Source organism: Lentzea sp. NPDC004789 (genome assembly GCF_053601075.1).
Window position 1 is genome coordinate 166,947 of sequence record NZ_JBSGBE010000014.1, and the last position, 84,159, is coordinate 251,105.

Here is an 84,159-nt window from a genome sequence, read left to right on the forward strand (position 1 = left end):
GTCATCGACGGCCGCACCGTCGAACTGGCCGACGGCACGAAGGCCCGCATCTCGCTGCTCGCCGAGCCGAGCTCCTGCGCTGCCGCCGCGGCGCTGGAGTTCGCGCAGAAGACGTTGGTGGACAAGGACGTCCAGGTCGGCAGCATCACCCCCGGTGAGGTGACGCTGCTGCTCTCGGACGGCACGGACTACGCGTTGCTGGCCGTCAAGAACGGGATCATGCGCACCACGGGCGTCGACGGCGGCCCGATGACGGAGGCGGAGTCCAAGGCCGCCAAGGCGAAACTCGGGCTGTGGGCGCAGGACTGCGCCGCGTCGACGTCCCCGACGACCCCGGTGCCTCCGCCACCCCCGCCGCCTCCGCCCGCCGCGACCGCCACGTCCACCCGTGCCGCCACCCCGCCACCGCCACCGGCGACAACGGCGCCGCCCTCGCCGCCGTGCGTCGTCCTCTACCGGGTCACCCGCGAGTGGCCCGGCGCGTTCCAGGCGGAGGTGACCGTGCGCAACGTCAGCGGCGCTCTGATCAACGGCTGGACGTTGCGCTGGCACTACTCCGACCGGCAGACGGTGGCGCAGATGTGGAACGGCTCGGTGTCCCAGTCCGGCGGGGACGTCAGCGTGACCAACGCGCCCTACAACGCGTTGATCGTGCCGAAGGGTTCGGTCTCGGTCGGCTTCAACGGGTCGGTGAACGGCAGGAACTCGGCGCCGACGTCGTTCTCGCTGAACGGCACGCCCTGCACGACCTCGTGATCGGCGCTGGTGCGGAGGTTTCCGGTGAGTGGAAACCTCCGGTCGACGGCGACCGGTGCCGGCCCTAGCGTTCGAACCCGTGACGACCAGTCAGCAAGAGATCAGCGACGAGATCGCGAAGATCCAGGCCGACTCACCGGAGGGTGCGCCGCTGCTGGACTTCCGGCCCTACCGCAGCAGCCTGCTGCGCCACCCGACCAAGGAGTTCCAGCTGGTCGACCCGGAGGGCGCCGAGCTGCTCGCCCCGGTGTTCGGCCACTCCGACGTCGCTCCCGTCGAGTCCGACCTGACCATCCAGCGCGGTGGCGAGCCCATCGGTGAACGCATGCGCGTGCACGGCCGGGTCGTGGACGGTGACGGACGGCCGGTGCGCCGCCAGCTCGTCGAGATCTGGCAGGCCAACGCCGCCGGCCGCTACTCGCACCAGGGCGACCAGCACCCCGCGCCGCTGGACCCGAACTTCACCGGCGTCGGGCGGTGCCTGACCGACGACGACGGCTGGTACTCGTTCACGACGATCAAGCCCGGCCCCTACCCGTGGCGCAACCACCACAACGCCTGGCGCCCCGCGCACATCCACTTCTCGTTGTTCGGCACCGACTTCACTCAAAGACTGATCACGCAGATGTACTTCCCCGGCGACCAGCTGCTCGCGCTGGACCCGATCGCCCAGTCGATCACCTCACCGGCGGCGCTGTCCCGGCTGATCGCGTCCTACGACCACGCGCAGTCCGAGCACGAGTGGCTGCTCGGCTACCGCTGGGACATCGTGTTGACCGGCAGCCACGCGACCTACCTGGAGCCGTCCGATGACTGAGCCCGTTCTCGGGGCCACGCCCGGCCAGACCGTGGGACCGTTCTTCCACCACGCGCTGGCCTATCCCGGCGACGCCGAGCTGGTGCCGTTCGGGTCGGCCGGATCCGTGGTCCTGCACGGATACGTGTACGACGGGGCCGGCGATCCGGTGCCGGACGCGATGATCGAGATCCGGCAGGCCGACGCCTCCGGTGCGGTGCCCGCGGTCGGCGGATCGTTGCGGCGGCGCGGCGCCGAGTTCACCGGGTGGGGCCGGTGCTGCACCGACACGGCCGGACGCTACTGGTTCAGCACGGTCGAGCCAGGCCTGCCGTTCTTCGCCGTCACGGTCTTCGCCCGCGGCCTGCTCGACCGGTTGTTCACCCGGATCTACCTGCCCGGCGCCGACGGTGCGCTGGACGGGCTGGTGGCCGCGCGGGAGGACGACGGGCGGCTGCGGTTCGACATCCACCTGCAGGGGCCGTCGCAGACGACCTTCTTCAAGTTCCCGCGGACGTGACCGTGCGGCCGGGGTCGTATCGCGCTGCCGGGCTGGTCGACGACGCCGCGCTGGTCCGGGCGATGCTCGACGTCGAGGTCGCGTGGGCTCGGGTGCTCGGCAACTCGATCTCCGCGGAACCGTGGGCGCTGGACCCCGTCGAGGTCGAGGCGGCCGGCAACCCGGTGCTGCCGTTGGTCTCCGGCCTGCGGGAGAGGGTCTCTGGACCGGTCCACACCGGACTGACGAGCCAGGACGTGCTCGACACGGCCCTGATGTTGCTGGCGCGCCAGGTTTTGGCCCATGTGTCCGCGGATCTGGAACGCGTCGGTGCCGCGCTGGCCCGGCTGGCCGAGGAGCACCGGTCGAGCGTCATGGCCGGGCGGACGTTGACGCAGTTCGCCGTGCCGATCACGTTCGGGCTGAAGGCCGCGCGGTGGCTCACGGGCGTGCTGGACGCGCTGGACGAGCTGGCGGCCGTGGTGCTGCCGGTGCAGTGCGGTGGTGCGGCCGGGACGCTGTCCCGCGTGGCCGCCGACCCGGTCGCGGCCGCGTCGACCTTCGCCGGGTACCTGGGGCTGGTGTGGCCGGGGCTGCCCTGGCACACGCACCGGGCGCCCGTCACGCGACTCGGGGACGTGCTGGTGCGGGTGTGCGACGCGCTCGGGGTGCTGGCCGCGGACGTGCTGACGCTGGGGCGACCGGAGATCGGCGAGGTGTCCGAGGGCGCCGTGGCCGGACGCGGTGGGTCGTCGACCATGCCGCACAAGCGGAACCCGGTGCTGGCCGTGCTGGTGAACAGCGCGGCCCTGCAGGCTCCGCAGCTGGGCGCGCAGCTGCACCTGTGCTCGGCGCGGGCCGTGGACGAGCGGCCCGACGGGGCCTGGCACGCGGAGTGGCCGGCGTTGCGGTCGCTGCTGGAACTGGCGGCGGTGGCGGCGTCGCAGGCCGCCGAGCTGGCCGAGGGCCTCGAAGTGCATGCCGGAGTGATGGCCCGCAGGGCTGCCGAGGCCGCCGGGGAGCTGCTGGCGGAACGCGGTGGCGGAACGGACCCGGCGTCGTACCTGGGGGCTGCGGAGTCCTTTGTGGACGTAGTGCTGAAGAGGTGGGAGAAGCGGTGACGTACGACGACGGCATGAAGGTCCGGCGCGAGGTGCTCGGCGACGCGCACGTGGACCGGGCTGCGCCGGACGACTTCACGCGGGACTTCCAGGACTTCATCACGCGCTACGCGTGGGGCGAGATCTGGACCCGGCCGGGGCTGGACCGGCGGATGCGCAGCGCGATGACGTTGACGGCGTTGATCGCGCGCGGCCACTGGGACGAGCTCAGGCTGCACGTGGCAGCGGCGCGGCGCAACGGGCTGAGCGTCGAGGAGATCGGTGAGGTGATCTTGCAGAGCGCGATCTACTGCGGTGTGCCGTCGGCCAACCACGCGTTCGGGATCGCCCGGCAGGTTCTGAAGGAGGACGCGTGACACGCACCCAGGTGGGCATCGTCGGTGGCGGGCCGGCCGGGCTGATGCTCTCGCACCTGTTGTCGCTCAACGGGATCGACAGCGTGGTGGTCGACTGCCGGACGCGGGTCGAGATCGAGAACACCATCCGCGCGGGCATCCTGGAGGCCGACAGCGCACGGCTGCTGGTCGACACCGGCGTGTCCGACCGGGTCCTGCGCGACGGCCATCCGCACGAGGGCATCGACCTGAGGTTCGGCGGCGAGAGCCACCGCATCGATTTCCGCGCGCTGGTGGGCGAGTCGGTGTGGCTTTACCCGCAGACCGACGTGTTCGTCGACCTGGCCGACGCCCGCGCCCGTGACGGCGGCGACGTGCGGTTCGGGGTTAGTGACACCTCGGTGGACCTGTCGGGCCCCGCGATCCGGTTCGTCGACAGCGACGGTGTCCGGCAGGAGGTCTTCTGCGACCTGCTGGTCGGCGCGGACGGGTCGCGGTCGATCTGCCGGGCGGAGGTGCCGGAGTCCGTGCGCACGCACAGCTTCCGGGAGTACCCGTTCGCCTGGTTCGGCATCATCACCGAGGCGCCGCGCAGTGCGCCGGAGCTGGTCTACTCGCACTCGCCGCACGGGTTCGCGCTGATCAGCCAGCGCACGGAGACGCACCAGCGGATGTACTTCCAGTGCGACCCGGAGACCGATCCCGCGGACTGGTCGGACGACCAGATCTGGTCGGAGCTGCAGACGCGGGTGGCCGGGCCGGACGGCTTCACGCTGAAGGAGGGGCCGATCACCGAGAAGACGGTGCTGCGGTTCCGGTCGTTCGTCGCGGAACCCATGCGGTACGGCAACCTGCTGCTCGCCGGCGACGCCGCCCACACCGTGCCGCCGACCGGCGCGAAAGGACTGAACCTGGCGCTGGCCGACGTGCGGGTGCTGGCCGAGGTCATCGAGCGCGCTCTGCTCAAGAACGACCGCGACGTGCTGGACGAGTACGGGCCGCGGGCGTTGGGCCGGGTGTGGAAGGCACAGCACTTCTCGTACTGGATGACGACGATGCTGCACGCGCTGCCCGGCGCGACGGACTTCGACGTGCGGCGGCAGCTCGGCGAGCTGGCGTCGGTGGTCGGATCGGAGGCGGGGTCGCGGTTCCTCGCGGAGGGCTACACCGGCTGCTGGCCGGGTTAGCCCGTAAGGCGTCCTCCGCGAGGAGGATGCCGGGCGGATGACGCGATCTTGGTACGAACCGCATAACGTTCCCGGGCATGTTGACTGTGAGGGGGATCTGCCGGAGCTTCGGCGACCACCGCGTCCTCGACGAGGTGAGCTTCGACGTGCGGTCCGGCAGGATGACGGGCTTCCTGGGCGCCAACGGTTCCGGCAAGACGACGACCATGCGGATCGTGCTGGGGGTGCTCGCCGCGCACGGGGGTTCGGTGAGCTGGCAGGGCAGGCCCGTCACGCCGGCGGACCGGCCGCACTTCGGCTACATGCCGGAAGAACGCGGCCTCTACCCGAAGATGAAGGTGCGCGAGCAGATCACGTGGCTCGGCCGGCTGCACGGCGTCGACCGGACGACGGCGCAGCGCAACACCGACCGGCTGCTCGACGACCTGGAGCTCACCGACCGGGCGGGCGACCGGCTGGAGCAGCTGTCGCTGGGCAACCAGCAGCGCGTGCAGATCGCGGCCGCGCTGGTGCACGACCCGGACGTGCTGATCCTCGACGAGCCGTTCTCCGGCCTCGACCCGATCGCCGTCGAGACCGTGCTCGACGTGTTGCGCAAACGGGCCGCGAACGGCGTGCCCGTGCTGTTCTCCAGTCACCAGCTGGCGATCGTGGAACGGCTCTGCGACGACGTCGTGATCATCTCGAAGGGACGGATCGCCGCCGCCGGTTCGCGGGAGGAGCTGCGCGACCGGCACGCGACCTCGCGCTACGAGATCGTCGTCGCCCAGGACGCCGGCTGGATCCGCGACGTTCCCGGCACGACGATCCTCGACCTCGACGGGCCGCGCGCGGTCTTCGAGCACGAACCCCAGCGCGTGCTCGCGGAAGCCGTGCGACGCGGCGAGGTTCGCTCGTTCACCCCCGTCGTGCCCACGCTCGACGAGATCTTCAAGGAAGTGATCTGACATGGCCCGGGTTTCTTCCAACAGGGCGTCCTTCGCCCAGGCGACCTGGCTCGTCGCCGAACGCGAGATGAAGACCTTCGTGGGCAGCAAGGGTTTCTGGATCGGCTTCCTCGCCACGATCGCCGGGCTCTTCGCGCTGACCGTGCTGCCGACGGCGTTCGGCGGCGGCGACCCGAAGATCGCGGCGGTCGGTTCGGCCGTGCACGCGGTGCAGGGCAAGCAGCTCGACGTCCGCGAGGTCGCCGACGTCCAGACGGCCGCCGACCTGGTCAGGGCCGACGAGGTCGAGGCGGCGGTCGTGCCGGACGGCGGCGGGATCAAGGTGCTGGCGCTGAACGACCCGCCGAACGACGTGATCCGCCAGCTCGTCGCGGCACCACCGGTCGAGCTGCTGGACCCGGCCGCCGTCGACTCCGATCAGCGGTTCGTCACGGTGCTGGTGTTCGGGCTGGTGTTCCTCATGTTCGGCATGGGCGGCGCGGCGATCGCCCAGAGCACGGTGACCGAGAAGCAGACCAGGATCGTGGAGATCCTCGTGTCGACGGTGCCGGTGCGGGCGCTGCTCGCCGGCAAGATCCTCGGGCACGTGCTCCTGACGCTCGGCCAGGTCCTGGTGCTCGCGCTGGCCGCGCCGATCGCGCTGCGGGTCGCCGGGCTGTCGGAGCTGCTGGCCGTGGTGGTGCCCGCACTGGGGTGGTTCGTGCCGTTCCTGATGTTCGGGTTCGTGCTGATCTCGTCGATGTGGGCGGTCGCGGGCGCGCTGGTCAGCCGGCAGGAGGACCTCGGCTCGACCATGGGCCTGGTGATGCTCGCGGTGATGGGCCCGTACTTCGGCGTGCAGTTCTTCTTCGACAACCCCGCGGTGCTCGCCGTGCTGTCGTTCGTGCCGTTCACCGCGGGTGTGGCGATGCCGGTGCGGATGTTCGCGCAGCAGGCCCAGCCGTGGGAGGCGCTGGTCTCGCTCGGCCTCCTCGCCGCGACCGTCGTGGTGATCCTGCTGGTCGCGGCACGCCTCTACACCGGCTCACTGCTGCAGACCGGCGCGCGGGTGAAGCTGTCGCGGGCGTGGGCACCGGCAGAATAGGCGCATGATCGCTGATCCGATTCGCCTCGCCGTCGTCGGCCTGGGCGCCATGGGCACCCGGATGCTGACGGCGGCGCAGGCGCACCCCGGCTACACCGTGGTCGCGGGCGTCGACATCGCACCCCGCGCGCTCGACGTCCCCGTCGTCACCTCGCTCGGCGCCGTGCTGTCCGATGTGGACGCGGTGTACATCGCCACCCCGCCCGCGCTGCACGCCGAGCTCGCGGCCGAGGCGTTCGCCGCGGGCAAGGCGGTGTTCTGCGAGAAGCCGCTGGCCGTCGACCTCGACGAGGCCCGCGCGATGGCGCGTGCGGCCGCGGGCCTGCCGAACGCGGTGAACTTCGCGTTGTCGGACATGGCGGCGACGCTGGAGATCGAACGGCGGCTGCCGGAGCTGGGCGAGCTGCGGGGCGTGGAGATCAGGCTGCAGTTCCCGCGCTGGCCTCGGGCGTTCCAGGCGGTGGCGGCCTGGCTCGCGCGGCCGGAGCAGGGCGGGTTCGTCCGCGAGGTGCTGTCGCACTTCGTCTACCTCACGGACCGGTTGCTCGGCCCGTTGACCGTCGAGTCGGTGTCGTCGGACTTCCCGCGCGCCGATGCCGCCGAGGTGGCCGCGCGCGGCGTGCTGCGGGGCGGCGGCGTGCCGGTACACGTGTCGGCGTTCTCGCAGCTGGCGGGTCCCGAGGTCTACGAGTGGACGGTGTGGGGCACCGAACGGTCGCTGCGCCTGGGCCAGTGGACTGATCTGTCCAGTTCGGACGGGGGTGCCTGGGAGCCGGTGGCGTTGGCGCGCAACGGTTCCGACTACTCGCGGCTCACGTTGTTCGCTCAGGCCGTGCGGGGAGAACACCCGCGCGACCTCGCGGACTTCGCGAGTGGGCTGCGGGTGGCCGAGGTGATCGAGGCCTTCCTGCGGTAAAGCGGTTGACGTGGTTCGGCAGGATCGGGGAAATGGGGATCCTGTTCGTCACGCTGTCAGGCCATGGCCACGTCACACCGACCCTCGCGGTGGTGGAGGAGCTGGTGCGGCGCGGGGCCGAGGTCTCGTACGCGACCGGTGCCGAGTTCGCCGGCGCGGTGACCGGCGCCGGTGCGCGCTGGGTCGAGCTGCCCGCGCTGCCCGAGTTCCGGCCGGTCACCGCCAACCCGATCGACGAGTGGTTTCCGCACTACTTCAGGGCGATGAGCGCGTTGTACCCGGTGCTGCTGGACCGCTGCCGCGCCGAACCGCCGTCGCTGATCTGCTACGACTCCACGAACTGGCCCGCACGGCTGGTGGCGCGCGAGCTCGGCGTCCCGGCCGTGCGCACGCTGCCGCACACCGCGTCGAACGAGCACTTCACGTTGATGGACGCCGGTTCGGCCCGGTTCATCGCCGATGATCTCGCGCGGTTCGTCGGCGGGCACGGCGTGGAGCTGGACGTCCCGAGCACGATCGAGGCGCCGGAGGAGACCAGCCTGGTGTTCGTGCCGCGCGAGTTCCAGCCGTTCGGGGAGACGTTCGACTCGTCGTTCCACTTCGCCGGACCGGTGCTGGGCAGCCGGCTGGACGAGGAGTGGTCACCGCCGCGCACGGACCTGCCACTGGTGTTCGTCTCGCTCGGTTCGGTGATGAGCGACGCGGGCTTCTACCGGGCGTGCGTCGAGCAGTTCGCCGACGGCGCCTGGCAGGTGGCGATGAACGCGCGCGACGTCGGCGCGGTGCCGCAGAACTTCGACGTGCGGCCGTGGTTTCCGCAGCCCGCCGTGCTGAAGCACGCCTCGGCGTTCATCAGCCACGGCGGCATGAACTCCACCATGGAGGCGCTGCACCAGGGTGTGCCGCTCGTCGTCGTGCCGCAGACACCGGAACAGGCCGCGAACGCCGATCGCGTGGCCGAACTCGGGCTCGGCGAACGGGTCGACGACCACGCCGAGCTGCGTGCGGCGGTGGAACGGGTGGCGTCCAGCGGCACGATCCGAGCCGCGCTTGACCGGATGCGTGCCGCTGTCGGCGCCGGTGGTGGCGCTGCGAGAGCCGCCGACGTGATCCTCAGCCGAGCACTTCGCGCAGCTTGACGCCGAACTCCTCCGGCTTGCCCGCGTAGCCGAACGTGCCGTCCATGAACCCGCCGTGGTGGCTGGGGAAGACGGTGGCCTCCTGGCCGAGCAGCTTCGCGGTGTGGATGGCCGTGCGCGCGGTGAACGCGTTGCCGGTCTCCTCGCCGACGGCGATCACGACCCGGGTCGGCGCGGCGGCGAGGGCGTCCACCTTCACCTGGTAGTCGGTGACCGCGAGGGAGTCCTTGGACAGCAAGGGGTTGTCGCGGGTGCCGTCGTCCTCGGCGGGCATGCCGAACTGCGCCGGGTCGGCCGGCGGCAGGGCGAAGTACTCGTCGTTGTACTCGCCCTGCCACGACGTCATGACCATGAACTGCGCCATGCCCGCGCCGAAGCCGTTGGCGAGGTACGCGTCGATGAACCCGTCGCGCGCGCGTCGGGCGGCGTCGGCGTCGGGCAGGACGTCGATGATCGGTGGCTCGTGCGCGACGAGCGTGACCACGTCGTCCGGGTAGGCCGCCACGACCTCGAGCGCCGTGACCGCGCCGCCGCTGGACCCGAACAGGTCGACCGGACCGCCGACCGCCTGGATCACCGCGTGCACGTCGGCGGCCTGGATGTCCGGCCGGTTCTCGGTGCTGCCGTCGGAGCGGGTGCTCCTGCCGAGGCCGCGCGGGTCGTAGGTGATCACCGTGCGGTCGGGGAACTGCGCGCGCAACGCGGCGAACCCGGAGGCGTCCATCGGCTGGCCGATCATCATCAACGGGCGGCCGCCCTCGCCGTGCACGTCGTAGGTGATGGCTGCTTTGTCGGTTTCGAGAACGTGTGTCGTCACGATTTCTCCCCAGTCGAATCGGGTGTGAGCAGCCTAGTCACAACCATGAACCCAGATGGGCTAACAGGCCGATCGACCTGCATCTATTCGGCTGTTATCAAAGATCGCATGACGCGAACAGCAGTGGTGACCGGCGGCGGCACGGGCATCGGCAGGGCGGTGGCGGCCCGGCTCGTCGAGCAGGGTCTGGACGTGGTGATCACGGGACGCCGGGAGGACGTCCTGAAAGCGGCGGCGCAGGAGATCGGCGCACGGGCGGTGGTGTTCGACGCGGCCGACCCGGACGCGGTGCAGGCGGCGCTGAGCGACCTGCCGTCGTCGGTGGACGTGCTCGTGAACAACGCGGGCGCCAACATGACCCGGCGCCTGCCCGCGCCGGAGAGCCTGGCGGACGTGCGGAACCTGTGGTTCGCGAACTACGAGTCCAACGTGATCAGCGCGGTGCTGGTGACCACCGCCCTGGAGCCGCGGCTCGCCGACAACGCACGGGTGGTGACGCTGGGCTCGATCGCCGCCCGGCGCGGCTCGGGTGCGTACGGCGCGGCGAAGGCGGCGGTGGAGGCGTGGACGGCCGACCTGGCGTTCGCCCTGGGTGGCCGGGGGATAACGGTCAACGTGGTGTCGCCGGGCGTCACCGAGGACACCGAGTTCTTCGGCGGCACGCTGTCGCCGGAGCGGCGCGGGAAGCTCGTCGGCAACCCGGCGAACGGCCGCGCGGGCACTCCCGCCGACGTCGCGGCCGCCGTGACGTTCCTGACCTCCCCCGAAGCTGGTCACATCACGGCGCAGGTCATCGGTGTGAACGGCGGAGCCGGGCTCGGACGCTGAACCCGATCACCGCGAGCAGCACGACGAGCAGCGCGATCCAGGAGAACTCCGCGAGGTAGTGCTCGGCCGCCTCGCCGACGAAGTAGACCGCCGCCGTCGTGCCGCCGGCCCACACGATGCCGCCTGTCGCGTTGGCCAGCAGGAACTTCCCGTAGTGCATGCCCATCGTGGCGGCCAGCGGACCGGACAGGATCCGGAGCAACGCCACGAACCGGCCGAAGAACACCGCCCAGGCGCCGTACCGCGTGAACAGCGCCCGGGCGTGGCCGACCCGGTCCTCGCTGAAGTGGCTCGGGAACTTCTCGGCCGCCCACCCGAACACCCGCGGCCCGAATCGCTTGCCCACCGCGTACCCGATGCTGTCGCCGATGATCGCGCCCGCCGAGGCCGCCGCGCCGACGACGACCGGCGAGACGCCGTCGTGGTGCGAGGCCATGAGCGCGGCGGTGACGAGCACGATCTCGCCCGGCAGCGGGATGCCGATGCTCTCGATGCCGACCACCAGTGCCACGACGACGTAGACCAGCACCGGTGGGATGGTGTGAAGCCACTGGTTCAGCACTCCCGCGATCTTCCCCTCAGACCGCTTCGCGTGCCAGCTAGGGTGTGGATCATCGGGCGACGAGGGGGCGGGTGTGGCGTTCGGTGTGCTGCTGCGCCAGTGGCGGCAGCGGGCGGGACTGAGCCAGGAGGCGCTCGCCCAGCGCGCCGGCGTGGGCATTCGGACCGTGCGGGGACTGGAGACCGGCGAACGGACCGATCCGCGCATGGCCACCGTGCGGTCGCTGGCCGACGCGCTGGAGCTGTCCGAGGCCGAGCGGGCCTCGCTGTTCGCCGCCGCCGGTTCGACCGTCGTGCCGGCCGGGCGCGATCCGCTGGCCGAGGCCGTGGACGCGTTGAAGGTCGCGGTCGAGGCGCGCTGGCGGCGCGAGGAGGAGCAGCGGCAGGTCCACGACCCGGTGCCGTTGCCCGTGCGGTGGGCCGGTGCTTCCGCCGACCTGCAGGACAGCTGGCTCAACATCGGCGGCGAGGTGCCGCTGTCCGGCCGGCTCGACCAGGTCGTCGAGGTGTACCGGCGGGTCCGGTCGCGGCGGCTCGTGGTGCTGGGCCGGGCCGGTGCCGGCAAGACGGTGCTGACCACGCGGTTCGTGCTCGACCTGCTGGCCGCGTCGCCGGACGTGGTGCCGGTGATCTTCGGGCTGGGGTCGTGGCACCCGGAACGCGCCGGGTTGCGCGACTGGATGGCGGCGCAGCTGATCCGCGATCACCCGTTCCTCGAGGCGCCGGGCCCCGGTGGCGGCACGATGGCGGCGGCGCTCGTGGACGCGCAGCGCGTGCTGCCGGTGCTGGACGGCTTCGACGAGATCGCCGGCGGCCTGCACCGTGCCGCGCTCAACGCACTGAACACCACCACTCTGCCGTTGCTGCTCACGAGCCGGGTGGACGAGTACCGCGACGCTGTCGAGGGCACGGACGTGCTGACGTCGGCCGCGGCGGTGGTGCTCGCGGACCTGACCGCTGACGACGTCGCGGACTACCTGCCGCGGACCACGCGCAGGGACGTCTGGACGCCCGTGCTCGACGAGGTGCGGTCCGGCGGCGTGCTGGCCGACGTGCTGACCACGCCGTTGATGGTGGCGCTGGCCCGGCGGATCTACAGCGACACCCCGGACCACGACCCGGCCGAGCTGCTGGGGTTCGGCACCGCCGACGAGGTCGAACGGCATCTGCTCGGGAGTTTCGTGCCCGCGGTGTACGGGCCCGCGGCGGCGCGGGTGCGGCCGTGGCTCGGCTACCTCGCCGACCATCTGACCCGGTTGGGGACGCACGACCTGGCCTGGTGGCAGCTCGGCATCTCCTCACGACGGCGTGCTTCGACCATCGGGCTGGGCGTCGGTGTCGCCGTCGGGGTGGCGGACCTCGTGGTCGAGGCGGTGGTCGTCGGCGCGCTGACCGCGCGCGGGGCGGCCTTCGCGGCGATGATCGGGCTGGTCATCGGGGTGTTGTTCGGGACGGCGCACTGGTGGGTGGTGCGGTCGGCGCCGCTGGAGCCGGTGCGGACGCGGCTGCGGCTGGGCCCGATCCGGCCCGCGTCGCTGGTCCGGGGCCTGGTGGGCCTGGCGTTCGGCGCGGCCGCCGGTGGCGCGTACGGACTGGTGCGGGCGATGGCGTTCTGGCTGGTCACGCCGGGATATGAGATGACGGCGGGCGTGCTGGTCGACGTCGGGGTGTTCGCGCTCGTGTTCGGCCTCGGCGCCGGGGTGGTGTTCGGTCTGGTGGCCGCGCTGGAGGCACCGCTGGACGTCCGGTCCGCCGGCAGCCCCGACGACCTCCTCGACGTGAACCGCCGGCACGTGCTCGGGCTGGTGGCGTTGTTCGTGCCGGTGTTCGCGTTGTTCGTCGCGGCGGCCACCGGCGTGGTCGCGAGTGGCTTGACGGCACTGCGGTTCGAGGTCGCGTGGAGCCCGGTCACCGCGCTCGCGCTCGGCCTCGTCGGCGGCATCGGGGGCGGGCTGGCCTACGTGCTGAGCCTGACCGCGTGGGGCCAGTGGGTGGTGTTCGCCCGCGTGTGGCTGCCTCTGACCGGACGGCTGCCGTGGGGCCTGGCAGCGTTCCTCGACGACGCGTACCGGCGTGGCGTGCTGCGCCGGGCGGGGGCCGTCTACCAGTTCCGGCACGCCCGGTTGCAGGAACGCTTGGCACGTTTGCGCTGATCAGACCCGGCGGCCAGATGTGGCCGGTCGGCTGGCCTGTCGCATCGCCGGTCTCGCTGTGATCGTTTTCCTCGCCGGACGACGGAGGGGAACGCGAGGGTGTCAGGCGAGATCAACTGGGAGGCGTACAGCCACCAGCAGCTGCATCGGATGCTGTGGCAGGACGCCGATGTCGCGGACGTGAGCACGGTCGCCGAGGAGTGGACGCGCCACCGCGAGGCGCTCGACACGCACGCCGCGGTGCTGAAGGAACAACGGGCCGCGCTGCTCGACACGTGGCACGGCGAGGCCGCGGAGGAGGCCGCCGCCAGGCTGACGAAGCTGGCCGAGCGGATCGAGAGGATCGGCGCGTTCGCGGCGGCGGGCCAGCGGGCGGCGCAGGAGGCGGCGGACGCACTGGCGGCGGCGCGGGCCGCGATGCCACCGCCACCGGAGCCGACGACGCCCGCGTTCGCCGCGCCGTTCACGCCGTCGGGGACGACCGGGCCGGGAGGGCCGGCGGGGGCGCCGGCTTCGCTCGCACTGCCGGCCGCGCCGGAACCGCTCACGTTGCCCAGCGCGTCGGCCCCGTTCGCGCCCGCGCCGTTCTCGCTGCCGAGCGCGCCCGCCCCGATGACCCTGCCCATCGCGCCCACCACCCCGGCGAGCGCCACCGGCGGCTTCTACTTCTACTTCGGCGCCGTCTCAGCCGACCAGCAGAAAGCCGAAGCCGTCCGAGCGATGCAGACCTACGAGCAGAGCCTCAACGGCAGCGGCCGCCTGATCGACGACGCCCGCGGCACCATCCCGCAACAGCAGGCGGCCCCACCGGCCCGGACGGCGACAACGGCCCCACCACTGAGAACACCCAGCTCGGGCGGGGTGCCGTGGGAACGCCTGGTGGGAGGCGCGCGCGGCCCGGTGGTCACAGCGCCGGTCAGCCAGCTGACCCCCGGCATGCGCGCCGGAGTGATGGCCGGCCACACGATCGGCCCGATGGCCACCGGCTCACCGGTAACCGAGACACGACAAGGCACGCCGAACGGCTCGATGGCGCCGCACGGGACGAGCGCGCGCAAGGACGACGACCAGGAACACGAGAACCAGATGCCCACGCTCGACCACGGCCTGTTCGTGGTGAACGACCGGGTGTCGCCCGCAGTCATCGGGGAGGAGCAGTGACCGGCTACGAGGTCGCACCGGACGGGCTGCGGGACCGCGTCAGGACCCTGACCAGGCTGGCCGAGTTGACCGGTGATCTGGTGGCGACCGCGGGCCGGCTGGCGCAGCGGCAGCCGTTGCTCGGCACCGCGCCGCCCGCGCAGGACCTGTCGGGCCGGCTCAAGGCGGCGGGCGAAGGGCTCGCGGGTGAGGTGGGTGCGGCCGAGCGCGAGCTCCGGGCGTTCCGGCAGATGCTCGCCGAGATCGGGACCACCTACACCGAGACCGACGCCGAGCAGGCGCGCAGGGCGGCGCGATGATCGCGTTCGACCTGGTGGAGATGGATCTGCTCGCCACGCACGCCGGAGTGCGCTGGCCGTTTCCGCTGCAGGTGCCGTCGTTCGGCGTGCAGGCCTGCGAACGGGCCGAGCTGCTCGCCGAGGCGGGGTACGGGCTGCAGCAGCGCGGGCTGGCCGAGCCGCACGGGCCGATCGGCATGGCCGCGGAGCTCGTCACGGCGTTGCGGGAGCACCGGGCCGTCGTGGACCTCGTGGTGCCGGAAACCAGAGCGGTGGCGATGGTCTACGGCGACGACGCGGTCGTGTGCACGCAGTCCGGCAGCACCGTGCGAGCCGTGCACGTCGAGGCCGAGACGCTGGGGGACGAGCTCGCGCAGCTCGTCACCGAGCTCAAAGCCGCGCAGATCATGCCGATCACCCTGCCGCCGGGCGTCGCGCACGGCCTGGACGTCACCGGGCACGGGCAGGCCGGTGTGGTCCGGAACGGCGAACGACGCGAAGTGTCCTGGTTGGACGGTGTGGGCGGGCGGGTCAGGGTCGACCTGAGCAGTGACGGATGGGTCAGCGTGAACCCCGTGCGGCACCACGACCTGGTTCGCGCAATTGGTGAACTCGCCGCGGAAGCGCGGGCGTAGGAAGAGGGGGAGAAGTGGATCCAGCACAGTGGCTGGCGGACTACCAGGAACGCCTGGAACGGGTGGCGTACAGCGCGCGGTCGGCGAGTGCGAGCCTGGCCGAGGTCGGGGCGAGCGCGACCTCGCCGCGCGGTGAGGTGACCGTGACGGTCAACGCGGGCGGTGTGCTCGGCGACGTCGCGCTCACGCCCGCGGCGCGCAAGCTCGACGTCGACACGCTCGCGATGCTCATCGTCAGCACCGCGCGGGAGGCGCAACGCCTGGCGGGTGCGCGCATGGCCGAGGTGATGGCGAGCTACCTCGGTGAGAGCGACGCGCTGCACCAGATCACCTCGCACCTCCCGGAGGCCGTGCGATGACGTTCACCGTCGACCACGAGCAGCTGCGCGGGCACGCCTCGACGCTCGCCGGGTACGCCGACCAGCTCAACGCGACCGGAGCGGGGCTGCCCACCGGACTCGGCCAGGAGGCGCTCGGCTCGTTCGCCCAGTTCCTCACCGCCGGGCTCGGCAGCGCGATGCAGGACACCCTCGACGCCTTCACGCACGTCGGGTCCACAATGGACAAAGTGGGCGAGGGGCTGCGGCAGACCGCCGACCTGTACCAGCGCACCGACGACGACAACGCCGCCGCCGTGATCGGAGCCGCTCGATGACCACCGCGACCGCGACGGACGCGGGCACGATCACCGCGCTGCTCAACGAGCTCCGCACCACCACCAAGGCCGTCAGCGGCGACGGGTGGCTGACGCGGGACCTCGCGAACACGCCCAGGGCGGACCTCAGTGAGCTGGGGTCGAACGGGAAACCGTTGCAGGCACTGGACAGTGCGGGCGTCGGCTTCCTCACGCCGATGATCTCGTTCTTGGAAGAGCCGCTGAACCAGCTCAAGGGCGACCCGGACGGCGTCGGGCGGGGTTCCGGCGAGTTCGAGAAGGCCGGGCAGCAGGCGACCGCGCTCGCCCAGGACTACCAGGGCAAGGCCGCGAGCGAGACCAGCGGCTGGTCCGGGCAGAGCGCGACCGACTACGCCAAGACCGGCAAGCAGCTCGCCGACGGCGTGCTGTCCGTCGCTGAGACCGCGTTGACCAGTGCCACCGCGCTGATCAAGGCGGGCCAGGTGGTGGCACAGGTCGTCGCCGAGGTGACCAGGCTGATCAGCGAGGCGGTCGGCAAGATCGTGCCGATCATGACCGAGGCGGTCGCCGCCGCCCCGGCCACGTTCGGGCAGAGCATCGCCGTGGCGATCCCGCAGTGCGTGCAGATCGCCGCCGACTGCGGCGCCCGGATCGCGGCCAAGCTAGGCGAGCTGCTGGCCAGCGGCGAGAACCTGATCAAACTCGTCGAGGGCGCGCAGGCCGTGCTCAAGGTCGTGAAGCAGGCCCTCTCGGTCATCGGCGAGCAGGCGCAGGGTTCGGCGAAGCTGCCGACGGCGAAGACTCAGGCCAAGGTCGACCAGAACTCCAGCTCGTAGGCCTGCAGGAGGCGGCCGTAGCGCCACGCGTGCTTCGGCTGCCAGCCCGCGTCCAGCGCCGCCTGGACGGCCGCGATCGCCCGCTCCTCCAGCTGCGGGGCGGGCGTCGCGAAGAAGTCCACGAACGCGCACGCCTCGTCGTCGAACCCGTAGTGCTCGCGCAGCCCCTTCGCCATGCGGGCGCAGTAACCGCCCCACGCGGTGAAGTTGGCGAGGATCGCGAGGATCACGTCGGTCGGCTCGCCGTTGAGCGCCATCCACGCCTGGTACGCGGGGTAGGCCTGACAGCCGGGGAAGGGCTCGTAGCTCTGGAAGTCCTTGGCGGACATGCCCGCCGCCCTCGCGAGCGGCTCCAGCATCGGCAGCACCAGCTCCTCGCCGCCCGCCAGCAGCGTGAAGAACGCCCGCGCGTTCGGTTCCTGCGCCTTGGCCGCGAGAGCGAGGAATGTTCGCCAGTCCGACGACACGATGTGGTTCTCCTCGGCGGCGAACGTGGCGATCACCGCGCGCGGAGCCTGTCCGGTTTCGATCAGTTTGACCACGAGGTTGTCGTGCTCACCGGGGTGCAGCTCCGTCCGGATGCGCGTGACCAGCTCTTTTGCGTTCATGGGCCACGATTCTTCCGCACCGCAGAAATCGTTCGCCAGCGCGGCGGGTGTTCGGTCACCATGTTTTCTCGTGGCTGAACACACCTACCGAGTACTCGTCCGCGGCCGCTTCGCCGACCTGACCGACGACCAGCGCGCGCACCTCAGGGAGCACCTGCTGGGCTTCGACTTCCTGCGCGACGGCGGGTTCAGCGAGGAGGGCGCGCTGTTCTTCGACGAGAAGCTCGACTTCTTCAGCTACCGCGTGATCCTCACCGCCGAGAAGGACGCGGCCGACGCCGGACTGCGGCGCGCGACCGCGGCCATCGACGCGTTGGGCGTCGACTACCGCGGTCTGCGCGCCACCGTCACCGACATGGACGAGATGAAGATCAACCGGCCGAAACGGCTGGCCTGAGCGGAACTTCGAGCACCTGCGCGGCGTCCAGGGCCAGGTCCTCCCGGTACATCCGGGAGATCACCTGGACGCCGGTCGGGAGCCCGTCCCGCAACCCGGTCGGCACCGCCACCGACGGCACCCCGACGAACGACGACGCCTCGCACAGCCTCATCGCCTCGTAGTAGGCGGCGAGACTCGCAACGTCGCGGCGCTCCTGGTCCGGCTCGAACGACGGCGTCGTCGAGACCGGCCCGACGATCACCGGGTAGCGGTCGAGCAGCCGTGCCCACTCGCGCTGGATCGCGAGCCGGGTGCCGGTGAGCGCGAGGAACTCCGCCAGGTCCAGCCCAGGGCGGAGCTGCAGCATGAGCTTGGCATAGGCCGAGACGTCCGCACCGGCGAACGCCTCGAACTCCGCGAAGCCGAGCGCGATGGTCGTGGCGATCATCCGGATGCCCAGCGTCGCCGCCTCCTCCAGCCGGGGCAGTTCGACCGGTTCGACCTCGTACCCGGCGTCCACCAGCCGTTTCGCCGCCTCCTCCACGACCGGGTCACCCGGCACGTAACCGGCCGCCCGGCGCACCGGCTCACCTGCCGCCGGCACCGGCACCGCGCGCGGATCGGCCGGATCCGCGCCGCACAGCACCGCGTGCACCCGCCGCAGGTCGGCGACGGAGCGGGCGAGCGGGCCCTCGACCGTCATGACCTGCGTCGGGAACGACGGATCCGGCTGGCCGTAGGTCGTGCCCTGCGGATATCTGCCGTAGCTGGGCTTCAGCGCGCAGATGCCGTTCAGGAACGCCGGCAGCCGCAGCGAGCCACCACCGTCGTTGCCGATCCCGAAGTGCACCATGCCCGTCGCGACCGCCACCGCGTCACCACCTGAGCTGCCGCCGGGCGACTTGGTGGCGTCCCACGGGTTGATGGTGTGTCCGGCCAGTTCGCTGTACGTGTGCATGCCGCGGGCGTTCAACGTCGGCATGTTCGCGTGCGCGATGGGTGTCGCGCCCGCGGCCCGCAGCCGTGCCACGACCGGTGCGTCGGCGGTCTTCATGTTGGCGGCCAAGGACTTCATGCCGTGCGTGGTGGCGGCGCCGGCGACGTCGATGTTGGCCTTGACCGAGAACACCAGGCCGGCGAGCGGGCCGGTCGCCTCGGCGGGAACGTCGAACACGGTGGTCAACGCGTTGTACGCCGGGTTCAAGGTTTCGATGATTCGCAACTGCTCGGTGAACATCCCCATGCTCCAGTCTATGCGAACCGGGGCACGGGGATGCACACCCGAAAACCACTCAGCGGAACGCCGTCAGGCGCGCACGATGTAGTCCGCACCTCCGCCACCGCAGCCGTTGCGGTCGGAGCGGCTCACCTTGAACCCGGCGGGCAGCGTGGAACCCCAGCAGATCCACATGTCACTGCGGGCGGTCTCGATGTAGCGGCCCATCCCGCCGCACCCGTTCGGGTTGAGCCGGACGATCACGTAGGGCGAGGGAATGGGGGACCCGAGGCACGTCCACATCCCGTTGCGGGCGGTCTCGATGTAGCGCCCCATCCCGCCGCACCCGTTGGGGTTGAGCATGGTGATCACGTACGGCTCGGGCAGAGGGGAACCCTGACAGGTCCACATGCCGTTGCGGGGGAGCTCGATGTAGCGCCCGACTCCGCCACAGCCGTTGGGGTTCAGCATGGTGATCACGTACGGCTCGGGCAGCGGGGAACCCTGACAGGTCCACATGCCGTTGCGGGGGAGCTCGATGTAGCGCCCGACTCCGCCACAGCCGTTGGGGTTCAGCATGGTGATCACGTACGGCTCGGGCAGCGGGGAACCCTGACAGGTCCACATGCCGTTGCGCACGGGTTCGACGTACATCCTCCCGCTGGTTCCGCAGCCGCCGTTCGGGTTGATCATGGTGACCACGTGGCCTGCCGGGACCGGCGCGCCGACGCAGATCCACTGCGCGGCGGCCACCGATGGGCCGTCCGCCTGTGCCGGCACTGCTTCGAACGCGAGAAGTCCCAGCAGCACAGCGAGCCCGGCGACAAGTCGACGAATCAAGGAACACCTCTTCCTGGTCCTCACAGCGGAATCTCACGCTAATCTCCGTCCCGCTGGCCGAGGTACCGCCGAAGTGATCGTTCGTCTGGACCATGTGGCACAACGATCTTCGAGGATCGTTATGGGTAGTTCGCCAGGTAGGCCTCGGTAGATCCGTTGGTCACCCTGCCTCCCGAGTTGTTGATGATGTGCTCGATGGTTCCCTTGCCTCCCAACGAGATCGTCACCATGCTGTGGAACCTCACCCCCGGCGTCTGCGGCACCTCGAACGCCCGGTCGGCCACCACGCTCGGGTTGGCGTTGGCGAAGATGTAGCTGCCAAGCCCCCACGCCTCGTGCGTCGTGACGTTGTCGGCGACCTTGTACGCCGCGTAGCCGCGCGTGGAACCGTTCATCCACGCCGCCTGGTTCGGTGCCTCGTACGGCATCTCGTTCTGGTAGAAGTAGGTCCGGCCGCCCTGGCCGTTCCAGATGGTCTGGTACTTCTGGTAGTGCTCCACGAAAAGGCCGTACATCGTCACGTTGCTGCCGTTGACGATCAACCCGGTGTCGGCCCGGTTCACGTCCCAGCCGACGCCGTCGCGGTGGTCAGCGCGCCACAGCCAGAGGTGGTCGCCGATCACGTCGGAGGAGTTGACCACCAACGAGGTCGTGGCCCGTCCGACCGCCGAACCGCCGATGCGCACGAACAGGTCGTGCACCGACGTCGGATTGGCCTGGTGCCGTGCCGAGCTGCCCGGCGCACCGATCTGCATCAGCAGCGGCGAGTTCGTCGGTGCCGCGTCCAGCAGCAGGCCCGCGACCTTCACGCCATCCACATCGGACACGTCGATGGCCATGTTCCCGTTGGTGGGCATGACGGTCGCGAGACCCAGGCCGAGCACCACGGTGTCGGGGCGGGTGACCCGGATCGGTTCGCTCACCTGGTGGACGCCCGGCGTGAGCAGCAGGTGCTTGCCCGCCGCGAGCTGCTGGTTCATCGTCGCGGCCGACGTGCCCGGCTTGGCGATGAAGAAGTCCGACAACGGGATGTTCGTGCCCTGCTGCTGACCGCTCGCCCACGTGGTGCCGCTGGTGTTCGTGCGCAGCGACGGGACGAACACGCTGTACTTGCCGTTCGCGTCGATGTTCAGGAACGGCTTCTCGCGCACGACAGGGGTCTGCGCGACCGTCGTGTACGGCGGCTCGGGGAACGTGTTCGCCGGTGCGTTGCGCGCGCCGACGAAGACCATGTTCCAGTTCTCGCCGGTCCACGAGCCCCACTCGGTGTTGCGCGACAACCACTGCTGCTGAGAACCCGAGCGGACCTGGCCCGTCACCGCGGAGTCGGCCAGGAAACCGCCGCTGGACCAGCCGCCGTCGTCGAGCTGCATGTTGCCGTAGACGTGCGTGCGGCGCATCGCGGACGCCTGCGACACCGCCCACGTGTTGGTGCCGCCAGGAGGCCTGATCGCGAGGTTCTCCGCGCCGCGCCAGAAGTTGTGCGTCGCATTGCCCTGGAACCAGTCGGCCTCGACGTGCACCTGGCCGTTGATCGTCACCTGGTCCGGGTTCAGACCGAGGCCGAGGACCTGGGTGAAGAAGCCGATGTTGACGTCGACGTTGTACGTGCCCGGCTTGAAGAAGATCGCGAACCGGCGCGGGTCGTACTGACCTTGCTCCTGCTGCCGGAAGACGTCGTTCAGCCGCGCCTGGATCGTGCCGGCCGGCATGGACGGGTCGAAGATCAGCACGTTCGGGCCGAAGTCCGGCTGACTGGGGTCGGGAGGCGTGCCGGTGCCCAGCCGGAACGCCTGGGCGTTGGTGCCGTTGCAGGTGTACTGCACCAGCTGGACGTCGTTCGTGGTCGCGCCGGGCACGTCGAGGCACTTGCCGCTGTGCCTGCTCACGAACCGGTAGGTGTCGGTACCGACCTGTTCGGGGCGCCACTGCTGGTTGTTCGCGCTGAACGACTGCCACATGTGGATCAGCGCGTTGTCCGCTGTGGACACGTTCGAGACGTCCCACACCGAGCCTTCGCCGACCGTGAAGTAGCCGTCGCTCGTGGGGGTGAACTTCCAGGTCTGGCCGGTGCAGTTCTGTTGGCGGAGCTGTGCGCCGTTGGCCGTTCCCAGCGACTCAACGCACTTTCCGCTGCCGACGTTCGTCACCTGATAAGCGGTTCCGGGCACCACGTCGGCCTGCGCCGCGACCGTCCACACAGGAGCGATCGCTGCTGCTGCCAACGCTGCCACCAGCAGGGGGATTCTCACGGCTCACAGGGTGGGGGCGTTTTGTTGCCACCGTCAACGAACCTGCCTGTTTCCGGTCGAGTTCCGGTATTGACAAATCGATTTGTCAAATGAGAACGTGCTGGGCGTGGAACTGTCGCCGCTGCGCCGGTCGCTGCTGGAGCTGCTGAAGTCGCCCGCCTCGGCGACCCAGCTCGCGGCCGCGCTCGACCTGCCGCGGCAACGGGTCAACTACCACGTGCGCGCGCTGGAGCAGGCTGGTCTCGTCGAGCTGGTCGAGGAACGTCAGCGCCGCGGCTGCGTCGAACGGGTGCTGCGCGCCCGGCCCGGCCGCGAGATCGCCGCGGACGTGCAGGACCAGTTCGCCGCAACGCATCTGGTGTCGGTGGCCTCCGGTGTGGCGCGTGAGGTCGAGCGGATGTCGGGCGCGGCGGCCGATGCCGGAAAGCGTTTGCTCACCTTCACCGTGGAGACGACGGTCCGCTTCGGCGCGCCCGGCGACGTCCACGAGTTCACGAGCGACCTGGCCGAAGCGGTGCGGCAGGTCGCGTTGAAGTACGACACCGAGTCAGGCCGCCCGTACCGGGTGGTCGCGATGGGTCACCCGGGAGTGTCCGATGAGCGATGACGGCGTGCGGGTCGAGATCACCGTGGCGGCACCGGTGGACGAGGTGTGGCAGTCGTTCCGCGACAAGCAGAAGATCCTGCACTGGCACGGCTGGGAGTACGACGGGCTGGAGCAGGAGATCGACGGCACGTTCTTCACCGATGCCGAGGAGACGGGCTCGCACACGTTGTCCCTGCACGGGCACGACACCTTCACGCTGACGCCCGTCCCGGAAGGCACGCGGGTGGTGCTGACGCGCGCGCCCAAGGGCACGCTGCCGGAGTGGGACGAGTACTACGACGACATCACCGAAGGCTGGATCACGTTCCTGCACCAGCTGAAGTTCGCGCACGAGGTCCAGCCCGGCGTCGCGCGCCGCACGGTGTTCTGGCCTGCCGCGGTCGACCTGGGGGTGGTGGGCAGACCGTTCTTCGAGTCGGCTCACCAGCGCGGTGTCGTGGTCGGGGAATGGGGGCCCGGACTGCTGATCACCTCGCCGAAGGTGACCGTTGCGACGACCTACGGTATGACCGACGACGAACTGGAGATGTTGCGCCAGAAGGGTGATGCGTCGTAATGGACCCATTGAAGATCCCGATGTGAGAACGTGGGCTACGAGTACGATGTCTTCCTCAGCTACACGCGCCGAGGCGGTGGCGACGTGTGGGTGCGGGACCACTTCTACCGGGCGCTGCGAGAGTGGCTCGACAACGAGATGGGCGTGCAACCCCGGATCTTCGTGGACTGGAACCAGGAGACCGGGGTCGCGTGGCCGGACAACCTGGAACGCGCGCTGTTGCGCTCGAAGGTGATGGTCGCGGTCTTCTCGCCACCGTACTTCCGGTCGGAGTGGTGCGTCGCCGAGTGGGAGAGCATGCTCGAACGCCATCGCACGCTCGGTTACGGCACCGCCGACCACCCGCGGCACCTCGTGCTGCCCGTCCGCTACGCCGACGGCAGGCACTACCCGCCGGAAGCGCAGGCCGTGCAGCAACGCGACTTCACCCCGTGGAACAAGCCGTTGCCCTACGAAACCTACAGCCGGTCAAAGGACTACGAGCACTTCTACGCCGCGGTGCAGCAGCTCGCGAGCGAGGTGGCCGAACGCGTCGAGGACGCGCCACCGTGGGACCCGACGTGGAAGGTGGTGCGACCGGCGCTCGACCCGCGGTCGCTGCCGCCCGGCCCGTTGCCGAGGCTGTGAGGGCTGCCGTGATCGTGACGTTCTACTCCTACAAGGGTGGCGTCGGCCGGTCCTTCTGCCTGGCCAACGTCGCCGTGCAGCTGGCGCGCTGGGGCAACCGCGTGCTGTGCGTGGACTTCGACCTCGACGCACCTGGGCTGCACGAGTACTTCCGGCCGCACCTGTCGAGCCTGCACGACGGCGGGCTGGTCGAGGTGATCACGGGCGAGGCCGACTGGGTCGACGTCGTGGAACCGATCGCCGTACCGGACACCGAGGACCTGTCGCTGCTGGCCGCGGGCGCGATGGACGCCTCGTACCCAGACCGCGCCCAGGCGCTGTCGTGGCCGGAGCTCTTCGCCGACCACGACCTCGGCTGGCGGTTCGAGCGGATCCGCGAGGAGTGGAAGGACACCTTCGACTACGTGCTGATCGACAGCCGCACCGGCATCACCGACATCGGCGGCATCTGCACCGCCCAGCTGCCGGACGTGCTGGTGCTGTGCGTCGCGCCGAACCGGCAGAACCTCGACGGCACGCTGGACGTGGCCCGACGGGCGGCGCTCGCCCGCGACAGGCTGCCCTACGACCGGGACGGTCTGCTGTACCTGCCGGTGGTGTCGCGCTTCGACAGCAAGGAGGAGTACGAGCGGGCGCGGTCGTGGCGCACCACGATGGCCCAGGAGTTCGCGCCGCTCTACGCGAGCTGGCTGCCCAAGGACCAGCACGACGACCACCCCGAGCTCGGCCTGGTCGAACGCACCACCGTGCCCTACCTGCCGTACTGGAGCTTCGGCGAGGAGATCGCCGTCCTCGACGAGCGCAGCGGCAGCCCCGACTCGGTCTCCTACTACATGGACAACATCGCGGCGTTGCTCGCACATCGGCTCGCGGACGCCGACGTGTTGGTGAGCAACCGCGACACCTACGTGTCCGCGGCTCGGGAACGCGGTCGGCGCGACTCCGGTCAGGGGTTCGCCTACGACGTCCTGGTGCACGGGACGTCCGAACGGGCCGTGGAGATGCACGACCAGCTGGTCAGTCTCGGCGTGCGGGCGGTGCGGGGCCGTTTGGCGAAGCCCTCGGCGGTGCGGCACTTCGTGATCGTCGACCAGTCACCTCATCTCCCCAGCCTGCGGGAGATCTTCGACCAGGTGCAGCACGACACCGGCCGCCTGGTGATGTTCGCGGGCCCGGCGTCCGACCAGGTCTCCTCCGCCGTCGGTGTGGTGATGGCGGTGCCGGAGCAGGACATGGGACCGCACTGGGAAGGCGTGCTCGTCTCGGCCGCGCGGGTGCTGGAGTCCCAGGGTGACCTGGCCGCCGCCCACGCCCTGGCCGGTCGTGCGCTGGAGGTGGCGAGAGTGCCGATCCAGGCCTCGCTGTTGCGCGGTGAACTGGGCTGGGAGCTGGCCCGTGCCGGGCAGGCAGAACTCGACCTGACCCGTGTGCTTGATCTCGCGCAGTCGGATTCTCCCGAAGCACAACGCGCTCACCGGCTGCTCGGTGAGATCTACCAGGACGGGGACCTCCTTCCCGACGCGATCCACCACTTCGAGGCCGCACTTCGTGGCGGAGGAGATCAGCGGGAGAAGGCACTGGCGTACCGGGGTCTCGCCCGCATCGAGCTGCGCTCCGGGGAAACCGACGCGGCGCGGCGGAATCTGGTGGCCGCGCGGAAGCACAGCGCCGGCGACGTCGTGCTGGAGGCGCAGGTCGCGTTCGAGCTAGGGTCGATGCTGGTCGACAGCGGCGACTTCGAGGAGGCGGGCCGGCAGCTCGTCGACGCGGTCGAGTGGAACACGTTGCCGCTCGACGACCAGGTCATCGCACTGCGCCAGCTCGCCTACCTGGAGAGCGTCGCCGGCCGGCCACACGGGGCGGAGGAGTATCTGCAACGCGCACGTGACCTGCCGGTACGACCAGAGGACACGGTCGACATCCTCATCGAGCTCACGCGGATAAGGCGTGACGCCTACGGCGTCGGGTCGGCCATCTCCGCACTTGAGTCGGAAGTGTTCGAGCACCGCGACTTCGTCGGCTATGCGAGGCTGGGGGAGACGTTGGGCAATCTCCGGCTCGAAGCCCACCGGCCGGACTCCGCGGCGGAGGCCTTCATGAGCGCACTGGCGGTGTTCCGCCGCCACGGCGACAGGGCGGGAGAGGTGAGGGCGTTGATCGGACTCATCGCGGCCGATCCCGCGCGCTCCAACGTTCGCCAGGAGGAGGCGCGGCGGTTGCTGACCAAGCTGCGGGGACCGGAAGCCGACCTGCTGTGGCGTCAGCTCGACGCCGCGGACCCGAAGTAGCGGGTCAGGAAGTCGTTGCGGAACACACCCTTCGGGTCGTGCTCGCCCAACAGCGCCTTGAACGCGTCCCACTGCGGATAGCGCGCGGCCAGCAGCATCGGCGGCACCGTGAAGAGCTTGCCCCAGTGCGGCCGCGGCGCGATGGCCTCCTCCAGGCGGGGGAGCAGGGCGAGCACGGCCGGGGTGTTCGGTACCCAGGTGAAGTGGATGGCGAGGCTGTCGCGGTCGGCGGCCGGGCTGAGCCACTGCGGTTCGGCCGAGATCGTGCGGATCTCGCAGGCCTGGACCAGCGGCGAGATCACGGTGGACATCTCGGCCAGGGCGCGCAGGGCCGTGACCGCGCGGGTGCGGGGCACGAAGTACTCGGTCTGCAGCTCGTCGCCGACGGACGGGGTGAACTCGGCGCGGAAGTGGGGTAGTCGCTCGTGCCACGGGCCGGGCACGCCGCCCTGGAGGGTGCAGCGGGAGGCGGGCTGGCCGGACACGGGGTGACGAGGGCCGTCGGCGGGGCGGCCGGGGAAGCGGAACGGCGGGTCGCCCACCCGGTGCTTCACCCACAGCGTGGCGCCGCCCTGCCAGTCGATGAACGCGCTCACGCTGTAGGCGCCGTCGAAGATCTGTTCGAGCTCGACCAGCAGCGTCGTCCAGGCGACGTCCTCGTAGACGGTCTGCGCGACGTCGAACGCCGGCACGACGTCGAGCGTCACGGCGGTGACCACGCCGAGCCCGCCCATCGACACCACGGCACCCGCGGACGTCAGCTCGACGACCGAGCCGTCCCCGCGCATGACCTCGACCGACCGCACCGCACCGGCCAGCGAGCGCGCGCCGGAACCGTGCGTGGCCGTGGCGACCGCGCCGGCGATGGTGATGTGCGGCAACGACGGCAGGGTGTGCAGCGCCAGGCCCGCGTCGTGCAGCCGCGGCGAGAGGGCGGCGAGCGTCATGCCCGCACCGACCCGGACCGTGCGGCCCGACACCTCGAAGACCTCGGGCATGGCCGCGAGGGACACCAGGGTGCCCGAGGTGTCGGCGACCGGGCTGAACGAGTGCCCCGAGCCGACGACGTGCACGGCGTTCGAGCCGCGGACGATCGCGCGGAGGTCGTCGGCCGAGGTCGGCTCGACGACCTCGGTCGCGGTGAACGTGACGTTGCCGGCCCAGTTGGTCGTCATACGGACACGGTAAGCGCCGAGGCGAGCAATCGTCGTGTGTAGGGATCGCGTGGCGCGGCGAAGACCGAGGTGCCCTCCTCGACGACCCGGCCGGAGTGCAGGACGGCGACCCGGTCGGCCAGGTGCTGCACGACGGCCAGGTCGTGGCTGATGAACAGGCACGCGAACCGCAGGTCGCGCTGCAGCGAGAGGAAGAGTTCCAGCACGCGGGCCTGCACGGTCACGTCCAGCGCGGACGTGGGCTCGTCCGCGATCAGCAGGTCCGGGTCCAGCGCGATCGCCCGCGCGATGCCGACCCGCTGCCGTTGCCCGCCCGACAGCTCGTGCGGGTAGCGGTCGCGCAACGACGACGACAGCTGCACGGCGTCCAGCAGCTCGTCGACCTTCGCCGTGAGGGCCTTCCCGCGCAACGCCGTGTGCAGCGACAACGGCCGGGCGATGGACCTGGCGATCGTGGCCCGCGGGTTGAGCGACGACTGCGGGTCCTGGAACACCAGGCCGATCCGGCCGCGGTCGGCCCTGCGCAGGGCCGAGACCTCCTTGCCGGCCACCGTGATCCCGCCGGTGTAGCGCACGAGCCCCGTGACGGCGTTCGCGATGGACGACTTGCCGGAACCGGACTCGCCGACGAGGCCGAGGGTCTCGCCGCGCCCGATCTCCAGCGACACGTCGGAGACGGCCTGGAACTTGCCGTACGACACGGACACACCGGAAAGCCGCAGCACCGGTTCGGCGGCGGGACGCGCGGGCAGCTCGCGGGAGTCCAGCGACAGCACCGAGTCGAGCAGCGTCCGCGTGTACGGCTCCCGCGGCGACTCGAAGACCTCCCGCACCGCACCGGTCTCCACGACCCGGCCCTCGTTCATCACGACGACCCGGTCGGCGAGGTCGGCGACCACGCCCATGTCGTGCGTGATCAGCAGGATCGCGACCCCGAGCCGGTCCCGCAGGTCGCGCAGCAGCCCGAGGATCTCGGCCTGCACGGTCACGTCCAGCGCGGTCGTCGGCTCGTCGGCGATCAGCAGCGACGGTTCGTTCGCCACCGCCATCGCGATCACCACGCGCTGCAGCTGCCCGCCGGACAGCTGGTGCGGGTAGGCCGTGAACCGTTCCTCGGGCAACCCGACGAGCTGGAGCAGCTCCAACGCCCGCGCGCGAGCCTGGGAACGCGAGACCGCGCGGTGCACCCGCACGGCCTCGACGATCTGGCTGCCGATGGTGAAGACCGGGTTCAGGGCGCTCATGGGCTCCTGGAACACCATGCCGACCTCGTTGCCCCGCACCTCGCGCAGCTCGTCGGGGGACAACGAGTACAGGTCCCGCCCGCGCAGCAGTGCCCGTCCGGACACGGTGGCGGACGGTGGCAGCAGGCCCAGCAACGACATCGCCGTCACGGTCTTGCCGGAGCCGGACTCGCCGACCACGGCGAGGACCTCCCCGGCGGTCAGCGAGAACGAGACCTCGCTGACCGCCGGGGTGCCCGAGCCGAAGTCCACCGAGACGTCCTCGACGGACAGCAGCGGTTCACTCACTTCGTCAGACCAACCTGCAGGTAGTTCGGGTAGGCGGGGAAGTCGGCGATGAAGAAGTTGCCGACCTTCGAGCCGTGGATGAACGAGTTGCGGGTGTAGATCAGCGGCACGACCGGCGAGTCCTGCAGGATCCGCTTGTCGATGGCGGCCCACTTCCGGCCGGCCTCCGCCGGGTCCACTGTGGACTGCGCCTCCTCGATCAGCTTGTCCACCTCGGGGTTCGAGTAGCGGGAGAGGTTGTAGCCGCCGTTGCCGATCTCCGAGGACGCGAAGAGCGGCTGGATGTTCGCGTTGGCGCTGGGGAAGTCCGGCTGCCACGACGAGAGCGTGATGTCGTAGGTGGGGTTGGCCGAGAGGTTCGTCTCGGTCTCGTACGCGTCCTCCTCCAGCGACCGGATGTTGATCTTGATGTTGGCCTTCGCCAGCGCCGCCTGGATCGCCTCGGCCTTGTCGGTCTGGTTGTTGGACTTGTTCAGCACCAGCTGCAGGTTGTCCAGGCCGTTCGGGAAACCGGCCTCGGCGAGCAGCTGCTTGGCCTTCTCCGGGTCGCCCTCCGGCTTGGTCGGGTAGAGGTCGAACTGCTCGCGGCCCTCGATGCCCTGCGTGATCAGCGTCGAGGCGGTGTCACCGGCGAGTGCGGCGGTGCCGGCCGACGCGACCTGGTAGGCGGCCTTGTTCACCGCGTACTGGAACGCCTGACGCACCTTGACGTCGTTCAGCGGCGCCTTCTGCGTGTTGAGCGCCAGGTAGGCGACGGCACCCGACTTCGACGTCACCACGCGCGACTTCGCGGACGGGTTCGCCTGCAGCTGCGCGAGCTGGGCCGGGGAGACGAACGAGGAGCCGAACGCGAACTTGTCGTCACCGGAGTCGGCGGCGAGGCGCTGCGAGACGACCGAGGCGTCCTGGCCGAGCTGGACCACGACCTCGTCCGGCAGCCCGGCGCGGACCTGGTCCTTCGCGGGATCCCAGTGGGTGTTGCGGGAGAGCTTGACCTCCACGCCCTTCTGGTAGCTCGCGATCTGGTACGGGCCGGACGCGATGGCGTGCTCGGCGTAGTCGGCCTCCGCGCCCTTGCCCTTCGGCACCGGCGCGAACGCGGGCGTCGAGGCGACCCACGGCCAGTCGCCGTACGGGCGGGACAGCTTGAACGTGATCGTCTTCGGGTCGGGCGTCTCGATCGAGTCGAGCTCCTTGCCCTCGAACGGGCCCTTGTAGTCGAGGCCGCCGACCAGCAGCGCCTTGTGGTAGCCGAGGCCACCGCCGAACGCGGGCGCGAACGACCGCTCGACACCCCACTTCACGTCCGCGGACGTGATCGGCGTGCCGTCGCTGAACTTCAGCCCGTCCTGCAGGGTGAACGTCCACGTGCGGCCGTTGTCGGTGGTCTTGCCGGTGTCGGCGAGGTCGGGCACGACCTTGGCCGGCTGCCCGACGGCGTTCTGCCAGCCGGTCAGCCTGCGGTGCACCAGGGCGAGCGTGGTGATCGCGAGGTTCTGCGACTTGGCCGGGTCGAAGTTGATCGTGCGCGACTCCGACAGGATGCGCAGCGTGCCGCCCTTCTCGGCCTTGGCGGTGCCACCGGAGGGTTTCTGGTCGTTCGCGCCACAGGCGGACACCCCCAGGGCGCCGAGCAGCACGACGGCAAGAAGTCTCTTGCGGTACAACGGACTTTCCTCCCTCAGGTGAGCCGTGCTCGCGGGTCGAGCACGCCGTAGGACAGGTCGACGACCGCGTTGGCGACGACGACCAGGAAGCCGGCGAACAACGTGCAGCCGAGCAGGGTCGGCAGGTCACGGCCGTACACCGCCTCGATCAGCAGGCCGCCCAGGCCCGGCAGGCTGAACACGCGTTCGGTGATCACCGCGCCGCCCAGCAGCGAGCCGAGCTCCAGCCCGGTCAGCGTCACGACCGGCAGCAACACGTTGCGCAGCGCGTGCTTGCCGACGACGGTCCGCTCGGCCACGCCCTTGGCCCTGGCGGTGCGGATGAAGTCCTCGTTCATCGTCTCGATCATCTGGGTGCGGGTGAGCTTCACGTAGTGGGCGCCGTGCGCGAACGCGAGCACGCACCACGGCAGGACCAGCCCCCACGCCCACCGCACCGGGTCCTCGCTGAACGGGGTGTAGTTGCCCACCGGCACCACGTCGAGCTTGAACCCGAACACGAGGATGCCGAGCAGCCCCACCAGGTACACCGGCGCGGACACGCCGATCACCGACGCACCGAGCGCGGCGCGGTCGAACCACGAGTCCTTGCGCAGCGCGGCGAACACACCGACACCCACACCGAGGACCACCCACAGCACCGCCGCGCCCACGGCGAGCGAGACCGTCACCGGCAGCCGGTCGCCGATGAGGTCGAGCACGTCGGCGTTCTGCCGGAACGAGTAGCCGAAACACGGTGCGGCGCAGTGGATCGCGGTCGCGCCGCTGCCGAACGTCCTGCCGGTGAAGATCCCGCCGAGGAACGTGAGGAACTGCTGCCACCACGGCTCGTCGAAGCCCATGAACTCCCGCGCCAGCGCGAGGTTCTCCGGCGTGCACGGCTTGCCGCACGCCATCAGGGCGGGATCGGACGGCACGAGGTAGAAGACGACGAACGTGCAGAAAGCCACGATGAGCAGCACGAGTGCCATGCCGCCGACGCGCGTGGCCGCGTACCTGAGCGAGATCACGGCTTCTTCCCCCACCTCGGGTCGAGCGCGTCCCGCAGCCCGTCGCCCAGCGCGTTGAAGCCCCAGGTGACCCCGAACAGCGCCAGTCCGGGGAACAGCAGGTAGGCCGGGTCCACCGCGACCCACTCGATCGCCGAGCTGATCGACCGGCCCCAGCTCGGCGTGGGCGGCAGCACGCCGACGCCGAGGAACGACAGCGCCGCCTCCAGCCCGACCTTGCCCGGCACCGACAACGTTGCCATGACCAGCACCGGACCCCACAGGTTCGGCAGCAGCTCGGTGCGGAACACCTCCCACGGCGACGCCCCGAGCGTCCGCGCGGCCTTCACGAAGTTGCGCTCCTTCAACGTGAGCACCTGCGCCCGCACGATCCGCGCGGTCGACGGCCAGCCGAAGAACCCGATCACCACGATCAGCAGCAGCGCCCGCGGGAACTCCACCGGCACGACCGCGCCGAGCGCGATCATGAACACCAGGTACGGGAAGCCCAGGAACACGTCGGCGCTCCAGACGATCACCCGGTCGACCCAGCCGCCGAGGTAGCCGGCGGCCGCGCCGATCAGCACGCCGAGCCCGATCGACACCAGCGTCGCCGCGAGCCCGATCAGGAACGACGTCCGCGCGCCGTGCACCACGATCGCGAACAGGTCCCGGCCGGTCAGCGGCTCGACACCGAACCAGTGCTCACCGCCGACGCCGCCGAACGGCCCGGCGGGCAGTCCGCTGGCGGGGTCCAGCGCGCTCGCGTCGTAGGTGTACGGGTCGTGGCCCTCGATGGCGGTGAGGACGTCCGCGAAGATCGCGACCAGGCCGATCACCACGACGGTGACGGTGCCGATCAGGGCCCAGCGGTCGCGGGCGAGCACCGACCGGATCGCGGCGGGCACCGACCGCGCGACAGGAGTGGACAACGGCGTGACCTGCTTCTGTGGGAGCTCTTGATCAGACGGGCGAACAGTAGGCCGATCGGGTGGTCGTGGTCTGCCGCGTCCACCAGGTGAGAATCTGTTACTGCAATCGTTTCAGTGTCGACCAAAAGAAATTGCATCGCATGGCACGGTTGACTGTCGTGGGACCTGACAACGACATACAGCAGCTCCGACAGATGTCCGGACTAGTGACGCCGATGACACTGAGAGTAGCGGTCACCCTGGGTCTTCCGGACCGCCTTCACGAACAGTCCGCGACCGCCCGCGAACTCGCACCCGAGCTCCAGGTCGATCCGCTCGCGCTGGACCTGCTCCTGGCGCACCTGGCGACCCTCGGTGTGGTCGAACGGACCGACGACGGCTACCGCACGACCGAGTTCGGTGCGCACCTGCGCGCGGGTGCGGGCAACGGCCTGAACAACCTGCTGCACCACGACTCCGCCGCCGGCCGCGCGCACCTGGCGTTCGTCGACCTGCTCCACAGCGTCCGCACCGGCGAGGCCGCCTACCCGGTGCGCCACGGCCGGGACTTCTGGACCGACCTGACCGAACGGCCGCACCTGCGCGCGGCGTTCGACCGCCAGATGAACGACCGCATGCGCGGCTGGATCCCGCACGTCGTGGCGAACTTCGACTGGTCGCGGTTCGGCTCGATCGTCGACGTCGGTGGCGGCCACGGCAGCCTGCTCGCCGCGATCCTCGACGCGAATCCTGGCGTGCGCGGTCACCTGGTCGACCTGGAGGAGACCGCGGCCGGTGCGCGTGAGCTGCTGCGCCGGTTCGGTGACCGGGCCGAGGTGACCGGGGGCAGCTTCTTCGACCCGCTGCCCACCGGCGGTGACGCCTACGTCCTGTTCGACGTCCTGCACAACTGGGACGACGAGCGGGCCCGCCGGATCCTCGCCCGCTGCGTCGAGGCGGCAGGTCCGGACGGCCGGGTCCTCGTCGTGGAATCCATCGGAGGTCTGACCGAGTTCGACCTGATCATGCTGGTGGACTTCGGCGGTCGCGACCGCAGCCGCGCCGAGTTGGAGGAACTGGCCTCGGCGTCCGGTTTGACCCTGGTCGGCGCAACTCGGGTGACCGATGAGCGCAGCGTGCTCGAATTCCGGAAACATCCGATCTAAGGTCGAGAGGCCGCCGCACGGACGAAGGGACTCCTGATGCGTCGTGCAGCGGTCATAGCGGCCCTGTTGCTCGTGGTGGGTGCGTCACCGGTGCAGGCCGCGCCGGCGGTGAGCGTGCAGGTGGATCCGGCGAGCCAGAGCCAGGTCGGCAGGGACTTCGCCGGCTTCAGCTACGAGAAGGACCGGGTCGGCGCGCGGATGTTCGACGCCCGCAACGCCGACCTGGTCCGCCTCTTCCGCCTGCTCGGGCCGAGCCTGCTGCGCATCGGCGGCAACCTCGTGGACATGACCACCTGGAACCCGCAGGGCGCCGGAGGCAGGGCCGAGGAGGTCACCCCGGACGACATCCGCGAGCTGGCGCGGTTCGCCAGGGCGACCGGGTGGAAGGTCGTCTACGGCATCAACCTCAAGACCAACACGCCGGAAGCCGCCGCCGACGAGGCCGCGGTGGCCGCGCGGACGCTCGGCAAGGACCTCGTGGCGTTCGAGATCGGCAACGAGCCCAACGTCTACGTGAAGACGCTGCCGGAGTACGAGGCGCTGTTCGCGAAGTTCGCCGACGCGATCCGGGCGAAGGTGCCGGACGCGCACTTCGACGGTCCCGGCCAGGCGAACAGCAGCTCGTGGGCGGAGGACTTCGCCCGCACGCAGAAGGACAGGGGCGTGAGCATCCTGTCCACGCACGTGTACATCGCGAAGAACACCGAGGCCGACATCGCGAAGATGCTGGCGTCGAACTCCTCCGGCAGGTTGCCGAGCATCTCGGCCGCGATGCAGAAGGCCTGGTCGGCCAACGGGATCGGGCAGTGGCGCGTCACCGAGGCGAACAACTACTTCCACGGCGGCGCGGACGGCGTGAGCAACGTGCAGGCCGCGGCGTTGTGGTCGCTCGACTACATGTCCGGTGTCGCGGCGCGGCAGGGCTCTGGCATCAACTTCCACGGCGGTACGTCCACGCAGTTCCCGCTGCACTACTCGCCGATCCGCTACGACGGGCTGAATCCCGTTGGCGTGCAGGCGGTCTACTACGGTGAGCTGCTGTGGAAGCTCGCCGGGCCCGGTGCCTACCACTCGGCGACCGTCAGCGGTGCCGGCGAGGTCACGGCGTGGGGGATCGGCGGGAACGCGTTCGTCAACAACAAGAACACGACCGCGGTGACGGCGACGATCACGTTGCCCAAGAAGGCGCACAACGCAAGCGTTTACGTGTTGACCGCACCGAAGCTGGACTCCAAGGAGATCACCATCGCGGGCTCGGCCGTCGAGAAGGACGGGAGGTTCGTGCCGAAGCCCAAGCGCGTGAAGGTGACCGGCACGACGACGACGGTCGACGTGCCGGCCAACAGCGCGGTGCTGGTGGTCACTCGGTGAGGGCGGCGATCCGTTCCTGGGCCTCGGCGAGGTCCTCGGCGGTGGGGGCGTCGTCCTGGGTGAGCGAACGCCGCCAGTAGCCGGAGAACTCGATGTCCTTCTTGGACACGCCGAGTCCGACGAAGTGCCTCCGCAGTGCCCGCACCGCGGAGGCCTCACCGCCCAGCCACACCCAGGCGGACGACGGCAGGTCCAGCGCTGTCACCACGGAGACCAGGTCCTGTCCGGCGCTGCGGTGCACCCAGCGCACGCCGGGGACGTCCTGCTCCTCCGCCGGGTCCTCGACCTCGACGAACGCCAGGAACCGCTGCGCCGAGGGCAGCAGCTCCAGCAGCGAGGCGATCGCGGGCAGCGCGGTCTCGTCGCCCGCGAACACCAGCAGGCCGGCGGTCCCGAGCGGGCGGGCGTACTCGGGCGAGGGCCCGAACCGCCCGATGACGTCACCGGCACGAGCGGTGGCGGCCCACCGGGACGCGGGACCGTCCTCGCCGTGCAGCACGAAGTCCACCGTCAGCACACAGTCCACAAGGGACCGGACGGTGAAGCCGCGCATCCACGGCCGTTGTGGTTCGGGGATCGCGAGGTAGGCCTGGTACCAGACGCTCACGTCCGGCGAGTCCGACACGAACGCGGACCCTCCCGGCTTGGGGAACAACAGCTTCAGCTGCTGGTCCGGCCAGGTCCCGACGTCGGCGAGGCCGTCGCCGGTGAACGTCATCCGCACCATGCGCGGGGTCAGCGGGGTGACCTCGGAAACCGTCAGCAGGCTCACGACAGGTACTCCTTCAGGTGCTGGGCGGTGAGGGTGTCCGCCTGGGCCACGAGGTCGCCGGGCGTGCCGGAGAACACGACCTGGCCGCCGTCGTGCCCGGCGCCGGGGCCCAGGTCGACGATCCAGTCGGCGTGCGCCATCACGGCCAGGTGGTGCTCGATCACGATCACCGTGTTGCCGGCGTCGATCAGCTGGTCGAGGAGTCCGAGCAGCTGGTCGACGTCCGCGAGGTGCAGGCCGGACGTGGGCTCGTCCAGCACGTAGGTCGATGCCTTCTCGGCCATGTGGATGGCGAGCTTGAGCCGTTGCCGTTCCCCGCCGGACAACGTGGTGAGCGGCTGGCCGAGCGAGAGGTACGACAGGCCGACGTCGTGCAGGCGGCTCAGCACGGCGTGCGCCTGGCCGGACGGGAAGAACTCGCGCGCGTCGGCGACGGACATGCCGAGCACCTCGCTGATGTTCTTGCCCCGCAACGTGTAGCGCAGCACGTCCGGCGTGAACCGCTTGCCCTCGCACTTCTCGCACACGGTCGCGACGCCCGCCATCATCGCCAGGTCGGTGTAGACGAGCCCGATGCCCTTGCAGTTCGCGCAGGCACCCTCGGAGTTCGCGCTGAACAACGCCGCCTTGACGCCGTTGGCCTTGGCGAAGGCGGTCCGGATCGAGTCGAGCAACCCGGTGTACGTGGCGGGGTTGGACCGGCGCGACCCGCGGATCGGCGACTGGTCGACCGTCACCACGTCAGGACGTCCGCGCAGCGAACCGTGGATCAGCGACGACTTGCCGGAGCCCGCCACGCCGGTGACCACGGTCAGCACCCCGAGCGGGAGGTCGACGGAGACGTCCTTGAGGTTGTTCAGCCGGGCACCGGTGATCGGCAGGAAACCCCTGGGGGAGCGGAACTCCGGCCGCAGCTTCGCCCGGTGGCCGAGGTGCCGCCCGGTGAGCGTGCCGGACGCGCGCAGCCCGGCCACGTCACCGGAGTAGCAGACGTGGCCGCCGTGCACGCCCGCGCCGGGACCGAGGTCGACGACGTGGTCGGCGATCGCGATGGTCTCCGGCTTGTGCTCGACGACGAGGACGGTGTTGCCCTTGTCCCGCAACTGGAGCAGCAGGTTGTTCATGCGCTGGATGTCGTGCGGGTGCAGGCCGACGGTCGGTTCGTCGAACACGTAGGTGATGTCGGTCAGCGACGATCCCAGGTGCCGCACCATCTTCACGCGCTGCGACTCGCCGCCGGACAGCGTGGCGGACTCGCGGTCGAGCGACAGGTAGCCGAGCCCGATCTCGACCAGCGAGTCCAGCGTGTTGCGCAACGTCGCCAGCAGTGGTGCGACGGACGGGTCGTCGATCGAGTGCACGAACCGCGCCAGGTCGCTGATCTGCATCGCACAGCAGTCGGCGATGTTCACCCCGCGGATCTTCGAGCCGAGCGCGGCCTCGTTGAGGCGTGCGCCGCGGCAGGCCGGGCAGGTCGCGAACGTCACCGCCCGGTCGACGAACGCGCGGACGTGCGGCTGCATCGACTCGCGGTCCTTGGCCAGGATCGTGCGCTGCAGCTTCGGGATCAGACCGTCGTAGGTGACGTTGGTGCCGGCGATGTTCAGCTTGGTGGTCGGCTTGTGCAGGAAGTCGTGCAGTTCCTGCTCGGTGAACTCGGCGATCGGCTTGTCGGCGGGGTAGAGCCCCGAGTTGGCCAGCACCTGCCAGTACCAGGTGCCGACGCCGTAGTTCGGGGCGTCGATCGCGCCCTCGTTCAGGGACTTGGTCCGGTCGACGATCGCGTCGACGTCGACGGTGGTGACCTTGCCCAGGCCCTCGCACTCCGGGCACATGCCTTCGGGCAGGTTGAAGCTGAACGCGCCGGACGTCCCCACGTACGGCTCGCCGAGGCGGCTGAACACGATCCGCAACATGGTGTGCGCGTCGGTGGCCGTGCCGACGGTGGAGCGGGAGTTCGCGCCCATCCGCTCCTGGTCGACGATGATCGCCGCGCTGAGGTTGTGCAGCGCGTCCACGTCCGGGCGCCCGATCGAGGGCATGAACGACTGCAGGAACGCCGTGTAGGTCTCGTTGATCATCCGCTGCGACTCGGCCGCGATCGTGCCGAAGACCAGCGAGGACTTGCCGGAGCCGGACACGCCGGTGAAGACGGTCAGGCGGCGTTTGGGGACGTCGAGCGACACGTCCGCGAGGTTGTTCTCCCTGGCCCCGCGGATCTGGATGACGTCATGGCTGTCGGCGAGCACAACTTCCCCCGGGATTGATTCTTTATGCCGTAAAGTAAGCGGTGAACGAGGTTACTTTACGTTGTAAGGAGTCGCAACCGTGGTCGTCTACGCAGGTCAGGGCGACCCGCGCCGGTCCATCGAGCTGCTCTGGCGCAGGTCCGTCACCGAGCAACGCCCCGGCCCGAAACCCGGCCTGAGCGTGGACGCGATCGTCGACGCGGGCATCGCCGTCGCCGACGAGCAGGGCATGGCCTTCTCGATGCGCGCGGTGGGGGAGCGCCTCGGCCGCACGGCCATGGCCCTCTACACGTACGTGCCGGGCAAGAACGAGCTGGTCGACCTCATGTACGACCGCGCCATGGCCGAGCTGCCGACGTCGTACCCGCTGGACGAGGGATGGCGCCCGGCCGTGACGCGGTGGGCGCACGACATGTGGGAGTTCTACGGCCGTCACCCCTGGGTGCTGCAGGTGTCGCAGGCCCGTCCGGTGCTCGGGCCGCACGAGTTCGCCGTGATCGAGTCCCTGGCCGCGATCCTCGTCTCCACCGGCCTGCCGGGCCGTGAGCTGCGCGGCATCGTCGGCGCGATCAACTACTTCGTGCGCGGCGCCGCCCAGACCATCGCCGAGGCCCGCGCCGCCGGTGGCGCGACCGGCGAGGCGGACGAGGAGTGGTGGTACGCGCGGTCCGCGGTGCTGCTGGAGATCGAGCCGGACCTGGAGAAGAGGTTCCCCATGCTGCACCGGCTGGAACAGGACCGCGAACCGGTGGATCCATCGTTGCCCTATTTGGAGAACGACGCTCTGGAGAACTTCCGCAACGGTCTGCGCGTGCTTTTGGACGGTGTTGCGGCCGCTGTGACAAAACCGTGACATGGTCCGGACGTTCAGCGCACATGAAGCCGATGAGATCGTGCCCATGGGGATCGGCAGACTGTTCGTGGCTGTCGCCTGCGCGATGGTGCTGACCGCACCGAGCACAGCGGCCGCCACCTCCGTGCGGCACTACCGGCCCGCCGTCATGACGATGGAGTACGCGGTCGGTGACCTGAAGGCGGTGGTCCACGCACCACGCACGCTCGTCGGCACGCGGCCGCTGGTGTTCGGCTTCCGCGGGTACGACGACATCGCGCGGTCGTCGGCGCAGCAGGGATCGATCGTGGTGCTGGTGAGCGACCGGACCGCGGTCGACCGGCACGCACAGCTGTGGCGCGAGCTGAACGACGGCGAGGGTCCGTTGGCGGAACGGTTCTGCGGGTTCGCCGGCCACTTCGTTGTGGCAGAACCGTGACGAGGCCATCACAGAACGCCCACAACCGGCCGGTGAGATCGTCGCGGACCTCGAACTGACGGCGGTGGTGCACGCGCCACGCCGGCTGGTCGGCGAACACCTACCGCGGCTACGACCACCTGAGTGAGGAGCTGGCCCGCCAGGGGTTCGTGGTCGTGTCGGTGAGCGCCAACGGCGTGAACGCGAGCGAGTTCGCCCAACGGTCGGACATCGCCCGCGCGAAGCTGATGAGCAAGCAAGCACCTCGAACTGTGGCGCGACCTCAACGACGGCTCCTGCCAGGACACCGGCCCTGAAGCCCGAGCATCGGCCGAACCCGATCGTCAACCACGGCTATCCGGGCGTTGACGTCGTGACGCATCCACCGATCGGTTAAGCCTCAACACGACTTTGAGGGGTCGCGCACCCCCTTCCGCTGCTGCCATGGTGGTGGCGGAAGGGGGAAATTCCATGTTCAGGACCAGTGCGCTGCTGACCGCGGCGCTCGTAGTGCTGACCGCCTCGCCCGCCACGGCACACGCCGGCGGGGACTGGGCCGGTTGGCAGAAGGATCTCACCGGGTCGAGGCACAACGCCGCGGAGTGGCGCCTCAACCGGCACAACGCCGGCAACCTCAAGCTGAAGTGGGCGTACGCCTACGAGAAGGGGCCCGTCAACGCCGTCCGCAGCCAGCCGGCGGTCGTCGGCGACACGATCTACTTCGGCAGTCCCGAGGGGAAGTTCTACGCCCGCAACGCCCGCACCGGCGCACCGAAGTGGGAGTTCACGCTGCCACCGGCGGCCAGGCCGGTGTACAACTCCGACGGCCCGACGGTGTCCGACGGCAAGGTGTTCTTCGGCGACAACACGGGCCGGTTGTTCGCGCTCGACCAGCGGACCGGCCGGCCGCGCTGGCAGGTCCAGGTGGACAGCACCGTCGCCGCGGTGAACACCAGCTCGCCGATCGTCTACAACGGACGGATCTACCTCGGCACGTCCAGCGCGGAGAACACGCTTCCCCGCGACTACGCGTGCTGCACGTTCCGCGGTCACGTCGACGCCTTCGACATCGACACGGGCGCGCTGGTCTGGCGCCACTACACGGTGCCGGAACCGGTCGAGGTCGGCACGTGGCCCAACGGCGCCAAGAGGTTCGAGCCGTCCGGCGCCGGGGTGTGGAGCTCGCCGTCGATCGACCGCAGGACCGGCACGCTCTACGTCGGCACCGGCCAGAACTACACCGGCAAGGGCGGCGAGTTCGACTCGCTGCTGGCGCTGGACACGCGCACCGGTGCGGTGAAGTGGACCAACCAGGTGACCGACTCCGACACGTGGCGCCAGGCGTGCAACGAACCCGACCCCGAGGGGTACTGCCCAGGGCTCAAGGACAACACGAACCTCGACTACGACATCGGCGCGTCGCCCACGCTGTTCGAGGTGAACGGGCGTCAGCTCGTCGGCGTGGGTCAGAAGTCCGGTGTGTACCACGTGTTCGACGCCAGGACGGGACAGGTCGTGTGGCGCCGTCAGCTCGGTTCGCCGTGGCCCAGCGGCGGCATCGGCGGCATCCAGTGGGCGACCAGCTACGACGGCAAGCGGCTCTACATCGCGACCTACGTCGCCCAGCCCGGCAAGCTGTTCGCGGTGGACCCGGCCACCGGCACGGTGCTGTGGGAGACCCCGGCGCCCGCCGACGGGTGCACCACCGGAGGCGCCGTCGGGCTGAAGGTCTGCGTGCCGGCCCACGGTCTTCCGGTGTCCAGCACGCCCGGCGTGGTGTGGCTGGGTGCGGAGGACGGCAAGCTCCGCGCGTACGACGCGAAGACCGGCCAGATCCTGTGGACCTACGACACGATCCAGGACGTGCGGGGTGTCAACGGGTTGACCGGCCGCGGCGGCAACATGGCGGGACCCGGCACCGGCGCGGTGGTGTCGAACGGCATGGTCTACGTGCAGTCTGGCTACTTCGGACAGGACAACAGCCCGTACGGCCGAGTGCTACTCGCGTTCGGTTTGTAGTTTCGCGCGCACGGAGTCGGTGGGCAGTCCGGTCTCCGCGCGCAGCTCCAGCGCTCTCCGCCAGGCACGGCGAGCCGGTTCGGCGTCACCCATGGCCGCGTGGGTGTCGCCGAGCTGCTCGTAGGCGGAGGCCTCCAGCGGGAGGTCGCCGCCCGTGCGGAAGTGCGCGGCGGACTCGGCGAACGCGTGCGCGGCCCGTTCGAGATCGCCCAGCCCGAGGTAGCCGGTGCCGAGGTTGTCCCACGTCTCGGCCTGGCCGATCACGTGGCCCATCGCCTGCCACATCCGCATGACGCGTTCGCCGTACTCGACGGCCGTGGCGTAGTCGCCGATCTTGCCGTAGCCCCACGCCAGTCCGGTCAGCGCGTTGGCCTGGCCGTACTCGTCACCGCACTCCTCGTACAACGCGAGCCCGCGCCGCGTGTGCTCAAGAGCCTCGGGGATCCGGTCGTCCGGGCACAGCATCGCGATGTTCAGCAGCACGTCGGCCTGGCCTGCCGGGTTGCCCTCGAACAGCTCCAGCGCCCGTTCCAGCGCGGCCGTGGACTCGCCGAGCCGTCCGACTCTGGCGAGTCCGCGGGCCAGGTTGATCAGCGTGCGGCCCAGGCCGTCGGTGTCGTCGAGCTGTTCCAGCGCGGCGACGGCGAGCTGCTGGGACGTCAGGAGGTCCTGGTAGTGCGCCTGCCGGTCCAGGACGTCGGCGAGCGACCACCCCATCAGCCACGTCTGCGCCGGGGTGCCGTGGGGCATCGCCGACATCAACGCCGGGTGCTCCGCCGTCAGCCACGCCAGCGCTTCTTCGTGCGTGCGGATCGGCGTGACGACAACGCCTTCCGCCGGTGGCGGCGCGGCCGGACGGTGGCGGCTGGGGGTGAACACGACGGCGGCTTCGACGCCCGTGAGCGCGAGGTGGTCGAACAGGCGGGTGAGCGCCTCGTCGCGTTCGTGCGGCCCCGCCAGCTCGGCCGCGTAGTCGCGCAGCAGGTCGTGGCACGTGAACCGGCCGGGCTCGGGTTCGTCGAGCAGGTTCGCCCTGGCCAGTTCCACCAGCCGCGCCTCGGTCTCCGGCAGCGCCAGCCCCGCCAGGGACGCGGCGCCGGCGAGGCTGATGTCCGAACCGGGCATCAGGCCGAGCAACCGGAACAGCCGCAACGCCGCGGCGCTGAGCGCCTTGCAGGAGTGGGAGAAGACCGACCGCAGGTCCGCGGTGACGTCATCGTCGTCGGCGAACGCGTCGAGGTCGGCCAGCTCGTCCGCGAGGGCCGCCAGCGGGAACTCCGGCTGCGTCGCCGCCCGTGCCCCGGCGACCGCGAGCGCGAGCGGCAGCCGCGCGCACCGGCGGACCACGGTGTCGACCGCCTCCGGTTCGGCACGGGCGCGGTCGTGACCGATCCGGGCCGCCAGCAGCTCGCGGGCGTCGTCGGGCGGCAGCAGGCCCAGCGACAGCGACCGCGCCCGGTGCGTCGGCCTGAGCGCGGTCCGGCTGGTGATCACCACGTGCGTGTTGGGCGTGCGTGGCAGCAGCGGTTCGATCTGGTCGGCATCGGTGGCGTTGTCCAGCACCATCAGCACCCGCTTGCCGGCGAGGGCGTCCCGCAGCAGCTCGGACTGCCCGGCCACGTCGTGCGGCACCTTGGCCCGCGGCACGTCCAGCGCCGACAGGAACCGCAGCAGCGCGTCACCGGGGCTCAGCGCGGCGCCGGACGGTCCGAACCCGTGCAGGTTCACGTAGAGCTGGCCGTCCGGGAACCGCTCGGCCGCGCGGTGCGCCCAGTGCACGGCCAGCGACGTCTTGCCGACGCCACCCGTGCCGGTGATCACCACGACGCCGTTCGGCGCCTGGTCCAGCTCGGCCAGCTCCAGCGCCCTGCCGGTGAACGGTTTGGGCGGCGCGGGCAGCTGCCGCGGCGCCGAGGCGGTCTGCAGCCGCCGGTGCAGCGTGGTGAGCCTGCGGGACGGTTCGGCGCCCAGCTCGTCCGCCAGCCGGGTCCTGAGCAGCTCGAACTGCTTGAGCGCGTCGGACGTGCGGCCGCTGCCGTGCAACGCCTCGATCAGCTGGGCCGCCACGCGCTCGTCCAACGGCCGTTCGGCGGCGAGCACCTGCAGCTCCGGCACCAGCGACTGGTGCTCACCGGCGCTCAGCCGCGCGTCCACGTGGTCGAGCCGTGCCGCCAGCAGCTCGGCGGCGAACTCCTCGCGCCTGCGGCGGGCCCACGGCGTGTCCAGTGTGGACAGCAGGTCCTGCCGCACCAGCCGCAGTGCCTCCGCGGTCCGGCCGGTGCGCACGAGGCGCCGGAACAGGTGCAGGTCGATCTCCGCCGGGTCGACGCGGACCACGTACCCGCCCGCCTCGCGCTCGATCAGGCCGGGCAGCGTCTGGCGCAGCCGGGTGAGCCACGTCCGCATCATCGCGCGGGCACGGGGCGGTGGAGCGTCACCCAGGACGCGTTCGACCAGGTCGTCGGCACCGACCACCTCGCCGGCGTCGACGAGCAGCACCCCGAGCAGGGCTCCCAGCCGCGTCTGGCCGAACTCGGTCACGTGGCCGTCCACCTGCGCCGAGACGCCGCCGAACACCGTGAATCGCACGTGATCACGCTACCGAACGGCGAAGTTCTAGAGCTTTTCTCAGGGTGCTGACAGCAGACTCCAAGGCGCACGGGGCTCAGTGGAATGAGGGAGGTCGCCATGCTGATCGATCGCACCATGCCGCTGGGTACCGCGCTGACCGTCACCTACGCCTCAGAGCGTGGACCGCGCACGCACAACGCCGACGCGTACGCCACCAACGGCCGTCGCACCTTCGTGGTCGCCGACGGGGTGGGTGACTCCGCGGCCGCGGGCGAGGCCGCGCACGCCGCCGCCCAGGCCGCCGCCCTCCTCACCGATCCCGTCGCCGCGATCCTGGCCGCCCGCGACGCGCTGCAGGTGCACAGCGGGGACGCCGTGATCGTGGTCGCGGTGGCCCGTCCGCACGGCGGCTTCGACGTGGCGTGGGCCGGCGACGCCCGTGCGTACGCCTCAGCCGGTCAGGACCTCGTGCAGCTCACGACCGACCAGACCGTGGCCGAGTACCTCCGCGAACGCGGCGTGGTGCCGCAGCCGCGGCTGGAGCACGTCGTGACGAACACCGTCCGGCACGCCACGCCGGAGAACATCGGGCGTGCGGCGACGCGGGCGTCCCGGCTCCTGCTCGCCTCGGACGGCGTGTACGGGCCGTTGGGGCACGGCGGCGTCGAGGCGATCATGGCCGGGCACGCGTCGGCCGAACGTCTCGTGCGGGCGGCCCTGTACGCGGGCGGGACGGACAACGCGACGGCGCTGGTCGTCAGCTGACCTTCTTCTTGCCCCGCTTCTTCTTGCTCTCCTCGACGCTGCGCTGCAACGCCTCCATGAGGTCCACGACGCCCGTGGCCTCGGGAGGCTCGGCCTCGACGACGACCTCGCGGCCCTTGCGCTTGTCCTCGACGAGCTTGTTCACGCGCTCGGTGTAGGTGTCGCGGTAGTCCTTCGGACGCCAGTCGTCGGCCATCGACTCGACCAGCGACACGGCCATGTTCAGCTCCTTGCCGCGCGGTGCCCTGCCCTCCGGCACCACGTCCAGCACGTCCTTCGGGTCCCTGACCTCGTCGGCGAAGAACAGCGTGTGCACGGCGAGGATGCCGTTGTCCTCCTTCAACGCGGTCAGGTACTGCTTGCCGCGCATCACGAACAACGCGATGCCCGCCCGGTTGGTCTTCTTCATCGCCTGCGCCAGCAACAGGTACGGGCGGGAGAACTCGGGCTTGGCCGGCCCGAGCCAGTAGGTCTTCTGGAAGAACACCGGGTCGATCTCGGCGAGGTCCACGAACGCCTCGATGTCGAGCGTGCGCGAGCGGCCGGGCGCGATGTCGTCGAGCTCCTCCGGTTCGACGATCACGTACTCGCCGTTGTCGACCTCGTGCCCCTTGACGATCTTGTCGTAGGGCACCTCGCGGCCGGTGCGCTCGTTGACGCGCTTGTAGCGGATGCGGTCGGACGTGCCGCGCTGGAACTGGTTGAAGTGCACCGTGTGGTCCTCGGTGGCGCTGTACAGCTCCACCGGGATCGTCACCAGCCCGAAACTGACCGACCCGCTCCAGATCGCCCGTGCCATGCAGGTCAGGTACCCGCTGACGATCGCGTGCAACCTTCCGCGCCCGATCTCGGTTTCCTGCTAGTGATCGATCGACTACTGGGAGGAAGTGCATGAGAGTCGTACTGGGGTTCCTGCTCTCCGCGGTCGCGCTCATCGGTGGGTCCGGTGTCGCGCTGGCGGACCCGCCGAGGCCGCCGTACCCGCTCGTGACCACGTGGGCGGACGCCGAGGTCCGCACCTGTGAGGCGCTGTCGTGCCCGGTGGACCACGTGATCCCCGCGGGAGAGACCACCATCGGCATCTGCTGGACCCGCGGTCAGACCGTCCACGACCACGGCATCTACAACAACATCTGGATCATGGTGAGCAACAACAGCGGCGGCCGCTACCTCGCCAGCGCGATCTACTTCATCGGTGACGAGCGCGCGAACCTCCCGTACGAGAACGACTGCGGGCCGTTGTAGCGCCGTGCCCGGCCCGAGTGTCCACTGCGCACTCGGGCCGGGCCGGTACGGTTGGCAGGCGTGAGAGTCGTCGTGCTGTCCGACACCCACGCGCCGCGGTTCTGGAAGCGGTGCCCACCCGCCGTGGCCGGGCATCTGCGGTCGGCCGACCTGATCCTGCACGGCGGTGACGTCTGCGTCGCTCCCGTGCTGGACGAGCTGGCGCAGTACGCGCCGGTGATCGCGGTGTGCGGCAACAACGACGGCCCGGACGTGGTGGCCTGGGGCGCACCTGAGACCGTCGAGTTCGACATCGAGGGACTACCGGTCGCGATGATCCACGACAGCGGGCAGAAGACCGGCAGGCTCGCCAGGATGCGCCGCCGGTTCCCGTCGGCGCGACTCGTCGTCTTCGGACATTCGCACATCCCCTGGGACGAGGAGGAGAACGGCTTCCGCGTCTTCAACCCCGGTTCGCCCACGGACAAGCGCCGTCAGCCGCACGGCACGATCGGGCTGCTGGACGTGGTGGACGGCGTGCTGCTGGACGCGCGGATCGTGCCGGTGGCCCAGGCGGCGAGCCGCGGGCCCAGCACCTCGTAGACGTGCGGGTCGAAGCCCATGCCGGTGTGCGTGCTGTGCACCTCGACGCACTCGGCGCACGGGTCCAGGCACAGCCGCCACGGCACGATGCCGTCCGAACGGGAGTAGACGGAGATCGCGGGCACCTGCAACGGTTCGGCGAGGATCTTCACGTGCTCCTCGAAGCACGGACCGCCCATGCAGTCGTCGTCGAGCAGCCCCGGCACGCCCGCGGAAGCCAGGCGCGCGAGGAATCTCGCGACCCGCATGACGTTCGGGTGCGCGCCCATCGGGTCCAGCACGGGACTGCCCAGCATCACCAGGCCGCGCACCAGGTCCGGCCGCCGGGCAGCGGCCAGGCGCGCGATGCCGCCACCACGGCTCTGACCGAGCAGCACCACCGGACGACCGGTGCGCTCGGCGTGCTTCTCGGTGCGGCGCAGCAGTTCCGCCAGCAGGTCGCCGGTGCAGCCGACGGTGAACCCGACGCCCGCGCTGACCGGCACGTAGCCACGGGCCCGCAACCACGACGCGGCGGGCAGCAGGCTCACGTCACCCGCCCCGAAACCGGGCGCGAGCACGACGCCCAAACCCCTGCCCTGACCGGGATCCGCGTCCCGCCACACCGGGTGCCGCAGCAGCCTCGGCACGTCCCAGAGCGCGCGAACGACGCTTTCCCGTGCGGTAGAACGCATCCCGTCGAACATGACACTGGTTTGCCGGAGGTTCGCGGGACAAAACCTGTCAGAAGTGGACCGCGATCTCCGCGCCGAGCTTGGCGCCGTTCAGCAGTTCGAGGTCGTCCCCGCTCCAGAACCGGCCGGGGTCGTACCAGTTGGGCCGCCGCTTCGGCAGCAACCCCATCTCCTCGTACGTGATCGCGACGATCTCCGCGCAGAACGCGCTCTCCAGCGTGGCGTCCGCCTTGGGCCGCAGCGGGACGCGGCCGCGCAGCCACCGCGAGGCGAGCTTCGCGGTCGAGGGGAACGGCGTGCCGTCGAGCCGGGCGACCGTCCGCAGTGCGGCGTCCTCCATCTCCTTCGTCACCGGGTGGTCGAGCTGCCGCAGCCACGCCCGCTGGTTGTACCGGTCGTGCCACGTCACCACGGCGTCGCGCAGGTCGTGCAGCTGGGCGCCGCGCTGGTGGGTGCCGGTCCACATGTCCTTGAGCGACTTGCCGAGCTCGGCGTGCCACATCAGCGGTGGCAGGTCGTCCAGCACGATCGCCATGCCCACGTGGTTGACCGGGCTGTTCGTCATGGCCTGGATCGCCCGATCCGCGGCGCTGCGCCCGCGGAACACCCACACGTCACCGGTGCGGGTCAACTCCACGGCTTCGTCCAGAGAGATCGCCATGACCCCGTAGCCTAGGCACATGAAGCTCTGGAAGGTGCTCGGCATCGCCGCGTTCGCCGGTGTCGCGGCGAGCGGCGTGCTGGTGGCCCGCAACCAGCGCCGCCGCGCCGCCTACACCCCCGACCAGGTCAGGGAACGTCTGCACGAACGGCTGAACGAGGCGTCGCGAGCCTCTGAGTGAGGAAGAGCGCCGCGCGGTCGAGCGCGTGATCAGCCTCGTCGAGGACGCCGGTGAACGCCTGGAACACGTGCGGCACGTCGGCGGTGACGTCGAGGATCACGTCCACCCCGGCGTCCCTGGCGCGGGCGGCCATGCGCGTGGAGTCGTCCAGCAGCACCTCGTTGGTGCCCACCTGCAGCAGCATCGGCGGGAAGCCCGTCAGGTCGGCGAACAGTGCGGGGCTGATGAGCTCGTGACGCGGGTCCTGCCCGGCCAGGTACAGCGCGCTGGTGCGTTCGAGGCTCTGGCGCGTGAAGAACGGGTCGGCGCCTTCCTTCGCGTCCATGCTCTCGCCGGTCCGGGTGACGTCCAGGCCGGGGGAGAAGGCCACGATCGCGGCCGGCGCCGGGAGTCCCGCGGCGCGCGCCGCCAGACAGGTCGTGACGGTCAGCCCGCCGCCAGCGGAGTCGCCGGCGAACACGATGGACGCCGGATCCTCGCCCGCGTCGAGCAACGCGCGGTAGGCGGCGACCGCGTCGTCGATCGCGGCCGGGAACGGGTGCTCCGGCGCGAGCCGGTAGTCCAGCGAGAACGCCCGGAACCCGGTCCTCGCCACCAGGCTCCCGGTCAGCGACAGCGCGGTCTCCGGCGAACCGACGACGTAGGAGCCGCCGTGGAAGTACAGGATCGTGCCGGCGCGCCGGTCCTCCGCTCGCTCGACCAGCAGGGCTCGCCGTGACCCGAGCACGGTGTCCGCGGTCCTGATCCCGTCCGGCACGGTCATCGCGGCCATCATCGCCGCGAACCCCGTGCGCAGCTGCTCGACCGACAGCGGTCCCTCCGGCTGCGGCCGCTCGCGCAGCATCGTGTCGATCTTCGTTCGCTGTTCCCTGCTCATGCGCACCCCCGGTTCAAGTACATGCCGCTACAGTATATGCCGTGGCATCTAAATTTCCCTCCGACCCCCAGGCCCTGTTCGCCGATCTCGTGCGCTGCGAGACGCGGCTGTACAACGCGCTGAACGATCGGCTGCGCGAGCGGCACGGGATCGTCACCTCGCAGTACGAGTTCCTGCGCTTCCTGCGTGATCACCCCGAGTCGCGGGTGGCCGACCTCGCCGCGGAGTTCGCCGTCGGCATCGGGGCGACCAGCAAGGGGGTGGACCGCCTGGAGCGGCTCGGACTGGTCTCGCGCCTGCCCAACCCCGCGGACCGCCGTTCGTCCCTGCTGGTCCTGACCGAGGAGGGGGTGCGCCTGGTCGACGCCGCGGAGCTGACTTTCACCGAGCGGCTGACCGAGCTGTTCGAACTGGCCACCGGTGACTCCCAGCCGGCCGCCGCGTTCCTGGCACTGCTGCGCGCCGCTCTGGAACGCGAGCAGATCGGGACGCCCACCGGCTGACGACCTCCGATTCCGACGGGCTTCACCCGCAGCGCGGACCTGATTTTCCGTGCACTCGACGGAGTGCCGCCCGTACACCCGTGACCTGCTGCTGAACCTCACCGAGCACCCCGGGCCGCTCGGCTGAAGTTGTTTATGGATCGTTGTCAACCGGAACAGCGCTGACACCGGACAACGAAATCTGCGTACCGTCGGAAGTGGTTGCACTCCGGGGGGAAGCAAATGCCAATCGTGTTGTCCGAATCCGCGCCCAGGGGCCGTGGGCTGACGATTCTCTTCGAGCTGGAAGATCTCGCGCGCACGCGGTTCGCGCCGGCACCGCTGCCGATGTACGAACTGGTGTTCACGGTGCACAGCGGCAACTGGGACCGCATGCTGTTGCCGCAGATCCGCCCGCTCGCCGAACTGGTCCGGCCGGGACGGTTCATCCCGGACTTCTTCAACTCCGCGCGCCCGGACTTCGGCGAGGCCGTGCGCCAGGTGCTCGACGTGCCGCCCACCCGCGTGCGCGACCAGATCGCGAACATGCTCGGCACGACGTCACCGTGGCTGCGCTCGTACGCCGCGGGCACGCCGACCTCGCGCCAGGACCTGCGCTCGGCGCTGCACGCGGGCTTCCGCGACCTGCTCGGGCCGAACTGGCCGGAGACGCGCCAGGCGTTCGACGCCGAGGTGCGGCTGCGCTCGTCGCAGGCGGTGTCCCGCGGGCTGGGCGACCTGCTCGGCAACCTGCACCCGTCGATCTCCTGGACCTCGCCCGCGCTGCACGTCGAACTGTCCTGGGACACCGAGATCTCGCTGCGCGGCACCGGCATGCTGATCGTGCCGGTGCTGCACGGCCTGACCCGCCCGGCGGTGTCGATGTTCGCCGAACCGCAACCGCTGCTCTTCTACCCCGTGGCGGCCCCGCAGCCCAGCGGCGCCAGCCTCGAACTGGCCCTCGGCCGCACCCGGACGCTGGTGCTGCGCGCGCTGACGTCCGAACGCACCACCACCGAGCTCGCCAAGCACGTGGGCATCAGCCTGCCCACCGCGTCACAACACGCGACCGCCCTGCGCACCGCGGGGTTCGTGTCCACCCACCGCAACGGCAGGTCGGTCCGCCACCGCCTGACCAGACGCGGCTGGGAACTGCTCAACTGACCCCGGGAGGCCCGCATGCCCGCGCTGCCGCGGTACCGCACCGACCCGAGCCCCCGTGCGCTGGCCGCCCGCCTGCGCGCGCTGCTCACCGCCCAGGTCCCCGTCGCCTGCGGCGTCTACGCGGGCCTCGCCGCTCCCGTCGAGGCGTCCGCGCTGCACGCCCGGATCACCCACGCGATGGCGTCCGCGTTCGTGACCGGCGCTTCCGCGAGCGTGCCTCGGTTCGAACCGCCACCATCCGCCCAGCTGCGCCTGCTGACCGCGGCCAGCTGGGGCCGGCTCGACGGCGTGGGCGCCGACCTGACGACGTTCCCCGTAGACCTCGCCTCCGAGCTGTGGTGGCGCGTGCACGAGCGCGCCTCGGGCTCGCTGCGCACCACCGAACGCCGAGTCGCCTGCGACCTGCTGCTGCGCCTGGGCTACCCGCACCGCGCGGCCTCGGCGATCGGCCTCTCCGTCATCGACGCACGCCGCCACGTGCTCTCACCCGACCTCGCGGTGGAAGAACTCGCCGTGCTGCGCTGCCACGTCCCGGCGTCCGTGGTGGAGTCCATGGCGCTGCGCGGCGCCCGCTCGGACCTGCCGCCCTCGACACGCCGCGAGCTCGCCCTGTTCGTGGTGTTCCGCAACGCCGCCCGCGGCGCCGACTCCACCTCCCTGCAGGCGGGCGCGGCCCTGGCGGTGAAGGCGTCCTCGGAGCTCCCCGCCTCCGCACTCCAACGGGCCCGCCTGCACCGCGCGCTCGCCTCCGTCCCGTTCGTGCGGCACGACATCACGGAAACGCACCGGCTGCTCGGGCGCGCGCTGGAGTGCCTGACGTCCATCACGCCCGGCTCCGCCCTCGATCGGCTGGCCTGGGCGGACGAGGCCTACGCCCTGTACTGCTTCCTGGTCCGCAGCCACCTGGCCGTGGGCCTGGCCGCCCGCGCCGTCGGGTACACCGACGAACTGGTCTTGCTCAGCCCCGGCGACGACCGGACCTGGGCCCTGCGCGGCGACGCACTGGCCGCGTCCGGCCGCCTGGACGACGCCCTCGACGCCTACACCCGCGGCGTGTCACTGGGCGGCTGGGGCGCCGCGCGAGCCGCGTACCTCCGCGGCTTCGTGCTCGAACTGCTCGGCCGGATGCCGGAGGCCGCCGAGTCCTACGTGCTGGCGCAACGCATCGACCCGACCGCCTCCGTCTCACCGAGCATCGGCCGTGACCAGCAACCGCAGATGCGCGCCGAACCAGGTGGCCGCAGCCGGCCGGTCGGCGAACGCCACGACCCCGGCCGCCGCCGTGCGCAGCCCCGTGCGGTGCAGGTGAGCGCCGACCTCGCGCACGCGGGCGAGCAGGCCGTCCGTCAGGTTGTCCAGGCCTCGATGCGCCGCATCGGCTAACACCGTCAGCGCGCTGTCGACCACCGCGCTCAACGGGTCCGCCTGCGTCGCGCCCGGAGGCAGGGATTGAGGCGTGGCGTCGGTGGCGAGGTCCGGCACCACCACGCCGGTGTCGGTGTGGACGGCGATCGGGTCGATCACCAGGGTGCCGCGGTGCCTGCGGACCGTGCCGGTGATCGTGGTCGGGTTGGCGCGCAACGCCGTGGCCAGGGCGTCGAGGGCGTGCGGGGCGACGGCTCGGTGCGTGGCTTCGAGGAAGCAGCGGGTTCGGGGCGTTGAGGGTTGGGCGGCGCTGGGTGAGGCGACGGGGTGGGCGAAGCCGTCGTGCGGTGTGGTGTTCGGGTTCTGGGCGGTGGCGCTGGCTGGGGTGTTGTGCGGTGTGGCGTTTGGGCTTTGGGCGGTGGGGGAGCCGTTGTGCGGTGCGGTGGTCGGGTTGTCGGTGGTGGCGTCGTGGTGCGTGGCTGTCCGGAGCTGGGCGGCGTGCGGTGAACCGTCGCGGAGCGCCGCAGTCGCTGGAACGCAGGCGGCAGCGCCGGGCGGAGTGTGGTGCAGCGTGGCCGTCAGGCGTTGTGCCGCCGGGTCGTAGGCGATGTCGGAGACCTCGGTGACCCGTACCGCGCACACTAGTTCCGCCTCCACCCTCGCCCGCACCTGGCGCGGCGGCAGTTCTGCCAGGCGGGCGGCGGCGGCCGCGTAGTCGTCGATCACCAGGGCCTGCGGCACGTGGTCCCAGGCGGTGCCGACCGGCGTGAGCGAGGTTTTGGCGACACGGCTCGTTTTCAGCGTCACCGCTCGGCTCGCGTTGCGGGTGGCCGAATCGGAGACGACGTTCGACGCGGCCAGTTTCTGGGCCGTGCGCAGGGCGGTGTCGCAGTGCACCAGGACCACGTCGCCTGAGGCGAAGTAGACGTCGGCGGTGGTGGCGGTGCGCTGGCGGGCGCCGAGGGCGGTCAGGCGGACTCGGCGCAGCGGGGTTTCGGCGGGTTCGTCGAAGCCGAGGACTTCGGCGCGCGGGCCGGTGGCGGTGGTGCGGGCGTGCAGTTCGGTGAGCAGGGCGGCGAACTGGGTCGCGTCGTAGTCCGCGCTGCGCCGGCGGTACGCGGTCAGCTGGGCGAGCAGGTCGGTGATCACGGCGGCCGGCCAGTGCAGGCGCCCGGCGGTCAGGTCGCGGTGCAGGCGTTGCCAGGCCACGTCCAGGACCTCGCTCGCGTTCGCCGCGCCGTCGAGCAGCAGCTGGTCGAGGAGATCGGTGACGGCGGTCAGATCTGTTGCCGTGGTGGGAGATCCGCCCACGTCGACGGTGTCGGTGCCCTGTGCGTCGGCCTCGCGGAACGCCCAGACCGCCAGTGCCGTGGCCTCGTCGCGGTTGACCGCGTCGGTGTGGACGTAGGACAGGTCGCCGGGCACCAGGAACGTCACCGTGCAGGTGGGCAGCTCGGCCTGGGCGGTCTGGTCGTCGGCGGTCGGGTGGCGGAGCTTGGCGCGGTAGCCCGCCTGGAGCACGCGGCGGGCGCGGCGGAGGGTGCGTTCGCCCATCAACGCGGCCAGGTCCTCGTCGGTCACTGCGGCCGGTGACCACAGTTCGGCCGGGGTGCTCGGCTCGTGGGTTCGCTGGTAGGCGAGGACCACCGCGATGCGGTGCCGGCACACGCCGGTCGCGCCGCAGCTGCAGCGCGCGGCGTCGAGCGTGGTGCGCGGCGGCAGGGTCGTGACGGTGCCGTCCGGGAACTTGCCCTCGACGGTGCCGGCCGGGCCGGTGTCGAGGGCAGGCACGGCACCCGCGTCGAGCTCCTTGGCGGCGCGTTTCACCAGGCCGCGGTTGGCCAGGGCGGCCAGCGCGTCCGGGGTCAGGGCCAGCAGGTCGGGTCTGGTCACGCGAGCTTCTCCGCAACGAATTCCGCTAGTTGGCCTGGGGTCATGGCGCCGACGTGGGCGCCCGCGTTCGCGAGGCGTTGCGCCAGCACGCGGTCGTAGTCCGGGTTCGCCTCCTCGTCCAGCGCGGCGAGGCACAGCACGTGGGTGCCCTGTTCGCACAGGCCCTTCACCGTGCGGACGAGGTGCTCGGCGTTCCCGCCCTCGTAGAAGTCGCTGATGATCGCGACGATCGCGCGGCGCGGGCTGTCCACGAGACTCGCCCCGTACGCGGCGGCCTTGGCGATGTCGGTGCCGCCGCCGAGCTGCACCTTCATCAGCAGCTCGACCGGGTCCGTCACGTCCGAGGTCAGGTCGACGACGTTGGTGTCGAACGCGACGAGGTGCGTCTTGAGGCCGGGCAGGCTCCACAGGCAGGCGGCGGTGACGGCCGAGTGGATCACCGAGCTGGTCATCGACCCGGACTGGTCCACCAGCAGGACCACCTGCCACTGCTCGACGTGCCTGCGCGTGCGGGAGAAGAACTTCGCGTGCTCGATCGACAGCTTGCGCTCTTCCGGCTGGTAGCGCTGGAGGTTCGCCCTGATCGTGGCGCGGAAGTCGAAGTTGCGCGAGTTGCGGTGAATGCTCGGCCGGCGTGACCTCGTGCCGCTGAACGCCTGCCGCACCTCGGTCTTCAGCTTCTCCATCAGCTGCCGGACGACCGCCTCGACGATCTTGCGCGCCATCGCCAGCACGGCGGGGTTCATCAGGTGCTTGGTCCGCAGCACCGCGCGCAGCAACGCCGGGTTCGGCTCGATCCGTTGCAGCACATCGGGATCCGTGACGACGTCGGTGATCTCGTAGCGCTCGACGGCGTCGCGCTCCAGGCGTTCGATCGTCTCCCTGGGGAAGAGCCGGTGCACCTGGTCCAGCCAGTCGACGGTCTGCAACACCGAGTCCGCGTCGCCGCCCCTGCGCACGCCGCGTTCGGCCAGACCGGGATCGCGGCCGTAGAGCCACTCCAGCGCGGCGTCCCTGGCCGCGACGTCGCCCTGCAGACCGCCGGTGCACCGGGTGGCGGGCTCGCCGAGGATCAACCGCCAGCGCTCCATGTCCGTCATGCCAGGCCGCCTTTCACGAGCAACGCGTCCACGCGCTTCTCCACCGCCAGGGCTTCCGCCACGACCAGCGGATCGGCGGTGAGGCGGGTGACGCTCCGCGCGTCGCCCGCGACGCCGCGGTGGTCCAGGACCGTGGCCGCGATGGTCTCCCGTTCCCTGGGCGGGAAGTAGGTGAAGGCGAGCCGCAACGCGGGCAGCGCCACCAGGAACTCCTCCTCGGTCATCGCGCTGACCAGCTCGTCCAGCACACCGACCAGCCCGGGACTGGCCAGCACCTCCTCACGCGCCACCGCGAACAACCCGGCCAGCCAGTCGCCGAGCGCGTCGATGCCGCGCACCTTGCGCACGTCCGGCTGAGTGCCCAGCGCCCACGCGAGGCCGAGCGCCGCCCCGCGCAGGTCCGGCGGTGCCTGCACGTCGTTGCTCACGCGGGTCGCCACGCCCGTGACGTCCGCGACGTCCAACGACAGCGCGGCTTTCGCGTGCAGCACCGCGTCCCTGGTCGCCGCCATCGCCCGCAGCCGGTTCTCGTCGGCCGGCGCCGGACCGCCGTGCAGGCCCTCGATCAGCCACAGCACCCTGGCCGTGCCGGTGTCGATCACCGCGCCCAGCAGCGGGTCCTTCGCCGTGCCGAACAACCTGTCGTGCCGCCACAGCCCGAGCACGCCGCTGAGCACGTGGCCGAGCGCCGCGAGATCACCTGTCTCCCGCACGCCTTCGTCGAGAGCCTCCTCGACCTTGCGCGACAACGTCGTGATGCCGCACAGCACGGCGTCGAACAGCACCTCGGCCAGCTGGTCGAGCCGAGCGTGCCGGGAACGCCGTTCCAGCACCGCACCGGCCGCCTCCTCCAGCGTGGCGCCGTTCTCGGCGGCCTCGATCAACGCGGCCAGCCGCTCCTCGACCGGCTTGAGCACCCACTGCTCGTCGAGCTGCGGCCGTGCGCCCTGCGACGGCCCGCTGGTGCGCCCGAAGCCGGGAATCCGCAGCACCCGCAACCGGTGCAGGATCCTGCTGCGCTCCAGCGCGGCCGGGTCGGTGAGGTCGAGGGCGATCTTGCCCTCGTGGTCGAGACCGTGCTCGCGGAGCAGCCGCAGCACGGCATCGACCAGCGGCGGTGCGGGAGTGTCCGCGTGCAGCCGCCCGACCCGGTCGCCCCGCAGTGCCGCGATCATCTCGACCAGCGCCGGGTGCGCACCGGGCTGCAGCGTGCCGCGGCGTGTCCACGGCGGTGGCTGCGTGAGGTCCTCCGAGATCAACGCGCTGGTCAGGCCGTCGAGCACGTCGGTGCGCGCCAGGTTCTCGTGCCCGCGCAGCCGCGCGAGCGCGCCCGCCTGCGTGTGTGCCGCGATCAGGTCCGCGGTCGACACCGGCTGTTGTTTCCGGCGCAGCCGCGTCGCCACCGACTCGATGAGCCAGTCCGCCGCGCGCTGCGGCCCGTTCTCCCACACCTGCTGGTAGTAGCCGGGTGACGGCATGCCGGACTGGTAGCCGGTGAACGCGTCCAGCCGCGCGTGCGAGTACGGCACGAGATAGCTGGCGCCCCGTTCGCGTTCGGGCACCTCGGGCCACTCCGCGTCGCCGTCGAGCATGGCCCTGAGCGCGGGCGTGTGGAAACCACCGGTGACCACGACGACCGGCCGCCCGCCGGCGTGCCGCACCGCCGCCCGCACCCACCTCGCCATGTACTCCTCGCGCGCCGCGTCGCCGTCGTCGGCGGTCGCCGTGCCGCGCAGCAGGTCGAAGTACTCGGCCAGCCCCTCCGGGTCCTCCTCGGACTCGAAGAGGTGGTCCCACAGCACGTCCACGTTGTCGACCGCGAACTCCCGGCACAACCGCTCGACGACCTCGGCGTACCGCAGCTCGGCGTCGGCGTACCGGTTGGTGACGTCGTGGAACGCCTTGTGCCACGCGGGCAGGTCGATGAACCTGACCTCGGCGTGGTGCCGCCGGCCCTCGGTGATCGCCACCCACTCCGGCGAGTAGTCGCAGAACGGCGACCACGACGCGTGCTCGTCGGAGTAGCTGAACAACGCGACCGGCAGCTCGTGGCCGAGCAGCAGCTCGTCGATGCGTTCGTTGAAGTCCGCCGGCCCCTCGATCAGCACGTATGCGGGCCGGTGGCGTTCGATGGTGGCGGCGACCAGCCGGGCACAGGCGGGACTGTGGTGCCGGACGCCGACGAACACGGCCCCCATCAGCCGGGCAGCAGGTGCCGGGCGCGGTGCAGCTCCTGCCACTGCTCGCCCTTGCGCCGCGGCGCGTGCTGCTCCAGGTACCTGCGCAGCCGCGCCAGGTCCTCCGCGTTGTCCTTGGCCGCCGTCCCGGCCAGGCACTCGACGACGTCGGCCGCGGTCCCGGCCTCGCGGCGCAGGAACCACCCCCGCAGCCCCACCGCGTGCGCCACCGACACCGCCTCCGCCGTGCTCATGACGGTGGTGAGCCGGTCGGTGCCCTCCCTCAGGTCGCGGAACGTCCTGACGAGCACCTCCAGCACGTCCCGCTTCGGCGCGAGCTGCACGCCGGAGCGTTCCAGCAGCTTCGCCGCCTCCTGCTCGACCAGCGCGAGCTCGGTGTCGAAGTCGGCGATCGGGAACACCGTCTCGAAGTTGAACCGCCGCTTGAGCGCCGCGCTCATCTCGTTGACGCCCCGGTCGCGTGTGTTGGCCGTGGCGATGACGTTGAACCCGTCCTGCGCGAACACCATGCCGTCCGGCCCGTTCAGCTCACCGATCGCCATCACGCGGTCGGACAGCATCGACAACATGCAGTCCTGCACCTCGAGCGGGCACCGGGTGATCTCCTCGAACCGCACGATCTTGCCCTCGGCCATGCCGCGCAGCATCGGCGCGGGCACCAGCGATCGCGGCGACGGGCCCTCCGCCACCAGCAGCGCGTAGTTCCACGAGTACTTGATCTGGTCCTCGGTCGTCGCCGCGCCACCCTGGATCGTCAGCGTCGACTCACCGCAGACCGCCGCCGCGATCAGCTCGGACAGCAACGACTTGGCCGTGCCCGGCTCGCCCACGAGCATCAGGCCCCTGCTGGTGGCCAGCGTGACCAGTGCTCTGTCCACGAGCGACGGGTCGCCGACGAACTTCTTGCTGATGCGCCGTTTCTCGTCGCCCACGACGAACCGGCGCGCGGCCTCCAGGCTCAACGCCCAGCCGGGCGGCCTGGGCGCGGTGTCGTCGTCGCGCAGCCGCGCGAGCTCGTCGGCGTACCGGACCTCGGCCGGTGGGCGCTGCACGGTCTGGGTGCTCGTCATGACTGCAGGGACTCCAGTTCGGAAAGGACCTCGGAGAGGGTGATCGGGTCGGCGTCGAAGGTGCGCGGCGCGTTCTTCGGCGCGGACCAGTCGCCGGTGCCGGTGGGGGAGAACCACAGGTCGGGGAAGCTGACCTCGGGGAACTCGTCGACCGCACCGACGGCGATCCCGGGGTCGAGGGAGACGACGAGCGCGCCGCCTCCGGGCAACGGCCTCGTCATCCAGCACTCGACGCCCGCGTCCTGCGGCTCGCCGCGGACCCAGCCCTTCTTGGTCAGGCCGAGGACCTTGCCGAACGGATGCGGCACGTCGCAGTACTTCTTGAGGTGCGGGAGCAGGGCCTCACCGGGCGGGACGAGGTGGACCGGGCGGCCGAGCTGGGGAAACGGCTGGAGGATCTCGTAGTCGGCGAACACCTCACCCCACGCGGTCACCGAGGCCTGGAGATCGACCGGGTGCGCGACGCGGACCGTCGCGTCCTCCGGCAGCGTGATCTCCTCGTCGTCCACATCGGCCAGGGTGCGGTCCTCCGCGAGACGGAACGCCAGGCCGTCGCCGGTGATCCAGACGAGCCTGCGGACCAGGTGCCACAGCAGCGGGTGCGCGGCCAGGATCGTGCGGAACTCCTCGGCGGTCCAGGTGCGCTGACCGACCATCGCGCGTTCGAGGCGGCCGATCTGGTCGGCCGCGATCGTGCGGACGTCCTTCTTCAGCGCCGCGAACCGCTTGTGCTCCAGCGGTGCCCTGTCCTGGTCGTCCTTGGCGGCGGGTTTGGGCAGGTCCTTGCGGCGCTTGCCGTCCGGGTCGAGCACGTAGGGCTTGAGCTGCTCGTCGAAGCCGACGGTGAACTGGCGCGGGCCGTAGTCGATCACCAGGGTCGCGGCGTCGTCCAGGCCCAGACGCGGGACCAGCCGGTCGGACAGCTGGTCGCGGGACAGCCCCAGTTCGGCGGCGATCTGGGTGACCTTCTCCTGGGCGCGGGTCTTGAGCGCCTTGAAGGGCACCTTCTCGGCGATGCCGTTCAGGTGCGACAGGGCGACCTCGGTGCCGATGTCGGCCAGCACGTCGAGGCCGGCGACCGCCCTGGCGTGCTGGCTCTCGCCCGGCCAGGCGCGGACCAGCGGCGACAGGGCGCGCACCGTGGAGTCGTCGCCGAACCAGCCGAGCGCGCCCAGCGCCCAGCTCTCCTTCGACGGGGCGCCTGCTTTCTGCCACTGCTCGAAGACGGCCCACGCGAACTCCGCCAGCGAGGTGCGGTCGAGCGCTTCGCGGGCGATCGGCAGGCCCGCGTAGACGTCGCCCGGTTTGGACAACGCGGCGGTCATCAGCAGATGGCCGGCGGCTTCGGCGGGCAGGGCGTGCTTGCGGTCGCGCAGCAGGACCTGCGGGAGCAGGCGGGTGTCGGCCCACTCACCGATCACCGGCAGCCTGGCGGGCAGCACGTCGAGCGGGTCGACCGACAGCACCGCCTCGATCGCGGCCTGCGCGCCGCACGACGCGGCGATGCCCGCCACGTCGACGCCGAGGCCGTGCAGGTGGCGGATCGCCGCCTCGGCGTTGCGGCGCGGGACGCCCGGTGCGCCGGCCGCCGCGGGGATGAGGAGACGGGCGGCCTGGTCGCGGTGCCTGGCGAGCCATTCGAGGCCCCAGCGGCGGGGCTGCTTGGTCCGTGCGAACCAGTCGGCCATCACGGTGGCCACCTCGGCGGTGACGAACGGCAGCAGCACCCGCCCGCCCGCGCCGGGCGTGGCGCCGGCGAGCCGCACCAGAGCAGGCACGGCGTCGAGGCCGAACCGGGCGGCGACGCGTCTGCCCCAGTCCTCGAAACCGTAGGCGTAGTTCGGTTTCCACTCAGCGAGCAGGTGCCGAACCGCGTTCTCCGGCGCGACGAGGAACAGGTCGTTGTCGTAGTAGCCGATCCTGCCCGCGAGGTAGTCCTTGAGCAGCTTCTTCCAGTCGCGGTCCGCCGCGTACCACTCGTGCCCGGACTCCAGCCACGCATCGCGCTCGCCCGGCTGCCACGCCACGAACGGGCCGGGCACCGGAAGATCCTTCAACACCACCGGTTTCACCGGCGGGCGGCGGTGCACCCACGGCGGCGAGACGAGCACCGGTGGCAACAGGTCCGCGTCCGCCTCCGGCACGGCCTGGGCCTCGGCCTCGGCGAGCACGGCGGCGGCCTCGGCCGGCACGTCGACCGCCGGGTTCGACAGCAGGTGCGCCTTCAGGAGCTGCCGGATCTCGTCGCTCGACGACAGGCGCTCCGCCAGCAGCCGGGCCGCCCGTGCCGGGAACGCCGCCATCGCGGACATCAGCGCCGGGGGCACGTACTTGGTGCCGATGCGGTCGAGCATGACGGTGAACGCCTCGTCGGTCGGCAGCGCCGCGAGGACCTTGAGCACCAGCTTGCGGCCGTCCGCGGCCTGGTACTCGCGGTCGAGCTCTTGCGCGAGCAACGGCGCGATGGCCGGCCCCAGCACGTACAGCGCGGTGTACAGCACGAAAGGCGAGCTGGGCAGGGAGAGGTCGACCTCGACGTAGTCGTCGTAACTGCCGGCACTGCAGGGCAGCAGCCACCAGCTCGCGCGGTGGGGCAGGGCGCACACCTCGGCGAACCAGTCGGCCCGTGAGGGCACCAGGAACGACCGCAGCTGCTTCACCTCCGGTGTGGCGCTCAGCTGGCCCAGCGCGGCCTCCGCGGCTGCCCGTTGCTCGTCGTCGGCGACCGCCAGCGCGTATCGGACCGCGATCAGCATCTGACCTTCGACGTCGGTGCGGCCCGCGTGGAAGTAGCCCCGGCGATGGTGCAGGTGGACGCCGGTCCGCTTGTTCTGGTGCGCGTGCCAGACCTCGTCGAACTCCAGCCCGGCGAACTCGATGACCGCGACGGCCGCGAACGCCGGTCCGTGATCGGCGACCCAGGCGTGCACCGACGGCAGCCCGGATCCGGTGATCGTCGCGATCGCCGCCGCTCCAACGGGATCCGGCCGCCCGGCGAGGTGGTCGCGGGCCGCTCGCACGAGCTCCTGGTCGGACTCCGGCGCGGCCAGCGCCTGCTCGATCACCTCGGCCTTCTCTGCCACCAGCTGCCTGGCCTGGGCGGCCATCTTCTGGTCGACCGAGAACTCCGGCGCCGGGTGGAAGCCGCGTTGCCGCACCACGTCGCGCAGCCACGCCTTCGGCATCACCCACGTGTCCTCGTCGACGACGGTGGGTGCGGGGTTCTGCGCCGTTGTGTGCTTTCGTGCCGCCTGAGTGGTGGTGTGGTTTTCGTCGGTGGTGATGGTTGTGGTTGCGGACTTTCGCGCTGGTTCGGAGGTGGTGTGGGTGTCGTCGGCGATGGTGGGCGCGGTTGCGGGCTTCTGCGCTGGTGGAGCAGCGGTGACCGAAGCGCCTGCGGAGGCGCCGGCCGGGTGGTAGCCCTTCTTCTCCTTCTCCGCCACCAGCTTCGCGACATGGGCCTCGGCGGCCTGCGCGGACGGGAACTCCTTGGTCTGGGTCTGGCCGGCCGTGTTCAGCCGTCCGAACCGGACGGTGACCGTCGCCTCGTCCTGGCCGATCTCCCAGAACTTCGCCGAACCTCCGGCGACGAGTTCCCATCTGCGCACTGCCGTACCCCCTGGATCAGTGTCGGAAAGGCCTGTCCCTGAACCGTAGCCAGGGGGTCTGACAATTTCAGCCGTGCAGGGATTCCAGTTCGGACAGGATCTCCGAGACCGTGATCGGGTCGGGCGCCGGCCAGTGGCCGTCGCCGCTCGTGGTGTACCCGAGGTCGGCGAACCTGATCTCCGGGAACGCGTCGATCGCACCGACCGCGATGCCGGGGTCGAGGGACGCGACGAGTGCGCCGCCGCCGGGCAGCGGCCTGGTGATCCAGCACTCGATGCCCGCGTCCTGCGGTTCGCCGCGGATCCAGCCCCTCTTGGTGAGGCTGAGGATCCGGCCGACCGCGTACGGCCGGTCGCGGTAGTCCTTGAGCTGGTCCAGGAAGTCCTCGCCGGGCGCCAGGACGTGCAGCGGGCGGCCGAGCTGCGGGAACGGCTGCAGGATCTCGTAGTCGGCGAACACCTCGCCCCACGCCGCCGACGAGTCCTGCAGGTCGACCGGGTGCGCCACGCGCACGGTGGCGTTCTCGGGCAATGTGAACTCGTCGTCGGCCGAGTCGGCGAGCGTGCGGTCTTCAGCGAGGCGGAACGAGACGCCCTCGTCGGTGATCCACACCAGCCGCCGGACGATGTGCCGCAGCAGCGGATGACCGGCCAGGACCGTGTGGAACTCCTCGGCGGTCCAGGTGCGCTGGTCGACCATGGCACGTTCCAGGCGGTGGATCTGGTCGGCCGCGACCGCTCGGACGTCCTTCTTCAACGCCAGGTAGCGCTTGTGTTCGAGCGCAGCCTTGTCGAGGTCGTCCTTGGTGCCCGGTTTGGGGAGGTCCTTGCGGCGCTTGCCGTCCGGGTCGAGCACGTGGGGTTTGAGCTGTTCGTCGAAGCCGACGGTGAACCGGCGCGGGCCGTAGTCGATCACCAGGGACGCCTCGTCGTCGAGCCCGAGGCGCGGGACGAGCCGGTCCGCGAGCTGCTCGCGGGACAGGCCCAGCTCGTCCGCGATCTGGGTGACCTTCTCCTGGGCACGGGTCTTGAGCCCCTTGAACTTCACCTTCTCCGCGATGCTGTTCAGGTGCGACAGCGCCACCTCGGTGCCGATGTCGGCCAGCACGTCGAGGCCCGTGACGGCCTTCGCGTGCTGGCTCTCGCCCGGCCAGTTGCGGATCAGCGGGGACAGCGCGCGGACCGTCGAGTCGTCGCCGAACCAGCCGAGCGCGGTGAGCGCCCAGCTCTCCTTCGACGGTGCGCCGACCTCTTGCCAGCGCTGGAAAACCGCCCACGCGAACTCCGCCAGGGAGCTGCGGTCGAGTGCCTCGCGGGCGATCGGCAGGCCCGCGTAGATCTCGCCGGGCTTGGACAGCGCGGCGGTCATCAGCAGGTGCTTGGCGGCCTCCGGCGACAGCGCGTGCTCGCGGTCGCTCAACAGGACCTGCGGGAGCAGCCGGGCGTCGGCCCATTCGCCGATCACCGGCAGCTTGGCGGGCAGCACGTCGACCGGCTCCGCGGACAGCAACGTCTCGATGCCCGCGGCGGTCTCCGCTGTGGGAGCGCTGCCGACGACGTCCACTCCCATCCCGTGGAGCCGGCGGATCGCCGCCTCGGCGTTGCGCCGCGCGACGCCCGGCGTGCCCAGCGCGGCGGGAACGAGGAACCCGGCGGCCGTCTCGCGGTGCCGGGCGAGCCAGTCGATCGCGACGCGCCTGGCCTGCTTGAGCCGCACCAGCCAGTCCGCCATCAGCGCGGCGACCTCCGGACAGGCGAACGGCAGCAGGATCGTCGCCGCATTGGTGTTCGACTCGACGATGCGCAGCAACGGCGGTAAGGCGTCGACCCCGAACCTCGCGGCGATCCGCTTGCCGGACCGTTCGGCGCTCCAGCCGTAGCTCGGCTTCCAGTCCGCCAGCAGATGCCGGACCTCGTCCTCCGGTGCCATCAGGAAGAGGTCGTTGCCGCTCCTGCCGCTCCGGCCGGCGACGTACTCCTTCAGCAGGTGCCGCCAGTCGTGATAGGTGCCCCAGTGGGCGCCGTTCAGCCACGCGTCCCGCTCGCCCGGTTCCCACACGGTCGACGGCGCGGGCACCGGCACGTCCGGTACCACGACCGCCTTGACCGGCGGGCGCGGGCGCAGCCACGGCGGCGACGCGAGCACCTCCGGCAACGCTTCCACGGGCGCTTCCGGCACGGTGGCCTTGTCGACCGCGGTGAAGCCGTCAGGCGCCTCCAGATGCGGATGCGTGGTCAGGTGGACGGTGAGCAGCTGGCGCAGTTCCTTGTCGGACGCGCGTTCCCCGAGCAGCCGGGCCGCCCGTTCCGGGAAGGCCGCCATCGCCGACAGCAACGCCGGGCGCGCGTACTTGGTGTCGACGCGGTCGAGCAGGATCGTGAAGGCTTCGTCGGTGGGCAGCGCCGCGAGCACCTTCAGCGCCTGCTTGCGGCTGTCCGCCCGCTGGTAGCGGTCGTCGAGGTCTGCCGCGAGCAACGGCGCGATGGCCGGCCCGAGCACGTACAGCGCTGTGTGGAGAATTTGCGCGCCGTTGTTCACCGACGTCTTGGCCTTCACGAACTCGTCGTACGTGGTGGCACTGCAGGGAAGCATCCACCACCGCGCCGCCGAGTGCGGCTCCCGGCACGCCTGCTCGAACCAGTCCGCGCGACGCCCCGGCAGCAGATAGGCCCGCAACAACGGCGTGATGTGCGCGCCGCCCCGCTCCAGCACGGTTTCCGCCGCCTCCCGCTCCGCCTCGTCGGCGACCGCCAGCGCGTACCGGACCGCCGTGAGCATCCGGCCTTCCTCGCTGTCGAGGCTCGGGTGCGTGGCGGCGCTGTAGCGGTACAGGTGCGCGTTGCTCCACTGCGACTGGTGGGGCAGCCACTTCGCGTTGGCGTACATGCCAACGCTCTCGACCACCGCCTCCACCGCGAACGGCAGGCCGTGGTCGGCGATCCAGTGGTGCACCGATGCCACGTCGCGGGTCGTCATGACCGCGATCGCTGCTGCGCCAACGGGATTCGGGTGGCCGTCGAGGTGGTTCCGGGCTGCCTGCACGAGGTCCTGGTCGGACTCCGGTGCGGCCAGGACGCGGTCGAGGGTGGCCTGCTGCCTGGCCGCTCGTTGCCTGGCTTGGGCGGCTTGTTCGTCATCCAGGGAGAAGGTCGGTGGTGGGTGGAAGCCTCGTTGGCGGACCACGTCCCGGAGCCAGGGTTTGGGCATGACCCAGGTGTTTTCGTCGACCTGGGGAGCGGTGGTGGCCTTGGTGGGTGGGGTGGGCGAGGGAGTTGTGGGGTGGGCGTCGGCGGGGATGGGCTGAGGCGCTGTGGGAGTGGTGGCGGGCTTGTGGGGAGCGGGGACGATGGTGGGTTGGCTCGGGTCCGCGGTTGAGGTGGCGGGTTGTGGTGTGGCGGCGGTGGAGGGCGTGGAGGTCTTGCGAGGGGTGAGGGCGGCGGTGGGTTGATTGGCGGCGGGTTGATTGGCGGCGGGTTGATTGGCGGCGGGTTGTGGTGTGGCGGTGGCCGGTTGGGCGGCGGGGTCGGTTGCGGGCTGCGGCGGTGTGGAAGTGGTGGTGGGTTGGGTGGGGTCGGTTGCGGGCTGCGGCGGTGCGGAAGTGGTGGTGGATTGGGGTGGTGCGGGAGTCGCCATCGGGTGGTTGGTGGGCTGGGGTCCGGCGGGGGCCGGTGGCGTGTTCGGGTCGGGTGAGGTGGAGGGGCGGTAGCCCTTCTTCTCCTTTTCCGCCACCAGTTTGGCCACGTGGGCTGTTGCCGCTTCCGGGGAAGCGAGCTCCTTGGTCTGGGTTTGGCCGGCGGTCTGCAGCCGTCCGAAGCGGACGGTCACGGTCCTGCCGTCCTGGCCGATCTCCCAGAACTTCGCCGAGGCGCCCGCTACGAGCTCCCACCTGCGCACTGCATTACCCCCTGGGGCCGATTCGGAGTGATGTCGGGGACCGTACTCAGGCGGTCCGACGAATTTGGGCGGTCGCGTGAAGAGGCTGGTCAGGTGTGCAGGGAGGCCAGGTCCGCGAGGAGTTCCGAGGCGGTGACCTCGTCGATGTCGAAGGTGTCCGGGCCGCCGTCCTGCGGGGGCCTGCACGAGCCTTCGCCGGTCTCGGAGAACCAGATGGCGCTGAACTTCACCTCTGGGTAGATGTCCACGGCGCCGATGGCGATGCCTGGGTCCAGTGCGGCCACCAGGGCGCCGCCGGACGGGAGGGGGCGGGTGATCCACTCCTCGACGCCGTTGTCCTGGGGTGTGCCGCGGACCCAGCCTCGGTTGGTGAGGCCGAGGATCTTGCCCACCGGTGCCGGGCGGTCGGTGTGCTGCTGCAGTTGCGGGACGCGCGGGGTGTCCGGGGTGAAGGTGCGGGTCGGGCGGATCAGTTGCGGGAACGGTTGCAGGATCTCGTAGTCCGCGAAGATCTCGCCCCACGCGGGCAGTGTGGTGCGCAGGTGCACCGGGTGGGCCACTCGGACTGCGGCGGTTTCGGGGAGGGTGATCTCGTCGTCCTGCGCGTCGGCGAGGGTGTGGTCTTCTGCCAGGCGGAACGAGAGGTCCTCGTCGGTGATCCAGACCAGGCGGCGGACCAGGTGCCGGAGCAGCGGGTGTGCGGCCAGGACGGTGTGGAACTCTTCGGCGGTCCAGGTGCGTTGGTCGACCATGGCGCGTTCGAGGCGGTGGATCTGGTCGGCCGCCACGGTGCGGACGTCCTTCTTCAGCGTCGCGAACCGCTTGTGCTCCTGCGGGGCCAGGGTCTGGTCGTCCTTGGCGGCGGGTTTGGGGAGGTCCTTGCGGCGCTTGCCGTCGGCGTCGAGGACATGGGGTTTGAGCTGTTCGTCGAAGCCGACGGTGAACCGGCGCGGGCCGTAGTCGATCACCAGGGTGGCGGCGTCGTCGAGGCCCAGGCGGGGGACCAGGCGGTCGGAGAGCTGGTCACGGCTCAGGTTCAGGGCCGCGGCGATCTCGGTGACCTTCTGCTGGGCGCGGGTCTTGAGGCCCTTGAACTTCGCCCGCTCGGCGATGCCGTTCAGGTGGGTCAGCGCGACCTCGGTGCCGATCTGGGCCAGCACGTCCAGGCCTGCCACGGCTCTGGCGTGGGCGCTCTCGCCCGGCCAGGCCCGGATCACCGGGGCCAGGCGGCGGACCGTCTCGTCGGTGCCGAACCAGCCGAGCGCGGTCAGCGCCCAGCCGTCCTTGGCCGGTGCGTCCGCGTCCAGCCAGCGGCCGAAGACTTCCCAGGCGAACTCCGCCAGCGAGTCGCGGTCGCAGGCCTCCACGGCGGGCGGCAGGCCCGGGTACACGGCGTCCGGTTTGGACAGTGCGGCGGTCATCAGGAGGTGCTTCGCGGCTGCCGCGGACAACGCCGCGGTGCGGTCGGACAGCAGTACCTGAGGGAGGAACGTGACGTCGGCCCAGTCGCCGATCCTGGGCAGTTTGGCCGGCAGGACGTCCACCGGGTCGATCTCCAGCAGCGTGCGGACGGCGGTGCCCGCCTCGGCGCTCAGCGCGGTGGCGACGGCGATGACGTCGACGCCGGTCTCCAGGTGGAGGTGGCGCAGGGCGAACTCCGCGTTGCGGCGGGCCGGGCCGGGCTCGCTGAGCGCGAACGGCAGCAGGAGACGGGCCGCGGCCTCGCGGTGGCGGGCCAGCCAGGCGACGGCGACCGCGCGGGCGGTTTTGAGGCGCACCAACCAGTCCGCCATCATCTCGGCCACCTCGGGCGTGGCGAACGGGAGCAGGGTGACACCGGCCGTCTGGGGGTTGCTCGCCGCCACCCGTCGCATGGCGGGCAGTGCGTCCAGCTCGAAGCGTGCCGTGATGTTCCTGCCCCAGTGCTCGCCGCCCCAGTTGTCGGCCGGTATCCAGTCGGCGAGCAACGGGCGGGCGAGCTCCTCCGGGCCCGCCTGGAACAGCCTCTGGTCGTGCCGGCGGGGCAGGCGGTGCCGGACGGCCTCGGCGAGCTGCTCCCAGTCGTGGGACTGCCTGGTCCACCGGCCGCTGACCACCAGCCACTCCTCGCGCTCGCCCGGCAGCCACGTCAGGTGCGGGGCGGGTACCGGGAGATCGGTCAGCACCACGGGTTTCACCGGTGGGTGGCGGTGCAGCCACGGCGGGTCGGCCAGCACGCGTGGCAGCGCGGACACCGGCGCGTCCGGCACCGTGACGAAGCCCGCCGCGGCCAGCTGCGCGGCGGTCTCCGGCGGCAGGTCGAGGTCCGGGTGCAGCAACGTGTGCACGCGCAGCAGCTCGCGGACGTCCGGGTCGCCGGCCGCCCGCGGTGCCAGCAGCCGGGCCGCCCGCAGCGGGAACGCGGCCATCGCGGCGTGCAGCGCGGGCCGGAAGTACCGCTCGCGGCGGCGGTTGAGCAGGATCAGGAACGCCTCGTCGGTCGGCAGCGCCGCCAGGACCTCCAGCGCCGTCCTCCGCGTGGCCGCGTCCCCGTCGGACTTCAGGCGCAGCTCGGCGTCGAGCACCGGCGCGAGCGCGGGACCGACGACGTGCAACGCGGTGTACACGGCTTCCGGCGACCAGATCAGGCGGCCGTGCTGGATCCGGCTGAGCTGCTCCACCGTGCTCGCCGAGCTGTGCACCATCCACGCCGGCGCGTCCTGGATCAGGTTCGCCTCCTCGAACCAGTCGTGCCGCGTCGGGGCGAGGAAGGCCCGCGCCACCTGACCGAAACCGGTGGTGCCGATCTTCTCCAGCTCGACCAGCGCGGCGTCGTAGGTCGCGTCGTCCGCGACCGCCAACGCGGTCCGCACGTCGACGAGCACCCCGGCCGCGGAGGTCTGCTCGCCCAGGTGGTGCGACGACCACTGCCTGAGGTGCCGGCTGAACCTCCCCTGGGGCGGCCACACCGGCCAGCGGACGACGTGCACCGTCGCGTGGTGCACGGACGCCGCCGCGGCGAACGGGAGACCGAACTCCTCGATCCACCAGTGCACCGGCGAGGCCGATCTCTCGGCCACCACCGCGAGCACCGCGGCGCCCAGCGGATCGGGCCGGCCGTCGAGCTGGTCGCGCAACGCCCGCACGAGGCCGGGGTCCGACTGCGGGTCGGCCAGCACCTCGGCGATCATCTCCTGCCGCGTCGCCGCGTGGTCGCGGAACTCCTGCGCCGCGGTGAGGTCGACCGAGAACTCCGGCAACGGACGCACGTCGCGCCGGCCGAACGCCTGTCGCAGCCACGCGGCCGGCATGACCCAGTCGTCCTCGTGCACGGAAAGACCCCCTGAGAGCGGTTCGGAAGCTGTTGCCGACGAACGCTACTCAGGGGGTCTGACAGTTCTGGTGATCAAGCGAAAGTGCTGGTCAGAGCTCCCACCACAGGGCGGTGTCCGGTGGGAGGAGCAGCTGCCCGTCGCGCACGCCGTAGTACGACGACGCCAGCAGCACCGCACCCGGATCCGGCAGCGCGACGACCTCGCCGGACAGGTTCACCGCGCACGCGAAGCCGTCGCGCTCGAACCACAGCACGTCCGCGGGCCCGTCCACCCACTTCACGCCGTCGCCCGCACCCAGCGCCGGGTGCTCGCGCCGGATGCGCAAAGCCGTGCGGTAGAAGGACAACATCGAGTCCTGGTCGCCCGACTGCGCCTCGACGCTGAGCTTGGCCCAGTCCGCCGGCTGCGGCAGCCACGAGCCACCCGGACCGAACCCGAGCGACGGGCCGGAAGACGACCACGGCAGCGGCACCCGGCAGCCGTCACGACCGCGTTCGGTGTGCCCGGACCGCTCCCACATCGGGTCCTGCAGCACCTCGTCCGGCAGGTCCAGCACCTCGGGCAGCCCGAGCTCCTCGCCCTGGTACAGGTACACCGACCCCGGCAGTGCCAGCATCAACGCCAGTGCCGCGCGCGCTCGACGCACACCGGTCTCGCCGCCGCCGTACCGCGTCACGTGCCGTTGCACGTCGTGGTTCGACAGCACCCACGTAGTAGGCGCGCCAACGGGAGCCACCGCCGCCAACGACGAGTCGATCACCGTCCGCAGCGCCTCGAAGTTCCACTCCGCGGTCAGGTAGTGGAAGTTGAACGCCTGGTGCATCTCGTCGGGGCGCAGGTACAGCGCCGTCCGCTCGGCGGAGGGCGTCCACGCCTCGGCCACGAGCACCCGCTCACCGGGGTACGAGTCGACCACGGCGCGCCACTCGCGGTGGATCTCGTGCACGCCGTCCTGGTCGAAGAACGGCAACGGCTCCGTGCCCAGCAGCTTCAGCTGGTCCGCGTGCCCGATGTCCGGCAGCCCCGGCGCCTTGATCATCCCGTGCGCCACGTCCACCCGGAACCCGTCGACGCCGAGGTCCAGCCAGAACCGCAGCACGTCGCGGAACTCCGCGCGCACCTCCGGCAGCTCCCAGTTGAGGTCCGGCTGCTCGGGGGCGAACAGGTGCAGGTACCAGGACCCGTCCTCGACCCGCGTCCAGGCGGGCCCGCCGAACACGGACTCCCAGTCGTTCGGCGGCTGGTCGCCGACGCCCTCGCGGAAGATGTAGCGCTCACGGCCACGCCCGGCCAGCGCCTCCTGGAACCACTCGTGCTGGTCGGAGCTGTGGTTCGGCACGATGTCGACGATCACGCGGATGCCGAGCTCGTGCGCGTCGGCGACCAGCGCGCGCACGTCGTCGAGACCGCCGAACTGCGGGTCCACCGCGCGGTAGTCGGCGACGTCGTAGCCGCCGTCGGCCATCGGCGACGCGTAGAACGGCGTGATCCACACCGCGTCGACGCCCAGGTCGCGGAGGTAGGGCAGGCGTGAGCGGATGCCGGGCAGGTCACCGACGCCGTCGCCGTCCGAGTCGGCGAAGCTGCGCACGTAGACCTGGTAGATGACGGCGTGTCGCCACCAGTCCTGGGACATGTCCTGAGCCTTCCGATGGGGTGTGTCAGCGGTCCAGGAAAGACGTTGCAAAAGTTTTCCGCAAGTCGGCATGAGGATTGCTTGAGTTCCACCCGCAATCTTGCAAACTTTTTCAGAAGACTCATCAAATTGCGTTGCCCAGGTGCGGACTGGTCCGGCACAGTGTGTCCAACGAACCCGAGGGGAGGCAGTTGTGATCCACAACCAGCACATGCACAGCTGTCACCAGCACGTCTGGTGCTCCCCGTCATGAGCTGACTCATGCACGAGGGAGCCGCCCGTCGCGACCGCGACGAGCGGCTTTTTTGTTGCCCGTTGGTCCAATCGGCACGGACGCCGCGCTCTGGACGCGGAGATCGAGGTTCGAGTCCTCGACGGGCAGCTGTGACCGAAGCCGAAGCAGTCGAGGCGCCAGGTTGTGGTCCTGGTCGAAGCCGGTGCGAGTCCGGTCGGTCACCCCATCGCGCGGGACCCGGTGGTCACCTGGGCCTCATGAGCCCGGGACGCCTGGTTCGACACCAGGTCGCGCGATCGGCGACCCACGTCACGACGGCCGTGGAACGCTCTGCAACAGCGTTGGCACTGGGTTCGACTCCCAGGTGGGTCTCAAGAAGTGGAACGGGGAAGTCCGCTCGTGCCCTGCTCGTTGGCTTGGGCATGAGCGACTTCGCGCAGGACTGGCAGACCTGGAAGACGGAACGGGAGAAGAGCCTGGCCGACCCGTACGGGTGGCTCGCGCTCGTCTCGCTCGACTGGCTGGAGACGACCCCTCGCAGCTATGACGGCCTACCGGGCGAGTGGTGGCAAGACGACGACGCGGCGTACTGGCGCAACGGCGGCGAACCCCAGCGGTTCGAGCTCGTCCAGAGCGGTCCCGGCGCGCGCGTCCAGGTCGGCGACGTGGAGGTCGAGGTCGCGCGCCGGGGCGGCTACCTGATCCGCGTCCACGACCCGAAGGCCGAGGTGTTGCGGAACTTCCACGGCGTTCCGTCGTACGAGCCGCAAGAGCAGTGGGTGCTCGAAGGCGTGTACGAACCGTTCGACGCCCCCATCCCCACGACAGTCGGTGCGGTCGTGGAAGGACTTAGCCATGTGTACGAGGCACCGGGCCGTGTGCGGTTCACGCACGACGGCACCGAGCACACACTGACTGCGTTCAACGGACGCAATGGCGACCTCAACATCCTCTTCACCGACGCCACCAGCGGAGTCACCACCTACGCGGCGAACCGTTCCCTCGCAACGACTCCGGTCGACGGCAAGGTCCTGCTCGACTTCAACCGCGCGACCAACCTGCCGTGCGCGTTCACCGACTTCGCCACCTGCCCGTTGCCGCCCGCGGGCAACCATCTGCCGTTCGAGGTCGAGGCGGGGGAGAAGACGCCCTACGAGCGTTGATCACTCGCAGCCGATGCCGTCCTTGTCGTTGTCCAGCCCGTAGATGTCGCGACCGATCACTCGGACCGGACCGGTGACGTAGGCCGGTCCGTCGCCCTTGCCGCCCGCGCAGTCCACGTCGGACGCGATCGGCACGCACCCGCTGTAGTTCGGGTCGCACTGGGGCTGTGGCGCCGGCTTGGGTTGCGGCTGGGGCTGAGGTTGCGGCTGCGGGGCCGGCTGTGGCTGGGGTTGCGGCTTCGGCTGTGCGACGGCCGGGGGAACGTTGGTCGTCGTCGTAGTAGTGGTCGTTGTCGTGGTGGTGGTACTGGTCGTTGTGGTCGTCGGCGCCACGGTGGTGGTCGTGGTGGTGGGAGAGGCCGTCGTCGTCAGCTTCAACGCGTTGCCCTTGTCCGACGGGCCGTTGATCGCGGCACCGATGACGCCGACGACGAAGAAGAACGCCAGCAGGCTGGCCGCGGCGATGGCGACCGGTGCCACCCACGCCTTGGGCTTCGACGCCACGGGCACCACCGCGCCACGGGGAACCTCCCGCGGCATCCGCAGCACGACCTGCAGCAACCCGTTGGTGCCGCGCTGGACCAGCGCCGCGCACCCGGTCGCCCCGCCACCGGCCTCCACGTGCATCAGCACGGGCGCATACCGTTGCGACATCAGGAAAGTCAGCTCGCCGACGCGCTGCCCGTCGAGCCGCACCTCGATCCCGCGCTGACCGCGGTACTTGCCAACGGCGATCATGCACCACGTCAGGTGCACGGCGACGTGCCGCGTCACACCGTCCGGGACGGCGTACCGCGCCAGTGCGTCCTGGTGGTGCTGCTCGCCGGTGACGGTCACCGTCACCTCGCCGGGCACCATCACCAGTCCGGCGGCCGAGTTCTCGATCACGGTCAGGCTCCTCGGGGTGGGCGTTCGTACGCCTGACCATCGAGCGACCACGCCAGGTGTTACCGAGAGTGCCGCGAGGTTGTGCCGATCGGGTGAAAATCGGCCCGATCCGTCACGGACGGTTCACGATCGCCGATGTAAGCCCTTTCCACGGCCTCCTGCTGAGACGCCGTCCTGCCGCGAGAGCGCTTTCACCTTAGGTTGGGCCGAAGGGCGCAACACCTTCATCGCACGGGAGGACGACATGGCGCTGGACACGCCCTGGCGGGCGCGCTGATCCGAGCAGGTCAGGCGCTGGTGCGCACCACCAGCGAGGTGGGCAGGAGCAGCGACGGCGGCAGCCCCTGCTCACCGGCCAGCTCGGCCAGCAACCGCCACGTCATGGTCCGGCCGAGCTCCTCGACGTCCTGCCGGATCGTGGTGAGCGGCGGCGTCGCGCTCGCGGCGAACGCCGAGTCGTCGAACCCGATCACCGCGACGTCCTCGGGGACGCGCCTGCCCTGCGCGTGGAGCACCTGCAGGGCGCCCAGCGCCATGATGTCGGCGGCCACGAACACCGCGTCGAGGTCGGGAGCCTTGTGCAGCAACCGTTCCATCGCCCGCGTGCCGCTCTCCGGCGTGAAGTCGCCGTGCGCCACGAGGTCGGTGGCGATCTTCGCCTCGCTCAGCCCGCGCTTGAACCCGTTGAGGCGGTCCGCGCCGACGGCCATGTCCTTGGGGCCCGCTACGGTGGCGATCCGCTTGCGCCCCAACGAGATCAGGTGCCGCGCGGCTTCCAGGCCGCCGGTGAAGTTGTCGGAGTCCACGAACGGGACGCCGGTCTTGCCGAGCGGGCGGCCGCCGACGACGACCGGCAGGCCGATCTCGTTCAGCATCGGCACCAGCGGATCCTCGCCGTGCAGGCTCACCAGCAGCGCGCCGTCGACGTGGCCGCTGCTCAGGTACGAGACCAGGTCCTCGGTGTCGGACGGCTGGCTCATCATCAGCAACAACTGCATGTGGCGGCCGGTCAGCTCGCGGTGGACGCCGCGCAGCACGCCGGCGAAGAACGGGTCGGACAGCACGCGGCCGGAGGGTTCGGAGACGACGAGCGCGATGGCGTTGGCGCGGTGGCCGGCGAGTGCCCGCGCGGCCTGGTTGGGCGCGTAGCCCAGCTGGGCGATGGCGGCGTGGACGGCCTCGCGGGCCTTCGCGCTGACGTACTGCTCGTCGTTGATGACGCGGGAGACGGTCGACTTCGAGACGCCGGCGACCCGTGCGACCTCTTCGATCCTGTGGCCGGGGCGTCGCTTCGCCGTGTCCGTCATGCGGTCATCTTAGGCCGCTTGGCCTGACCATGATCTCCGGTCCATCACGTTTCCCCTCTTCGCGGCGGCAACACCCAAGTTTCGAAGATCGTGCGCACAAATTCCGCACAGCGGTCCGAAGTTCTGGCACCATGCCCTCCCGAGGAGGGTCAGTGCGGTATCGGCTTCTTGGGCCGCTGCAGATCTGGCGTGGGGGCGTGGAACTGCGGCTGGGCGGGCCCCGGCAACGGGCGCTGCTCGCTGCGTTGGCGCTGCACGTCAACGAGACTGTCAGCTTTGAACACTTGAGTGAAGCGGTGTGGGAATCTCCACCCGCGGCACCGGAATCGAACATTCGCACCTACGTGGCGGCGTTGCGCAAGCTCGTGCTCGACGACCTGGTGACCGTCCCAGGTGGATACCGGTTGGTGGTGCCCGCCGACGAGGTCGACGTCCACGTCTTCGAACGGCTGTGCGCGGCGGGCGACGAGGCGCTGCGGCAGGGTGATCACCGCGAGGCCGTCGGGAGGTACGCCGACGCGCTCGCGTTGTGGCGCGGGCCGGCGCTCGACGGACTCGCGGTCGGCGCACGGCTGGTCGCCGAGCTGACGTTGCTGCAGGAACGCAGGCTCACGGTCGCCGAGCAGCACGCGCGCCTGGCGATCGAGCTGGGTCAGGGCGAACGGCTGATCGCCGAACTGCGCCGGCTGACCACGCAGTTCCCGCTCCGCGAACAGCTGTGGCTGCAGCTGATGCACGCGCTGCAGCGAGCCGGCAGGCCCGCCGAGGCGTTGCAGGCGTTCGAGGACGTCCGGGTGCTGCTCGCCGAGGAGCTGGGCACCGATCCCGGCTCGGACCTGCGGGAGCTGCACGAACGGCTGCTGCGCGGCGACGAGCCCAGGCCCGCGCTCAACACGCTGCCGCGCGACGTCGCGGACTTCACCGGGCGCGCCGCCGAGATGGAGCGGCTGACCAGGGCCGTCACCGGCCGGTCGGCCGTGGTGATCTCCGCGATCGACGGCATGCCGGGCGTGGGCAAGACGACGCTGGCCGTGCACCTGGCGCACCGGCTGGAGTATCCGGACGGTCAGCTGTTCATCGACCTGCACGCGCACACCGCGGGCCGTGCGCCGGTCGAACCGACGGACGCGCTGGACGTGCTGCTGCGCGCGCTCGGTCTGGAGGAGATCCCGGTCGACCTGGACGAGCGGGCCGCGCTGTGGCGGGCCGAGCTGTCCCGGCGGCGGTTGCTGGTCGTGCTGGACAACGCGGCGAGCGCCGACCAGGTGCGGCCGCTGCTGCCGGGCGTGCCGGGGTCGTTGGTGCTGGTCACCTCACGGACGCGGCTGGTCGAGCTGGAAGGCACGTCGACGCTGACGCTGGACGTGCTGTCCGAGGACGAGGCGCTGGAGCTGTTCGCCACCATCGTGGGCGACGAGCGCGGCACGGACGAGGCGGCCCGCGAGGTCGTCGAGCTGTGCGGCAGGCTGCCCCTCGCCGTGCGGCTGGCCGCCGGCCGGTTGCGCAGCCGTCCGACGTGGACCACGGCGCACCTCGCGACGCGGTTGCGCGAGGGACGATTATCCGAACTGGACGCCGTCTTCGCGTTGTCGTTCGGCCAGCTGCCCGCCGGTCACCAGCGGCTGTTCAGCCTGCTGGGCCTGCACCACGGCACGGACTTCGACGTCTACCAGGCCGCGGCGCTGGGCGAGCTGGACCTGCTGGAGTGCGACGGGATGCTGGAGGACCTCGTCGACGTCCACCTGCTGGAGGCGACGACGCTCGGCCGCTACCGGATGCACGACCTGCTCCGCCAGTACGCGCAGTCCAAGGTGGACTCCTCGCGCGAACCGCTGACCCGGCTGCTCGACCACTTCCTGGACACGGCGAACCAGGCGACGCGGCTGATGTCGCCCGCGGCGCGCAAGTACGAGGTCGACATCACCTACCGGCCGGCGTCACGGCTCGTGCTGCGCGACTACGACCACGCCGTGGAATGGCTGGAGACCGAACGCCAGACGCTCGTGGCCGCGGTGGCGTTGTCGTTGGACGGTGACTGGCGCACACACACGTGGCAGCTCGCCCGCGCGATGACGTTCTTCTGCATGGTGCGTGGGCATACGCGTGACTGGGCGACGATCAACGAGCTGGCGCTGGAGGCCGCGAAGGACGACAAGGCCGCGCTCGCGATCACCACGAAGAACTACGCGATGGTCTTCTGGCAGACCGCGCGGTACGCCGAGGCCATCCACCACAACGAGCGCGCCATCGAGATGCTGCGCGAGCAGGGCGACCTGCAGGGCGTCGCGGGCACGCTGAACAACCTGTCCCTGGTCTACCGGACGCTGGGCCGGCACGCCGAGGCCGCCGAGCTGCTCGAACAGGCCATCACGGTGGCCCGCGAGCTCGGCGACCGGCACCTGGAGTCGCAGGCCATGAGCAACGTCAGCAACATCTACAGCGCACTCGGCCGGTACGACGAGGCGCTGGAGGCGTGCAACAAGGCGTTGGTGCTCATGCGCGAGATGGGCAGCCGTCGCGACGAGGCCGACACCCAGAGCGCGCTCGGCATGATCCTGCACGCCATGGGCCGGCACGACGAGGCGCTCGACGCGTTGAACTCGGCGCTGACAGCGGTGCGCGCGATCGGTGACGTCACGACCGAGACCGTGGTGCTGAACTACCTCGGCGAGGTGCTCACCGCGGCCGGTCGTCCCGCGGAGGCCGTGCTGCGGTTGCGCGAGGCCCTGGAGCTGGCGGAACGGATCGACGACCGGCGTGAGGCCGCGAACGCGCACAAGCACCTGGCCCGCGCGGTCGCGGATCCCGCCGAGGCGGCGCGGCACCAGGAGGAGGCCGACGAGCGGTTCGCCGCGCTGGGCACCGACTGAGCGGCGAACGGCACGTGCGGGCGTCCGCGGCGCAACTGGCCGGGCTGGTGCGGCGGATCGGTCGCGCCGGCGACCGGTTCCTGGTGCTCCAGCGCGTGCCGGACCTGCCGGACGTGTTCGCCCAGGTCTGGCACGAGGCCGGCGGGGACTACGCGGTCGAGCACCGCGACGCTGCCGTCGACCGGCACTTCGAGGCGCGGACCGACCGGCTGGACGCCGTGATCGCGGCGCTCACCGGCTGGGCCCGTGGGGACGTCGGCTGGGACGGCGGACTGAGCTGGTCGCGGGTGCACTTCGGCCCCGCGCGCCAGGTGCCGCCGCTCGACCTCGGCGAAACCGAGCTCGGGGAGCTGGAGAACCGCGTCCGCGAGGTGCTGGCCGGCGGGTACGCCACCCGTGCCGAACTGGCGGAGCTGGCCGAGGACCACCTGGTCACCGCCGACCGCCGGCCCGTGTCGCGCGAGCAGGCGCAGGTCCTGGCCGACCGCCTGTGGCTGGAGCGTGTCGCGGAGCGGCCACGCGGCGGAGCGAGACCGATCCCGAACGGCTCACGCAGCTGCGGCCAGGCCGAGATCGGTTCGGAGGCGGCGCCGAGCGCCCGCGGTTTCGTCTACTTCCACGCCCAGGGCACGGAGTCCGCCGCGGCCGGACATGGGCTGACGTTGCTCTACGGCGGCTTCGACGGCTCGTCCGAGACCACCGCGGCCATCGGTCATGAGGTCGTGGCAGCCCTCGAAGCGGCCTGCCTCCACACCACGTGGAACCGCGACCCCGGCCAGGCCATCACCGTCACGCCGCTGGACTGGCGCCGCCGTCTCGTCGGCTAGGCCCGCGGACCCGGCCGCCCGCCGGGCAGCACCGCCCCGCGCGGCAGCCCGTCCCGCAGCAACGGCAGCAGGTTGGGGTGCTTGCTCATGAGCACCGCGGCCGTGCCGTTGCGCTGCTGGATCCGGCGGCAGAAGTGCGGCGAGAGCGGGATGCCCAGGTAGGCCTCGGCCCGCGGTCCGTAGACGACCCGGTCGCCGTGCCCGCACCACGCGCCGGCGACCGGTTGACCGTCCCTCCAGAGATAACCCTCCACGTACACGCCGCCCTGCAGCCGGCCTGCCTCGCTGAAGGCCACGCTGAACGTGACCTGCGGTGTCAGGCGGGTCTCGGCGTCGGCGGTCCACCACGTGCCGGCGTCGAGCACCAGGCCTTCCACACTCGCGTGCGCCCACTCGGAGTCGTCGACGAGCGTGCGGAACGGCGCTTCCAGCCCGGCGAGAGCCGCGGTGAGCTCCTCCACCCGCTCATGGTGCGTCGTTCCGCCGGATCTCGCCGTCCGACGTGGAATAACGTCACCGGACGAGTGGCAGGTACGCCTTCTGGATCGCCGTGTAGCCCTCGGTCGTGGGATGGATGTCGGCCGCCGTGCACGTCGTCGTCCACTGGCAGATGCGCGCCACGGCCAGCGGCAGGCCGTTCACGATCGTGGTCAGGTCGGTGGTGGCGAACGCGCCTTCGACGTCGGCGACCTTGACCTTGCTCGCCCGGTAGGCGCTCTCGATGACGTCGTTGATCGACTGCGTGACCACGACGGACTGCCGGGCGAACTCCTGCCCGTCCGGGCCCGTCAGCCACGCGGCGAGGAACGGGTCGTACAGCGTCATGCCGACGATGGTGGCCTTCGGCGCGGCTTTGCGGAGTTTCGCGGTGATGTGCCGGAGGTTGGCGTCGATCGTCGCGGTCGCGCGCTGGATGCACGCGGGGTCGATGCCCTGGGTGCCGCACGGCGCGATGTCGTTGCCCGCCACGGTGATCGTGATGAGCTTGACCTTGTTGTGCCCGATGAACTTCAGCGCCGCGTCGAGCTGGTCGCCGTCGGGGTAGGAGCACATGCCGCCGGTGCGCATGGTCGTGGTGGTCTCGCCGTCGCACGCCAGGTTCGTGAGCTCCAGCTGCGGCAGCTTCCTGGCCAGCTGTGCGACGTAGCCCTGGTTCGGGGTGACCGGGACGGCCTGTCGTCCGGTCGCGATGGAGTCGCCCAGCGCCAGGAAGTGCTGCTTGTCGTGCGCCTGCGCCGGCACAGCGGTGAGGAGAGCGATCGCGGCCATCATGGCGAGTAATCGAGTCATGCCCGTCAGCACGCCGTGATCGCGGACGCAGTTCATTCGAGACGCGTCTCAACCGCGCTACTTCGACGACGTGATCGTGACCGGGATGGTCATGTGCAGCGGTCCCGCGGTGCCGGTGATCGTTCCGTCGCCCGCCTTCGGGCCGGCCTGCAGGCGGGCCTTGAACGTGATCGTCTGACCAGGGGCGAGCGTCTGGCCTCCGGTGCAGGTGACGGTGCCCTTGCCGGCCGGGCAGCCGACCGAGCCCTCCGGCACCTTGCCGGGGCCGACGGTCTTGATCTTGTCCGGAAGGTTCAGCGTCAGCGTCGGCACCTGGGTCGGCTCGGTGCCGTTGTTGGTGATGCCGATCGTCATCTCGTCGGGCGGGCCCTCGGTGGTCATGGCGATCGTGCTCGGCGACTCCGCCGACAGCTTGGGCGTTCCCGGCGCCCCGCCGGCCGTCGTCGTGGTCACCGGCTGGCCTGCTCGGCTCGTCTCGGTGGCGGGGGCCTCGGAACCGGCCGTGGTGCCCGCGGGCGCCGTGCCGGAAGTCGGTGTGGAGCCCGACGATCCGAGGGGTGCCGACGCGGTCGTGGTGACCGTCGTGATCGTCGGAGCGGCGCCGGGGGTGGTGTCCGGGGTGTTCGACGTGACCACGCCGGAGCCCGCGACGACCACGACCACCGCGGCCGACGCGGCGACACCGAGCCACGACGTGGCGCTGAGGGACACCGCCGCGCCCTTGGTCGCCGCGGCCGCCAGGTATCCCGCGGTGCCGGTGCCGAGCACGATCGGTGCGACGAGACCGCGCAACGCGCCGTTGACGTCGGCCAGTTCGCTGGCGAGCTTGCGGCACTCGGCGCAGTCGTCGAGGTGCGCGTCGAGCTGGATCGCCTCGCGGCCCTTGAGCCCGCCGCGCGTCCAGGCGCCGAGCTTCGTCACCGTTGTGCGGCAACGTTCCGGCGGTTCGTGTGCCACGTGCGCCTGCAGGAACGCCTTGCGCAGACCCTCGCGCGCACGGAACGCCATCGCCGAGACGCCGTTCGCGGTCAGCCCCAGCAGGGGAGCGATCTCACCGGGCGACTGACCCTCGATCGCGGTGTGCCACAACACGGTCTGCCAGCGTTCGGGCAGCGACGCGAACGCCGTGGCGGCCAGCGCCTGGTCGAGGTCCTCGACGGCCTTGTCGCGGAACGGCACGCTCGTCGCCCGCACCGCGCCGGGGATCTCCTCGACGTCGCCCGCCAGTTCGAGCCGCTTCTCCTTGCGCGTTCTGTCATACGCCGCATGCCGCACCGCCGTCAGCAGGTACGGCCGGAACGCCGCCCCCGGACCGCCACCGGTGCGCAGTGCGGCGAGCACCTTGGCGAACGCGTCCGCGACGAGGTCGTCCGCGTCCGAGGAGGACGTGGACAGTTGCATCGCCAGCAGGTTGGCGGCTCTGACGTGGCGTTCGTAGAGCTTGCCGTAAGCCTCGACCTTGCCGTCGCGGACGGCATCTATCAGGTCGGCGTCCGACGGCGGTCGCCCACGCTGCCCGATCAAAGAATGCCGCCTTACGTCATGCTCACCACTGATACGCGGACCCTATCGAGATGACTCAGCACGAACAATCCACGCATACGAAACTGATGCAATAAAAGAGGTTTAGGGCGGGCCTAAGTCTTGACCAAGTCAGGCCGGATGGCCCTGGCGCGTACTTACGTTGCTGCTCGTGACGGACTTCCTGACCGAGCTGCCGGTGCGCCTGGCCGTGCCGATCGAACGGCACAGCCTGCTCTCCGACCGCCGAGCCCTCGCCCTGGTCACGCCCGACGCGGACGTGACGTGGCTGTGCCACCCCTCGCCGGACTCACCCGCGTTGTTCGCCGCGCTGCTCGGCGGTTCCGGCCATTTCTCCGTGCGGCCCCAGAAGGACCAGCTTCCGCTGGGCCAACGGTATGCACCGGGCACCATGGCCGTCCAGACCCGCTGGACGGGCCTGCGGGTGACCGACCATTTGGAGTCAAGTCTGGTGCGAACGGTGGAAGGCGAAGTGCCCGCTGTCGTGGAATTCGCGCCACGCCCCGATTTCGGCCGGGTGCCGGTGCGGCTGGAGAGGGTCGACGACGGCCTGCGCGTGGCCGGGACGCCGATCGTGCTGCGTTCTCCCGGCGTGGACTGGCAGATCGCCGACGGCACCGCGACCGCCGTGCTCACCCCGCCGTTCACCCTGGAACTCCAGCTCGGCGGACCGTCCGAAGTGGACTCGGATTGGGCCGGGTGGTCGGCCGCGTTGCGACTGCCGACGACCGAGCGCGAGCTGGTGCGAAGATCAGCGCTCACATTGCGCGCCCTCTGCCACCACGACACCGGTGCCGTGCTGGCCGCCGCCACGACCTCGCTGCCCGAGCAGATCGGCGGTGTCCGCAACTGGGACTACCGCTACTGCTGGCTGCGCGACGCGGCGCTGACCGTGCAGGCGTTGGTGTCACTGGGATCTCTCGAGGAAGCTGAAGGTTTCCTGAAGTGGCTGCACGGGGTGCTGGAGACGGTCGCCGGTCCGGAGCACCTGAGCCCGCTCTACACCGTCCGCGGCACCGCGCTCGGCCCCGAGCAGACGATCGACGGCCTGCCCGGCTACGCGGGTTCCGGTCCCGTCCGCGTCGGCAACCTCGCCGACCAGCAGGTGCAGCTCGACGTGTTCGGCCCGATCGCCGACCTCGTGCACGACCTGGCCCTCGCGCGCGGCGAGCTGGACGACCGCGACTGGGACGTCGTCACCGCGATGGTCCAGGCCGTCGGCCGGCGCTGGCACGAGCCCGACCACGGCATCTGGGAGGAACGCCGCGTGCCCCGCCACCGCGTCCACTCGCGGGTGATGTGCTGGCAGACCCTCGACCGCGCCATCGCGCTCGCCACCCGGTTCGGGCGCCCGGCCGACCCGGGCTGGGCCGTGCTGCGCGACACCATCGCCGCCGACGTGCTCGACCGCGGCTGGAACCCGGACGTCGGCGCGTTCACCACGGCCTACGACGGCACCGACCTCGACGCCGCCGCGCTGCACGTGGGCCTCTCTGGTCTCCTCGACCCGTCCGACGACCGGTTCCGCGCCACGGTCGTCGCGGTCGAGGAGACCCTGCGCAACGGCCCGACGGTCTACCGCTACCTGCGCGACGACGGCCTGCCCGGCGACGAGGGCGGCTTCCACCTCTGCACGGCGTGGTTGATCGAGGCCTACCTCGCGGTGGGGCGCCGGGCCGACGCCGAGGAGCTGTTCGCGAGCCTCGTGCGGCTGGCCGGACCGACCGGGCTGCTGCCGGAGGAGTACGACCCGGTCGCCGAACGATCACTGGGCAACCACCCGCAGGCCTACTCCCACCTGGGCCTGATCCGGTGCGCTCGGCTTCTGTCAGATCCTGGACCGGTCTAGTCGGCGCGGTCGGGCAGGACCGCGGGGAAGCCGAACGCGGTGACGAGGCCTGGCTCGCCGAAGGCGGTGATCGCGGTGATGCCGTCGTCGCCCGCGGTGAGCACGACGATTCCGTACGGCACGTACCGGCCGTCGAGGGTTCGGGTGTAGGCGGCGACGGCGGGTTGCCCGTTCGCACCGGTCGGGAACATCCGCCAATGGCCGGGTGCGCCCATGACGTGGGTGGCCATGTAGGGCAGGCAGGTCCGGATGCCCGCGTACCAGGTGCGCAGGGGCGGTGCCTCGAGCGTTGCGTCGTGGCGCAGCAGCCGTTCAAGGGCTGCCGGGTCGGCGGCCTCGAACGCGGCGACGTAGCTCTCCAGCAACGCGCGCTGCTCCGGTTCGGTCAGCGGCGCGGGCCGGTCGGCGGACGGCGTGACCTGGTCCAGCCGGGTGCGGGCGCGCTGGAGCGCGCTCTTCACCGCGGCCACGGACATGTCGAGCAGTTCGGCGACCTCGACGGCGGACCAGGCCAGCACCTCGCGCAGGATCAGCACGGCACGTTGACGCGGCGGCAGGTGCTGCAGGCTCGCGATCAACGCCAGCCGCACGCTGTCGCGCCCGGCGACGATCGCCGCGGGGTCGTTGTCGTCCAGGCCGAGCCGCGCGTCCGGGACGGGTTGCAGCCAGCGGACCGTCGCGTCGGACGAGTCCGGCGGCTGGGACGGGTCGTCGGACGGGTCACCCAGCCCGGAGGGCAGGACCCGCCGGCTGTGGTGGGCCAGTGCGGTCAGGCAGGTGTTGGTGGCGATGCGGTAGAGCCACGTCCGTTCCGAAGCGCGCTCTTCGAATGCGCCGTAGGACCGCCATGCGCGCAGGTAGATCTCCTGGACCGCGTCCTCGGCATCGACCAGCGAGCCCAGCATCCGGTAGCAGTAGGCCAGCAGTTCCGGCCGGTAGCGCTGAGCACGGGTGATGAACTCCTCGCTCACCGGGCCGGTTTCGAGGGAGGACCGATTCCTTTGCGGCACGTGCTCAGTCTGCCTCGGTGACGGTGCCGAGCGGCGCCACTACACCAAAGCGGAGGAACGTCATGCGCAAGCTGAGCGTCTCGACACTGGTCTCACTGGACGGCGTGATCCAGGACCCGGGCGGGTTCGGCGAGCAGAGCTACGGCGGCTGGGCCAACCCCTACTTCAACGACGACATGCAGGCCGAGTCGCTGCGACACCTGCAGGCCAGCGACTACTTCCTCCTCGGCCGGCGCACCTATCAGCTGATGGTCAAAGCCTGGGGCGGCATCGAGCACGGCGCGTACATGCAGCGGATGAACGAGATCCCCAAGCTCGTCGCCTCCACCACCCTGACCGGCCCGCTCGAGTGGAACGCGACGTTGCTCGACGGCGACGTCGCGGAGGCCGTTGCCCGGCTTCGGCAGCAGTCGGGTGGCGACATCGAGGTCTACGGCAGCCCCACGCTCGTCCAGACGCTGATGAAGCACGACCTGATCGACGAGTACCGCATCGCGCTCCACCCCGTGGTCCTCGGTCACGGCACCACGCTGTTCCCGCAGAACGGTGTCAGCGCCACCCTGCGGCTCACCGGCGCCCGCACCCTCGACACCGGCGTCGTCAACCTCACCTACACGCGCTGAGATCACCCTGCGCGGAACAGCCGGGCCCGGGGCGGGCCCCCGGCCGGGCCCGGGCCCCCCCGCGCCCTTGGCGGGGGCGGGGGCGCCGGCGGGCCCCGCGCCGCGCGCCCCATG

The 84,159-nt window shown here is 70.9% G+C and carries 71 protein-coding genes, 2 tRNA genes and 2 pseudogenes (1 of these 75 cut by a window edge); 42 read left to right on the plus strand and 33 right to left on the minus strand.

Going from position 1 to position 84,159, the window contains the following annotated elements; all coding sequences use genetic code 11:
• The 10 genes from ACWEIJ_RS29390 to ACWEIJ_RS29435 form a co-directional block, all read left to right on the plus strand.
• On the plus strand, positions 1 to 756 hold the 3' portion of the coding sequence (locus ACWEIJ_RS29390) for a cellulose binding domain-containing protein (protein ID WP_449840482.1). It extends 144 nt beyond the left edge of the window; only the last 756 of its 900 coding nucleotides appear in the window; its start codon lies off the left edge, out of view; its stop codon occupies positions 754 to 756.
• Positions 757 to 835: 79 nt separating this feature from the next.
• The gene (gene pcaH, locus ACWEIJ_RS29395) at positions 836 to 1,573 is read left to right on the plus strand and encodes a protocatechuate 3,4-dioxygenase subunit beta (RefSeq protein ID WP_449840483.1); all 738 of its coding nucleotides are present in this window, start codon (positions 836 to 838) and stop codon (positions 1,571 to 1,573) included.
• On the plus strand, positions 1,566 to 2,072 hold the full coding sequence (locus tag ACWEIJ_RS29400) for a dioxygenase family protein (RefSeq protein ID WP_449840484.1): 507 nt from the start codon (positions 1,566 to 1,568) through the stop codon (positions 2,070 to 2,072). The genes pcaH and ACWEIJ_RS29400 overlap by 8 nt, the downstream gene beginning before the upstream one ends.
• Positions 2,069 to 3,172 (plus strand): lyase family protein, encoded by a 1,104-nt coding sequence (locus ACWEIJ_RS29405; RefSeq protein WP_449840485.1) that lies wholly within the window; start codon positions 2,069 to 2,071, stop codon positions 3,170 to 3,172. The genes ACWEIJ_RS29400 and ACWEIJ_RS29405 overlap by 4 nt, the downstream gene beginning before the upstream one ends.
• Before the next feature lie 14 nt (positions 3,173 to 3,186).
• Positions 3,187 to 3,528, plus strand: coding sequence for a carboxymuconolactone decarboxylase family protein (locus ACWEIJ_RS29410; RefSeq protein ID WP_449840553.1), 342 nt, complete (start codon positions 3,187 to 3,189; stop codon positions 3,526 to 3,528).
• Positions 3,525 to 4,694, plus strand: coding sequence for a 4-hydroxybenzoate 3-monooxygenase (locus ACWEIJ_RS29415; protein ID WP_449840486.1), 1,170 nt, complete (start codon positions 3,525 to 3,527; stop codon positions 4,692 to 4,694). The genes ACWEIJ_RS29410 and ACWEIJ_RS29415 overlap by 4 nt, the downstream gene beginning before the upstream one ends.
• Before the next feature lie 77 nt (positions 4,695 to 4,771).
• Positions 4,772 to 5,641: an ABC transporter ATP-binding protein gene (locus ACWEIJ_RS29420; RefSeq protein ID WP_449840487.1), complete on the plus strand. Its 870-nt coding sequence runs from the start codon at positions 4,772 to 4,774 to the stop codon at positions 5,639 to 5,641.
• Position 5,642: 1 nt separating this feature from the next.
• Positions 5,643 to 6,725 (plus strand): ABC transporter permease, encoded by a 1,083-nt coding sequence (locus ACWEIJ_RS29425; protein ID WP_449840488.1) that lies wholly within the window; start codon positions 5,643 to 5,645, stop codon positions 6,723 to 6,725.
• Positions 6,726 to 6,729: 4 nt separating this feature from the next.
• Positions 6,730 to 7,641 carry a Gfo/Idh/MocA family protein gene (locus tag ACWEIJ_RS29430; protein WP_449840489.1) on the plus strand — a complete coding sequence of 304 codons (912 nt, stop codon included), beginning with the start codon at positions 6,730 to 6,732 and terminating at the stop codon, positions 7,639 to 7,641.
• Between the two features lie 32 nt (positions 7,642 to 7,673).
• Complete coding sequence (locus ACWEIJ_RS29435) at positions 7,674 to 8,780, plus strand: macrolide family glycosyltransferase (RefSeq protein WP_449840490.1); 1,107 nt, start codon at positions 7,674 to 7,676, stop codon at positions 8,778 to 8,780.
• Here ACWEIJ_RS29435 and ACWEIJ_RS29440 read toward each other — a convergent pair.
• The gene (locus ACWEIJ_RS29440; RefSeq protein WP_449840554.1) at positions 8,755 to 9,600 is read right to left on the minus strand and encodes an alpha/beta fold hydrolase; all 846 of its coding nucleotides are present in this window, start codon (positions 9,598 to 9,600) and stop codon (positions 8,755 to 8,757) included. The genes ACWEIJ_RS29435 and ACWEIJ_RS29440 overlap by 26 nt on opposite strands.
• A 105-nt stretch (positions 9,601 to 9,705) precedes the next feature.
• Here ACWEIJ_RS29440 and ACWEIJ_RS29445 point away from each other — a divergent pair, with 105 nt between their 5' ends.
• Positions 9,706 to 10,425 (plus strand): SDR family NAD(P)-dependent oxidoreductase, encoded by a 720-nt coding sequence (locus ACWEIJ_RS29445; protein WP_449840491.1) that lies wholly within the window; start codon positions 9,706 to 9,708, stop codon positions 10,423 to 10,425.
• Here the strand turns inward: ACWEIJ_RS29445 and ACWEIJ_RS29450 are convergent.
• Positions 10,388 to 10,954 carry a DedA family protein gene (locus tag ACWEIJ_RS29450; RefSeq protein WP_449840492.1) on the minus strand — a complete coding sequence of 189 codons (567 nt, stop codon included), beginning with the start codon at positions 10,952 to 10,954 and terminating at the stop codon, positions 10,388 to 10,390. The two genes, ACWEIJ_RS29445 and ACWEIJ_RS29450, sit on opposite strands and share 38 nt — an antisense overlap.
• 106 nt (positions 10,955 to 11,060) lie before the next feature.
• Between ACWEIJ_RS29450 and ACWEIJ_RS29455 the strand changes: the two genes are divergently transcribed.
• From ACWEIJ_RS29455 to ACWEIJ_RS29485, 7 genes are all read left to right on the plus strand, one after another.
• Positions 11,061 to 13,139 carry a helix-turn-helix domain-containing protein gene (locus tag ACWEIJ_RS29455; protein ID WP_449840493.1) on the plus strand — a complete coding sequence of 693 codons (2,079 nt, stop codon included), beginning with the start codon at positions 11,061 to 11,063 and terminating at the stop codon, positions 13,137 to 13,139.
• Positions 13,140 to 13,238: 99 nt separating this feature from the next.
• Positions 13,239 to 14,300 carry a hypothetical protein gene (locus ACWEIJ_RS29460; protein ID WP_449840494.1) on the plus strand — a complete coding sequence of 354 codons (1,062 nt, stop codon included), beginning with the start codon at positions 13,239 to 13,241 and terminating at the stop codon, positions 14,298 to 14,300.
• Complete coding sequence (locus tag ACWEIJ_RS29465; RefSeq protein ID WP_449840495.1) at positions 14,297 to 14,599, plus strand: hypothetical protein; 303 nt, start codon at positions 14,297 to 14,299, stop codon at positions 14,597 to 14,599. Before ACWEIJ_RS29460 ends, ACWEIJ_RS29465 begins: the two co-directional genes overlap by 4 nt.
• Complete coding sequence (locus ACWEIJ_RS29470; protein ID WP_449840496.1) at positions 14,596 to 15,213, plus strand: ESX secretion-associated protein EspG; 618 nt, start codon at positions 14,596 to 14,598, stop codon at positions 15,211 to 15,213. Before ACWEIJ_RS29465 ends, ACWEIJ_RS29470 begins: the two co-directional genes overlap by 4 nt.
• Positions 15,214 to 15,227: 14 nt before the next feature.
• On the plus strand, positions 15,228 to 15,572 hold the full coding sequence (locus tag ACWEIJ_RS29475) for a YbaB/EbfC family nucleoid-associated protein (protein WP_449840497.1): 345 nt from the start codon (positions 15,228 to 15,230) through the stop codon (positions 15,570 to 15,572).
• Positions 15,569 to 15,868, plus strand: coding sequence for a type VII secretion target (locus ACWEIJ_RS29480; protein ID WP_449840498.1), 300 nt, complete (start codon positions 15,569 to 15,571; stop codon positions 15,866 to 15,868). The genes ACWEIJ_RS29475 and ACWEIJ_RS29480 overlap by 4 nt, the downstream gene beginning before the upstream one ends.
• Positions 15,865 to 16,686, plus strand: a complete 822-nt coding sequence (locus ACWEIJ_RS29485) for a hypothetical protein (protein WP_449840499.1) — start codon at positions 15,865 to 15,867, stop codon at positions 16,684 to 16,686. Before ACWEIJ_RS29480 ends, ACWEIJ_RS29485 begins: the two co-directional genes overlap by 4 nt.
• Here the strand turns inward: ACWEIJ_RS29485 and ACWEIJ_RS29490 are convergent.
• Positions 16,653 to 17,294 carry a thiaminase II/PqqC family protein gene (locus ACWEIJ_RS29490; protein WP_449840500.1) on the minus strand — a complete coding sequence of 214 codons (642 nt, stop codon included), beginning with the start codon at positions 17,292 to 17,294 and terminating at the stop codon, positions 16,653 to 16,655. The genes ACWEIJ_RS29485 and ACWEIJ_RS29490 overlap by 34 nt on opposite strands.
• Before the next feature lie 70 nt (positions 17,295 to 17,364).
• On the opposite strand from ACWEIJ_RS29490, the gene ACWEIJ_RS29495 reads away from it, so the two are divergent.
• Positions 17,365 to 17,691: a DUF6204 family protein gene (locus tag ACWEIJ_RS29495; RefSeq protein WP_449840501.1), complete on the plus strand. Its 327-nt coding sequence runs from the start codon at positions 17,365 to 17,367 to the stop codon at positions 17,689 to 17,691.
• Here ACWEIJ_RS29495 and ACWEIJ_RS29500 read toward each other — a convergent pair.
• The 3 genes from ACWEIJ_RS29500 to ACWEIJ_RS29510 all read right to left on the minus strand — a co-directional run bounded on the left by ACWEIJ_RS29500 (position 17,666) and on the right by ACWEIJ_RS29510 (position 21,981).
• Positions 17,666 to 18,916, minus strand: a complete 1,251-nt coding sequence (locus tag ACWEIJ_RS29500) for an amidase (protein ID WP_449840502.1) — start codon at positions 18,914 to 18,916, stop codon at positions 17,666 to 17,668. The two genes, ACWEIJ_RS29495 and ACWEIJ_RS29500, sit on opposite strands and share 26 nt — an antisense overlap.
• 63 nt (positions 18,917 to 18,979) lie before the next feature.
• Positions 18,980 to 19,729, minus strand: coding sequence for a hypothetical protein (locus ACWEIJ_RS29505; protein ID WP_449840503.1), 750 nt, complete (start codon positions 19,727 to 19,729; stop codon positions 18,980 to 18,982).
• A gap of 119 nt (positions 19,730 to 19,848) precedes the next feature.
• Positions 19,849 to 21,981 (minus strand): RICIN domain-containing protein, encoded by a 2,133-nt coding sequence (locus tag ACWEIJ_RS29510; protein ID WP_449840504.1) that lies wholly within the window; start codon positions 21,979 to 21,981, stop codon positions 19,849 to 19,851.
• A gap of 106 nt (positions 21,982 to 22,087) precedes the next feature.
• Here ACWEIJ_RS29510 and ACWEIJ_RS29515 point away from each other — a divergent pair, with 106 nt between their 5' ends.
• The 4 genes from ACWEIJ_RS29515 to ACWEIJ_RS29530 are packed head-to-tail and all read left to right on the plus strand — an operon-like array spanning position 22,088 to position 26,059.
• Entirely contained in the window at positions 22,088 to 22,588 is a 501-nt protein-coding gene (locus ACWEIJ_RS29515; RefSeq protein WP_449840505.1) for an ArsR/SmtB family transcription factor, read from the plus strand.
• Positions 22,578 to 23,144: an SRPBCC family protein gene (locus ACWEIJ_RS29520; protein WP_449840506.1), complete on the plus strand. Its 567-nt coding sequence runs from the start codon at positions 22,578 to 22,580 to the stop codon at positions 23,142 to 23,144. Before ACWEIJ_RS29515 ends, ACWEIJ_RS29520 begins: the two co-directional genes overlap by 11 nt.
• A gap of 30 nt (positions 23,145 to 23,174) precedes the next feature.
• Complete coding sequence (locus tag ACWEIJ_RS29525) at positions 23,175 to 23,771, plus strand: TIR domain-containing protein (protein WP_449840507.1); 597 nt, start codon at positions 23,175 to 23,177, stop codon at positions 23,769 to 23,771.
• 8 nt (positions 23,772 to 23,779) lie between these two features.
• Positions 23,780 to 26,059 (plus strand): KGGVGR-motif variant AAA ATPase, encoded by a 2,280-nt coding sequence (locus ACWEIJ_RS29530; RefSeq protein ID WP_449840508.1) that lies wholly within the window; start codon positions 23,780 to 23,782, stop codon positions 26,057 to 26,059.
• Here the strand turns inward: ACWEIJ_RS29530 and ACWEIJ_RS29535 are convergent.
• The 5 genes from ACWEIJ_RS29535 to ACWEIJ_RS29555 are packed head-to-tail and all read right to left on the minus strand — an operon-like array spanning position 26,032 to position 32,354.
• Complete coding sequence (locus tag ACWEIJ_RS29535) at positions 26,032 to 27,234, minus strand: FAD-binding protein (RefSeq protein ID WP_449840509.1); 1,203 nt, start codon at positions 27,232 to 27,234, stop codon at positions 26,032 to 26,034. The two genes, ACWEIJ_RS29530 and ACWEIJ_RS29535, sit on opposite strands and share 28 nt — an antisense overlap.
• Positions 27,231 to 28,766, minus strand: a complete 1,536-nt coding sequence (locus tag ACWEIJ_RS29540; RefSeq protein ID WP_449840510.1) for an ABC transporter ATP-binding protein — start codon at positions 28,764 to 28,766, stop codon at positions 27,231 to 27,233. The genes ACWEIJ_RS29535 and ACWEIJ_RS29540 overlap by 4 nt, the downstream gene beginning before the upstream one ends.
• Positions 28,763 to 30,433 carry an ABC transporter substrate-binding protein gene (locus ACWEIJ_RS29545; RefSeq protein ID WP_449840511.1) on the minus strand — a complete coding sequence of 557 codons (1,671 nt, stop codon included), beginning with the start codon at positions 30,431 to 30,433 and terminating at the stop codon, positions 28,763 to 28,765. The genes ACWEIJ_RS29540 and ACWEIJ_RS29545 overlap by 4 nt, the downstream gene beginning before the upstream one ends.
• Before the next feature lie 14 nt (positions 30,434 to 30,447).
• On the minus strand, positions 30,448 to 31,443 hold the full coding sequence (locus tag ACWEIJ_RS29550; RefSeq protein WP_449840512.1) for an ABC transporter permease: 996 nt from the start codon (positions 31,441 to 31,443) through the stop codon (positions 30,448 to 30,450).
• Positions 31,440 to 32,354: an ABC transporter permease gene (locus tag ACWEIJ_RS29555; protein WP_449840513.1), complete on the minus strand. Its 915-nt coding sequence runs from the start codon at positions 32,352 to 32,354 to the stop codon at positions 31,440 to 31,442. Before ACWEIJ_RS29555 ends, ACWEIJ_RS29550 begins: the two co-directional genes overlap by 4 nt.
• Before the next feature lie 194 nt (positions 32,355 to 32,548).
• Between ACWEIJ_RS29555 and ACWEIJ_RS29560 the strand changes: the two genes are divergently transcribed.
• On the plus strand, positions 32,549 to 33,499 hold the full coding sequence (locus tag ACWEIJ_RS29560; protein WP_449840514.1) for a methyltransferase: 951 nt from the start codon (positions 32,549 to 32,551) through the stop codon (positions 33,497 to 33,499).
• A 36-nt stretch (positions 33,500 to 33,535) separates the two neighbouring features.
• A complete protein-coding gene (locus tag ACWEIJ_RS29565; protein ID WP_449840515.1) occupies positions 33,536 to 34,870 on the plus strand; it encodes a glycosyl hydrolase family protein in 1,335 nt (444 codons plus the stop codon).
• Here ACWEIJ_RS29565 and ACWEIJ_RS29570 read toward each other — a convergent pair.
• Together ACWEIJ_RS29570 and ACWEIJ_RS29575 are read right to left on the minus strand one after the other, a co-directional pair.
• Positions 34,860 to 35,642, minus strand: coding sequence for a siderophore-interacting protein (locus tag ACWEIJ_RS29570; protein ID WP_449840516.1), 783 nt, complete (start codon positions 35,640 to 35,642; stop codon positions 34,860 to 34,862). The genes ACWEIJ_RS29565 and ACWEIJ_RS29570 overlap by 11 nt on opposite strands.
• Positions 35,639 to 37,891 (minus strand): ATP-binding cassette domain-containing protein, encoded by a 2,253-nt coding sequence (locus tag ACWEIJ_RS29575; protein ID WP_449840517.1) that lies wholly within the window; start codon positions 37,889 to 37,891, stop codon positions 35,639 to 35,641. The genes ACWEIJ_RS29570 and ACWEIJ_RS29575 overlap by 4 nt, the downstream gene beginning before the upstream one ends.
• A gap of 79 nt (positions 37,892 to 37,970) precedes the next feature.
• Here ACWEIJ_RS29575 and ACWEIJ_RS29580 point away from each other — a divergent pair, with 79 nt between their 5' ends.
• Positions 37,971 to 38,744, plus strand: a complete 774-nt coding sequence (locus ACWEIJ_RS29580) for a TetR/AcrR family transcriptional regulator C-terminal domain-containing protein (protein ID WP_449840518.1) — start codon at positions 37,971 to 37,973, stop codon at positions 38,742 to 38,744.
• A 46-nt stretch (positions 38,745 to 38,790) separates the two neighbouring features.
• Positions 38,791 to 39,162, plus strand: a complete 372-nt coding sequence (locus ACWEIJ_RS29585) for a hypothetical protein (protein WP_449840519.1) — start codon at positions 38,791 to 38,793, stop codon at positions 39,160 to 39,162.
• 109 nt (positions 39,163 to 39,271) lie between these two features.
• Here the strand turns inward: ACWEIJ_RS29585 and ACWEIJ_RS29590 are convergent, their stop codons facing one another.
• Positions 39,272 to 39,397: a hypothetical protein gene (locus ACWEIJ_RS29590; protein WP_449840520.1), complete on the minus strand. Its 126-nt coding sequence runs from the start codon at positions 39,395 to 39,397 to the stop codon at positions 39,272 to 39,274.
• 215 nt (positions 39,398 to 39,612) lie between these two features.
• Between ACWEIJ_RS29590 and ACWEIJ_RS29595 the strand changes: the two genes are divergently transcribed.
• On the plus strand, positions 39,613 to 41,160 hold the full coding sequence (locus tag ACWEIJ_RS29595) for an outer membrane protein assembly factor BamB family protein (RefSeq protein ID WP_449840521.1): 1,548 nt from the start codon (positions 39,613 to 39,615) through the stop codon (positions 41,158 to 41,160).
• Here the strand turns inward: ACWEIJ_RS29595 and ACWEIJ_RS29600 are convergent.
• Positions 41,140 to 43,749 carry a BTAD domain-containing putative transcriptional regulator gene (locus ACWEIJ_RS29600; RefSeq protein WP_449840522.1) on the minus strand — a complete coding sequence of 870 codons (2,610 nt, stop codon included), beginning with the start codon at positions 43,747 to 43,749 and terminating at the stop codon, positions 41,140 to 41,142. The genes ACWEIJ_RS29595 and ACWEIJ_RS29600 overlap by 21 nt on opposite strands.
• Before the next feature lie 99 nt (positions 43,750 to 43,848).
• On the opposite strand from ACWEIJ_RS29600, the gene ACWEIJ_RS29605 reads away from it, so the two are divergent.
• Positions 43,849 to 44,496 (plus strand): PP2C family protein-serine/threonine phosphatase, encoded by a 648-nt coding sequence (locus ACWEIJ_RS29605; protein WP_449840523.1) that lies wholly within the window; start codon positions 43,849 to 43,851, stop codon positions 44,494 to 44,496.
• On the opposite strand, the gene ku is transcribed toward ACWEIJ_RS29605, so the two are convergent.
• Complete coding sequence (gene ku, locus ACWEIJ_RS29610; RefSeq protein WP_449840524.1) at positions 44,489 to 45,295, minus strand: non-homologous end joining protein Ku; 807 nt, start codon at positions 45,293 to 45,295, stop codon at positions 44,489 to 44,491. The two genes, ACWEIJ_RS29605 and ku, sit on opposite strands and share 8 nt — an antisense overlap.
• A gap of 92 nt (positions 45,296 to 45,387) precedes the next feature.
• Between ku and ACWEIJ_RS29615 the strand changes: the two genes are divergently transcribed.
• Positions 45,388 to 45,741 (plus strand): hypothetical protein, encoded by a 354-nt coding sequence (locus ACWEIJ_RS29615; RefSeq protein ID WP_449840525.1) that lies wholly within the window; start codon positions 45,388 to 45,390, stop codon positions 45,739 to 45,741.
• 60 nt (positions 45,742 to 45,801) lie between these two features.
• The gene (locus ACWEIJ_RS29620; protein WP_449840526.1) at positions 45,802 to 46,323 is read left to right on the plus strand and encodes a metallophosphoesterase family protein; all 522 of its coding nucleotides are present in this window, start codon (positions 45,802 to 45,804) and stop codon (positions 46,321 to 46,323) included.
• On the opposite strand, the gene ACWEIJ_RS29625 is transcribed toward ACWEIJ_RS29620, so the two are convergent.
• Entirely contained in the window at positions 46,215 to 46,997 is a 783-nt protein-coding gene (locus ACWEIJ_RS29625; protein ID WP_449840527.1) for an alpha/beta fold hydrolase, read from the minus strand. The genes ACWEIJ_RS29620 and ACWEIJ_RS29625 overlap by 109 nt on opposite strands.
• A 49-nt stretch (positions 46,998 to 47,046) precedes the next feature.
• Complete coding sequence (locus ACWEIJ_RS29630; RefSeq protein ID WP_449840528.1) at positions 47,047 to 47,658, minus strand: hypothetical protein; 612 nt, start codon at positions 47,656 to 47,658, stop codon at positions 47,047 to 47,049.
• A gap of 19 nt (positions 47,659 to 47,677) precedes the next feature.
• On the opposite strand from ACWEIJ_RS29630, the gene ACWEIJ_RS29635 reads away from it, so the two are divergent.
• A complete protein-coding gene (locus ACWEIJ_RS29635) occupies positions 47,678 to 47,839 on the plus strand; it encodes a hypothetical protein (RefSeq protein WP_449840529.1) in 162 nt (53 codons plus the stop codon).
• Here ACWEIJ_RS29635 and ACWEIJ_RS29640 read toward each other — a convergent pair.
• Positions 47,787 to 48,716, minus strand: a complete 930-nt coding sequence (locus tag ACWEIJ_RS29640; protein ID WP_449840530.1) for an alpha/beta hydrolase — start codon at positions 48,714 to 48,716, stop codon at positions 47,787 to 47,789. The two genes, ACWEIJ_RS29635 and ACWEIJ_RS29640, sit on opposite strands and share 53 nt — an antisense overlap.
• A gap of 41 nt (positions 48,717 to 48,757) precedes the next feature.
• Here ACWEIJ_RS29640 and ACWEIJ_RS29645 point away from each other — a divergent pair, with 41 nt between their 5' ends.
• The 3 genes from ACWEIJ_RS29645 to ACWEIJ_RS29655 all read left to right on the plus strand — a co-directional run bounded on the left by ACWEIJ_RS29645 (position 48,758) and on the right by ACWEIJ_RS29655 (position 51,745).
• Positions 48,758 to 49,219: a MarR family winged helix-turn-helix transcriptional regulator gene (locus ACWEIJ_RS29645; RefSeq protein WP_449840531.1), complete on the plus strand. Its 462-nt coding sequence runs from the start codon at positions 48,758 to 48,760 to the stop codon at positions 49,217 to 49,219.
• Between the two features lie 222 nt (positions 49,220 to 49,441).
• Complete coding sequence (locus ACWEIJ_RS29650) at positions 49,442 to 50,362, plus strand: ArsR/SmtB family transcription factor (protein WP_449840532.1); 921 nt, start codon at positions 49,442 to 49,444, stop codon at positions 50,360 to 50,362.
• Positions 50,363 to 50,377: 15 nt separating this feature from the next.
• Positions 50,378 to 51,745 (plus strand): BTAD domain-containing putative transcriptional regulator, encoded by a 1,368-nt coding sequence (locus tag ACWEIJ_RS29655; protein WP_449840533.1) that lies wholly within the window; start codon positions 50,378 to 50,380, stop codon positions 51,743 to 51,745.
• Positions 51,746 to 53,616: 1,871 nt separating this feature from the next.
• On the opposite strand, the gene ACWEIJ_RS29660 is transcribed toward ACWEIJ_RS29655, so the two are convergent.
• The 8 genes and pseudogenes from ACWEIJ_RS29660 to ACWEIJ_RS29695 all read right to left on the minus strand — a co-directional run bounded on the left by ACWEIJ_RS29660 (position 53,617) and on the right by ACWEIJ_RS29695 (position 70,441).
• Positions 53,617 to 54,720, minus strand: a complete 1,104-nt coding sequence (locus ACWEIJ_RS29660; protein ID WP_449840534.1) for a VWA domain-containing protein — start codon at positions 54,718 to 54,720, stop codon at positions 53,617 to 53,619.
• The gene (locus tag ACWEIJ_RS29665; RefSeq protein ID WP_449840535.1) at positions 54,717 to 56,960 is read right to left on the minus strand and encodes a DUF5682 family protein; all 2,244 of its coding nucleotides are present in this window, start codon (positions 56,958 to 56,960) and stop codon (positions 54,717 to 54,719) included. The genes ACWEIJ_RS29660 and ACWEIJ_RS29665 overlap by 4 nt, the downstream gene beginning before the upstream one ends.
• Positions 56,918 to 57,988, minus strand: coding sequence for an ATP-binding protein (locus ACWEIJ_RS29670; RefSeq protein ID WP_449840536.1), 1,071 nt, complete (start codon positions 57,986 to 57,988; stop codon positions 56,918 to 56,920). The genes ACWEIJ_RS29665 and ACWEIJ_RS29670 overlap by 43 nt, the downstream gene beginning before the upstream one ends.
• A complete protein-coding gene (locus ACWEIJ_RS29675) occupies positions 57,985 to 61,596 on the minus strand; it encodes a DUF4132 domain-containing protein (protein WP_449840537.1) in 3,612 nt (1,203 codons plus the stop codon). The genes ACWEIJ_RS29670 and ACWEIJ_RS29675 overlap by 4 nt, the downstream gene beginning before the upstream one ends.
• A 67-nt stretch (positions 61,597 to 61,663) precedes the next feature.
• Positions 61,664 to 64,804: a DUF4132 domain-containing protein gene (locus ACWEIJ_RS29680; protein ID WP_449840555.1), complete on the minus strand. Its 3,141-nt coding sequence runs from the start codon at positions 64,802 to 64,804 to the stop codon at positions 61,664 to 61,666.
• 495 nt (positions 64,805 to 65,299) lie between these two features.
• Positions 65,300 to 65,677 (minus strand): annotated as a pseudogene (locus tag ACWEIJ_RS29685) (WGR domain-containing protein); the annotation flags it as partial.
• Positions 65,581 to 68,802, minus strand: a complete 3,222-nt coding sequence (locus ACWEIJ_RS29690) for a DUF4132 domain-containing protein (RefSeq protein WP_449840538.1) — start codon at positions 68,800 to 68,802, stop codon at positions 65,581 to 65,583. The pseudogene ACWEIJ_RS29685 and the gene ACWEIJ_RS29690, both read right to left, overlap by 97 nt.
• 91 nt (positions 68,803 to 68,893) lie before the next feature.
• Positions 68,894 to 70,441, minus strand: a complete 1,548-nt coding sequence (locus ACWEIJ_RS29695) for a glycoside hydrolase family 13 protein (protein ID WP_449840539.1) — start codon at positions 70,439 to 70,441, stop codon at positions 68,894 to 68,896.
• 309 nt (positions 70,442 to 70,750) lie between these two features.
• On the opposite strand from ACWEIJ_RS29695, the gene ACWEIJ_RS29700 reads away from it, so the two are divergent.
• The 3 genes from ACWEIJ_RS29700 to ACWEIJ_RS29710 all read left to right on the plus strand — a co-directional run bounded on the left by ACWEIJ_RS29700 (position 70,751) and on the right by ACWEIJ_RS29710 (position 71,839).
• Positions 70,751 to 70,823, plus strand: a tRNA-Gln gene (locus ACWEIJ_RS29700).
• Positions 70,824 to 70,825: 2 nt separating this feature from the next.
• Positions 70,826 to 70,902, plus strand: a tRNA-His gene (locus ACWEIJ_RS29705).
• 196 nt (positions 70,903 to 71,098) lie between these two features.
• Complete coding sequence (locus tag ACWEIJ_RS29710) at positions 71,099 to 71,839, plus strand: DUF1684 domain-containing protein (protein WP_449840540.1); 741 nt, start codon at positions 71,099 to 71,101, stop codon at positions 71,837 to 71,839.
• On the opposite strand, the gene ACWEIJ_RS29715 is transcribed toward ACWEIJ_RS29710, so the two are convergent.
• Together ACWEIJ_RS29715 and ACWEIJ_RS29720 are read right to left on the minus strand one after the other, a co-directional pair.
• Positions 71,840 to 72,727: a hypothetical protein gene (locus ACWEIJ_RS29715; RefSeq protein WP_449840541.1), complete on the minus strand. Its 888-nt coding sequence runs from the start codon at positions 72,725 to 72,727 to the stop codon at positions 71,840 to 71,842.
• 287 nt (positions 72,728 to 73,014) lie between these two features.
• Entirely contained in the window at positions 73,015 to 74,034 is a 1,020-nt protein-coding gene (locus ACWEIJ_RS29720; protein ID WP_449840542.1) for a LacI family DNA-binding transcriptional regulator, read from the minus strand.
• A gap of 131 nt (positions 74,035 to 74,165) precedes the next feature.
• On the opposite strand from ACWEIJ_RS29720, the gene ACWEIJ_RS29725 reads away from it, so the two are divergent.
• Both ACWEIJ_RS29725 and ACWEIJ_RS29730 read left to right on the plus strand, forming a co-directional pair.
• Positions 74,166 to 76,904 (plus strand): BTAD domain-containing putative transcriptional regulator, encoded by a 2,739-nt coding sequence (locus ACWEIJ_RS29725; RefSeq protein ID WP_449840543.1) that lies wholly within the window; start codon positions 74,166 to 74,168, stop codon positions 76,902 to 76,904.
• A 14-nt stretch (positions 76,905 to 76,918) separates the two neighbouring features.
• A complete protein-coding gene (locus ACWEIJ_RS29730; RefSeq protein WP_449840544.1) occupies positions 76,919 to 77,731 on the plus strand; it encodes a DUF6891 domain-containing protein in 813 nt (270 codons plus the stop codon).
• Here the strand turns inward: ACWEIJ_RS29730 and ACWEIJ_RS29735 are convergent.
• Genes ACWEIJ_RS29735 through ACWEIJ_RS29745 form a run of 3 tightly spaced genes read right to left on the minus strand, consistent with a single transcriptional unit; the run spans position 77,728 to position 80,545 of the window.
• Positions 77,728 to 78,192, minus strand: coding sequence for a hypothetical protein (locus ACWEIJ_RS29735; protein ID WP_449840545.1), 465 nt, complete (start codon positions 78,190 to 78,192; stop codon positions 77,728 to 77,730). The two genes, ACWEIJ_RS29730 and ACWEIJ_RS29735, sit on opposite strands and share 4 nt — an antisense overlap.
• Before the next feature lie 52 nt (positions 78,193 to 78,244).
• Complete coding sequence (locus ACWEIJ_RS29740) at positions 78,245 to 79,021, minus strand: SGNH/GDSL hydrolase family protein (protein ID WP_449840546.1); 777 nt, start codon at positions 79,019 to 79,021, stop codon at positions 78,245 to 78,247.
• A 57-nt stretch (positions 79,022 to 79,078) separates the two neighbouring features.
• On the minus strand, positions 79,079 to 80,545 hold the full coding sequence (locus ACWEIJ_RS29745; protein WP_449840547.1) for a sigma-70 family RNA polymerase sigma factor: 1,467 nt from the start codon (positions 80,543 to 80,545) through the stop codon (positions 79,079 to 79,081).
• A 205-nt stretch (positions 80,546 to 80,750) separates the two neighbouring features.
• On the opposite strand from ACWEIJ_RS29745, the pseudogene ACWEIJ_RS29750 reads away from it, so the two are divergent.
• Positions 80,751 to 82,412 (plus strand): annotated as a pseudogene (locus ACWEIJ_RS29750) (glycoside hydrolase family 15 protein); the annotation flags it as partial.
• On the opposite strand, the gene ACWEIJ_RS29755 reads toward ACWEIJ_RS29750, so the two are convergent.
• Positions 82,409 to 83,422 carry a sigma-70 family RNA polymerase sigma factor gene (locus ACWEIJ_RS29755; protein WP_449840548.1) on the minus strand — a complete coding sequence of 338 codons (1,014 nt, stop codon included), beginning with the start codon at positions 83,420 to 83,422 and terminating at the stop codon, positions 82,409 to 82,411. The pseudogene ACWEIJ_RS29750 and the gene ACWEIJ_RS29755 overlap by 4 nt on opposite strands.
• A 62-nt stretch (positions 83,423 to 83,484) precedes the next feature.
• On the opposite strand from ACWEIJ_RS29755, the gene ACWEIJ_RS29760 reads away from it, so the two are divergent.
• A complete protein-coding gene (locus tag ACWEIJ_RS29760) occupies positions 83,485 to 84,045 on the plus strand; it encodes a dihydrofolate reductase family protein (RefSeq protein WP_449840549.1) in 561 nt (186 codons plus the stop codon).
• Positions 84,046 to 84,159: the final 114 nt, after the last annotated feature.

Excerpts from the sequence above, each read along its gene's own strand:
- ACWEIJ_RS29400 (WP_449840484.1), top strand. The coding sequence starts at position 1,566 with ATGACTGAGCCCGTTCTCGGGGCCACGCCCGGCCAGACCGTGGGACCG.
- ACWEIJ_RS29410 (WP_449840553.1), top strand. The coding sequence starts at position 3,187 with ATGAAGGTCCGGCGCGAGGTGCTCGGCGACGCGCACGTGGACCGGGCT.
- ACWEIJ_RS29420 (WP_449840487.1), top strand. The coding sequence starts at position 4,772 with ATGTTGACTGTGAGGGGGATCTGCCGGAGCTTCGGCGACCACCGCGTC.
- ACWEIJ_RS29425 (WP_449840488.1), top strand. The coding sequence starts at position 5,643 with ATGGCCCGGGTTTCTTCCAACAGGGCGTCCTTCGCCCAGGCGACCTGG.
- ACWEIJ_RS29430 (WP_449840489.1), top strand. The coding sequence starts at position 6,730 with ATGATCGCTGATCCGATTCGCCTCGCCGTCGTCGGCCTGGGCGCCATG.
- ACWEIJ_RS29435 (WP_449840490.1), top strand. The coding sequence starts at position 7,674 with ATGGGGATCCTGTTCGTCACGCTGTCAGGCCATGGCCACGTCACACCG.
- ACWEIJ_RS29445 (WP_449840491.1), top strand. The coding sequence starts at position 9,706 with ATGACGCGAACAGCAGTGGTGACCGGCGGCGGCACGGGCATCGGCAGG.
- ACWEIJ_RS29470 (WP_449840496.1), top strand. The coding sequence starts at position 14,596 with ATGATCGCGTTCGACCTGGTGGAGATGGATCTGCTCGCCACGCACGCC.
- ACWEIJ_RS29480 (WP_449840498.1), top strand. The coding sequence starts at position 15,569 with ATGACGTTCACCGTCGACCACGAGCAGCTGCGCGGGCACGCCTCGACG.
- ACWEIJ_RS29485 (WP_449840499.1), top strand. The coding sequence starts at position 15,865 with ATGACCACCGCGACCGCGACGGACGCGGGCACGATCACCGCGCTGCTC.
- ACWEIJ_RS29490 (WP_449840500.1), bottom strand. The coding sequence starts at position 17,294 with ATGAACGCAAAAGAGCTGGTCACGCGCATCCGGACGGAGCTGCACCCC.
- ACWEIJ_RS29500 (WP_449840502.1), bottom strand. The coding sequence starts at position 18,916 with ATGGGGATGTTCACCGAGCAGTTGCGAATCATCGAAACCTTGAACCCG.
- ACWEIJ_RS29520 (WP_449840506.1), top strand. The coding sequence starts at position 22,578 with ATGAGCGATGACGGCGTGCGGGTCGAGATCACCGTGGCGGCACCGGTG.
- ACWEIJ_RS29535 (WP_449840509.1), bottom strand. The coding sequence starts at position 27,234 with ATGACGACCAACTGGGCCGGCAACGTCACGTTCACCGCGACCGAGGTC.
- ACWEIJ_RS29560 (WP_449840514.1), top strand. The coding sequence starts at position 32,549 with ATGTCCGGACTAGTGACGCCGATGACACTGAGAGTAGCGGTCACCCTG.
- ACWEIJ_RS29565 (WP_449840515.1), top strand. The coding sequence starts at position 33,536 with ATGCGTCGTGCAGCGGTCATAGCGGCCCTGTTGCTCGTGGTGGGTGCG.
- ACWEIJ_RS29585 (WP_449840519.1), top strand. The coding sequence starts at position 38,791 with ATGGGGATCGGCAGACTGTTCGTGGCTGTCGCCTGCGCGATGGTGCTG.
- ACWEIJ_RS29595 (WP_449840521.1), top strand. The coding sequence starts at position 39,613 with ATGTTCAGGACCAGTGCGCTGCTGACCGCGGCGCTCGTAGTGCTGACC.
- ACWEIJ_RS29605 (WP_449840523.1), top strand. The coding sequence starts at position 43,849 with ATGCTGATCGATCGCACCATGCCGCTGGGTACCGCGCTGACCGTCACC.
- ku (WP_449840524.1), bottom strand. The coding sequence starts at position 45,295 with ATGGCACGGGCGATCTGGAGCGGGTCGGTCAGTTTCGGGCTGGTGACG.
- ACWEIJ_RS29615 (WP_449840525.1), top strand. The coding sequence starts at position 45,388 with ATGAGAGTCGTACTGGGGTTCCTGCTCTCCGCGGTCGCGCTCATCGGT.
- ACWEIJ_RS29625 (WP_449840527.1), bottom strand. The coding sequence starts at position 46,997 with ATGCGTTCTACCGCACGGGAAAGCGTCGTTCGCGCGCTCTGGGACGTG.
- ACWEIJ_RS29630 (WP_449840528.1), bottom strand. The coding sequence starts at position 47,658 with ATGGCGATCTCTCTGGACGAAGCCGTGGAGTTGACCCGCACCGGTGAC.
- ACWEIJ_RS29635 (WP_449840529.1), top strand. The coding sequence starts at position 47,678 with ATGAAGCTCTGGAAGGTGCTCGGCATCGCCGCGTTCGCCGGTGTCGCG.
- ACWEIJ_RS29640 (WP_449840530.1), bottom strand. The coding sequence starts at position 48,716 with ATGAGCAGGGAACAGCGAACGAAGATCGACACGATGCTGCGCGAGCGG.
- ACWEIJ_RS29650 (WP_449840532.1), top strand. The coding sequence starts at position 49,442 with ATGCCAATCGTGTTGTCCGAATCCGCGCCCAGGGGCCGTGGGCTGACG.
- ACWEIJ_RS29655 (WP_449840533.1), top strand. The coding sequence starts at position 50,378 with ATGCCCGCGCTGCCGCGGTACCGCACCGACCCGAGCCCCCGTGCGCTG.
- ACWEIJ_RS29660 (WP_449840534.1), bottom strand. The coding sequence starts at position 54,720 with ATGACGGACATGGAGCGCTGGCGGTTGATCCTCGGCGAGCCCGCCACC.
- ACWEIJ_RS29670 (WP_449840536.1), bottom strand. The coding sequence starts at position 57,988 with ATGACGAGCACCCAGACCGTGCAGCGCCCACCGGCCGAGGTCCGGTAC.
- ACWEIJ_RS29680 (WP_449840555.1), bottom strand. The coding sequence starts at position 64,804 with ATGCCCAAACCCTGGCTCCGGGACGTGGTCCGCCAACGAGGCTTCCAC.
- ACWEIJ_RS29695 (WP_449840539.1), bottom strand. The coding sequence starts at position 70,441 with ATGTCCCAGGACTGGTGGCGACACGCCGTCATCTACCAGGTCTACGTG.
- ACWEIJ_RS29710 (WP_449840540.1), top strand. The coding sequence starts at position 71,099 with ATGAGCGACTTCGCGCAGGACTGGCAGACCTGGAAGACGGAACGGGAG.
- ACWEIJ_RS29720 (WP_449840542.1), bottom strand. The coding sequence starts at position 74,034 with ATGACGGACACGGCGAAGCGACGCCCCGGCCACAGGATCGAAGAGGTC.
- ACWEIJ_RS29725 (WP_449840543.1), top strand. The coding sequence starts at position 74,166 with ATGCCCTCCCGAGGAGGGTCAGTGCGGTATCGGCTTCTTGGGCCGCTG.
- ACWEIJ_RS29740 (WP_449840546.1), bottom strand. The coding sequence starts at position 79,021 with ATGACTCGATTACTCGCCATGATGGCCGCGATCGCTCTCCTCACCGCT.
- ACWEIJ_RS29760 (WP_449840549.1), top strand. The coding sequence starts at position 83,485 with ATGCGCAAGCTGAGCGTCTCGACACTGGTCTCACTGGACGGCGTGATC.